At 65.7% G+C, this 109,875-nt stretch carries 111 protein-coding genes, 2 tRNA genes and 1 pseudogene; 63 read left to right on the top strand and 51 right to left on the bottom strand.

Annotated features, from left to right (window positions below):
• Positions 1-226: pseudogene (locus tag AC1DX5_RS00005) on the top strand (DEAD/DEAH box helicase); the annotation flags it as partial.
• 7 nt (positions 227-233) lie between these two features.
• Positions 234-434, top strand: a complete 201-nt coding sequence (locus AC1DX5_RS00010) for a DUF1289 domain-containing protein (protein WP_478013648.1) — start codon at positions 234-236, stop codon at positions 432-434.
• Between the two features lie 56 nt (positions 435-490).
• On the opposite strand, the gene AC1DX5_RS00015 is transcribed toward AC1DX5_RS00010, so the two are convergent.
• The 4 genes from AC1DX5_RS00015 to AC1DX5_RS00030 form a co-directional block, all read right to left on the bottom strand.
• The gene (locus AC1DX5_RS00015) at positions 491-1,126 is read right to left on the bottom strand and encodes a glutathione S-transferase family protein (protein WP_478013650.1); all 636 of its coding nucleotides are present in this window, start codon (positions 1,124-1,126) and stop codon (positions 491-493) included.
• Positions 1,127-1,255: 129 nt separating this feature from the next.
• Positions 1,256-1,738 carry a dienelactone hydrolase family protein gene (locus AC1DX5_RS00020; RefSeq protein ID WP_465172152.1) on the bottom strand — a complete coding sequence of 161 codons (483 nt, stop codon included), beginning with the start codon at positions 1,736-1,738 and terminating at the stop codon, positions 1,256-1,258.
• A gap of 250 nt (positions 1,739-1,988) precedes the next feature.
• On the bottom strand, positions 1,989-3,077 hold the full coding sequence (locus AC1DX5_RS00025; RefSeq protein ID WP_478013652.1) for an MBL fold metallo-hydrolase: 1,089 nt from the start codon (positions 3,075-3,077) through the stop codon (positions 1,989-1,991).
• A 201-nt stretch (positions 3,078-3,278) separates the two neighbouring features.
• The gene (locus AC1DX5_RS00030; protein ID WP_465175901.1) at positions 3,279-3,959 is read right to left on the bottom strand and encodes a cell cycle transcriptional regulator TrcR; all 681 of its coding nucleotides are present in this window, start codon (positions 3,957-3,959) and stop codon (positions 3,279-3,281) included.
• Positions 3,960-4,147: 188 nt separating this feature from the next.
• On the opposite strand from AC1DX5_RS00030, the gene AC1DX5_RS00035 reads away from it, so the two are divergent.
• Positions 4,148-4,993 (top strand): YwqG family protein, encoded by an 846-nt coding sequence (locus tag AC1DX5_RS00035; RefSeq protein ID WP_478013653.1) that lies wholly within the window; start codon positions 4,148-4,150, stop codon positions 4,991-4,993.
• Positions 4,994-5,002: 9 nt separating this feature from the next.
• On the opposite strand, the gene AC1DX5_RS00040 is transcribed toward AC1DX5_RS00035, so the two are convergent.
• The 4 genes from AC1DX5_RS00040 to AC1DX5_RS00055 form a co-directional block, all read right to left on the bottom strand.
• Positions 5,003-6,028, bottom strand: a complete 1,026-nt coding sequence (locus AC1DX5_RS00040) for a glycosyltransferase family 4 protein (protein ID WP_465172148.1) — start codon at positions 6,026-6,028, stop codon at positions 5,003-5,005.
• Positions 6,029-6,033: 5 nt separating this feature from the next.
• Entirely contained in the window at positions 6,034-6,924 is an 891-nt protein-coding gene (locus AC1DX5_RS00045; RefSeq protein ID WP_465172147.1) for a UDP-2,3-diacylglucosamine diphosphatase, read from the bottom strand.
• Between the two features lie 86 nt (positions 6,925-7,010).
• Positions 7,011-7,628 (bottom strand): glutathione S-transferase family protein, encoded by a 618-nt coding sequence (locus AC1DX5_RS00050; RefSeq protein ID WP_478013654.1) that lies wholly within the window; start codon positions 7,626-7,628, stop codon positions 7,011-7,013.
• Between the two features lie 208 nt (positions 7,629-7,836).
• Positions 7,837-8,838, bottom strand: a complete 1,002-nt coding sequence (locus AC1DX5_RS00055; RefSeq protein ID WP_465172145.1) for an NAD(P)H-quinone oxidoreductase — start codon at positions 8,836-8,838, stop codon at positions 7,837-7,839.
• A 73-nt stretch (positions 8,839-8,911) separates the two neighbouring features.
• Here AC1DX5_RS00055 and AC1DX5_RS00060 point away from each other — a divergent pair, with 73 nt between their 5' ends.
• From AC1DX5_RS00060 to AC1DX5_RS00080, 5 genes are all read left to right on the top strand, one after another.
• Positions 8,912-9,109 carry a DUF1192 domain-containing protein gene (locus tag AC1DX5_RS00060; RefSeq protein WP_465172144.1) on the top strand — a complete coding sequence of 66 codons (198 nt, stop codon included), beginning with the start codon at positions 8,912-8,914 and terminating at the stop codon, positions 9,107-9,109.
• Positions 9,110-9,233: 124 nt separating this feature from the next.
• A complete protein-coding gene (clpA, locus tag AC1DX5_RS00065; RefSeq protein WP_478013656.1) occupies positions 9,234-11,549 on the top strand; it encodes an ATP-dependent Clp protease ATP-binding subunit ClpA in 2,316 nt (771 codons plus the stop codon).
• 211 nt (positions 11,550-11,760) lie between these two features.
• Complete coding sequence (locus tag AC1DX5_RS00070; protein ID WP_478013657.1) at positions 11,761-13,449, top strand: GGDEF domain-containing protein; 1,689 nt, start codon at positions 11,761-11,763, stop codon at positions 13,447-13,449.
• A 67-nt stretch (positions 13,450-13,516) separates the two neighbouring features.
• Positions 13,517-13,714, top strand: coding sequence for a hypothetical protein (locus AC1DX5_RS00075; protein WP_465172141.1), 198 nt, complete (start codon positions 13,517-13,519; stop codon positions 13,712-13,714).
• Between the two features lie 39 nt (positions 13,715-13,753).
• On the top strand, positions 13,754-15,463 hold the full coding sequence (locus AC1DX5_RS00080) for a long-chain-fatty-acid--CoA ligase (protein WP_478013659.1): 1,710 nt from the start codon (positions 13,754-13,756) through the stop codon (positions 15,461-15,463).
• Here AC1DX5_RS00080 and AC1DX5_RS00085 read toward each other — a convergent pair.
• Together AC1DX5_RS00085 and AC1DX5_RS00090 are read right to left on the bottom strand one after the other, a co-directional pair.
• Positions 15,439-15,741 carry a type II toxin-antitoxin system RelE/ParE family toxin gene (locus AC1DX5_RS00085; RefSeq protein WP_478013661.1) on the bottom strand — a complete coding sequence of 101 codons (303 nt, stop codon included), beginning with the start codon at positions 15,739-15,741 and terminating at the stop codon, positions 15,439-15,441. The two genes, AC1DX5_RS00080 and AC1DX5_RS00085, sit on opposite strands and share 25 nt — an antisense overlap.
• The gene (locus tag AC1DX5_RS00090; protein WP_478013662.1) at positions 15,738-15,995 is read right to left on the bottom strand and encodes a ribbon-helix-helix domain-containing protein; all 258 of its coding nucleotides are present in this window, start codon (positions 15,993-15,995) and stop codon (positions 15,738-15,740) included. The genes AC1DX5_RS00085 and AC1DX5_RS00090 overlap by 4 nt, the downstream gene beginning before the upstream one ends.
• Before the next feature lie 107 nt (positions 15,996-16,102).
• Here AC1DX5_RS00090 and AC1DX5_RS00095 point away from each other — a divergent pair, with 107 nt between their 5' ends.
• The 7 genes from AC1DX5_RS00095 to AC1DX5_RS00125 all read left to right on the top strand — a co-directional run bounded on the left by AC1DX5_RS00095 (position 16,103) and on the right by AC1DX5_RS00125 (position 24,485).
• Entirely contained in the window at positions 16,103-16,342 is a 240-nt protein-coding gene (locus AC1DX5_RS00095; protein ID WP_465172138.1) for an exodeoxyribonuclease VII small subunit, read from the top strand.
• A gap of 4 nt (positions 16,343-16,346) precedes the next feature.
• Entirely contained in the window at positions 16,347-17,243 is an 897-nt protein-coding gene (locus tag AC1DX5_RS00100) for a polyprenyl synthetase family protein (protein ID WP_465172137.1), read from the top strand.
• 116 nt (positions 17,244-17,359) lie between these two features.
• Positions 17,360-17,938, top strand: a complete 579-nt coding sequence (locus tag AC1DX5_RS00105; protein WP_478014023.1) for a GH25 family lysozyme — start codon at positions 17,360-17,362, stop codon at positions 17,936-17,938.
• 81 nt (positions 17,939-18,019) lie between these two features.
• On the top strand, positions 18,020-18,520 hold the full coding sequence (coaD, locus tag AC1DX5_RS00110; protein WP_465173875.1) for a pantetheine-phosphate adenylyltransferase: 501 nt from the start codon (positions 18,020-18,022) through the stop codon (positions 18,518-18,520).
• Between the two features lie 160 nt (positions 18,521-18,680).
• Positions 18,681-19,415: a peptidylprolyl isomerase gene (locus tag AC1DX5_RS00115; protein WP_478014024.1), complete on the top strand. Its 735-nt coding sequence runs from the start codon at positions 18,681-18,683 to the stop codon at positions 19,413-19,415.
• A 37-nt stretch (positions 19,416-19,452) separates the two neighbouring features.
• Positions 19,453-20,478 (top strand): tRNA preQ1(34) S-adenosylmethionine ribosyltransferase-isomerase QueA, encoded by a 1,026-nt coding sequence (gene queA, locus AC1DX5_RS00120; RefSeq protein WP_478013663.1) that lies wholly within the window; start codon positions 19,453-19,455, stop codon positions 20,476-20,478.
• Between the two features lie 410 nt (positions 20,479-20,888).
• Complete coding sequence (locus AC1DX5_RS00125; protein ID WP_478013664.1) at positions 20,889-24,485, top strand: hypothetical protein; 3,597 nt, start codon at positions 20,889-20,891, stop codon at positions 24,483-24,485.
• A 30-nt stretch (positions 24,486-24,515) separates the two neighbouring features.
• Here AC1DX5_RS00125 and AC1DX5_RS00130 read toward each other — a convergent pair whose 3' ends face one another.
• Together AC1DX5_RS00130 and AC1DX5_RS00135 are read right to left on the bottom strand one after the other, a co-directional pair.
• A complete protein-coding gene (locus AC1DX5_RS00130; RefSeq protein WP_465172134.1) occupies positions 24,516-24,863 on the bottom strand; it encodes a DUF2200 domain-containing protein in 348 nt (115 codons plus the stop codon).
• A 44-nt stretch (positions 24,864-24,907) separates the two neighbouring features.
• Positions 24,908-25,264, bottom strand: coding sequence for a DUF1428 domain-containing protein (locus AC1DX5_RS00135; protein ID WP_465172133.1), 357 nt, complete (start codon positions 25,262-25,264; stop codon positions 24,908-24,910).
• Positions 25,265-25,485: 221 nt separating this feature from the next.
• Between AC1DX5_RS00135 and AC1DX5_RS00140 the strand changes: the two genes are divergently transcribed.
• Entirely contained in the window at positions 25,486-26,028 is a 543-nt protein-coding gene (locus AC1DX5_RS00140) for an EF-hand domain-containing protein (RefSeq protein WP_478013666.1), read from the top strand.
• Between the two features lie 14 nt (positions 26,029-26,042).
• Here the strand turns inward: AC1DX5_RS00140 and AC1DX5_RS00145 are convergent, their stop codons facing one another.
• Positions 26,043-27,818 (bottom strand): adenylate/guanylate cyclase domain-containing protein, encoded by a 1,776-nt coding sequence (locus AC1DX5_RS00145; protein ID WP_478013667.1) that lies wholly within the window; start codon positions 27,816-27,818, stop codon positions 26,043-26,045.
• 290 nt (positions 27,819-28,108) lie between these two features.
• On the opposite strand from AC1DX5_RS00145, the gene AC1DX5_RS00150 reads away from it, so the two are divergent.
• The 3 genes from AC1DX5_RS00150 to AC1DX5_RS00160 are packed head-to-tail and all read left to right on the top strand — an operon-like array spanning position 28,109 to position 30,579.
• Positions 28,109-28,831, top strand: a complete 723-nt coding sequence (locus AC1DX5_RS00150) for an HAD hydrolase-like protein (RefSeq protein WP_478013668.1) — start codon at positions 28,109-28,111, stop codon at positions 28,829-28,831.
• Entirely contained in the window at positions 28,831-29,634 is an 804-nt protein-coding gene (locus AC1DX5_RS00155; protein ID WP_465172129.1) for a nucleotidyltransferase domain-containing protein, read from the top strand. Before AC1DX5_RS00150 ends, AC1DX5_RS00155 begins: the two co-directional genes overlap by 1 nt.
• Positions 29,635-29,673: 39 nt before the next feature.
• Positions 29,674-30,579, top strand: a complete 906-nt coding sequence (locus AC1DX5_RS00160; RefSeq protein ID WP_465172128.1) for a bifunctional helix-turn-helix transcriptional regulator/GNAT family N-acetyltransferase — start codon at positions 29,674-29,676, stop codon at positions 30,577-30,579.
• Between the two features lie 126 nt (positions 30,580-30,705).
• On the opposite strand, the gene AC1DX5_RS00165 is transcribed toward AC1DX5_RS00160, so the two are convergent.
• The gene (locus AC1DX5_RS00165) at positions 30,706-31,398 is read right to left on the bottom strand and encodes a hypothetical protein (RefSeq protein WP_478013670.1); all 693 of its coding nucleotides are present in this window, start codon (positions 31,396-31,398) and stop codon (positions 30,706-30,708) included.
• Positions 31,399-31,471: 73 nt separating this feature from the next.
• Here AC1DX5_RS00165 and tgt point away from each other — a divergent pair, with 73 nt between their 5' ends.
• Together tgt and AC1DX5_RS00175 are read left to right on the top strand one after the other, a co-directional pair.
• Positions 31,472-32,611 carry a tRNA guanosine(34) transglycosylase Tgt gene (gene tgt / locus AC1DX5_RS00170; protein ID WP_478013671.1) on the top strand — a complete coding sequence of 380 codons (1,140 nt, stop codon included), beginning with the start codon at positions 31,472-31,474 and terminating at the stop codon, positions 32,609-32,611.
• Between the two features lies 1 nt (position 32,612).
• Complete coding sequence (locus AC1DX5_RS00175) at positions 32,613-32,813, top strand: hypothetical protein (protein ID WP_465175889.1); 201 nt, start codon at positions 32,613-32,615, stop codon at positions 32,811-32,813.
• Between the two features lie 16 nt (positions 32,814-32,829).
• On the opposite strand, the gene AC1DX5_RS00180 is transcribed toward AC1DX5_RS00175, so the two are convergent.
• From AC1DX5_RS00180 to AC1DX5_RS00195, 4 genes are all read right to left on the bottom strand, one after another.
• Entirely contained in the window at positions 32,830-33,654 is an 825-nt protein-coding gene (locus tag AC1DX5_RS00180; RefSeq protein ID WP_478013672.1) for a TIGR04222 domain-containing membrane protein, read from the bottom strand.
• Between the two features lie 10 nt (positions 33,655-33,664).
• Entirely contained in the window at positions 33,665-34,240 is a 576-nt protein-coding gene (locus AC1DX5_RS00185; protein WP_478013674.1) for a glycine-rich domain-containing protein, read from the bottom strand.
• A 99-nt stretch (positions 34,241-34,339) separates the two neighbouring features.
• Entirely contained in the window at positions 34,340-35,167 is an 828-nt protein-coding gene (locus AC1DX5_RS00190; RefSeq protein ID WP_478013675.1) for an alpha/beta fold hydrolase, read from the bottom strand.
• 47 nt (positions 35,168-35,214) lie between these two features.
• The gene (locus AC1DX5_RS00195; RefSeq protein ID WP_465175885.1) at positions 35,215-35,913 is read right to left on the bottom strand and encodes a pirin family protein; all 699 of its coding nucleotides are present in this window, start codon (positions 35,911-35,913) and stop codon (positions 35,215-35,217) included.
• A 103-nt stretch (positions 35,914-36,016) separates the two neighbouring features.
• Here AC1DX5_RS00195 and AC1DX5_RS00200 point away from each other — a divergent pair, with 103 nt between their 5' ends.
• Positions 36,017-36,934, top strand: a complete 918-nt coding sequence (locus tag AC1DX5_RS00200) for a LysR family transcriptional regulator (RefSeq protein ID WP_465175884.1) — start codon at positions 36,017-36,019, stop codon at positions 36,932-36,934.
• A 54-nt stretch (positions 36,935-36,988) separates the two neighbouring features.
• Here AC1DX5_RS00200 and AC1DX5_RS00205 read toward each other — a convergent pair whose 3' ends face one another.
• Positions 36,989-39,937 carry a TonB-dependent receptor domain-containing protein gene (locus AC1DX5_RS00205; protein WP_465175883.1) on the bottom strand — a complete coding sequence of 983 codons (2,949 nt, stop codon included), beginning with the start codon at positions 39,935-39,937 and terminating at the stop codon, positions 36,989-36,991.
• Between the two features lie 434 nt (positions 39,938-40,371).
• Here AC1DX5_RS00205 and AC1DX5_RS00210 point away from each other — a divergent pair, with 434 nt between their 5' ends.
• Both AC1DX5_RS00210 and AC1DX5_RS00215 read left to right on the top strand, forming a co-directional pair.
• On the top strand, positions 40,372-40,794 hold the full coding sequence (locus tag AC1DX5_RS00210) for a hypothetical protein (protein WP_478013677.1): 423 nt from the start codon (positions 40,372-40,374) through the stop codon (positions 40,792-40,794).
• 101 nt (positions 40,795-40,895) lie between these two features.
• The gene (locus AC1DX5_RS00215) at positions 40,896-41,384 is read left to right on the top strand and encodes an EF-hand domain-containing protein (RefSeq protein ID WP_478013679.1); all 489 of its coding nucleotides are present in this window, start codon (positions 40,896-40,898) and stop codon (positions 41,382-41,384) included.
• Between the two features lie 199 nt (positions 41,385-41,583).
• Here AC1DX5_RS00215 and AC1DX5_RS00220 read toward each other — a convergent pair whose 3' ends face one another.
• Positions 41,584-42,390, bottom strand: coding sequence for a hypothetical protein (locus tag AC1DX5_RS00220; RefSeq protein ID WP_478013680.1), 807 nt, complete (start codon positions 42,388-42,390; stop codon positions 41,584-41,586).
• A 171-nt stretch (positions 42,391-42,561) separates the two neighbouring features.
• On the opposite strand from AC1DX5_RS00220, the gene AC1DX5_RS00225 reads away from it, so the two are divergent.
• Together AC1DX5_RS00225 and AC1DX5_RS00230 are read left to right on the top strand one after the other, a co-directional pair.
• Positions 42,562-45,393 (top strand): M16 family metallopeptidase, encoded by a 2,832-nt coding sequence (locus AC1DX5_RS00225; protein ID WP_478013682.1) that lies wholly within the window; start codon positions 42,562-42,564, stop codon positions 45,391-45,393.
• A 148-nt stretch (positions 45,394-45,541) separates the two neighbouring features.
• The gene (locus tag AC1DX5_RS00230) at positions 45,542-46,726 is read left to right on the top strand and encodes a Yip1 family protein (RefSeq protein WP_478013683.1); all 1,185 of its coding nucleotides are present in this window, start codon (positions 45,542-45,544) and stop codon (positions 46,724-46,726) included.
• Positions 46,727-46,932: 206 nt separating this feature from the next.
• Here AC1DX5_RS00230 and AC1DX5_RS00235 read toward each other — a convergent pair whose 3' ends face one another.
• On the bottom strand, positions 46,933-47,925 hold the full coding sequence (locus AC1DX5_RS00235; protein WP_478013685.1) for a cupin domain-containing protein: 993 nt from the start codon (positions 47,923-47,925) through the stop codon (positions 46,933-46,935).
• A gap of 287 nt (positions 47,926-48,212) precedes the next feature.
• Between AC1DX5_RS00235 and AC1DX5_RS00240 the strand changes: the two genes are divergently transcribed.
• From AC1DX5_RS00240 to AC1DX5_RS00250, 3 genes are read left to right on the top strand one after another with little or no spacing between them, the layout of a single operon-like run.
• Positions 48,213-49,124: a fatty acid desaturase gene (locus tag AC1DX5_RS00240; protein WP_478013686.1), complete on the top strand. Its 912-nt coding sequence runs from the start codon at positions 48,213-48,215 to the stop codon at positions 49,122-49,124.
• Complete coding sequence (locus AC1DX5_RS00245; protein ID WP_478013688.1) at positions 49,121-49,930, top strand: phosphate/phosphite/phosphonate ABC transporter substrate-binding protein; 810 nt, start codon at positions 49,121-49,123, stop codon at positions 49,928-49,930. Before AC1DX5_RS00240 ends, AC1DX5_RS00245 begins: the two co-directional genes overlap by 4 nt.
• A gap of 20 nt (positions 49,931-49,950) precedes the next feature.
• Entirely contained in the window at positions 49,951-51,156 is a 1,206-nt protein-coding gene (locus AC1DX5_RS00250) for a dipeptidase (RefSeq protein WP_478013690.1), read from the top strand.
• A gap of 599 nt (positions 51,157-51,755) precedes the next feature.
• On the opposite strand, the gene AC1DX5_RS00255 is transcribed toward AC1DX5_RS00250, so the two are convergent.
• The 5 genes from AC1DX5_RS00255 to AC1DX5_RS00275 all read right to left on the bottom strand — a co-directional run bounded on the left by AC1DX5_RS00255 (position 51,756) and on the right by AC1DX5_RS00275 (position 55,208).
• Positions 51,756-52,112, bottom strand: coding sequence for a hypothetical protein (locus AC1DX5_RS00255; protein WP_478013691.1), 357 nt, complete (start codon positions 52,110-52,112; stop codon positions 51,756-51,758).
• A gap of 434 nt (positions 52,113-52,546) precedes the next feature.
• Positions 52,547-53,308 carry a hypothetical protein gene (locus AC1DX5_RS00260; RefSeq protein WP_478013693.1) on the bottom strand — a complete coding sequence of 254 codons (762 nt, stop codon included), beginning with the start codon at positions 53,306-53,308 and terminating at the stop codon, positions 52,547-52,549.
• A 319-nt stretch (positions 53,309-53,627) separates the two neighbouring features.
• Positions 53,628-53,704 (bottom strand) — tRNA-Pro (locus AC1DX5_RS00265).
• Positions 53,705-54,150: 446 nt separating this feature from the next.
• On the bottom strand, positions 54,151-54,822 hold the full coding sequence (locus AC1DX5_RS00270; RefSeq protein WP_478013695.1) for a hypothetical protein: 672 nt from the start codon (positions 54,820-54,822) through the stop codon (positions 54,151-54,153).
• A gap of 74 nt (positions 54,823-54,896) precedes the next feature.
• Entirely contained in the window at positions 54,897-55,208 is a 312-nt protein-coding gene (locus AC1DX5_RS00275; RefSeq protein WP_478013697.1) for a putative quinol monooxygenase, read from the bottom strand.
• A gap of 178 nt (positions 55,209-55,386) precedes the next feature.
• On the opposite strand from AC1DX5_RS00275, the gene yajC reads away from it, so the two are divergent.
• Genes yajC through AC1DX5_RS00300 form a run of 5 tightly spaced genes read left to right on the top strand, consistent with a single transcriptional unit; the run spans position 55,387 to position 59,917 of the window.
• Positions 55,387-55,713, top strand: coding sequence for a preprotein translocase subunit YajC (gene yajC, locus AC1DX5_RS00280; protein WP_465172104.1), 327 nt, complete (start codon positions 55,387-55,389; stop codon positions 55,711-55,713).
• A gap of 4 nt (positions 55,714-55,717) precedes the next feature.
• A complete protein-coding gene (secD, locus tag AC1DX5_RS00285; protein ID WP_465175871.1) occupies positions 55,718-57,301 on the top strand; it encodes a protein translocase subunit SecD in 1,584 nt (527 codons plus the stop codon).
• A 12-nt stretch (positions 57,302-57,313) separates the two neighbouring features.
• The gene (gene secF / locus AC1DX5_RS00290) at positions 57,314-58,279 is read left to right on the top strand and encodes a protein translocase subunit SecF (protein ID WP_465172102.1); all 966 of its coding nucleotides are present in this window, start codon (positions 57,314-57,316) and stop codon (positions 58,277-58,279) included.
• A gap of 21 nt (positions 58,280-58,300) precedes the next feature.
• A complete protein-coding gene (locus tag AC1DX5_RS00295) occupies positions 58,301-58,672 on the top strand; it encodes an MTH938/NDUFAF3 family protein (RefSeq protein WP_478013699.1) in 372 nt (123 codons plus the stop codon).
• Positions 58,673-58,729: 57 nt separating this feature from the next.
• A complete protein-coding gene (locus AC1DX5_RS00300; RefSeq protein ID WP_478013701.1) occupies positions 58,730-59,917 on the top strand; it encodes a DUF3089 domain-containing protein in 1,188 nt (395 codons plus the stop codon).
• On the opposite strand, the gene AC1DX5_RS00305 is transcribed toward AC1DX5_RS00300, so the two are convergent.
• Complete coding sequence (locus tag AC1DX5_RS00305; RefSeq protein WP_478013703.1) at positions 59,918-60,742, bottom strand: class I mannose-6-phosphate isomerase; 825 nt, start codon at positions 60,740-60,742, stop codon at positions 59,918-59,920.
• Positions 60,743-60,855: 113 nt separating this feature from the next.
• Between AC1DX5_RS00305 and AC1DX5_RS00310 the strand changes: the two genes are divergently transcribed.
• From AC1DX5_RS00310 to AC1DX5_RS00320, 3 genes are read left to right on the top strand one after another with little or no spacing between them, the layout of a single operon-like run.
• Positions 60,856-61,671 (top strand): outer membrane protein assembly factor BamD, encoded by an 816-nt coding sequence (locus tag AC1DX5_RS00310; RefSeq protein WP_465172098.1) that lies wholly within the window; start codon positions 60,856-60,858, stop codon positions 61,669-61,671.
• A gap of 18 nt (positions 61,672-61,689) precedes the next feature.
• Positions 61,690-63,354, top strand: coding sequence for a DNA repair protein RecN (recN, locus tag AC1DX5_RS00315; RefSeq protein ID WP_478013704.1), 1,665 nt, complete (start codon positions 61,690-61,692; stop codon positions 63,352-63,354).
• On the top strand, positions 63,354-64,568 hold the full coding sequence (locus AC1DX5_RS00320) for a tetratricopeptide repeat protein (protein ID WP_478013705.1): 1,215 nt from the start codon (positions 63,354-63,356) through the stop codon (positions 64,566-64,568). The genes recN and AC1DX5_RS00320 overlap by 1 nt, the downstream gene beginning before the upstream one ends.
• Positions 64,569-64,575: 7 nt before the next feature.
• Here AC1DX5_RS00320 and AC1DX5_RS00325 read toward each other — a convergent pair whose 3' ends face one another.
• The gene (locus tag AC1DX5_RS00325; RefSeq protein WP_465175866.1) at positions 64,576-64,887 is read right to left on the bottom strand and encodes a hypothetical protein; all 312 of its coding nucleotides are present in this window, start codon (positions 64,885-64,887) and stop codon (positions 64,576-64,578) included.
• A gap of 348 nt (positions 64,888-65,235) precedes the next feature.
• Here AC1DX5_RS00325 and AC1DX5_RS00330 point away from each other — a divergent pair, with 348 nt between their 5' ends.
• From AC1DX5_RS00330 to AC1DX5_RS00345, 4 genes are all read left to right on the top strand, one after another.
• A complete protein-coding gene (locus AC1DX5_RS00330) occupies positions 65,236-65,442 on the top strand; it encodes a cold-shock protein (protein WP_034159288.1) in 207 nt (68 codons plus the stop codon).
• The gene (locus AC1DX5_RS00335) at positions 65,443-65,715 is read left to right on the top strand and encodes a hypothetical protein (protein ID WP_465172095.1); all 273 of its coding nucleotides are present in this window, start codon (positions 65,443-65,445) and stop codon (positions 65,713-65,715) included.
• Positions 65,716-65,893: 178 nt separating this feature from the next.
• Positions 65,894-67,990: an NAD-dependent DNA ligase LigA gene (gene ligA, locus AC1DX5_RS00340; RefSeq protein ID WP_478013706.1), complete on the top strand. Its 2,097-nt coding sequence runs from the start codon at positions 65,894-65,896 to the stop codon at positions 67,988-67,990.
• Between the two features lie 149 nt (positions 67,991-68,139).
• Positions 68,140-70,794 (top strand): TonB-dependent receptor, encoded by a 2,655-nt coding sequence (locus AC1DX5_RS00345; RefSeq protein WP_465172093.1) that lies wholly within the window; start codon positions 68,140-68,142, stop codon positions 70,792-70,794.
• Between the two features lie 99 nt (positions 70,795-70,893).
• Here AC1DX5_RS00345 and AC1DX5_RS00350 read toward each other — a convergent pair whose 3' ends face one another.
• Positions 70,894-71,484 carry an HD domain-containing protein gene (locus tag AC1DX5_RS00350; protein ID WP_465172092.1) on the bottom strand — a complete coding sequence of 197 codons (591 nt, stop codon included), beginning with the start codon at positions 71,482-71,484 and terminating at the stop codon, positions 70,894-70,896.
• Between the two features lie 281 nt (positions 71,485-71,765).
• Between AC1DX5_RS00350 and AC1DX5_RS00355 the strand changes: the two genes are divergently transcribed.
• Genes AC1DX5_RS00355 through AC1DX5_RS00370 form a run of 4 tightly spaced genes read left to right on the top strand, consistent with a single transcriptional unit; the run spans position 71,766 to position 75,405 of the window.
• A complete protein-coding gene (locus tag AC1DX5_RS00355) occupies positions 71,766-72,872 on the top strand; it encodes a sensor histidine kinase (protein ID WP_465172091.1) in 1,107 nt (368 codons plus the stop codon).
• Positions 72,869-73,669, top strand: a complete 801-nt coding sequence (locus tag AC1DX5_RS00360; protein WP_465172090.1) for a LytR/AlgR family response regulator transcription factor — start codon at positions 72,869-72,871, stop codon at positions 73,667-73,669. The genes AC1DX5_RS00355 and AC1DX5_RS00360 overlap by 4 nt, the downstream gene beginning before the upstream one ends.
• 50 nt (positions 73,670-73,719) lie before the next feature.
• Positions 73,720-74,550: a class I SAM-dependent methyltransferase gene (locus AC1DX5_RS00365; RefSeq protein ID WP_478013707.1), complete on the top strand. Its 831-nt coding sequence runs from the start codon at positions 73,720-73,722 to the stop codon at positions 74,548-74,550.
• Positions 74,551-74,577: 27 nt separating this feature from the next.
• Complete coding sequence (locus AC1DX5_RS00370) at positions 74,578-75,405, top strand: isocitrate lyase/PEP mutase family protein (RefSeq protein WP_478013708.1); 828 nt, start codon at positions 74,578-74,580, stop codon at positions 75,403-75,405.
• Here the strand turns inward: AC1DX5_RS00370 and AC1DX5_RS00375 are convergent.
• The 3 genes from AC1DX5_RS00375 to AC1DX5_RS00385 form a co-directional block, all read right to left on the bottom strand.
• Positions 75,338-75,607, bottom strand: a complete 270-nt coding sequence (locus AC1DX5_RS00375; protein ID WP_465172087.1) for a DUF3297 family protein — start codon at positions 75,605-75,607, stop codon at positions 75,338-75,340. The genes AC1DX5_RS00370 and AC1DX5_RS00375 overlap by 68 nt on opposite strands.
• A gap of 100 nt (positions 75,608-75,707) precedes the next feature.
• Positions 75,708-76,082: a hypothetical protein gene (locus AC1DX5_RS00380; RefSeq protein ID WP_465172086.1), complete on the bottom strand. Its 375-nt coding sequence runs from the start codon at positions 76,080-76,082 to the stop codon at positions 75,708-75,710.
• A 134-nt stretch (positions 76,083-76,216) separates the two neighbouring features.
• Positions 76,217-76,696, bottom strand: a complete 480-nt coding sequence (locus tag AC1DX5_RS00385) for a DUF805 domain-containing protein (RefSeq protein ID WP_478013709.1) — start codon at positions 76,694-76,696, stop codon at positions 76,217-76,219.
• A gap of 79 nt (positions 76,697-76,775) precedes the next feature.
• On the opposite strand from AC1DX5_RS00385, the gene AC1DX5_RS00390 reads away from it, so the two are divergent.
• Positions 76,776-77,174, top strand: coding sequence for an EVE domain-containing protein (locus AC1DX5_RS00390; protein WP_478014025.1), 399 nt, complete (start codon positions 76,776-76,778; stop codon positions 77,172-77,174).
• A gap of 11 nt (positions 77,175-77,185) precedes the next feature.
• Here the strand turns inward: AC1DX5_RS00390 and AC1DX5_RS00395 are convergent, their stop codons facing one another.
• From AC1DX5_RS00395 to AC1DX5_RS00410, 4 genes are all read right to left on the bottom strand, one after another.
• Positions 77,186-77,599 (bottom strand): PIN domain-containing protein, encoded by a 414-nt coding sequence (locus AC1DX5_RS00395; protein WP_478013710.1) that lies wholly within the window; start codon positions 77,597-77,599, stop codon positions 77,186-77,188.
• Positions 77,596-77,796 carry a hypothetical protein gene (locus AC1DX5_RS00400; protein ID WP_478013711.1) on the bottom strand — a complete coding sequence of 67 codons (201 nt, stop codon included), beginning with the start codon at positions 77,794-77,796 and terminating at the stop codon, positions 77,596-77,598. The genes AC1DX5_RS00395 and AC1DX5_RS00400 overlap by 4 nt, the downstream gene beginning before the upstream one ends.
• Positions 77,797-77,922: 126 nt before the next feature.
• On the bottom strand, positions 77,923-79,761 hold the full coding sequence (typA, locus tag AC1DX5_RS00405; protein WP_465175857.1) for a translational GTPase TypA: 1,839 nt from the start codon (positions 79,759-79,761) through the stop codon (positions 77,923-77,925).
• Positions 79,762-80,092: 331 nt separating this feature from the next.
• Entirely contained in the window at positions 80,093-81,328 is a 1,236-nt protein-coding gene (locus AC1DX5_RS00410; RefSeq protein ID WP_478013712.1) for a glycoside hydrolase family 27 protein, read from the bottom strand.
• Positions 81,329-81,492: 164 nt separating this feature from the next.
• On the opposite strand from AC1DX5_RS00410, the gene AC1DX5_RS00415 reads away from it, so the two are divergent.
• Both AC1DX5_RS00415 and AC1DX5_RS00420 read left to right on the top strand, forming a co-directional pair.
• Entirely contained in the window at positions 81,493-82,692 is a 1,200-nt protein-coding gene (locus AC1DX5_RS00415; protein WP_478013713.1) for a toxic anion resistance protein, read from the top strand.
• Positions 82,689-83,390, top strand: coding sequence for a hypothetical protein (locus tag AC1DX5_RS00420; protein WP_478013714.1), 702 nt, complete (start codon positions 82,689-82,691; stop codon positions 83,388-83,390). Before AC1DX5_RS00415 ends, AC1DX5_RS00420 begins: the two co-directional genes overlap by 4 nt.
• A 15-nt stretch (positions 83,391-83,405) precedes the next feature.
• Here AC1DX5_RS00420 and AC1DX5_RS00425 read toward each other — a convergent pair whose 3' ends face one another.
• The 4 genes from AC1DX5_RS00425 to AC1DX5_RS00440 form a co-directional block, all read right to left on the bottom strand.
• Positions 83,406-84,677, bottom strand: coding sequence for an aminotransferase class V-fold PLP-dependent enzyme (locus tag AC1DX5_RS00425; RefSeq protein WP_465175855.1), 1,272 nt, complete (start codon positions 84,675-84,677; stop codon positions 83,406-83,408).
• Positions 84,677-87,052 carry a TonB-dependent receptor plug domain-containing protein gene (locus tag AC1DX5_RS00430; RefSeq protein ID WP_478013715.1) on the bottom strand — a complete coding sequence of 792 codons (2,376 nt, stop codon included), beginning with the start codon at positions 87,050-87,052 and terminating at the stop codon, positions 84,677-84,679. The genes AC1DX5_RS00425 and AC1DX5_RS00430 overlap by 1 nt, the downstream gene beginning before the upstream one ends.
• 173 nt (positions 87,053-87,225) lie before the next feature.
• Positions 87,226-87,678: a group III truncated hemoglobin gene (locus tag AC1DX5_RS00435; RefSeq protein ID WP_465175853.1), complete on the bottom strand. Its 453-nt coding sequence runs from the start codon at positions 87,676-87,678 to the stop codon at positions 87,226-87,228.
• 127 nt (positions 87,679-87,805) lie between these two features.
• A complete protein-coding gene (locus AC1DX5_RS00440; RefSeq protein WP_465172073.1) occupies positions 87,806-88,897 on the bottom strand; it encodes a glycoside hydrolase family 43 protein in 1,092 nt (363 codons plus the stop codon).
• 137 nt (positions 88,898-89,034) lie between these two features.
• On the opposite strand from AC1DX5_RS00440, the gene AC1DX5_RS00445 reads away from it, so the two are divergent.
• A complete protein-coding gene (locus tag AC1DX5_RS00445) occupies positions 89,035-90,141 on the top strand; it encodes a DNA alkylation repair protein (RefSeq protein ID WP_465175852.1) in 1,107 nt (368 codons plus the stop codon).
• Between the two features lie 6 nt (positions 90,142-90,147).
• Entirely contained in the window at positions 90,148-90,408 is a 261-nt protein-coding gene (locus AC1DX5_RS00450) for a hypothetical protein (protein WP_465172071.1), read from the top strand.
• A 56-nt stretch (positions 90,409-90,464) separates the two neighbouring features.
• Here the strand turns inward: AC1DX5_RS00450 and AC1DX5_RS00455 are convergent, their stop codons facing one another.
• Genes AC1DX5_RS00455 through AC1DX5_RS00470 form a run of 4 tightly spaced genes read right to left on the bottom strand, consistent with a single transcriptional unit; the run spans position 90,465 to position 94,034 of the window.
• The gene (locus AC1DX5_RS00455; RefSeq protein ID WP_465172070.1) at positions 90,465-91,259 is read right to left on the bottom strand and encodes a 3'(2'),5'-bisphosphate nucleotidase CysQ; all 795 of its coding nucleotides are present in this window, start codon (positions 91,257-91,259) and stop codon (positions 90,465-90,467) included.
• A complete protein-coding gene (locus tag AC1DX5_RS00460) occupies positions 91,252-92,598 on the bottom strand; it encodes a TldD/PmbA family protein (RefSeq protein WP_465172069.1) in 1,347 nt (448 codons plus the stop codon). Before AC1DX5_RS00460 ends, AC1DX5_RS00455 begins: the two co-directional genes overlap by 8 nt.
• 31 nt (positions 92,599-92,629) lie before the next feature.
• A complete protein-coding gene (gene ubiA, locus AC1DX5_RS00465; RefSeq protein ID WP_478013716.1) occupies positions 92,630-93,574 on the bottom strand; it encodes a 4-hydroxybenzoate octaprenyltransferase in 945 nt (314 codons plus the stop codon).
• A 40-nt stretch (positions 93,575-93,614) separates the two neighbouring features.
• Positions 93,615-94,034, bottom strand: a complete 420-nt coding sequence (locus tag AC1DX5_RS00470; RefSeq protein ID WP_478013717.1) for a hypothetical protein — start codon at positions 94,032-94,034, stop codon at positions 93,615-93,617.
• 102 nt (positions 94,035-94,136) lie between these two features.
• On the opposite strand from AC1DX5_RS00470, the gene AC1DX5_RS00475 reads away from it, so the two are divergent.
• The 7 genes from AC1DX5_RS00475 (at position 94,137) to mtnA (ending at position 99,446) form a co-directional block, all read left to right on the top strand.
• Positions 94,137-94,886 carry a 16S rRNA (uracil(1498)-N(3))-methyltransferase gene (locus tag AC1DX5_RS00475; protein ID WP_478013718.1) on the top strand — a complete coding sequence of 250 codons (750 nt, stop codon included), beginning with the start codon at positions 94,137-94,139 and terminating at the stop codon, positions 94,884-94,886.
• A 32-nt stretch (positions 94,887-94,918) separates the two neighbouring features.
• Positions 94,919-96,292: a glutamate--cysteine ligase gene (locus AC1DX5_RS00480; RefSeq protein ID WP_478013719.1), complete on the top strand. Its 1,374-nt coding sequence runs from the start codon at positions 94,919-94,921 to the stop codon at positions 96,290-96,292.
• A 216-nt stretch (positions 96,293-96,508) separates the two neighbouring features.
• A tRNA-Gly gene (locus tag AC1DX5_RS00485) sits at positions 96,509-96,582 on the top strand.
• A gap of 37 nt (positions 96,583-96,619) precedes the next feature.
• Positions 96,620-97,237, top strand: a complete 618-nt coding sequence (mtnB, locus tag AC1DX5_RS00490) for a methylthioribulose 1-phosphate dehydratase (protein ID WP_478013720.1) — start codon at positions 96,620-96,622, stop codon at positions 97,235-97,237.
• The gene (locus tag AC1DX5_RS00495) at positions 97,234-97,776 is read left to right on the top strand and encodes a 1,2-dihydroxy-3-keto-5-methylthiopentene dioxygenase (RefSeq protein WP_478013721.1); all 543 of its coding nucleotides are present in this window, start codon (positions 97,234-97,236) and stop codon (positions 97,774-97,776) included. Before mtnB ends, AC1DX5_RS00495 begins: the two co-directional genes overlap by 4 nt.
• Entirely contained in the window at positions 97,777-98,412 is a 636-nt protein-coding gene (mtnC, locus tag AC1DX5_RS00500) for an acireductone synthase (RefSeq protein ID WP_478013722.1), read from the top strand.
• On the top strand, positions 98,409-99,446 hold the full coding sequence (gene mtnA / locus AC1DX5_RS00505) for an S-methyl-5-thioribose-1-phosphate isomerase (RefSeq protein ID WP_478013723.1): 1,038 nt from the start codon (positions 98,409-98,411) through the stop codon (positions 99,444-99,446). Before mtnC ends, mtnA begins: the two co-directional genes overlap by 4 nt.
• 136 nt (positions 99,447-99,582) lie before the next feature.
• Here mtnA and AC1DX5_RS00510 read toward each other — a convergent pair whose 3' ends face one another.
• The gene (locus tag AC1DX5_RS00510; protein ID WP_465172060.1) at positions 99,583-100,725 is read right to left on the bottom strand and encodes an aminotransferase; all 1,143 of its coding nucleotides are present in this window, start codon (positions 100,723-100,725) and stop codon (positions 99,583-99,585) included.
• A 160-nt stretch (positions 100,726-100,885) separates the two neighbouring features.
• Between AC1DX5_RS00510 and AC1DX5_RS00515 the strand changes: the two genes are divergently transcribed.
• The 5 genes from AC1DX5_RS00515 to AC1DX5_RS00535 all read left to right on the top strand — a co-directional run bounded on the left by AC1DX5_RS00515 (position 100,886) and on the right by AC1DX5_RS00535 (position 103,862).
• The gene (locus tag AC1DX5_RS00515) at positions 100,886-101,815 is read left to right on the top strand and encodes an HPr kinase/phosphorylase (RefSeq protein WP_478013724.1); all 930 of its coding nucleotides are present in this window, start codon (positions 100,886-100,888) and stop codon (positions 101,813-101,815) included.
• The gene (locus AC1DX5_RS00520; protein WP_478013725.1) at positions 101,812-102,720 is read left to right on the top strand and encodes a sulfotransferase domain-containing protein; all 909 of its coding nucleotides are present in this window, start codon (positions 101,812-101,814) and stop codon (positions 102,718-102,720) included. Before AC1DX5_RS00515 ends, AC1DX5_RS00520 begins: the two co-directional genes overlap by 4 nt.
• Entirely contained in the window at positions 102,717-102,980 is a 264-nt protein-coding gene (locus AC1DX5_RS00525) for a PqqD family protein (RefSeq protein WP_465172057.1), read from the top strand. Before AC1DX5_RS00520 ends, AC1DX5_RS00525 begins: the two co-directional genes overlap by 4 nt.
• Positions 102,952-103,428 (top strand): lasso peptide biosynthesis B2 protein, encoded by a 477-nt coding sequence (locus AC1DX5_RS00530; protein WP_465172056.1) that lies wholly within the window; start codon positions 102,952-102,954, stop codon positions 103,426-103,428. The genes AC1DX5_RS00525 and AC1DX5_RS00530 overlap by 29 nt, the downstream gene beginning before the upstream one ends.
• 131 nt (positions 103,429-103,559) lie before the next feature.
• Positions 103,560-103,862 (top strand): DUF6916 family protein, encoded by a 303-nt coding sequence (locus AC1DX5_RS00535; RefSeq protein ID WP_465172055.1) that lies wholly within the window; start codon positions 103,560-103,562, stop codon positions 103,860-103,862.
• A 33-nt stretch (positions 103,863-103,895) separates the two neighbouring features.
• On the opposite strand, the gene AC1DX5_RS00540 is transcribed toward AC1DX5_RS00535, so the two are convergent.
• The 4 genes from AC1DX5_RS00540 to AC1DX5_RS00555 are packed head-to-tail and all read right to left on the bottom strand — an operon-like array spanning position 103,896 to position 106,104.
• The gene (locus AC1DX5_RS00540; RefSeq protein ID WP_465172054.1) at positions 103,896-104,429 is read right to left on the bottom strand and encodes a GNAT family N-acetyltransferase; all 534 of its coding nucleotides are present in this window, start codon (positions 104,427-104,429) and stop codon (positions 103,896-103,898) included.
• A gap of 13 nt (positions 104,430-104,442) precedes the next feature.
• Entirely contained in the window at positions 104,443-104,991 is a 549-nt protein-coding gene (locus tag AC1DX5_RS00545) for a phage tail protein (RefSeq protein WP_465172053.1), read from the bottom strand.
• A gap of 14 nt (positions 104,992-105,005) precedes the next feature.
• The gene (locus AC1DX5_RS00550; RefSeq protein ID WP_465172052.1) at positions 105,006-105,542 is read right to left on the bottom strand and encodes a phage tail protein; all 537 of its coding nucleotides are present in this window, start codon (positions 105,540-105,542) and stop codon (positions 105,006-105,008) included.
• A gap of 37 nt (positions 105,543-105,579) precedes the next feature.
• Complete coding sequence (locus AC1DX5_RS00555) at positions 105,580-106,104, bottom strand: phage tail protein (RefSeq protein ID WP_465172051.1); 525 nt, start codon at positions 106,102-106,104, stop codon at positions 105,580-105,582.
• Between the two features lie 335 nt (positions 106,105-106,439).
• Here AC1DX5_RS00555 and AC1DX5_RS00560 point away from each other — a divergent pair, with 335 nt between their 5' ends.
• The gene (locus AC1DX5_RS00560) at positions 106,440-106,619 is read left to right on the top strand and encodes a hypothetical protein (RefSeq protein ID WP_465172050.1); all 180 of its coding nucleotides are present in this window, start codon (positions 106,440-106,442) and stop codon (positions 106,617-106,619) included.
• A gap of 48 nt (positions 106,620-106,667) precedes the next feature.
• On the opposite strand, the gene AC1DX5_RS00565 is transcribed toward AC1DX5_RS00560, so the two are convergent.
• The gene (locus tag AC1DX5_RS00565) at positions 106,668-108,575 is read right to left on the bottom strand and encodes an asparagine synthase-related protein (protein WP_465172049.1); all 1,908 of its coding nucleotides are present in this window, start codon (positions 108,573-108,575) and stop codon (positions 106,668-106,670) included.
• Entirely contained in the window at positions 108,572-109,783 is a 1,212-nt protein-coding gene (locus AC1DX5_RS00570; RefSeq protein ID WP_465172048.1) for a hypothetical protein, read from the bottom strand. The genes AC1DX5_RS00565 and AC1DX5_RS00570 overlap by 4 nt, the downstream gene beginning before the upstream one ends.
• Positions 109,784-109,875 lie beyond the last annotated feature (92 nt).

The following is a 109,875-nucleotide window of genomic DNA, read 5'->3' on the forward strand; positions in this document are numbered from 1 at the left end:
CCGGCCGGCTCGCGCACCGCGCGAGGCGCGCCCGCCCCGCGACGAGCGGCCAGCTCGTGAAGCGCGGCCCGCCCGTGAAGAACGGCCGGCACGCGACAGCCGTCCGCCCCGCCAGGAACGCCCCGCGCGCGACGAGCGCCCGGCACGCGGATCGCAGGACGATGGCCCGGACGAGGGCTGGAACGGGCCGCTGCCCGACTTCCTGTTGGCGAAGCTGACCGACTGACCGGGGCATGGACGGGATCGTCGAGACGGTGCCGGTTCAGCGACTCGAGAGCCCCTGCGTCAACATCTGCGAGATGGACGCGGCCACGGGCCTGTGCGTCGGCTGCGCGCGGACGATCGACGAGATTGCCGGCTGGTCGAGCGGAAGCGCGGCCTGGCGGGATACGGTGATCGCGGCGTTGCCCGGGCGGATGGCCGGGCGCGTTTAATCTATAAGCCCCTCCCTTTCAGGGAAGGGGCTTAAGAGCAGGGCGTCAGCCTCAACTCACGCCGCCCGTTCAGGCTCCGGCGCGGGCATCAGCGCATTGTCCATGTCGTTGGCGCGCTTGTAGGCGTCGCGTGCCGTGATGCGGTCCGCATAAGCGACAAAGGCATCGCGTTTCGGCAAGGTACCGAACTGGACGCCCCAGACCACCTGCGACCCGACATAGACGTCCGCCGCGGTGAAGCTGTCACCCGCGATATAGGGGTGCGCCGACACCGCCTTTTCGAGCGTATCGACCGCGAGGTCGTAATTGCCGTATCCCGCCGAACGCTGCTGCTGTTCACTGGGGACGAAGTTCATCGACTTGTTGGTGACGGCCTGCTCGACCGGGCCGGCCGCGTAGAACATCCAGCGATAATAATCCGCGCGATCGGCCGTCGGCGGCGCGAGGCCGGCACCCGGGAAAGCGTCCGCCAGATAGGCGCAGATGGCCGCGCATTCGGTCACGACATGGCCGTCATGGACGATCGCCGGCACTTTCCCCATCGGGTTGATCGACAGATAGGGTTCCTGCTTCATCGTCGAGGCGTAATCCAGCACCACCGTCTCATAGTCGGCGCCGGTCTCTTCCAGCATCCAGCGCGCGATCCGCCCGCGCGACATCGGGTTGGTGTAGAAAGTCAGGTCCGCAGCCATCTCATGCTCCCATATTGGTTCTTGGCGAATCGGGTTCGCAGAACATAAATCGAACATGACAAAGGAACGGCGTCAAGGTTGCCCCTGACGCCGGCCGGAAAATTCGCGCTGAACGTCGAATTGCTGCCGTCAGGCGGCGACGACGCTGATCTTCGCTGCCTTGCTGTTGCTGTGCGACAGGCGCTTCAGCTCGGGCACGGTATTCATCATCTCGGCGACCATCGCGTCGCGGCTGCCACCCTTGAAGGTCGCGCCGAGATCGGGCGCGATCGCCAGATAGCCGGCGTGCGCATAGCGCCGCGCGGTTTCCTGCGCCTTGGCATCGGCGCCGACCTGGTCGGGCATGACCACGACCACGCCGAGATTCGCCTTGCCGCGCGGCGAGGCGAAATAGCCCGTGAGCGTCTTGCCGCCGCGCAGTGCGTAGCGAACGTCACGCGTGTTGAGGCGGGAATCGTCGGTCGCGGCAAAGGCGGGACCAGCGAAACCGAGCAGGCCAGACCCGGCGATCGCGGGCGCGGCCGAGAGCGCGGCCATACGGCGCACGACGCTGCGGCGACCGATGGGCGCGGCGCCCAGCGCTTCGAGACCAGCAACGGGTTGGTCGTTCATATCTGACATGGTGCCTCCCTTGCGCCGCCCCTGTGCGGACCAGCGGAAGCGTAACCTCAGGACCAGCCCGTTACAACCAAAACGAACCGTTTTTAACGCTGGGTGTCCGTCCTTTTTATTGGGGACCCGCATTTTTTATTTCGGAATGCTTAAGGAGAAGGGAATAACTTCCGATACGGACCAAATCGGCCCGCGCGCATCACGACGCTTTCGCCTAAGTATCTTTCGCGGAATCGCTATCGGCCGGTCTTCAGGGAGCGCGGTACCACCACACGCCGCCGCGCACGTCCTTCACCGCCCTGCCCTCAAGCTCGAGCCGGCGAAGATGCGCCAGCGCTTCGCCCGTCGCCATGCCGAGCATGTCGGGTCCGATCGCCCGGCGGAACAGCCGGCCGAAACAGTCGATGGCGCGGCGCGGTTCGGCAAGGAAGACCTCGAGTTCGTCGAGCCGTTCGCGGTGCTCGTGGTCCATCGCATCGAGCCTCGCGTGAAGGCCGGTAAAGGGATCGCCGTGCCCGGGCAGGACGAGCAGGTCGTGTGGCAGCAGGCGAAGCTTCGCGATCGAGGCGAACCATTCGCCGAGCGGGTCGGCCTCGGGCTCGGTCATGCCGAGCGAGACATTGGGGCTGATGCGCGGCAGGACCTGGTCGCCCGCAATCAGCACGCCCGCCGCTTCGTTGAGCAGGCAGGCATGTTCGGGGCTATGGCCCGAGCCGACCACGACGCGCCACCTGGCACCGCCGATCGTCATGTTGTCGCCATCCTTGATGCGGCGATAGCTGAGCGGCATCGGCGTCACGATCCGGCGGAAACCGGACCAGCCGCGCGCGCTGGCGTGCTCGACCTGCTCGTCATTCCACCCCGCGGCGCGCCAGAAGGCGATCATCTCGTCGGGCACGGCATCACGTGCGTCGAGCAGGACCGAGCGCAAGGTAAGCCATTCGCCGCGGGTCATCACCAGCGGCGCCGCGTGATGCGAACACATCCAGCCCGCCAGGCCGATATGGTCCGGGTGGAAATGCGTGCCGATCATCTGCGTGACGCGCGTGCCGGCGAGCGCCCCCCGGAATAGGCTCTTCCACGCTTCGCGCGCCTCGGGCAGTTTCATGCCGGTGTCGACCAGGGCGACGCCGCCCTCATCGTCGACCAGCCAGCAGTTGACGTGCTTGAGCGGCCCCGGGACGGTGAGCCGCACCCAACGGATGCCGGGCGCCACCGTCATGACGTCACCATTCGCCGGCTCGCGGCCGCCGAACGGATAGATCAGGCCCTTATGGCTGGTCGGGACGAAACTTTCGTCCGCGACGAAGGCGGCATCGGTGCGGGAAGCGGTGGCCATAGGTTGCGACTAGCAACGGAATGATGGGCGAGTCACGCGACAAATGCGACGACGCATTGCGTCACCCCGGACTGGTTCCGGGGTCGATCGTTCCGCAATCGCAACACCGGTTGCTTTTGCGGAACGACGGATGCCGGAACAAGTCCGGCATGACGGCAGCGGCAATTGTCCGCGCCGTCTACCCGGCGCGGGCGTCCGTCATCAACGGCGGAACAGGCTTTCCGCGGTCGGCTCGGCCGGCACCGGCAGTTCACCCGCTTCGGCCGCCTCGGCGTCGCGCGCCAGCTGGTCGCGCTGGGCACGCAGCTCGGTGATCAGCGCCTCGCGGTCACCCTCCAGGCGCGTGTCGACGGGGGCTTCGATGCCCGCAGCCTTGGCTGCCTTGGCCACTGCCGCATCCAGCTCGCGCTGAGTCGTCAGGCCCAGGGTCACCGGATCCTTCGGCGTGATGTTGGCGATGTTCCAATGGCTGCGGTCGCGGATCGCGGCGATGGTGGTACGGGTCGTGCCGATCAGGTTGCCGATCGCGCCGTCCGAAATCTCCGGATGGTTACGGATGATCCACGCGATGCCGTCGGGCTTGTCCGACCGCTTCGACACCGGGGTGTAGCGCGGCCCCTTGGTGCGACGGACCTGTTCCGGCCCCTTCAGCATGACGAGGCGATGATCGGGATCGGCCTGGCCCTTGTCGATCTCGTCCTGAGTCAGCTCGTGCGCGCGGACGGGATCGCGGCCGGTCAGCTTGGTCGCGGCGGTATCGTCGGCGATCGCCTGGATCTCGAGGATGTGCAGGCCGCAAAAGTCGGCGATCTGCTCGAAACTGAGCGACGTGTTGTCGACCAGCCAGGAGGCGGTCGCATGGGGCATGAGCGGCTGGGCCACCGGAAACTCCTCAAAAGCACTAAGCAGCGCAAACAATAAGGGCCGCCCCTTTCGGAGCGGCCGCACAATGTTGATGACTTAGTCGCCCTTGAGCGGGGTGGCAAGGCGCGAGCTTTGCGGAACCCCAATGTTGAGGCAGAAGGAATCCTGTTCGGGCACAATATCGGCCCCTTGAACCGGGAGCGACGATGCCTTCCTTCTTCTCTCGGCTGTTCCGGCACCGGCCTGACTCGGCAACGACGGACTCCGCGCTGATCGCGGCAATGAAGCAGCGCACCGTGCCTGCACTGGCCGTCGAACATTGCGAGCAGCCGACCGGGTCGGCGATCGGCGGCTCGCCCGACCTCTCCTCCGCGCATCAATGGCCCGAATGGCGCGACGTGCCGCTTGCCTTCCTCGCCCAGTTGGACTGTGCGGCGATGCGCGCGGCGGGCGGCCCGGACTGGCTACCCGCTCGCGGGACGCTGTTTTTCTTCTATCATCCGGAGCAGGAAACATGGGGCTTCGATCCCGAAGATCGAGGGAGCTGGGCGGTCATCCACGATGCGGACGGACGGGCCGACGCCCCCATCGCGCCGCCTGCTGACCTGACGGTACGCTATGGTGCGTTACCCGTCGACTTTCGACTGATCGAGTCGATGCCAGACCCCGACCGTCTCGTGGAATTCGGCCCCGACGCCTTCGACACCGCTGCGTGGGACGATGCCTATACCCTGCTCGACAGTAGTTCCGGCACCGAGCCCCGACATCAGGTCGGCGGATTCCCGCGCCCGGTGCAGGGAGATTCCATGGAGCTGGAATGCCAGCTCGCTTCCAACGGCATCTATTTGGGCAATGGGGACGGCTATTCCCGGCCCGAGGCTGAGGCGCTTTCGGCAGGCGCTACCGAGTGGCGACTGTTGCTCCAACTCGATACCGACGATGACGTCGACATGATGTGGGGCGATTGCGGCACGCTCTATTTCTGGATCCGCGAGAGTGACGCCAGGGCGGGCAATTTCGACGCCGCCTGGATGGTCCTGCAATGTGCCTGATGCTGCCCGTCAGGCAGCGATCGCCTCGTCCCCGTCGACCGGCACGAGCGCGCTGAGGAACTGGCGGGCGCTCGCTTCCCAGGTGAAGGTCCGGCCATAAGCGGCGCAGGCGGCGCGATCCTTGGTAAGGGCGCGGGCGATCGCCGTGGTCAGATCGTCATCCATCGCGCCGACCGCATCGTTCAGCACGTCGACCGGGCCGGTGACGGGATAGGCGGCGACGGGCACGCCGCAAGCCATCGCCTCGATCATCACCAGGCCGAACGTATCGGTACGGCTCGGGAAGACGAACACGTCGGCACTGGCATAGGCCGAAGCGAGATCAGCGCCGAAGCGCGGCCCGAGGAACTTCGCCTCCGGATAGCGCGCCTCGAGCGACGCGCGCGCCGGGCCATCGCCGACGATGACCTTGGTGCCGGGGTGGCTGCTCGTCAGGAACGCCTCGATATTCTTCTCCACTGCGACCCGCCCGACATAGAGCTGGATCGGACCGGGCAGGCCGGCCAGTGCGGGATCAGGCGCGGTCGCCGCCGAGAAGATCGAGAGATCGACCCCGCGCCCCCAGTGACGGACCTTGCCCAGGCCATGTTCCTTCAGCGTCGAGGCGATCGAGGGCGTCGACGCCAGGATCGATTGGGCCGGGGCGTGGAACCACCGGATATAGCGCCAGACCCATTCCGGGTTCACCCCGGTCCGCGCCGAGACATAGTCGGGGAACTGGGTGTGATAGGCCGTGGTGAACGGGAACTCGTTCATCAGGCACCAGCGTCGCGCGGCGAGGCAGACCGGGCCTTCGGTCGCGAGATGGATCGCCTGCGGGTTGAAATCAGCCAGCATCCGGCCGACCGCGTGAGTCCTGGCGAAGGCCAGGCGGATCTCCGGATAGGTCGGGCACGGCATCGAGTAGAACAGGTCGGGTGAGACGACCATCACGACATGTCCTTGCCGCTCCAGCTCGGCGCGAACGGACTGCAGCGTCCGCACCACGCCGTTCACCTGGGGGGCCCACGCATCAGTGGCGATCGCGATACGCACGCTCTTCAGGCCGCCAGCATCTCGATCTTCGCCGCTTCAGGGAAATCTGATTCCCTGGCGGCGATCTCGTCGGGCCAGTGAAGCAACTCCATCCGTCCGTCGAAATGCTCGACGAGCGCGTTGCAGCCCTCCACCCAGTCCCCGTCATTATAATATTCGATGCCGCCGATGTTGCGGAATTCGGCAGTGTGGATGTGACCGCACACGACGCCGTCGACGCCGCGCGCGCCGGCCGCCTGAGCAATCACTTCCTCGTAATTGGAGATGAACTCCACCGCGTTCTTCACTTTCGCCTTGGCGTGCTTCGACAGCGACCAATAGGGCAGCTTGAAGAAGCGGCGATACGCGTTCACCAACCTGTTGAGCGCCATCATGAATTCATACGCCACGTCGCCGACGTGCGCGAGCCATTTATGTGCGAGCGTGATCGCGTCGAATTCGTCACCGTGCAGCACCAACAACCGGCGGCCGTCAGCGGTTTCATGGATCGCATTGCGGCGGATCGAGACGCCGCCGAAATCCAGGCCGGTGAACTGGCGCACGACCTCGTCATGGTTGCCCGGGATGTAGATGACGTCGGTGCCGCGCTTGGCGCGCTTCAGGATGCGCCACACCACGTCGTTGTGCGACGCCGGCCAGTAGAATTTCTTCTTGAGACGCCAGCCGTCGATGATGTCGCCGACCAAGTACATCCGCTCGCTGTCGACATGATCGAGAAAGTCGATCAGCATATCGGCGTTGCAGCCACGCGTCCCGAGATGGATATCCGAAATCCAGATCGTGCGATATTTGCGGCGTTCGGTGACCTCGCGCTCCGGAATCGACGGTTTGGAATGGGCGAAATCGGCGAAATCGGCGATGCTGTTATCCATCGCGATCCTGGTGATGGCATCCATCTTGGCAATATCCCGCAAAGCCCGTGATGGACCCGCGCTATGGCCGCTTTATGTTACAGCTTGATTCCAGTGATGTGAAAGCCAGGTTACGCTTTCATCGCAATATGATGCGGATCGGCGGCGATCCGCGCCAGCCAGAGCTGCACCGCGGGGTAGCGTCCGAGGTCGAAACCGCCCTCTTCCGCGACATGGGTATAGGGGTAGAGCGCGATATCGGCGAGGGTCAGCCGATCGCCGATGAAGAAGGGCGTCTGGGCCAGATGCTCGTCCATCAGCTCGAGCGCCGCCTCGCCAGCCGCCTGTTTCGCCGGAATTTGAGCGCGTTGCAGGTCGGTCAGCCCCGCCTCGCCAATGAAGTGACGCCAGAAGCGCAAGGTCGCGACATTGGGCTCGTGATTATACTGCTCCCAGAACATCCAGCGGAACATGTCGGCGCGGTCGAACCGGTCGTGCGGGATCAGATGCGAACCGTCGGCGAGATAGAGGCAGGCCGCGCCGCTTTCGGGAAGATAATCGTCTCCGATCTGCAACACCGGAATCCGGCCATTGGCGTTGACGCCGCCGAGGAAAGCCTCTGACCGGGTCTCGCCCTTCATGATGTCATATTCGCGGCGTTCGAGCGGAATGCCGAGATGCGCGGCGGTGAGCCGGATCTTGTAGCAATTCCCCGACGCGGCATATTCATGGAGGATCAGGCTGGACATGTGGCGCTCCCCTTTGCGGCCGCCTTCATGGCGGTGCCGCGCCGAACGTCAAATCAAATGCAACGGGCGATCGACAAGGAGTGCTTGTCGATCGCCCGCGAGGAGGTGCCCCAAATCAGTCCGAGCGCATCCCGGCGGCGGCGTAGCGCGCCAAGCTCGAACAGGCCGATCCCGCCAGGCGCCACTCGGCCCGTCCCATGTACGGACCCTATTCCATCGTCAGCACGATCTTCCCGACATGGTCGCCCGCTTCCATCCGTTCGTGCGCGGCCGGCGCCTCGGCGAGCGGATAGGTCCGGTCGATCACCGGCTTCAGCCGGCCTTGCTCGACATGCGGCCAGACGGTGCGTGTCAGTTCGTCGGCGACCATCGACTTGAACGCCGTGTCGCGCGGGCGGAGGGTCGAGCCGGTCAGGGTCAGGCGTCGGCGCATGATCTCGAAGATCGGGATGGTCGCCATCAGCCCGCCCTGCACCGCGATCGAGACATGGCGGCCGTCATCGGCGAGGCATTGCAGGTTGCGCGGCACATAATCGCCGCCGACCATGTCGAGCACCACCGCCACGCCCTTGCCGCCGGTGATCGCCTTCACGTCGGCGACGAAATCCTGCGTCCTGTAGTTGATCGCATGATCGGCGCCCAATGCCGTTGCCGCGGCGCATTTCTCGTCCGATCCGGCGGTGACGATGATGGTGAGGCCGAACAGATTGGCGAGGCCGATCGCCATGGTGCCGATGCCGCTGGTGCCGCCATGGACAAGCACCGTGTCGCCTTCCCTGGCATAGCCGCGCTCGAACAAATTGGTCCAGACGGTGAAGAGCGTTTCCGGCATCGCCGCTGCCTCGACCATCGACAGCGCCTCGGGCACGTGCAGGCACTGGCCATAGGGCGCGACGGCATATTGGGCATAGGCGCCGCCGCTGATCAGCGCGCAGACCGGCTGGCCGACCAGCTCGGGCTGAACCTCCTCCCCCACGGCCGCGATGACACCCGACACTTCCATGCCGAGGATCGACGGCGCGCCCGGCGGCGGCGGATAGAGCCCCTTGCGCTGCATCACCTCGGGCCGGTTGACGCCGGCCGCGGCGACGCGGATCAGCACCTCGCCCGGGCCGGGCACGGGCACGGGGCGTTCGACCAGGCGCATCACCTCGGGCCCGCCCGGGGTTTCCGGGTCGATCGCCTGCATCATCGTTGGAATATCCACCATAATCCGCCGCCCCCCGTCGCGGAATTGCCCGGCCTTATTGACATCGCGGTCTGCCGGGTCAACGTTCCATGCCATGGACCCGGACGAGATTCTCGCGCGAAAAGCGGGCGATCCGCTTACCGAGCTTGCACGGCAAGACCTCGATCCCCTGTCGGTCGAGGAGTGCCAGGCGCGCATCGAGGCGCTGGAGGCGGAAATCGTCCGGACAAGGACCCGGTTGACGCGCGCCGTTAACCACAGGGCAAGCGCCAACGACCTATTCAAGCGATGAGCAGCGACGCTCCGGCACGGCGATCAGGCCGGAGCATTCGTCAAGTGCTTGATGCGGGCGCCCTGCCTTCCGACATAAGAGGAAAGGGCCGTCCGCCACGTTGCGGCCCGCATGGAGTAAACTAATGCCTTCTTTCGCATCAGCGCTGGAAACCACCCTCCACAAGGCGCTCGAAGCCGCGTCGTCGCGGCGCCACGAATATGCGACGCTCGAACATCTGCTGCTCGCCCTGATCGACGACGAGCATGCTTCCAAGGTGATGACCTCCTGCGGGGTCGACCTCGAGGAGCTCAAGGCGACCGTCGCGCATTATCTCGACACCGAGCTCGAGGCGCTGAAGGTCGATGCCGCGACCGATCCCTCGCCCACCTCGGGCTTCCAGCGCGTCGTCCAGCGCGCGATCCTTCACGTTCAGTCGTCGGGCCGCGACGAGGTGACCGGCGCGAACGTGCTCGTCGCCCTGTTCAGCGAGCGCGAGAGCTATGCCGTCTATTTCCTCCAGCAGCAGGACATGAGCCGTCTCGATGCCGTCAGCTTCATCTCGCATGGCGTCGGCAAGGGTGGCGCCGCCCCGGAAGCCCGCGAAGTGAAGGGTGCCGAGGAGGAAAAGACGCAGAAGCCGGACGGCAAGGGCAAGAGCGAGAGCGCGCTCAAGCAGTTCACCGTCGACCTCAACGAAAAGGCCAAGAACGGCAAGGTCGATCCGCTGATCGGGCGCGGGCCCGAAGTCGATCGCACCATTCAGATCCTGTGCCGCCGCTCGAAGAACAACCCGCTCTATGTGGGTGACCCCGGCGTGGGCAAGACCGCCATCGCCGAGGGCCTGGCCCGCAAGATCGTCGAGGGCGACGTTCCCGACGTCCTGCTGCCTGCGGTGATCTATTCGCTCGACATGGGCGCGCTGCTTGCCGGCACCCGYTATCGCGGCGATTTCGAGGAGCGGCTGAAGSMGGTCGTCAACGAACTGGAGAAGCTGCCTGACGCGATCCTGTTCATCGACGAGATCCACACCGTGATCGGCGCCGGCGCGACCAGCGGCGGCGCGATGGACGCGTCCAACCTGCTCAAGCCGGCTCTGTCGGGCGGCACGATCCGCTGCATCGGATCGACCACCTACAAGGAGTTCCGCAACCACTTCGAGAAGGACCGCGCGCTGCTGCGGCGCTTCCAGAAGATCGACGTCAACGAGCCGACGATCGAGGACACGATCAAGATCCTCGCCGGTCTGCGCAGCGCGTTCGAGGACCATCACAAGGTGAAATACACCCCCGACGCGATCAAGTCGGCGGTGGAGCTCAGCGCGCGGTACATCAACGACCGCAAGCTGCCGGACAAGGCGATCGACGTGATCGACGAAGTCGGCGCGATGCAGATGCTGGTGCCGCTCAACAAGCGCAAGAAGACCATCACCACGCGCGAGATCGAAGCCGTGATTGCGACGATGGCGCGCATCCCGCCGAAATCGGTCTCGACCGACGATACCAAGGCGCTGGAAAGCCTCGATACCGATCTGAAGCGGGTCGTGTTCGGCCAGAATGCCGCGATCGAGAAGCTCAGCTCGGCGATCAAGCTCAGCCGTGCGGGCCTGCGCGATCCGGACAAGCCGATCGGCAACTATCTGTTCACCGGCCCGACCGGCGTGGGCAAGACCGAGGTCGCCAAGCAGCTCGCCGCGATCATGGGCATCCCGCTCCAGCGGTTCGACATGTCGGAATATATGGAGCGTCATTCGGTCAGCCGGCTGATCGGCGCCCCTCCGGGCTATGTCGGATATGACCAGGGCGGGTTGCTGACCGATGCCGTCGACCAGCAGCCGCATTCGGTGCTGCTGCTCGACGAGATCGAGAAGGCACATCCGGACCTGTTCAACATCCTGTTGCAGGTGATGGACAATGGCAAGCTGACCGACCACCACGGCAAGACCGTCGATTTCAGGAACGTCATCCTTATCATGACGACCAATGCCGGCGCGTCGGACATGGCGCGCGAGACGCTCGGCTTCGGCACGCTCTCCCGCGAGGGCGAGGACGAGCAGGCGGTCCAGAAGATGTTCACGCCGGAATTCCGCAACCGGCTCGATGCCATCGTGCCGTTCGGTTACCTGCCGCCGGAAGTCGTGGCGCGGGTGGTGGAGAAGTTCATCCTCCAGCTCGAGCTTCAGCTGGCCGACCGTCACGTGCACATCAGCCTGGACGACGAGTCCAAGGCGTGGCTGACCACCAAGGGCTATGACAAGCTCTATGGCGCGCGGCCGATGGGGCGGTTGATCCAGGAGAAGATCAAGCAGCCGCTCGCGGAGGAGCTGCTGTTCGGCAAGCTCGTCCATGGCGGCGAGGTGAGCGTGAAGATGAAGGACGGCGCGCTGGCGTTCGAGATCGTCCCCGCGCCGCCCAAGAAGCCGAAAAAGAAGGGCAAGGCCGAAAGCGTCGACGCCAAATAGGCGTGAGCTCGATGTACGAAGAGACCGCGGCAGCGATGCCGCGGTCTTTTTCATTTTCAGGCGCTTAGTCGCCTGAATACTGGCTCGGGCGACTCGGGCACCGCTCGCGAACGACTCGCTGCCCAATATGGGCATGAAGATTAGCCAGAAATCTCAGCCATATCCTCGCTCTTTACTTTTTGTTTACCATCCATGGTGTATAGCGCGCGCTATGCTCAAGGGGTGGGTTTTCACGTTGCTGGCGCCGATCGGCGCGCTGCTGCTCCTTGCGCTTGCCGGCGCGGCGCCGGCCGCGGCGCAGGCCGGGCTTGCCGGCCGGCCTGTCGCGGTGTGCGTGACCAGGGCTATGCACGGCATGGCCCCGCGTGCGTTGTTCGCCCGGCCTGACCGCTTCGATTGCAGGGTCCGCCAGACCGCGCTCGGCTCCGGCGACTATTGGGCACTGTCGATGCCGTTCCGCGCCACCGGCCCGGTCGATGTGCGCATCGGCAGCCTGTGGCAGGAGCGCGTGACGCTCCATGCGCTCTACGCCGATGGCACGATCGTCTCCGCGGTAACGGACGGCCGCGCCGCGAGCCGGCATCTCCAGCTCGGCGCGATCATCGAGCGCGGCCTGCCCGAACGCGGCGCGCCGCTGGTGCGGCTGCTCTGGCATGTCGAGGGCGCCGCCAACCTGCGCGGCATCCTGGTCGGCGCTCGGATCGCGACGCCGGCGGAAAGCGCCAATGCGAATCTGAAGATGGCCTCGCTCTATGCCGGGTTCGCCGGGCTGTGCACTGCCCTGCTCGTCTATAACCTCGCGCTGTGGGGCGCGCTGCGCCACCGCTTCCAGCTCGCCTATTGCGGCATGTTGTTCGCGCTGATGGTCTATGCGACATCGTCCTCCGGCGCGCTGGCCTGGGCCTGGCCGGACATCGTCAACAATGATCGGCTACGGATCAACTATGCGTCGCTTGGCGTGGCGGCGATCGGGGCGATGCTGTTCGCGCGCACCTTCTTCGAGCCGCGCGTGTTCGCCGGGTGGCTGGCCAGGGCGAGCAACGCGATCTGCGCGCTAATGCTGCTCACGGTCGCGCTGCTGGCGACTCTCGCGCCGTCGCAGATCACCCTGTTCGACCGGTTCTTCTCGGTGGTGTTCATCGCCCAGATCGGCATCGTCGTGCCCATCCTGTGGCGCGGCTGGCGGACGCGGAGCAATTATCTGTGGATGTTCGCGATCGCCTGGGCAGCGCCGATCATGCTCGCCTGCCTGCGCATCGCCAGTTCGCTCAACGCGATCAGCTGGAGCTTCTGGCTCGACAATTCCACCATCCTGACGATGACGATGGAGGCGCTCTTCTCCAGCCTCGCCATCGCCTATCGCATCCGCCTGCTCAGCATCGAGCGCGATCAGGCGCGCGAACAGGAGATCGCGGCGCGGGTGCTCGCCGATACCGATCCGCTGACGGGCCTGTTCAATCGCCGGGCCTTTCTGCGCCATGCGATCGGCCGTGAAGGCGATCACATCTTGCTGCTGGTCGACATCGACCATTTCAAGCGAGTCAATGAGGCGATCGGCCATGACGGCGGCGACGAGGTGCTGCGCGTGTTCGCGCGTACCTTGCGCCAGGCGGTACCTGCTCAGGCGCTGGTCGCGCGGATCGGCGGCGAGGAGTTCGCGATCATCACGCCGGCCAGCCTGGCGGTCGAGGCCGAGGAAGTATTGGCCCGCCTGCGCGCCGCGCGCATGCCGTACGACCTGTCGGTGACGGCAAGCATCGGCACCTGCGTCGGACCGCTGGTGCGGGAGAGCGACTGGAAGGCGCTGTATCGCGGCGCCGACCGCGCGCTGTTCGAGGCCAAGCGCGCGGGCCGCAACCGGGCACGCGGCACCCGGAATCAGGGGCGCATCGCTGCCTGAATCGGGACGGCGCCGGCTTGCCCCGATCCTGCCCCGCGCCTATGGAAGGCGGCACGGGAGGTAGCCGATGCGTCGTCGTCGAACAGGATTGATCATCGCGGCGGCCGCATTGCTGATCATGGCGGCGCGCCATCCCTCCGCCGATCTCCGCATCCTCACGCACGACCGGGGTGACACCGCGCCGCACAGCTTCCGCGCCGCACTGGATTTGGGGCTGATGGCCGTCTCCGTGCTGATCACCTGGACCGAAAAGCGCTTCGTCTGACGCTTGCGCCGTGCGGGACCGCTGCTTACACCCTTGTCAATGACTGATCCCGAAAGCGCCTGGCGCGAGTCCTATCGCCACCCCACGCGCTGGGACAGCGCCTATCCGCCACAATCAATGGTCGACTTCTTCGACGAAGCGGCGACGCGGAGCGGCAAGGCGCCGCTGATCGATTTCCTCGGCCGGCATTACAGCTATGCCGAGACGCTGGACGGCGCGAACCGCGTCGCGGCGGGGCTGAAGGCGCTGGGCTATGGCCCCGGCGACCGGATCGGGCTGTTCCTGCCCAATGTGCCGCATTACCTCGCGGCCTATTACGGCATCCTCAAGCTCGGCGCGACGGTGGTGAATTTCTCGCCGCTCTACACGCCGGCCGAGCTGGAGCATCAGGTCGCCGATTCGGGCACGAAGTTGCTGTTCACCCTGTCGGCCAGCGCGTTGCTGCCGACCGCCTTGCAGGTGCTCGACGGTTCCAGCCTGGAGCGGCTGGTGGTGGGGTCAGTCGCCGGGGCGCTGCCGGCAACCAAATCGGTCCTCTACCGGCTGTTCAAGCGTGGTGAAGTGACCAGGCGCCCGCATGACCCGCGAATCATCGCCTTTTCGAAACTGATCGCGAATGACGGCGCGCACCCCGAGGCGACAATCGACCCGGTCAATGACGTCGCGCTGATCCAATATACCGGCGGCACGACCGGCACGCCGAAGGGCGCGATGCTCACGCATCAGAATCTGAGCGCCAATGCGCGCCAGGTGATGGGGCTCGATCCGCATCCCGAGATGCACGACCGAATTCTCGGCGTGCTGCCGCTGTTCCATGTCTTCGCCAATACCTGCGTGCTCAATCGCACCGTGCTCAACGGCGGCTGCATCGTGATGCTGCCGCGTTTCGAGGCGGGCCAGGTGCTGGCGGCGATCGACCGCACCAAGGCGACGGCCCTGCCGGGCGTCCCGACCATGTATCAGGCGCTGCTCGATCATCCGAAGCTCGCCGCCACCAATTTCTCGTCGCTCCGCGTCTGCATCTCGGGCGGCGCACCGCTGGCGGCCGAACTGAAGGCCCGGTTCGAGGCGGCGACGGGCGCTACGGTGGTCGAGGGCTATGGCCTGTCCGAAAGCTCGGGCGTGATCTCGGCCAATCCGTATGAGGGCGAAGGCAAGGCGGGCACGATCGGCCAGCCGATCCCGGGCACCTGGGTCAAGCTGGTCGACAAGGGCGATCCAAGCCAGCCCGCGCCGGAAGGCGAGCCGGGCGAGATCGTCGCGTCGGGCCCGCAGATCATGAAGGGTTATTGGAACCGGCCCGATGCCGATGGCGACGTGTTCATCACCGATGCCGCCGGACGGACCTGGCTGCGCACCGGCGATGTCGGCACGATCGATACGGACGGCTTCATCAAGATTGTCGACCGGCTGAAGGACATGATCGCCGTCTCCGGCTTCAAGGTGTTCCCCAGCCAGATCGAGGCAGTGCTGCATCACCATCCCGCGGTGAAGGAGGCCATGGTGATCGGCCTGCCCGATCCCTATCGCGGCGAGCATCCGCGCGCCTATGTCACCCTGAACGACGGCGCGATCGCGACCGGCGAGGAACTGCGCGACTGGCTCAATCCCCAGATCGGCCGGCACGAGCGCGTCGACCAGGTGGTGATCCGGCTGACCATGCCCAAGACGATGATCGGCAAGCTCAGCCGCAAGGATCTGGTCGCCGAGGTGATGGCGGAGGATCAGGGCTCGAATAGCGCAGCTTGATCTCGCGCACCGTGAACGACGCGCAGAATCGTCACGATGCGACCCTCGATCCCGTAGAAGATTACAATGGTCCGTTCAAATATAAGGCTGCGGACGCCCGGCCGGAGATCATCGCGCGGCGTGCCGCGCCGGGGAAAATCAACCAGCTTGGCAAAAAGTCCACGAATCCGTGCACTATAGGCATCGGCGGTATCGACATCCGCTTCCGACGCTACCCAGTTCCATATGCCTGCAAGATCGTCATAGGCTTGCTCGCCCAGTCGGACCTCGTAATTCAACCCTTGCGCCTCGCCGCGGACAGTGCGTCCAGTCGGGCGAATGCTTCGTCAACGGATATCGAGGGCCTCGGATCCGCAAGGGCTTCGTCGATCTTCCTGCGATAGATTTCGTCAAGCATCGCCTCCTCGCGATCAAGCGCTCGCAGCCCCTCACGCAGAACTTCGCTCATCGACGCGTAACGCCCGGTTGCGATATGATGACGCGCCCGATCGCCCATTTTTCCAAGAGTGACCGTGACCGCTTTGCTCGCCATTTGCGACCTCCTGATATGATTTAATCATATAAGGCAAATATGGTTCACTCTCAACACCTGCTCAGGCGTCCTTGACCCCCCTCGCCCGCGTGCCGCATAGCGGCGCGATGGAGAGACCCATTGAAGAGCTGTCGTTCGAGGACGCGCTAAAGGAATTGGAGACGATCGTCTCTCGACTCGAAACCGGCGAGGCCCCGCTCGACCAGGCGATCAGCCTGTACGAGCGCGGCGACAAGCTGCGGCGCCGCTGCGCCGATCGGCTGGACGCGGCGCAGGCGCGAATCGAGGCGATCCGGCTTGATGGCGAGGGCCGCGCCGCCGGCACCCAACCCTTTGCCGCGGGCTGATCCGATGCCCGCGTCCTTGTCGCTGCAGGCGGCGCTCACTCAGGTCGGCGCGGATGTCGACCGGCGGCTCGACGCTTTTCTCGCCATCCCCGGCGATCCCCGCGCCGAGCTTTACCGCGCGATGCGCCATGCGGCCATCGGCGGCGGCAAGCGGCTGCGCCCCCTGCTGGTATTCGCGACGGCGCGGTTGTTCGGCGTCGACCGGGATTGCGCCGGCCGGGTCGCGACGGCGATCGAATGCATCCATGTCTATTCGCTGATCCACGACGATCTGCCCGCGATGGACAATGACGACATGCGCCGCGGCAAACCGACGGTGCACAAGGCGTTCGACGAGGCGACCGCGATCCTGGCGGGCGATTCGCTCCACGCGCTGGCCTTCGAGATCCTGGCCGATCCGGCCACTCATCCCGATCCGTTCGTGCGCAGCGAGCTGGTGCTCGACCTTGCCCATGCGGCCGGCCCGTCGGGCATGGCGGGCGGCCAGATGATGGACCTGGAGGCGGAGAAAGCGAGCTTCGACCTGCCGACCGTCACCCGTCTGCAGGCGATGAAGACCGGCGCGCTGATCGCCTGCTCGGTCGAAGCCGGAGCGATCCTGGGTCGCGTCCCGCCTGATGGCCGGACGCCCTTGCGCGGCTATGCCCGCGACGTCGGCCTGGCCTTCCAGATCGCCGACGACCTGCTCGACGTCGAGGGCGACGAGGCAGCCGCGGGCAAGAAGCTGCGCAAGGACGAAGGCGCGGGCAAGGAGACCTTCCTGTCACTGCTCGGCGTCGATCGCGCCCGTGCGCAGGCCCGGATGCTGGTGGATCAGGCGATCCAGCACCTGCAGGGTTTTGGGCCGGAGGCCGACCTACTGCGCCAGATCGCGCGCTTCACCCTGGAACGCGACCGATAGGCCGATCCCGCCCACTACGGATTGGCGCGGCGCTGCTGTTCGCGGCGATCGGGCTTGGCGCCTGGTACTACGCGCCGCACTGGCACCCGTCCGAATCGCGCTATCCGCGCCAGGGCATCGACGTCTCGCATCATCAGGGCACGATCGACTGGGCGGCGCTACCCGCACAACAAGTGGATTTCGCCTATATCAAGGCGACCGAGGGCGGCGATCATCGCGATCCGCGCTTCGCCGGGAACTGGGCCGCAGCGGGCCGGGTCCGGATTGCACGCGGCGCCTATCATTTCTTCACCTTGTGCCGCTCCGGCGCTGACCAGGCCGCCAATTTCATCGCGACCGTGCCGCTCGACCCAGCAGCGCTGCCGCCGGTCATCGACCTCGAGTTCGGTGGCAATTGCGCAGCGCGCCCGTCAATTTCGGCGCTGATGGCGGAACTGGCGGCCTTTATCCGTCCGGTCGAGGCACGGTTCGGCAAGCCGGTGACGCTCTACCTCACCCGCGAATTCGATGCCGCCTACGACCTCAGCACCCGCGTGAACCGTCCCCTCTGGCTGCGCCGGCTGGTGCTGGAACCGGATTGGGCCGCCCGCCCCTGGACGATCTGGCAGACATCCAGCTTTCGCCGGGTGAGCGGCATCACCGGCCAGGTGGACTGGAACGTGATGCGGCCCGAGATGATGCGGCCCCCAATGTGATGCAGCCTTGACACCCGCACCCGGCCCCCGCAGTCCCCGTTCGCAGATCTTGCGGGCTTGGCAGAGGCAGTCGACATGACCATGCGTACCGGCGTCTATCCGGGCACCTTCGATCCCGTCACGCTCGGGCATATGGACATCATCCGGCGCGGCGCGAAGCTGGTCGACCGGCTCGTCATCGGCGTGACGACCAATCCGTCCAAGTCGCCGATGTTCGACCTCGACGAGCGCATGGCGATGGTCCAGCGCGAGGTGGCGGGGATCGGCGGGGAGATCCATGTCGTCAGCTTCGATTCGCTGCTGATGGATTTCGCCGAGCGCGAGGGCGCGAAGGTGATCGTGCGCGGCCTGCGCGCCGTCGCCGATTTCGAATATGAATATCAGATGGCGGGCATGAACCAGCAGATCAACCCGCGTGTCGAGACGGTGTTCCTGATGGCCGATGTCTCGCTGCAGCCGATCGCGAGCCGGCTGGTCAAGGAGATCGCGCTTTATGGCGGGCCGATCGGCCGGTTCGTCTCCCCGGCCGTTGCGGTGGACGTGGCCGCCCGCGTGGAGAAGATCGGCCGCAAGGGCAGCTGAGCGCGATTTCGCCCTGCCCGCCACATGAGCGCCACGGTTGCGTCGGATGAGGGCGGTTTGCAGCGGGGATGTTCAGATTGGCGCAAGCCGGGATTTGCTCTAAGCGCGCTGCAAGTCTTACGGGCCCGAAATATCGGGGCCAGGATGTTACGGGGATATGATGCGTTTTATTGCCAGCCTGATCGCGTGTGTATCCGCCCTTTTCGTCGCGGGCACGGCGACCGCCCAGAATTTGGATACCCAGATCGCGGGGCGCATGCCGCTGCCCAGCAAGGATCCGGCGAATCTCTGGTATCTCGACCTGTCGACCGGCGGCCGGGTGGTCATCTGGCTGCGCCCCGATGCCGCGCCGAAGATGGTCGACCGGGTTAAGGAGCTGACCCGGCAGCATTTCTATGACGGGCTCGCCTTTCACCGGGTGATCGACGGCTTCATGGCGCAGGGCGGCGATCCCAAGGGCGACGGTACCGGCGGATCGACGCTGCCCGACATGAAGGCGGAGTTCAATTTCCTGCCGCATGTGCGCGGCGCGGTCTCCGCGGCGCGCACCGCCGACAATGAGGACAGCGCGAACAGCCAGTTCTTCATCGTGTTCCAGCCGCGCCTGACGCTCGACCACAAATACACGGTGTTCGGCCGCGTGATCGAGGGCATGGACTATGTCGACGCGATCCAGCGCGGCGAGCCGCCGGCGAACCCGACCAAGATTCTCCACGCCTATATCGGGTCGGACAATCCGCCGGCCTATGTCGCCCCGCCGCCCGCGCCGGTGGTGGTCGCACCGACCCTGTCGCTGACCGACGCGCCTGCCGCGCCGATGGTCGTGAAGGCGCCGGCGCCGGCGGCGAAGAAGCCCGCGCCCAAGGCGCCCGCTCCAAAGGCAAAGGCCAAATAATCGGCGCCGGTACCGGGCGGGCAAAGAGGCCGCTCCCATGAAGGTCGACCTGTTCGATTTCGATCTGCCGCCGGAACGCATCGCGCTCCGGCCCGCCTGCCCGCGCGACTCCGCGCGGCTGCTGGTGCTGGACGGCGCGGATACGCGCGATCTTCACGTCACTGACCTGCCTGGCCAGCTCCGTCCGGGCGACCTGATCGTGTTCAACGACACCCGTGTGATCCCCGCCCAGCTCGAGGGCCGGCGCGGCGATGCGAAGATCGCCGCGACGCTGCACAAGCGCGAAGGCCCACGCCGCTGGCGCGCCTTTGTCCGCAATGCGCGGCGACTGCGCGAGGGCGACAGCATTGATTTCGGCTCCGGCGTCAGCGCGATCGCAAGCGACAAGGCCGAGGATGGCAGCCTGGCGCTGACCTTCGCCGGCGACGAGCCGGTCGAGCTGCTGCTGGAACGCGCCGGCCGCATGCCGCTGCCACCCTATATCGCCACGCGCCGCGCGGCCGATGCGCAGGACGCGGCGGATTACCAGACCATGTTCGCGGCGGAAAAGGGCGCCGTCGCCGCGCCCACCGCCTCGCTGCATTTCACGCCCGCGCTGATGGAGAGCCTGGAAAAGGCTGGCATTGGCCATGCCACGCTGACGCTCCATGTCGGCGCGGGCACCTTCCTGCCGGTGAAGGCGGAGGATACCGACGCGCATCGCATGCACGCCGAATGGGGCCGCATCGACGCAGCGACCGCGGCGCGCCTCAACCAGGTGCGCCGGAATGGCGGCCGCATCATCGCCGCCGGCACCACCAGTCTGCGCCTGATCGAAAGCGCTGCGGACGAGGACGGCACGATCCACCCCTTCGAGGGCGATACCGCGATCTTCATCACCCCCGGCTACCGCTTCAGGGGCGTGGACGGGCTGGTGACCAATTTCCATCTGCCCAGATCGACGCTGTTCATGCTGGTATCGGCGCTGATGGGGCTCGAGCGGATGCGGGCGGCGTACGCCCATGCGATCGCCAATGGGTACCGCTTCTATTCCTATGGCGACGGGTCGCTGTTGCTGCCCTGATTCGCGCACATACCAGCGGCCCACGTTTCGAGCAGTGCCGTGCGGCGAACGCTCCTAGAGTCTGATGACTTTACCTTTACCCGTTCGTGCCGAGTGAGACCGAGTAGCTCCGCAGGAGCGTATCGAGGGCTCGTATCGAGGCACTGTTCCGGGCGACACCTGTCTCTCGATACGCCATCTCGCTACGCTCTTGCGGAGCTACTCGATAGCTACTCGAGACGAACGGCAGGGATCTCGACCTGAAGTCAGCTCGCTCTAAGTCGGAAGAACGCAGCGGCGTCAGGTCGATACGATCCGGGCGCGCTGAGGCCGAAATGCGCCATTTCGGTTTCGAAACCGATTGCCGCCGCCGCGCGGATTGTTGCTCTATCCGGGCAGCTTCGATCCTCTCCGCGCAGGAAATTCGCCCGATGACCGCGACCACGCCCGTTCCGTCCACAGCTACCATCTGGGTCTCGCTCGACGGCGACGACAACGCTCCGGGCACCCGCTACACACCGCTGCGTACGCTGGCCGCTGCCCATGCCGCCATCCTCCGCTTCGCCGGGGAGGCGCCGCCGGGGAGCAGGATCACCATCGTGCTGATGGACGGAACCCATGAGATCGACGCACCCCTGGTGTTCGACCCGGAACTGTTCGGCCCCGACGGCCCGGACGTCCGCTTCGTCGCCGGGGGAGATGCCGCGCCGGTCATATCGGGCGGCCGCCGCATCGAGGGCTGGACGCTCCACGACGCCGAGCGCAACATCCATGTCGCCAGCGCCCAAGGGGCCCGCTCGCGCCAATTCTACGTCAACGGGCGCCGGGCCATCCGCGCCCGCACGACCATGGCCGATGGCGGCATCCCCGCCGGTTTCAGGCCCAACCCGACCACGCCCGCCGCGCCGCCGCCGGACGGCGCCCCCTATGTCATCGGCGGCGGGATCGATTACCTGCCGACCGAGCTCAACCCCGCGACCTGGCGCGATCCCGCAACGTGGCGGAAGCTCGATCAGATCGAGGCCGTGATCGACACCCAGTGGAAGACGATGCGTGTCCCCCTGCGGTCGCGCACCCTGCCCGACGGCGCCACCCCCGGCACGCTCCACCTTGCCCAGCCCGGCTGGACCAACGCCAACCTGTTCTTCACCGCCACCAAAACCGATCCCAAAGGCGTGCCCGGCATCTGGAGCCTGTGGCAGGTCACGCGGTTCGAGAATGGCTATGAGTTCCTCGACGAGCCCGGCGAATGGGTGCTCGACACCGACGAGGACCTGATCTTCTACATCCCGCGTCCCGGAGAGGATCTCGCGACCGCGGAAGCGATCCTGCCGGCGCTCGAGATACTGGTGGAGGCGCGCGGCACCGCCGAGCGGCCGGTGACCGGCCTGTCGTTCGAAGGCATCGGCTTTCGCCACGCGACCTGGCTCGATCCGAGCGGCGACGACGGCTATGTCGCCGACCAGAGCGGCTTCCACCTGCGCGGGAACCGGCACCAGCCCAACCTTACCGGGCATGACCCGCATGTCGTCCGCACGCCCGGCAATTTGCGCTTCGCCCATGCGCACGGCATCCGCTTCGATCGCTGCCGCTTCGAGCATCTGGGCGCCGTCGCGATCGATTTCGGCACCGGCAGCCAGCGCAACAGCATCACCCACTGCGCCTTCGACGACATCGCGTCGGCCGCGATCCAGATCGGCGGCATCGACCGCCGCGACTTCGAGCCGACCCCGGCCGATCACACGCGCGACACTGTCGTCACCGACAACCATATCCGCCGCACCGGACGCGACTATGCCGATTCCGCGGCGATCTATCTCGGCTTCACCACCAACAGCCTGGTCGCGCACAACAGCATCAGCGAGACGCCCTGGGCGGGCATCGCGCTGGGCTGGGGCTGGGGATTGCTTGATCCGGGCAGCTTCCCCGGCATCTCCAACGCGGTCTCGGGCATGTGGGGCCTGCCCGCGCCGCGAACGGTCAATTGCGGCAACATCGTCGCCAACAATCACATCTCGCACTTTCTCGAGACATTGTGGGACGGCGGCGCGATCTATTGCTGCGGCTGGCAGGGCAATTCGTTCGACGACGCTTTGCGGATCGAAAACAATGTCGCCTGCGACAAGCGGCCCAAGGGCGGCGGGAACATCATCTACACCGATGGCGGCAGCCGTTTCGTCAAGGTCACCGGCAACGCGCTGTTCGACAATGCGATCGGCGCGGTCGATCTCGGTCCCCCACCGCGACCGGGCGATCCGCTTCCCTATATCGCGACGCCGAGCAAGCTCAACGGCATCCCCTATGGCGGCGACATCGGTGGCTGCCGCACTTATGGCGACATCCATTATGCCGGCAATTACTGGGCGGCGGGCCTGATTCCGATCGAGGAGGGGCTGATCGACCTGGCCGAGCTCGCGATCACCAAGATCTTCACCGGCGAGGCGGTGGACACCTATTCGCCGCAGGGCTTTTTCGACATCTGCCCCTATTCGCAGGGCGGCGTCTCCTATCCCACCGGCCTGGTGTTCGAGGATAACCACAAGCTCCCGTTCGGCCGCGCCTCGGTTCCAGCCGCAATCCTCGCCGCCGCGGGCGTGCGCGGCGGCGGGGGCGACTATGTCGCGACCGGGCGCGCGCCATATGGCGGCGGCGCCGCCTTCCCGCCGCTCTATCCCGGCCCGAGCTGGAACGTGCCGCGCGTCTCGCTTCCCGGCCTGTTCGGCATGCAGAAACAGTTCGCCCAGGAATGGTGGTATTATGTCGGCATCGCCGAGGACGATGCCGGGCAGCGTTTCGGCCTCCAGCTCGAGATCGGCCGCTTCGCGCTCGGCGGCACCCAGCTGTGCCTGGGCCTGACCGGCATCGGCTGGCGCGACGGCGATGGTGGGGACCACTATCTCAGCGGCGAGGGCATCGGCTTCGGTGCCGCGCTCGGGCGGCCAACGCTCGCCTCGGCGGTGATCCCGCCCGTCGGCGACCAGGCGTATAGCGCGCATTTCCGGCCGCTGGTCGAGATCGTCGGCCGCTCCGACGATCTGTCGCGCGACTTGCGGTGGAATCTGCCGCTGCTCGGCACCAGCAAGGGCTGGAAGTTCGACTATCTCCAAAGCGCGTCACAGGGTGCGCCGGTCGGGACGCCGGGATCGCGCTATGGGCTCGCGGTGCAGGGCCGCGGCTATGTCACTGGCGCGGACAGTGCGGTCACGCGGCCGGCCCACTATGCGGTCGACCTCACCCTCGCCGATCGCCGCGGCACGGTGATGGAAGGGCTCTCCGGCTATGTCGGCCCGTCGATGTTCGAGAATGATGATATCGGGCTGAGCTCTTACGAATGCGCCCAACCGGTGCTCCGCATCGAGCGCGGCGGTATCACGCTCGACGACCGCGTCCATGCGATCACCGGGGGCACCCTGTGGCTGGACCGCCAGATGATCGCGAAAGCCGCCGGCGACGGCACCCCCACGGCGAGCGTATCGGCGGCGCTGCGCGGCCAGACGCCGTCGCCGCGCGAGCTCTATCTCGGGGACTGGATCGCCGTGACACTCGACGACGGGCTGTCGCTGGCGCTCGCCCTGTTCTGGCAGCCATCGAACCCGCAATGGATCACCGGCACGGCGGTGGGCAGGCCGCCCAAACAGGGCTTCGGCAATCTCTATCTGCCGGTCCGCGGTACCGCGCCGCAGGGCAATGGCGGCCTCGCGCTCACGCCCCGCACCGCGATGTCGGGCGACGATTGGGATTTCGACCTCAATCTGCTCGAACCCGAAGAGCCCGCGCGGTCGCCGCACTGGACGTCGCCGGCATCGGGCAAGACCTACGCCACGGCCTGGCGCATCGACTTCGCACCGCGCGCGCAGCAGCAGGGCTTGCCGTCGGTCCTGTATCTCCACACCGTCAGCGACAATTGCGAAATCATCCCCGCCACCCCGTCGGGGGCGTTCTTCGAAGGCGCGGCACTGGTCTATGCGGATCGGGAACGGCGCCGGCGGATCGGCCAGGCTTTTGTCGAGCAGATGGGGTTCAACTAGGGCTATCCACCACGCTGCATACCCGCCGGGCTAGCGAAGGATTTTCTCCATCGCCTTCCCTTTGGCGAGCTCGTCGATCAGCTTGTCCAGATAGCGTATTTCCCGCATCACGGGTTCCTCGACATTCTCCACGCGAACGCCGCACACCACGCCCGTGATGAGCGCACGTGAAGGATTCATCTTGGGCGCCTGCGCGAAGAAATCCCTGAAGGTCACCTTTCGCGCGAGCTGATCCTCCAGGCTGTCCTGGCTGTGTCCGGTCAGCCAGCGGATGATCTGATCGACTTCGGCCTTTGTGCGTCCTTTCTTCTCCGCCTTGACGACATAATGCGGGTACACGCTCGCGACGCTTACCGAAAAGATGCGGTGCTCCGTCATTTTACCTCCCAACGCGGTGAGTGGATCGCTAGCCGGACGGGCCGTCAGTCCCGGCCCACCGAAACGATCGGCTCGAAACAGCCGAGGATAAGGCGCCTGGCATCGAACGGCGGGTCCCCGGCCGAGTCCATGCGCGCGTCGTGGTGCATCTTCTCCTCGGCGGCCTGGAAATAGGCCTTGTCGGGCCAGACCTGCCAGGTGAAGACGATCTTCTCGCCGGCCTCCGCCGCGACCGCTCGGCGGAAATCGGTCTGCTTGCCGTCCGGGATATAATCCTCCCAGCATTCGACGATCTCCAGGCAACCATAGTCCCTGAAGAACTCCGCACTATTCTCGGCCCAGGCGCGATAGGCGTCGATCCGATCCCCGGGCACCGGGATGACGAGACCACAGACATACATGGCACAGTCTCCTTCCGTTATCCGCTTCAAGGCACCGTAAAATATATCATGTAATAACAGTTGTTTAACTACACGCGCCTTCGCGACCATGTCGATTCAACGCAGCGCACTCCGTCCTGAACCGCCACCATGCACACTGCCCGTCGCACGACAACCTATCCCCCGCCGCCGGATTCCGGCTATCGGATTCTACAACTCCGATGAGCGAGCGTGCCGGTCCCGTGAAAGCCCCTTCCACAATCCCTCTGTCGATCCTTGCCGGCGCGCTCCTGGCGGCGCCGGCCGCAGCGCAGGACGCGCAGCAAAGGGTGCCGATCACGCTCCCGTCCGGCGGCAGCCCGCCGATCGGTTCGTCGACTGGCCAGCCGCCCGCCACGATCGTCGCCGAGCCCGTCGCGCTGATGATCGCCGCCTGCGATGCCAATGGCGACGCGAAGGTGACGCGGGCCGAACTCGACGCATGCGTGAAGCGTAGCTTTGCAGCGGTGGACACCGGCAATGCCGGATCGATCGGCTATATCGGTTATAGCGACTGGGCGCTCTTGTGGCTCGGCGATCGCAACGCCCTGCCGAGTCCCTTCACCATCGACACCGATGGCGACAATCGCATCACCCTGGCCGAGTTGCAGGCGCAGTTCGCCACGCTGTTCGCGCGCTTCGATACCGACAAGGACGGCGTGCTGACCCGCGCCGAGCTGCTGACGATCAAGGCCATGGCGATGGGCGACCGCCCGGACCCGCGCGGCAGGAAACCGAAGAGATAAGCTCTGGGCACGCGTCACTTGCTGGCGGTCACCCAGATCCCGGTCCAGTCCTTCCCGGGCGGGGTTTCGCGAAAGAGGCGGACGCGTTGCTCGAACAGCGCTGACGGCGCGTCGCCGGGCGCGATCCGCCGGCACGCGGCGAAGCGGTCCGCCGCCACCGCCCAGTCGCCCGCGCGATAGGCCGCCAGCCCCGCCTCGAACAGGTCGCGCAGCTCCAGCAGACCGGGCTCGGTCCGGCCGGTTTCGCCCAGCAGTTCGAAGATCCGTATCGCCTCGCTCTTGCCGACCGCGGCCATGATATCGATCTCGCGCACCTCGATATGCGCGCGCACCCGGTCGATCGTCGCCTCGTCGGCGAGGATGGTCGTGCCATAGATCTTGTTCGCGCCTTCGAGGCGCGACGCGATATTGACGGGATCGCCCATGATCGTGAACGACTTTGACCGGGACGACCCGATGCTGCCGACCACGACGTCGCCCGTCGCCAGGCCGATGCGGATGTTCACCTCGGGCGCCCCTCGCCGCAGGCCGAGCAGTTCGGGCAGTTCCGCCTGCAATGCGGTCACCTGGCGCCGCTGGGCGAGCGCGGCGCGGCAGGCGGCCAGCACAGGGTCGCCCTGCGTGAAGGGCTCGCCCCAATAGGCCATCACGGCATCGCCGATATATTTGTCGATCACGCCCTGATTCTCGTGGATCGGCTCGGACGCCAGCGAGAGATAGCGGTTGACCAGCTTGACCAGCGAGGTCGGCGTCAAGGTCTCGGAGATCGCGCTGAACCCCTGAAGGTCGGAGAAGAACACGGTCATGTTCCGCCGCTCGCCCGCTTCGAGCACGGCGCGGTCGTCGCCGAGCAGCCGGTCGACCACGCGCGGATCCATGTAATTGCCGAAGGTCTGCCGCATCGTCACCTTGCTGCGCAGCTCGCCGACCATGTCCGAAAAGGCGTTGGTCAGCTGCCCGATCTCGTCGCCCCCGGTCACCGGCAGGGTCACGTCGAGATTGCCGCGCCGCACCTCATGCGTGCCCCGGATCAGCCGGTGGACCCTTCCCACCATATGGCGGGTGAACAGGAAGGACAGCAGGGATCCCGCGAGGAAGGCGATGATCGCCAGGATCAGATTCTCCTTCGATGCCAGCAGCGATCGGGACATGGTCCTGCCCTCGCCCGCTTCGCCCGCGGTGGCCAGCGTGCCGGTCTCGCGGGTCAGGCGCTCCATCGCGCCGATCAGCGCGATTTCCTGTTGCTGCGTGTGCCGCTCGAGCAGATCGATCTGGTCGCGCGGCGTGCCGGGCGCCGGGCTCAGCAGCGCCTTTACCGAGGCCTGATAGCGTTGATGCTCGCGCTTCACCGCCTGCAGTTCCAGATCCAGCCGGCCCAGCGCCACGGCGATATCGGTGCGCGTCGTCCGGGTTTCATAGGCGGCGATGTGCCGCGCAAGCGTGGCGATGCTCGCACCGACATGATCGGACAGCGCGGCGAAGCGGCTCGCCTGCTCCTTGGCGCGCACCGGATCGTTGATCTGCGGGCCGCCATAACGCAGCGCCCGTTCGACCGAGAGCGCTTCAGCCGACGCGTTCTGCGCGAGATCGTTCAATTCATGGTCGAGCGGCTCGACCACGTCGGTGAGAAGGTGGGTCTCGTCGCTGGCCAGGCTGACCTGGACGAAGGAATAGACCGCCGCCGCCAGCATCAGCAGGAGCAAGGTCACGCTCAAGCCGATATATTTCTGCCCCATGGAGAGGCCGTGCCTCGTCGAAACGGCCTCGTCCGGGCCGGCTTTCTCGGCCATCCTTCGCTCCCCTGGCCTTGGACACCCGTTCCGACGGGGCCGGCGAACAGTATCAGGCGGGAGACCGGGCCGTGCAATGAATATGGTTGGGATATGGTGGGATAATCGCTCCTTCTCCCTGGAGGATCGATTCACCTAAAACCGTGCAACGGCTATCGCCACGCGGTTCGATTGCGCTATCGCTTGTGCGCCCATGGCACCGCCACCCTGCTGACCCGTGAAAAAGGCCTCCGAGATGCGCATGCCGATCCTCACCGCTGCTGCGCTTGCCCCCAGGCCAAGGCAGTAGCGTGAACTACTGCTCCACTCCGGACGGCCACAAAGGCATCACGGCAAGCGCGGAATCGCGCCGCTATCGCCTGGTGATCTTCGATTTCGACGGCACGCTGGCGGACAGCGGCGACTGGTTCCTCTCGATGTCCGACCAGCTGGCGCAGCGCTTCAGCTTCCGACGGGTCACCCCCGAAGAAGTCGAGATGCTGCGCGGCCGCACCAGCCGTGAAGTGATTCGCTATCTCGGCATCCCACGCTGGAAACTGCCCGGGATCGGCCGCTATCTCCATGCGCGGCTTGCCGAACAGACCGACAAGATCGCGCTGTTCGACGGCGTCGAGCCGCTGCTCCGCGACCTGGCCGAGGCGGGGTTCAAGATCGCGCTCGTCACCTCGAATTCCGAGCCGAACGCGCGTGCCATCCTCGGCCCGGCGAACGTCGCGCGGATCAACTGGTTCGAATGCGGGGCCTCGCTTTTCGGCAAGGCCCCGCGTTATCGCAGGGTGCTGCGCCGCGCTTATGTCGAGCCCTATGAGGCGATCGCGATCGGCGACGAAACCCGCGACATTTCCGCCGCGCGCAAGGCCGGGGTCACCGCCGGCGCGGTGCTATGGGGCTATGCCCATCGCGAGGCGCTGGTGAACGCCGCGCCAGACCTGTTCTTCGAGCATCCCGACGAAGTGTCCCGACTGCTGCTCGGCGGCGCCTGTGCGAGCGGCAGCGAGCAGCGGCAGGCCTGATGCGGTCGATTCCCGGTGATTTCGACGCGGCGACCGTCGCGGCGATCGATGGTCGGCTCGAGGCGATCGTGCGCGACGAGCGGGTCTCGATGCCGCTCGCGATCGAAAGCGGCAGCCGCGCGTGGGGCTTCGCCTCGCCCGACAGCGATTATGACTGCCGCTTCCTGTTTGTCCGGCGCCGCCAGGATTATCTGACGCTCTGGCCGCAGCGCGACGTGATCGAGACGCCGCTCGACGGGCTGCTCGATGTCAATGGATGGGATATCGCCAAGGCGCTGCGGCTGATCGTCAAGGGCAATGCGGTCGCGATCGAATGGCTGCGCTCCCCGATCGTCTATCGCGGTGATCCCGCCTTCCGCGATGCCCTGCTCGCCTTTGCCGACGCTTATGCGCCGTTGCCGTTGATTCGGCGCCATTATCTCCATCTCGGCCTGCAGCAATGGAAGCGCGCGAGCGACGGGGATGGAATCGCGATCAAGCGGCTCTTCTACATCCTGCGCCCGGCCGCGGTGCTGCGCTGGATGCGCCACCACCCCGACGCCACGCCGCCGATGCATTTCCCGACCCTGACCGCCGAATGCGAACCGCCGGCGCAGGTCCGGACGATCATCGCCGATCTCATCGCACGCAAGGCGGAAACGCGCGAGCTCGGCCTGGCACCGATGCCCGCCGAGATCGAAGCGTTCGTCGAGGCCGAATATGCCATCGCTGAAGCGGAGCCGAAGGGCGTGATCGACATGGGATCCCAGGCAGCGGCGGACATGATTTTCTACGAGATGCTGGAGCGCTTCGCACCTCCGTGATTACTTGACATCGTCAAGTATCAGTCGCATCAAGGGGACATGGACTCGACCATTCCCGCGCTGCGCGCGTTCAACCGCTTCTATACCAAATTCTCCGGCGCGCTGGATCAGCGCTTCCTCGGCAGCGCCCTGTCGCTCGCCGAAGGGCGGCTGCTCTATGAGATCGCGACCCGCGACCAGCCCGTGGCGACCGACCTGCAGGAGGTTATCGGGCTCGACGCCGGCTATGCCAGCCGGATGCTGCGCAAGTTCGAGGCGAGCGGCTGGATCGAGCGCGGCCGCGGCGAGGACGCCCGGCGCCGCCCGATCTCGCTGACCGCAGCCGGGCGCGAGATGTTCGCCGATCTCGACAAGCGCCAGCGCGAGGTGCTGGAACACCGCATCGCGCCGCTGGCCGAGGCGGACCGGCGCGTGCTCGTCACCGCGCTCGACACCGCGCGCGGATTGCTCGGCACCAGCGAAGCGGCGGGTTATGATATCCGCACCTTCCGCGCCGGCGACATGGGCATGATCACCGCGCGCCAGGCGATCCTCTATGACGAAAGCCATGGCTGGGGCGCCCCGATGGAGGCGCTGCTGGGAGACGTCACCTCGGCCTTTCTCCGCGACTATCAGGCCGACCGCGAGCAATGCTGGGTCGCCGAAAGCGGCGGCGTGATGGCCGGCTCGATCTTCGTGGTCGATGTCGGCGACGGCGTCGCCCAGCTTCGCCTGCTCTATGTCGAGCCCTGGGCGCGCGGCATGGGCATCGGCGGCGACCTGGTCGGCCGCTGCGTCACCTTCGCGCGCGACGCAGGCTACAAGACCTTGCGGTTATGGACTCACAGCGTGCTGCTGAGCGCGCGGCGCATCTATGCCGGCGCCGGGTTCCAGATCGTGAAGACCGAGGTGCATCACAGCTTCGGCAAACCCGAGCAGGGCGAGATCTGGGAGCTGGCGCTCTAGGCTTTTTCACTCTTCCCCGGCGAAGGCCGGGGTCCAGTTGGGGAAGGCCCATTGGCTGGCGCTGCGCGTCATAACTTCAGCCTTCCCGACTGGACCCCGGCCTTCGCCGGGGAAGGCGAAAGGAATTCAGCCGATATGCACCGCCAGCCAAACCGTCGGCGCGCCCTTGGCGGTATAGGTCACCCAATGCCGCTGCCCGCCCGCGATCGTGAGGTGATCGCCGGGCTTCAGCGTCACCGCCACCGAATCCTCGATCCTGATCCCGGCCTCGCCCTGCAACAGCATGACCCATTCGTACTGTTCCTGCACCATCGGCTCGTCCTCGGGCGTCGCCTGACCGTTCGACACGATCCGCTCGATGCGTACGCCCGGACGGTCGAGCAGCTCGGTAAAGGCCTCGGCACGCTTGGCGGCAGGCAGCTTCGCGAACAGGTTGGCGACCGCGACCTTGAATTTCGGCTTGGGTTTTGCCTTTGGTGCCGGCTTCGGTTTGGGGGCGGCCTTGGGTTGTGGCTCAGGCTCAGGCTCAGGCTCAGGCTCAGGCTCGGGCTCAGGCGGCGGCGCCACCTTCTTCCGCGCCTTTATCGACCCCGCCGAACTCTTCCATGTCGCCCGCTCCACGTCGCGCAGATAGGCCTCGACCTCCTCCGCGCTCGCCTCCAGCCCCTTGTCGCCGATCCCCAGCATCGGCTTGTCCGCCGCATCGACCAGCCCAAAGCGCCCGAAATCGCCGCCCGGCTTGCGCCTGCGCGACGTCTTCAGCTTCAGCCCGCGATGCCGCGCCATCTCGCGCAGCTTTTCCGTCCGTTCGTCGGCCATGATGGCGCAACGTCTAGGCCGGCGAAGCGATGCGTGTCGACAGGCGCCGACTTCCGCCGCTAGAGGGCAGGCCATGTCCCCCCGTTTCGACTTCACCATCCACGCCACCGACGGCAAGGCCCGCACCGGCGAGATCGCGATGCGCCGCGGCACGATCCGCACGCCCGCCTTCATGCCGGTCGGCACCGCCGCCACGGTCAAGGCGGTGAAGCCGGCCGATGTCCGCGCCGCCGGCGCCGACATCATCCTCGGCAACACCTATCACCTGATGCTCCGCCCCGGCGCCGAGCGCGTCGCCCGGCTCGGCGGGCTGCACGGCTTCATGGGCTGGGACCGCCCGATCCTCACCGACAGCGGCGGCTATCAGGTGATGAGCCTCAGCGACCTGACCACCCGGTCCGAGGACGGCGTCACCTTCAAGAGCCATCTCGACGGATCGCGCCACACCCTATCTCCCGAACGCTCGATCGAGATCCAGCGGCTGCTCGGTTCCGACATCGTCATGGCGTTCGACGAGCTGGTACCGACCACCTCGACCAAGGAGGTTCAGGCCGCCGCCATGGCCCGCTCGATGCGCTGGGCGAAGCGCAGCCGCGACGCCTTCGACGGAGGCGGCGCGCACGCCGAGGGCGCCGCGATCTTCGGCATCCAGCAAGGCGCGCTCGACGAACAGCTCCGCGGCGAAAGCGCCCGGGCGCTGACCGATATCGGCTTCGATGGCTATGCGGTCGGCGGTCTCGCGGTCGGCGAGGGCCAGGCGGCGATGTTCGGCTGCCTCGATTTCGCACCCGGCCAGCTCCCCGCCGAAAAGCCGCGCTATCTGATGGGCGTGGGCAAGCCCGACGACATCGTCGGCGCGGTCGAGCGCGGGATCGACATGTTCGACTGCGTCCTGCCCACGCGCTCCGGCCGCACCGGCCAGGCCTTCACCCGCACCGGTCCCATCAACATCCGCAACGCGAAGTTCGCCGAGGATACCGGTCCGCTCGATCCGGCCTGCCCCTGCCCGGTCTGCAACACCTGGAGCCGTGCCTATCTCCATCACCTCGTGCGTGCGGGGGAGATTCTCGGCGCGATGCTGATGACCGAGCATAATCTGTGGTTTTATCAGGTCTTGATGGCCGATCTTCGCGGCGCGATAGCGGACGGGCGGATCGCGGCCTTTGCCGATGCGTTCAGACGGGACTATGCTGGCCCGCCCAAGGGAGAGTGACTTGGCTACCGACGACCAGGACGACACCAACGAGATTCTCGCCGAGACCCGCGCCGCCAAGGAGCAGCGCGAAGCCGCGGCGGCGACCGGCGACGCCGCCAAGGCGAAGCGCTGGCCGCTGACGACGATCGGCCTCGGTATCGGGTCCGCCGCCGTCGTCGCTGCGCTGCTCTACGCCAACCGGTCGCGCCAGAAGCGCTGACTTGCGCGGCCGGCGGTCACCCGCCGCAACCGCCGCAGCCGCCACCGCCGCACCCTCCGCCGCCGCCATCGCTCGAGCCGCCGCCGCTGTCGCCCGAGCTCGCGGTGCGCAGCGTGTGATAGTCGCCCAGCCCCGATCCGATCAGCACGCTGGTGCCGAACAGCGCCACCGCACGGTCGGTCTCGTCAGCGGTCGGCGCGCGCCGCAGCCGTTCGGCATCGTCCCGGGCCCGGTTCAGCACCTCATGCCCGCCCCGGGTCCGTCGATCGACCGCGACCCAGCGGATCACCGCGAAGACCGCGGTCAGGATCAGCAGCAAGGTCAGATACCCCACCGGCCGGTCGCGTTCGACCCCGACCAGCAGCTTGATGCTGCCGAAGACCAGCAGCAGCAGATAGGGCAGTGTCTGCCAGAAGCGCATCTGCAAGGTCAGCCCGTCGTCCATCATCAGGCCCGCCGCGACCAGCTTGCTCCGCACCGGCTGGGCATAGGGTTTCAGCGCCATCTCGATCACCGGCCAGCGCACCTCGCCGGGGATCGCCAGCACGCTGCGGTCGGCGGGCGTATCGCCCCCGCTGCGCGCCGCGACATGGAAGCTCTTCTTGCCGATCAGGACTAGCGCCCGCGCCGCCAGCAGCCGGGTCACCACCGCGTCGGCGAAGCGGGTCGCGCCGCCCGCCAGATAGGCGAGCTGCCGCGTATCGGTGACGCGGGCCGACCGCCCGTCAGGCCGCAGCCAGCGCGGAATGATGAAGCCCGCGACGATCACCGTCGCGAACAGGATCATGTAGAGTTGGAGGAACGGTTCGGCAGTCAGGTCGAAAGGTCCGAGAGACATCATCAATGCTCCTCTACCGTGACACCACAGACGCAAGGACCGCCGCTGCCAGCAGGATCGCGAAAAGGAACAGCAGCGCCGTGCGCCTGGGGATGATGAAGGCGTCGCGCGGGTGGACCCGGCGCGCCCTGGGATCGTCGATCAGCCGTCGCGCGCCGCCCGGCCAGATGTCCGCCGGCGGCGCCTCGCCGAAGACGCCTTCGTAGCGCTTCAGCGTTTCGGCATATTGATCGAAGAAGCGGCCCCGCTCGCCCGCGCCCCCCGCGGTCGGGCCATGATGCAGCGGGCGGCCGAGGATCTCGGGGCAGAAACGCTCCCAATAATCCCGGCTATAGGTCAGGTGCAGGTGCCAGGCCTGGTCGACCGCGTCGGAGGGTGTCACCTCCGTCTCGCCGGTGACCGCCAGGAAGCAGAATTTCTTGTACTCCCCGATCACGCGCCCGGCATGAGCGAGGCTCCAGCCATTCTCGCGCGCCAGCCGCGCCGCGAAGGAGAGCGCCGCATCCTCGGGGCCGATGATATAGGGGAAAAGCGAGGCCCAGACCGGGTGATCCGGGCAGGTCGTGGGCAGACGATTCGTCTCGCTCATCTAAAATCCCACTAACATGGTAGGCTTTAAGATTCAATGACCGAGTATTGATGACAACAAGGCGCGCGGCGGGGCTTTCGCTCCGCCGCGCGCCGTTGTTCAGCCCTGGATGAACGCGAGCAGGTCGGCGTTGATCACGTCGGCATGCGTCGTCGGCATGCCGTGCGGATAGCCCGGATAGGATTTCAGCACCGCATTCTTGACGATCCCGGCGGACACCTTGCCGGTCGTCGGGAACGGCACGACCTGATCGTCTTCGCCGTGCAGCACCAGGGTAGGCACCGCGATCGCCTTCAGATCCTCGGTGAAGTCGGTCTCGGAGAAGGCGGCGATGCCGGCATAATGTGCCAACGCGCTGCCCATCATACCCTGCCGCCACCAATTGTTGCGGACTGCTTCCTTGATCTCCGCGCCGTCACGGTTGTAGCCGAAAAAGGGCAAGGTGAAGTCGTAGAAGAACTGCGCCCGGTTGGTGGCGGTCTGGTCGCGGACCATGTCGAACACTTCCATCGGCACACCGTCCGGGTTGCTCGCCGTCTTCACCATGATCGGTGCGACCGCGCTGACCAGCACTGCCTTGGCCACCCGGCCGGGCTTGGCTCGGGCAACATAGCGCGCCACTTCGCCGCCGCCGGTCGAATGGCCGATATGGATCGCGTTCTTCAGGTCGAGCGCGTCGGTCAATTCGATCACGTCGCCGACATAGGTGTCCATGTCGTGACCGGTGGCCGACTGGGTGGAACGGCCATGGCCGCGGCGGTCATGCGCGATGACGCGGTACCCCTTGGCAAGGAAGAACATCATCTGCCCGTCCCAATCGTCCGAGCTGAGCGGCCAGCCATGATGGAACATGATCGGCTGTGCGTCCTTGGGGCCCCAATCCTTGTAGAAGATCTCGGTGCCGTCCTGGGTGGTGATGGTGTTCATGGTCATTCTCCCTTGCTGAGGTCAGTGGTCGTGGTTGGTGGGCAGGTTCAGGCAGCGTCGACGAGCACGATTTCGGCATCCTCGATCGCGGTGACGCGCAGGCTGGTCTCGTCGCTGATCGCCGCGCCGTCGCGGGCATCGATGCGCACGCCGTTGATCTCGACCGCGCCCTTGGCGGGCACGAGATAGGCATGGTGCCCGGCGCCAAGCTCGTAGTCCGCCGTCTCGCCGGCCTTCAGCGTCGCGCCGAGGATGCGGGCGTCGGTGCGGATCGGCAGGGCGTCGCCATCGCCCTCGAAACCGCTCGCCAGGGTGACGAACCCGCCCGAACGATCGCCCTTGGGGAAAGGCTTGGCACCCCAGGACGGTGCGGCGCCGCGTGTCTTCGGCTCGATCCAGATCTGGAAGATCCGGGTGGTGCCGGGTTCGCGATTATATTCGGAATGGCGGACGCCCGACCCGGCGCTCATCACCTGCACGTCGCCCGCTTCGGTGCGGCCGATATTGCCCAGGCTGTCCTGGTGAGTGATCGCCCCGTCGCGGACATAGGTGATGATTTCCATGTCGGCGTGCGGGTGCGGCGGAAAGCCCGTGCCCGGCGCGATCGTGTCGTCGTTCCACACCCGGATCGGGCCCCAGCCCATGCGGGCGGGATCATAATAGCCGGCGAACGAGAAATGATGCTTGGCATCGAGCCAGCCGTGATTGGCACCGCCGAGGCTGGCAAAGGGGCGACGATCGATCATGGTATATCTCCTTGTAAAAGCGGTGGGTTGCTTCGTTGGGGACAAAATGGCGTCAAAGCCGACTTGACGAAATAGAAACGTTGGCATCTTATCATTGCCGAAAATGACACGTCGCCTGCCCGACCTCGAAGCTTGGGCGATCTTCGCCAAGGTCGCCGAACTCGGCTCCTTCGCGCGCGCCGCGCAGGAGCTCGGCCTGTCCAATCCTACGGTGTCCAAGGCGATCGGCCGGCTGGAGGCGCGGCTCGGCATCTCCCTGCTGGCGCGCACCTCGCGACGCCTGTCGCTCACCGAGGGCGGGCGCAGCTCGCTCGAACGCGCGATGCGGATCCTGCGCGAAGGCGAGGCGCTGGAGGACGAAGCGGCCGAGCAACTCGCGATCCCGCGCGGCCGCGTGCGCATCAGCGCCCCGCTTTCCTTCGGCATCGGCTATATGGCGGCCACCCTGCCCGACTTCCTTCAGGCCTATCCGGACGTGATCCTGGATTTCGCGCTCAGCGACCGGCAGGTCGATCTGGTCGCCGAGGGTTTCGACCTGGCGCTGCGTATCGCGCGCCTCGGGGACTCGTCCCTGCTCGCGCGGCGCCTCTGCACCGTTCGGCTACTCCTTGTCGCGTCGCCGGCCTATCTCGACGCGCGGGGCCGCCCGACGCATCCCGCGCAGCTGCGCGACCACCGCGCCCTTGCCTATACCGGCGGCGCCACCCCCGGCTCCTGGCGCTTCGCCCATCCGCAATTCGGCGAGGAGGTCGTCCAGCCGCCGGTCGCGATGTGGACCGACAATGCCGATATGCTCGGTCCGGCACTGGTCGCCGGTCAGGGCATCGCGATCCAGCCCGAATTCCTCGTCTGGCGCGAGCTCGGCGAAGGCACGCTCGAAATCGCGATGCCCGACTGGACGCCGCCGCCGCTGGCGCTCCACCTGATCATGCCGCCCTCGCCGCTGCGGCCGCTACGCGTCCAGGCAGTGATCGATCATCTTGCCGCAGCGCTGGCCCATGCTCCCTGGGCCTGCGACTGACACAAAAAGGGGCGGCTCCTCGCGGAACCGCCCCGTGTCAGAAATACGAACGGATCAGAAGGAGAAGTTCGCCCCCGCCTTGAACGTCCGCCCGATCAGGCCGGCATAATGCCAGCTGGTCAGGAAGTTCGGCGCGCTGGCATAGGCGCCGGGYGCGATCGGTGCCCGGGCGTTGAACAGATTGCCCACGTCGACGAACAGCGTGAACTTGTCGTTGACGCGCGCCTGTGCATTCAGGTTCGTATTGATGAAGCTGTGGATATAGCAGAATTGCGCGCCCTTTGCCGTGTCGCCGGTGGCATACTGGTTGTTGAGCGTGCAATCGTCGCCCACGCGTTCGTCATTGGCGATCGACTTGATCCGGCCGACATAATAGGCCGTCGCGGTCAGCGAGAAATTGCCGACCTCCAGCGTGTTCTGCCAGTTGCCGCGCCATTTCGGCGTGCCGTTGCCCGACGAGAGCTCGTACGGCCCTAGCGTCCCGGCGAATTTCTGGACGCCGGTCGCCGTGTGCAGATCATATTGCAGCACGTCGGTCACTTCGAGCCGGCTGGTGAAGCGGATGCCGTCGCTGATCGGGATCCTGGCGGTGGCCGAGAAATCGATGCCCGAGGTGATCGCATAATTGGCGTTCACGAACGGCGCATTGATGATCAGCACGCGCGGCAGCGCGTTGGGGAACAGCGGATCGGGCGCGTCGACGACGTTGACGGAATAGCCCGGCCCGACCGCCGCGACCGCGGCGATCGCCTCGGCCAGGGTCGACTTGCTGTAATAGGCGTTGCGCGCATCGCCGGTGGCCGGACCGGCGACGATCAGGTTCGATTTCTTCACGTTGTAATAATCGACCGTGAAGCTCAGCCAGGACACCGGCTGGAAGATCCCGCCCGCGGTGAAGCTGCGCGAGGTCTCGGGCTCGAGATTGGGATTGCCGACCAGGCCCGAGCCGAGCTGATAGGCCTGGGCATAGGGGTTGGTGTTGCCCTGGACCCCGCCATGCACCGCCAGGAACGACGCCGGCGGCGTGAAGGTGGAGAAGCCGGCAAATTGGCTGAGCGGGTTGCTTTCGGCAAAGGTCGGGGCGCGGAAACCCTGCGAATAGGTGCCGCGGATCGCCAGTTCCTTGATCGGCGTGAACTTGAAGCCGACCTTGGGCGAAAAGTGGCTGAACCCTTCCGAATAATGGTCGTACCGGCCCGAGGCGGTGAGATCGAGGATGTCGAGCACCGGCGCGTCGATTTCGAAATAGCCGGCCGAGACGGTGTGCTTGCCGAACGCCGACGAGGTGGTCAGCGTATAGGTGTCGAGCCGCGCATTCTGGTTGTTGTTGGTCAGCGTCTCGCGCCGGACTTGGCCGCCGATCGCGAGCTGCAGCGCACCGCCCGGCAGTTCGAGCAGCGACTTGGTGATCGACGCGTCGAGCGACACCATCGACGAAGTCGAGGGCGTGGTGACGTTGGGCGAGACGAAGCTGCGGGTCGCCGCGCTGTTCAGCGAGGGGTCGACGAAATTATACGCACCGGTGTTGATCGCATTGAGCAGGTTCGGGATGTTGATGAAGCCATATTGCGTGATGCTCAGATTGTCCTTCGCGCCGACCGCGTCGACGCGCCAGTCCCACCCGCCTTCGAAGCTGCCGCGCAGGCCGGCTGCGCCGCGGATCACCTCGTTGCTGCGGTCGCTGCCCGCCTTGATGTCGCCGAACAGATAATAGATGCGCGCCGCGCCGTTCGCCGGATCATTGGCAAAGGCGGCCGCATAGGGGTTGTTCGGGTTGAGGCGGCGGTCGGCGGCGGTCGCGCAATTGGTGCCCGTGCCGCAGACATAGACCGGCAGCACGATGCCCGGATTGCTCGAGGCGAGCGCGGGGGCCCCGCCGAACGGCTGCGTGGCGCGCAGCGCGCGCGGTGCGTTCAGGATGCTGACGAAGTCATGCGAATAGCTGCCGGTGATATAGGCTTCGATATTGTCGCTCAGCCTTATGCTCAGCCGGCCGTTGAACGCATAGCGTTCCTGCAATGGCTGGAGCTGGAAATATTCGTCGACCAGGTCGTGCTTGCAGCCCGTACCGCGGGCCGCGCCCGTCGCGACGGTATAGCTGCCGCGCGCGCAGTTGAGGTTCAGCGACGTGTAGTTGCTATAGGCCGACCCGTTGGGTTGCAGGCCACTCGCGAACAGCGCCGTGCCGCCCGCCAGCGGATTGTTCAGATCGGTCTGGTTGGTGCGGACCACGACGGCGTTCGGCGTCGCGGTGGTCAGCGTGCTGTCGGCGGTGTTGTTGTCGAGGCCACCGATCGAGCTCAGGTCGGTCGTGTTGTACGGGAAACCGCGGCTATGGTTGGTCACCCGGCCGTCGCGCTGATATTCGCCGTTGACGTAGAAATTCCAGCCCTTCTCGGCATAGTCGCCATAGCCGATCGAGAGGTCGGCGCGCTGATGCCCCGCATCGCCTTCCTGCGCCACGCCGGCCGCGACGCTGCCGGAGATGCCGGTGAACTGCTTCTTCAGGATCAGGTTGACCACGCCGCCGATCGCGTCGGCACCGTAGGTCGAGGACGCGCCGTCCTTGAGCACTTCGACGCGCTCGATCAGGCTGAACGGGATCGAGTTGAGATCGACATAGGCATTGTGGCCATCGTCGTTGATCGGGAAATTGGTCGACCGCAGGCCGTCGATCAGCACCAGGGTCGAGGACACGCCGAGGCCGCGCAACGAGACGGCGGCGCCGCCGGCGCTGAACCCGCTCTGGAAACCGGTGCCGATCGAGCCGGCGCTGTCGGCAGAGACCGATCGGATCGCGTCGTTGACGGTGGTGATGCCCGCCTTTTCGAGATTGTCGGCGGTCAGCACGGTGACGGGCGACGGCGTTTCGGTGTCGGTGCGGCGGAACAGCGATCCGGTCACCACGATATCGGGCGCGTCCGCTGCCTCGGCCGACTGGTCGGCGGTGTCGGCAGGCGCAGTCTGCGCAAAGGCCGGCGCCGCCGCCACGGCGATGAGCATAGCAATAGGAGCCGCGCCTGCCCGCAAGCGCGAAAGAGTATTTACTGACATTGGAACAGATTCCCCGAGTTACGCACTTTAGACGTGCAGCCTGTTCGGGGGTGCTATTACACGCCCCGGATGATAATAGGCTGTAACTTGCAGGAACTTTTGTAAAGTGTCCGCTCTGCTCGATTCCATCTTGTGTTGCAGGGTTGCAATACTGATTCGGAATGTGGTCGCCGTAGATTTACAAGCCATTTGGGCAGCGCATCGCGGCGCGGCGCCGATCGAGGGGCATTTCCCCAAGGGCAGGAGCGTCAGGGCAGACGATTGCCAGTCCCCACCGCGTTCAATTTGCCGTCATAGATTTTTCGCAAGGGCGACGCCGCGTCACTACGCGCGCCGACACGCTCTCGCTTGCGTCGCGGCCGTCGCGCCCTACCATCGCGCCGATGCAGCAGCTCGCCCCCGCCTATCTCTCGACGCTCGCCACGCAGATCGGCGCGTTGAGCGCGTTTCTCGGCGGGTTCGCCGCGACCTATCTCGCAACCTTCCTCACCGCCGGACAGCGGAGCCGGCCGGCGGCCGCGGCGATTGTTGGAGCGGCGGTTTCCGCGGTGGGCTTCATCGTCGCCGTGGTCGGCTCGACCATGTTGATCGCGGCGCTTCATCCCGACGCGCCTGCGCACGCCGCGCACCTGGCCGGCACGGCACAGATTGGCATGACGCTGAGTTTCATGCTGGCGCTGCTGGCGTTGTTGTTCAGCCTGGGCGCCAGCGGCTGGACCCGGTCTCGCGCGATGGGCTGGACGACAAGTATCGCCGCGGGCATCGCCACCCTGATCATCATCTCTTTCCTCGTGCAGACCGGCTGATTTCCCGGCGCGTTCACGCTGCGGATAGCTTGCCGCGCCTATCGCATGCCCGGACATGCCCCGTGCGCCGGTCCCACCGGCGCGCCCGTGAAAGGAATATCATGCGCCCCATCGCTCTCGCCGGAACGGCCGCGCTCGCCGCCATCGCCCTCGCGCCGCCGCTCGGCGCCCAGGGGAAGACGACCGGCCCCGTGACGCGCGCGCAGGTCGAGGCACAGGTCAAGGAGGTGTTCGACCGCGCCGATACCGACAAGGACAATTTCATGAGCCGCGCGGAGTTCGGCAAGCGCATGGGCGCGGTGCTGAACCGCACGCCGCCGGGCACCCCCGGCGCGCCGACGCGGGAAGAGGCGCAGAAGATGCTGAACGCCGCGACCGCCGCGTTCAACGCGGTCGACGTCGACCATGACGGCAGGCTCAGCCGCAAGGAGGCCGGCGCCCGCGCCCTGGCGGCGTTCGACGGCATGGACACCAATCACGACGGCATCGTGACCCTCGCCGAGAAGCGCGCGGCCAACGACAAGGCAGTGCAGATCGGCCCGAATGGTCCGGGCGCTCCGGCAAGCGCGCGCGCTATTCCGGGCCGTTAGAGTAGCTTGCATTAAATCAGAGCCACCACCACCCGTTCGTCCTGAGTAGCCATCGAGGTGCCGCGCAGCGGCGTATCGAGAGGGCGTATCGACGGACAGGTTCCGCGCGACAACCTGTCCTTCGATACGGGCTCTCGATACGCCTTCGGCACCTCGATCCCTACTCAGGACGAACGGATCAGATTTAACGCTCGCCGCTCTAAAGCCTCGTCCTGCCGCCGGACAGAGGAACGGTTCGGGGCTGCGGATCGGGCTCAGGCCGTTCGGGGACGGCCTGGCGATCGGTACTTCCCATCATGCGGGTGATCGTGAAAAGCGCTCGTTGCGGTGTGGCGACGAAGGTGAACTCGGCGCCCTTGATCGCCCCCGCCCCACGCCCGGTCGCGTCCATCGGAAAGACGAAATCGTCGCGCTGGAGGCCATGGGTGGAAATGGTTTCCTCACGCACCCGGACCTTGTCCCCGTCGGTACCGAGAAAAAGGAGACGTTCCGCGGGATTTCCATCCGACTCGATCCCTCCAACCTCGGACGTCACGGTAGGATCCGTATCCTTTACCCGGCGCGTCCAGATGGTGGTGAAGCCGTTGTGAATCGAGTTATCGACGAACCATTCGCGTTCCCCGGACTTGCTGACTCGCAAGCCGACCGTATCGCCGGGCGCGATCACTGAACCCAGCAGACCGTGCGACGCGGTGAAAGCATTGTCCCTGGGCGTAAAATAGGTCCAGCGCCCATCCGCGCTCCTGCCCGCGCTCACCAGTACGACACTGTCGATCGAAAAGGCGAAGGGGAAGCCCATGGAGCCTTTCATGCTGCTTTTGAAAGGTCGGGAAAGTCGCAACGCCATCACCGGCACCACCCCGACCTCGACATAAAAAGCTTCGCCCGGGGTGACCGCCGTGATGGACCCGACGGTAGACGAAACGAGGCGACCCGACTGCGGTGCGCCCAGCGCCGATACGGCTGGTGCCATCGCCAGCACCGTCGCCAAGATGATGATGCGCATGTCCCCCTCCGTTCCTCCCCCTTATGCATCGCACCCCGGAACGAGCGTTTCAATAGATCGGACACAGTTTGCCCCTGCCGCCGCGCGCCCGCGCGGTGTCTCACGCAATTGACACAGCTCGACCCCGCAGCGACACCTTGCGGCAATCCTTCCGCCTTACCGGAGTCGTTCATGCGTCTTTATCGTGCCGCCCTTCTGCTCGGCGCCGCCCTGCTCCCGCTTTCGGTACAGGCCCAAAAGGCGCCCGCGCCGGCCGCGGCGGTGAAGCCGATCGACTTCACCGAACGCACTCTCGCCAAWGGCCTGAAGGTCTATGCGATCCGCGATACCGGCACCTCGAACGTCTCGGTGCAGGTCTGGTACGATGTCGGGTCGAAGGACGATCCCGCCGGCCGGTCGGGCTTCGCGCACATGTTCGAGCATCTGATGTTCAAGGCGACGCGTAACCTCGTCTCCGAGCAGATGGACCGGCTGACCGAGGATGTCGGCGGCTACAACAACGCCTCCACCAATGACGACTATACCAACTACTATGAGGTGGTGCCGGCCAACCATCTGCAGCGCCTGCTGTTCGCCGAGGCCGATCGCATGGCCAGCCTGGTGGTCGAGCCCAAGAGCTTCGCCTCGGAGCGCGACGTGGTGAAGGAGGAACTGCGGCTGCGCACCCTCGCCCAGCCCTATGGCAAGCTCTTCTCGATCTATTTCCCGGAAATCTCCTACACGACGCACCCCTATGCCCGGCCGGGCATCGGCAGCCTGGAAAATCTGGAAAGCGCGACGATCGACGATGTCCGCGCCTTCCATGCGACCTATTACCGGCCCGACAATGCCATTCTCGTCGTCTCCGGCAATTTCGATGCGAAGCAGCTCGATGCCTGGGTCGACCAGTATTTCGCGGGCATCAAGAAGCCGGATCGCCCGATCCCGCGCGTGACGGTGACCGAGCCGGAGCGGACCAGCGCCACGCATGTCACCGTCTATGAACAGAACACACCGCTGCCCGCGGTGATGATCAGCTATCCGGTGCCGCCCGACAACAATGCGGACATGCCGGCGCTGACCGTGCTGAACGCCGTGCTGTCGCAGGGCGAAAGCTCGCGGCTGTACGAAACGCTCGTCTATCGCGACCAGCTCGCCCAGAGCGCCGAGACCTATCTCGACACCAAGCAGGGCCCGGGCAATCTGGCGGTGTTCGCGATCCTCGCCGGCGGCAAGACCGCCGATGCCGGCGAAGCCGCGCTGCGCCGCGAAGTGGCGCGGCTGCGCGATGCGCCGGTCACCCCCGCCGAGCTGTCCGAAGCGAAGAACGAGATCCTGACCGGCGTGCTCCGCGGCCGCGAGACGGCGGAAGGCAAGGCCTCGGCGCTGGCCGCGTCGGTGATCATCAACGGCGATCCGCGCGCGTCCGACCGCCAGATCGCCGAGATCGCCCAGGTGACGGCCGCCGACCTCCAGCGCGTCGCGAAGAAATATCTGCGCGACGAACGCTCGGCCGCGATCCACTATCTCCCGGCCGAAGGTGCTCCGGCAGACGCCAAGGGCGATACGGTGACGGTCGCCTCGACGGTCCAGGTCGCGCCCTTGGTCGCGCCCGCCAATGTCGCGATCGTGACGCCCGCCCCGGATGGCCAGCGCCTGGCGCCGCCCGTGGCGGGGACCCCGATCGCCGCCGCCATCCCCTCGCCGCAGGAGATCAGGCTCGCCAACGGGCTGCGCGTGCTGGTGGTCGAAAAGCATGATCTGCCGCTGATCACCGCCACGCTGGTCGCGCCCGGCGGCGGCGCGGCCGACCCGGCCGACCGCGCCGGCGTCGGCGACCTGACCGCCGATCTGCTGACCAAAGGCACCAGGACTCGATCCGCCACGCAGATCGCCGCGCAGGTCGAGGCGCTTGGCGGGTCGATCGGCAGCGATGCAAGCTGGGACGGCTCGTCGATCACGGTCACGGTGAAATCGGACCAGGCCGCGCCCGCGCTGACCATCCTCGCCGATGTCGCGCGGAACCCCGCCTTCGCCGACGAGGAGATCGAGCGGGCCCGCGCCCAGGCGATCGACGGCGTCACCGTCACGCTCAAGGATCCAGCCCAGCTTGCCAGCCTCGTCGCGAGCCGCGCGGTGTACGGCAACCAGGCCTATGGCCATGTCCTGTCCGGTACGCCCGATTCACTCAAGGCGATCAAGGCCACCGATATCCGCGCAGCCTATGGCGCGACATGGCAACCCGGCCAGACGACCCTGATCCTGGTCGGGGACATCACCCCGGCTGCCGCCAGGGCTCTGGCGGAGAAGAACTTCGCCGGCTGGAAGTCCGGCGGCGCCCAGGCAGCCGCTGCACCCGGCGCGCCGCCATCGCCCCAGCCGCGCGTGATCGTGGTCGACATGCCCGGCGCCGGCCAGGCCGGCGTGGTCGTCGCGCGCCCCGGCATCGCGCGGCGCGACCCGGCCTTTTATCCGGCGAGCGTCGCCAACACCGTGCTTGGCGGCGGCTTCTCGTCGCGGCTCAACCAGGAGATCCGGATCAAGCGCGGCCTCGCTTATGGCGCGGGCAGCTCCCTGTCGGCGCGGCGCATGCCGGGGTCGATCTCGGCGCGGACTCAGACCAAGAACCCGACCGCGCCCGAAACCGTCGCGATCATGGTCGCCGAGATGAAGCGTCTCGGCACCGAGCCGGTGCCCGCGAACGAGCTCGAGCCGCGCAAGGCGACGCTGATCGGTGATTTCGGCCGCGGCGTGGAGACGACCGACGGCATCGCCGACGTGCTGGGCGACTATGTCGTGCAGGAGGTGCCGCTGAGCGAGCTCAAGGCCTTCACCACGAAAGTCTCGGCAGTCGATCCCGCAGCGGTGCAGGCCGCGGCCGCCACGCTGCTCGATCCGGGCAAGGCGAGCATCGTCGTGGTAGGGGATTCGAAGGATTTCATCGAGGCACTCAGGAAGGACTATCCGAACCTCAAGCTGATCCCGGCCAGCGCCCTGAAGCTGGACAGCGCTGCCCTGAAATAGCGCTGCCGCATCTCTGTAATGCTCGACAGCCCCGATCCATGCTATGGCCGGATCGGGGCGAAACCGCCGCGCATGTCGCCTTGATCCTATCCTTCGGGACGCCCCGGGCTAGGGTCGCGCAAGGGGGGAGAGCAACAGGGAGCAGGCAATGGCCACGCAAATTCCAGGCGATCGACCCACAAACATGGTGGAACGGATCAAGCGACTGCTGACCGCGCCCGCGCAGGAATGGCCGCGCATCGACGCGGAACCGATGACGATCAAGGGCATCTATACGGGGTGGGTCGTGCCGCTGGCCGCAATCGGCCCGGTTGCCGGGCTGATCGGCACGCTCGTCTTCGGCTACAGCTTTCTCGGCGTCACCTATCGCCCGCCGATCGGCGCCGCGATCGGGACCGCGCTGATCGGCTATGTCATGGCGCTGATCGGCGTCTATCTCCTGTCGCTGATCATCAACGCGCTGGCGCCCAGCTTCGATGGCACCCGGAACCCGGTATCGGCCTTCAAGGTCGCCGCCTTCACCGGGACCGCGGGCTGGCTGGCCGGCATCTTCCAGATCATCCCGTCGCTTGCCTGGCTCAGCCTGCTCGGGCTGTACGGCCTCTATCTGCTCTGGGTCGGCCTGCCGATCCTGATGAAGGTGCCCGAGGGCAAGGCGACGGCCTATATCGTGGTGACGATGCTCGTCGCGATCATCCTGTTCCTGGTCTGCGGCGCGGTCGCGGCGCAGGTCGGTTCCTCGCTGGCGCGGCCGATGATCAGCGCCGCCACCGATAGCGGTACGGTCGGCGGATCGCTGAACCTGCCGGGGGTGGGCAAGGTCGATCTCGACAAGGCCAACGCCGCCGTCGCCAACATGAAGGCGGCGACCGAGAAGATGCAGAACGGGACGGCGACGCCGATCCCCGCCGCCACGCTTCAGGCGATGCTGCCGGGGTCGATCGGCGGCTTCACGCGCGGCGATGTGGAATCGCAGAGCGGCGGTGTCGGCGGGATCACCGGCAGCCATGCCGAGGGGCGCTATAGCTCGGGCGATCAGAGCTTCAGCCTGTCGGTCACCGACATGGGCGCCGCCGGCGCGCTCGCCTCGCTGGGCGGGGCGATGAACATGCAGTCGAGCAAGCAGACCGCGACCGGTTATGAAAAGACCGAGATGGTCGGTGGCGCGATGGTGTCCGAGAAATGGAATACCGAATCGAACCATGGCAGCTATGGCACGATGGTCGCGAGCCGCTTCATGGTCTCGGCCGACGGCAATGCGCCGAGCATCGATACGCTGAAACAGGCCGTGGCCTCGGTCGATACGGGAAAGCTCGCCGCCCTGGCGCGCTGAGGCGCCGACATTCCTGACGACCATTCCAGCAGTCCCGTCATGCCGGACTTGTTCCGGCATCCATCGGCCCGCAGGAATGGAGGCTGGTTGCCATGCGGCGCGCGGCCCCGGAGCGAGTCCGCGGTGACGACTGGTGGTGACGTGCCCTCAAAAGAAACCCCGCCCGCTCTCGCGGGCGGGGTGTCCGATAGGATGAATCGACGCCCTTATTGCCGGCCCATCGATTCCGGCGTGTAATTGTGCAGGCCGCGCGGGAACGGGTTGATCGCGACGCGGGTCGCCATCTCGCCGACCGTGCCGCCCCAGCTGGCGCGGTGCCAGCGGCCGACCTCGGCGGTCACCACATCGCCGGGCGACGCGGTGAACACGGGAATGCCCTGGATCTGATAATCGATATTGCCTTCCATCACGAACCAGAACTCGGAATAGTCGGTATGGAAATGGCCGAGATTGCTCGGCGGCGGCGTGGGCGTGCCCTTGCCGCGGATGTTGTTCACGAACATGTGGTCGCTGGCGATGAACGCGCCCGCGCGGGCACCCCCGGCGACGACATCCTTGTAATAGTCGAGATAGGGCTTGTTGGGCCCGTCATAGACGCCGTCGCCGCCCGACAGGATCGTCTTGGTATAGGTGATGCCCTTCACATCGGCCGGCTTGTCCGGCGTGCTCTCGACCGGATAGATCGGGATGTCGCCCGCCTGATGCACCTCGAGCCAGAGGCCGGGCTCGCTGCCGACCGTCTCGAGCGAATAGGGCAGGCGCAGCGGAATGTTGATCTCGAAGCCCTTGGAGGCGACGAACGGCTCCTGGCCCTTGATGTTGACGCGCACCTGGCCGCTCCACACGATCATCGCGACGCGGTTGTCGGCCGACAGCACCGGGGTGGTCTTGCCGCCCGGCGCGAGCTGATGCCAGTCGGCCATCAGGTCCTTGTTGCGCACGATCGGCTGGGACCAGGTCGCCTGGCCCTTGTGCAGCGCGAGCACGTCGGAGAGCTTCCACCACGGCTTGTTCGGCGCGACATAGGCCTGGACCGGGGTCTTTTTGGGCACCCAGCCGAAGATCGGCGGCGGCGGCGCGGGGCGGGCGCCCGGAGGCGGACCGCCCTGGGGCCCTGCGGTTTGGGCGAAAGCCTGATGCGCCAGCATCGCCGCGGCCCCCATCATCCCGGCAGTCATCATGGTCGTCAGAACACGCATCCTCATCTCCCTCCAAAAGGACCGGCGCGCGCCGCCGGATATTCTTCTCTCCGCCGCCCCCTGGCTTTTGCCATGTCGGAGCGTGGAGTCGGCGCAGACCTATATCAAATATATGATATAGGAAAAGTGTTTTACGGGGCCGGTCCAGCCGCGACGGCCGCCAGGCGTGGTGCGCGCGCGTTCATCCCGGAAAAGCAAAACTTCGCCGCACCCAATTCCTCCCTGCGTTGAATATCCCATCAAATTGATGGAGATTTGCCGGGACCTTGGGAAAGGCCCCGCACCGCATGATTTTGTCTCGCCCGCCGTTCATCACCCCGACCGTTCGACCTATCGGCTGGCCGACCATCGCCATCGCTGTGGCGGTCTATGGCGGCTGGATCGCCGCGACGCTCTGGCACGCCTCGATCCCCGCCCCGCTGCTCGTGCTGATCGGCGGCTGGCTGCTCGCCTGGCACGGATCGCTGCAGCATGAGACGATCCATGGCCACCCGACCGGCATCCGCTGGATCGACGGCGCGATCGGCTTCGTCCCGCTGTCGCTATGGCTTCCCTATCGGCTCTATCGCAGCAGCCATATCGCCCATCATGCCAGCCCGGCGATCACCGATCCGCACGAGGACCCCGAATCCCGCTATGTCGACCGGCGCGGCGGGATCGACTGGGTCGCCGCCCGGCTCCAGTCGACGCTGCCCGGCCACCTGCTGCTTGGCCCGCCGATCGCGATCGCCAAATTCGCGCGGGAGGAGGCGCGTCGCGCCCGGTCGGCGCCGTTGCAGGTCCTGCGCGACTGGGTGCCGCATCTGCTGGCGGTCGCGCTGCTGCTGGTCTGGCTCGACCATGTCGGGCTGGGCATCGGCCGCTACGTGCTGTGCTTCGTCTATCCCGGCATGGCGCTCACCAACCTGCGCTCCTATGCCGAGCACCGCGCCGATCTGGCCACCAGCGGGCGTGCGGCGACGGTCGAGCGGGGCGGCCCGCTTGCCCTGCTGTTCCTCAACAACAACCTCCATGCCGCGCATCACGACCGCCCCGGCCTGCCCTGGTACCGGCTGCCGGCGCATCACCGCGCGCACCGCACCCGCCTGATCGGCGACGGCACGGTACGCTATGCCGGCTATGGCGAGATCGTCCGGCGCTTCTCGCGCGCCGCGCATGACGTGCAGCTCCACCCCCATCACGGCGATCAGCGGGCATGAGGACCGGCACCGCCTCGCTCGGCATGTACGATCATGGCCGCCAGCGGGCGGCGAACGACCAGCTCTGGGCGGAACTCGCGCGCATCCTGCGCGACCGCGGCATCCCGGGCGTGCCCGACCGGCTCGATCGCACGCGCTCGGTCCAGGATAGCTGGCATGATCCCGACCTGCTGTTCGGGCAGATCTGCGGCTTCCCACTGGTGACTGACGACTCGCTCGCCCTGCGCGTGCTGGCGCTGCCGGTCTATGATGCGCCGGGCTGTAGCGACGCCCTGCACCATAGCCTGCTCGTGACTCGCCAGGGCGATGCGACGACGCTCGACGCCTATCGCGATCGCCGGGCCGCGATCAACGATCGTCACTCCAACACCGGCCTGAACCTGTTCCGCGCCGCCATCGCGCCGCTTGCCACCGATGGCCGCTTCTTCGCCGAGGTTCGCGAGTCCGGGGCGCACCGCCAGAGCCTCAGCGCGATCGTCATGGGGGAGGCCGATATCGCCGCGATCGACGCGGTCAGCTTCGCGGCGATCGCGCGTGCCGAGCCCGAGCTGACCGAGTCCCTCCAGACCATCGGCACCACCACCAGTTCGGCCACGCCCCCGTTCGTGACCTCGCGCAACACCGGCATCGAGACCGTCGCCGCGCTGCGCATCGCGCTGGCGCATGTCGCCGCCGATCCCGGCCTCGCCGACACCCGCGCCGCGCTGTTCCTGGCGGATATCGTCCCCGGCGGCGTCGACCGGTTCGCCCCGCTTCGCACGCTCGAAAGCGACGCCGCCGCCGCCGGCTACCCCGAATTGCGCTAACTCAAGCAAAGGAATTGACCATGCGGTTCATGATATCGGCGCCCATCGCCCTGGTTGCCGCCCTGCTCGCCACCACCCCGCTCGCGGCGCAGAGTATCGTGTTCGATCCCCATATCGATCTTCCCAAATCGGCGGTGACGCCGGGCTGGTCGGGCCTGTCCGATCCGGGTTCGCAATTCGATCTGGTCCGTGCCCTCAAGGGCGGACTGACCACCGCGGCCATCGCGCTGTTCGTGCCGCAGGGCGCCCGCGATCCCGCCACCCTCGCGGAAGCGCAAAAGGCCTTTGTCGTCCGCGACGCGGCGATCCACGCCATCGCCGATCTTAATCCCACCCTTGCCGGCTTCGCGCGCAGCCCGGCCGATGTCCGCCGCATCGTCGCGAGCGGCAAGGTCGCGGTGGTCGAGAGCCTGTTGAACGCCTGGCCGCTCGGCGACGACCTGAACGCGTTCGACCGCTGGCACGCGCGGGGTGTCGGCATCCTCGGCTTCGTCCATGCCGGGCACAACCAGTTCGCCGATTCCTCGCGCCCCGCGCTGCAGCTGGGCGACCGGCCCGCCGAACATCAGGGCCTGTCGCCGCTCGGCCGCCAGGCGGTGAAGCGCCTCAACGATCTCGGCGTGCTGATCGACGTCTCGCAATTGTCGGATCAGGCGTTTGACCAGGTGCTCGCGCTCAGCCGCGCGCCCGTCATCGCCACCCATAGCGACGTCCGCGCCCTGGTCGACACCCCGCGCAACCTGAGCGACGCGCAGCTCGACGCGCTGAAGGCGAAGGACGGCGTGATCGGCATCAACGCGTTCAGCGCCTATCTGCGCGCGCGCAGCCCGGAGACGCTAAAGGCGGTCGCTGCCCTTCAGGCCGAATTCGGCCTGTCCCCGGCCGGCGGCACGCTCCTCTCGCCCGATCGCCAGGCCGACTATGACCGGCGCTACCACGACATTGTAGGCCAGGAGCCGGCCGCGACGGTGTCCAACCTGGTCGACGCGGTCGATTTTGCCGTGAAGCGGATCGGCATCGACCATGTCGCGCTGTCGTCCGACTTCAACCATGGCGGCGGCGTCACCGGCTGGTCGGATGTCGGCGAAACCGCCAACGTCACGGCCGAGCTGGAACGCCGCGGCTATGCGCCGGAAGCGATCGACAAGCTGTGGGGCGGCAACGTCCTGAGAGTCTGGCAAGCCGCGATCGACGCGCGCGACGCCGGCTACCGGCGGGGCGGCTGATCCGGATCAGACGCTGTTCAAGCCGAAGGCGGCGCTCACTGACAGTAAGTCAGCGTGGCTATTAGCGTCGCGCGCGCGGCAGAGTCAGCCGGTCTGCAAAACGACCCAATTGCGGAGGTTGGTCGTTTCGAATAAACTGCCAGGCGATCGAAAGCGGGAGGTGCAAATGGACGCCACTATGAGTTAGCGCAGGGCAGCGGTGCTGGCGACCATCCCGTGGATACTTCTTTTCGGAACAATTTTTGCGTACGGCGTATGGACTGGAATGCAGGAATATTGCGGTTGGCCAAATTATTTGTGGCGAATGACCAAAGTTGCAATATTTCTATACGGTGCTGCAATATTGGCTTTGCATTTCAGCCGGCCGCATGTACGAAAAGAAGATCGCAGGTCTTGACTTCAACCTCGCTGCTTCACGGCCTCCGGCGACCACATTTTAACATGTTTTAACGGTAATATGTGCAACAACCCGTTTATTCTCGCAGGCGGTAACTTGCGCAGGCTCGCGCAGCGCCCCGAAGAGGCATGGAAGGTCAAGTTTAGATTGTTGCAGTGTCACCGTTACAGACGCCCGGTGTTTTTCTGTTTACATTCAAATATTATTGGTAACTGGCAGCGCTAGAGTAATAACCAATCAACCCGAGGTTCGCGACAGAACCAGAGTCAAATATCGCCCGCGGCGCGAGATTCAATGTGGTGTAAGCGCCCTTTCCCCCCACGTAGTTCACCCACTTTAGGGTGACGTTTACCGTCTTGTCGGAGTTATTTCGGACATGAAAATAGTCTATGGTGTTAGGAGCGCTGGGAACCATCTCTGCCCAGACATCTATAACTGCGCAAGCATTGCCGCCGCAGTACGAAAGGCCGTCAGTCTTGGTGACAAATAGATAGCCATCATCCTCAAGGCTATGCCGCACATCGCCGGTATCGGCCGCCACATCGTCAGATTCGGACATTCGGACTCTCCCAAACTGTTTCGCTCAAGTATCAATAGCGTTGGAGATTGCACGAAATACGGTTTCGCGCAATCACAACCATAGAGAACTCACAAGCGCGCCAACCTGCGCGGCTAGCATAGTGCTAGCACGACCCACATAGATGGTTGCGAGCGCCGAATGGCGTTCTGGCAGTTGCGGCAAATTATAAAAACTTATTCCAGAACACAGAAATAATGGGGAATAACGACACGTGCAACAACCTCTTTACGCTTTTAGAGGGTTACTCACGCTGACTTCGCGCCGTGCCCGGAATAGACATGAAAGGTCAATTTTGGGGTTGTTGCGCCTGTCACCGCATATAGCGCGATCCAGTGGACGCTGGCGAACTAAATCCTGCAAAAGCCCACAACGCGCTTGCAAGCAAACGGACAAGAATTGAAAAATTCTCGGAATTAAACGATACTAGCCAGAGATTTGATAAATCCTAATACATGACTATTTATGAGCACCGCCTCTTCTTTAGTATAATTGGATTTTGGGTGCATAACGTCGTTTCTCCAAGCAATACGTACAGTATCTAAGCTCGCCGATGCTGCCGCCAGTTTTTGTTTTTTTGCCTTTGCGCCCACTGTCGCGGAGGAAAGTGACGTAATTGCCTTATTAATGTGGATAATTAGCTGATACCAATTACTATTTTTTGTATCAATATTCACTTTTAACTTCTTGGCAAGAACGGAAACTCCGTACTCAAGTACTCTCATAAGATGAAATACTGAAGCTGTATAGTGACCTGATTGCAGACACGATAACGATTCTTCTAAATCCTCACGAGCCTTAGGGAGTTTTGCAAGAGTCTCTTCATCCACAAGTTCAGAAATATCTTTATCGAACCTTATGTCCAGCACCACCACTCTTCTGTCGCCGAGTTCGGTTGCTACCATCTGGTACAATGCATCCCAATCTCGAATTAAAAATGTAGAATTTGGCGGTCGGATTTCATAACATCCCTGCCTTGTGCTCGATGGGGTAAAGAGGTTCAATCTCCCCAGCAAATCTTCTGATTTCTTTGTAGACACTGGAAGCTTTAGTTCAATAAAATGATCTTTGAGCTTCTTGACCATTTCAAGAATCACGAAATATGCATCTGCGTCCAACCCTACTTCTGCGTGGCCCGCAAGAAAACCTTCATTCTCGTATGCTGATAGTGTCGTCATCAAAGACGACATTATCCGACAAGTTCCTAGAACGAGCTTCGCATCAAGCCGAATCATTTCAATTATATCCTGGGGCTGCGATCAGTCATGATCTAGCACCCCGATGCGTGATAGGGTACGCGAAATATAACGATGCCAGAGATTTAGGCCAGCGAACCCAACTCTTGAAGCACTGTGCAGCGGCTCGCGCCCTCGGTGCGGGCGTTGCGATGAGAGGCAATCCCTCGGGGCACTTCTTACACTTCCCTTACAAGGCGCGCGCAGGGGAAGCGGACACCTTCCGATGCCCGCGCAACAATCGAAACGGTGTGAAAAATCTTGGTCGGGGCGACAGGATTCGAACCTGCGACCCCCACACCCCCAGTGTGATGCGCTACCAGGCTGCGCTACGCCCCGACCGAGGGTGGGGCACATATGCGGGTGACGCGCCGGATGCAAGCGCGGAAGCCGCCCCGACAATCGCACGTCGAAATCGCCCCTGCCGGCCGCGGATCGATTCAACCCGCGCGAAGATCGTGCCACAGCGCGGGTGGCGGGTGCAGTCTGCATGTCCGCCTGCTGTTTCTCATGACCGCGACCCTGTTGGACGATGTCCGGTCCCCGCCCCGACGACGATCCTCGCTGTTATCGGAGGGCCCGTTCCCTGTTATGCGCGGCCCGTTCGCTGTTATGCCGGAACAGGGATAATTCCATCAATATACTGATATATAAAGATAATATATCCAACAAAGCGGGAGAAAAACAGGGAAAGAAAATATCTTCCCTGTTCCTTCGCTGTTATCGCTCGATAACAGCGAAGGGTCGCCGGCCAGGTTGTTGGACGAAACGGCGATGCGCGCGCGCTAGTCCCTGATCTGCCCCAGCGGCAGCAGCCGCTTGGCCAGCGCCTTGACCAGGCGCGGGTCGCCGCCCTTGAGCGCGTTGACCATTTCGACCGCGCGGCGCTGCATCATCCGGTCGAGCAGCGTGGGGGTCGTGCCGCGCGTGGCGGCCTCGGCCAGCACCGCGCCGCGCGCATCGGCCGGATCGATCGACAGCCGCAGCAGCGCGGCGAGTCCGGTGAACAGCGCCCGATCCCCGCCCAGCGCGACGGCGCGGTCGGTCGCCTCATATCCCGTCGCCTTGCGCGCGCCGAGCACGGCGCGGGCGGTCAGCCCGCCCAGCGCCTCGACCGCGTCGATATGCCAGCCGCCCAGCGCTGCCTGCGCCTCGGGGTCGCGCGGGTTGCGCGCGACCAGCGCCTCGAACTGCGCGCGCGATGCGAGGGCGTCGCTCCGGCTCTTGGTCAGCTTGGCGCGGTATCCGATCGCCATCGCCCGGGTAAGCAGCGCGTCGCCGTCCCCCGGCGCCCGGGCCAGGATCGCATTGGCATCGTCCACCACGGCGGCGAGTTGCGCCAGGACAGCCGCCTTGTCGCGCACGGTAAAGACGGTCTGGGTCAGCGCATCGCGCGCCGAGGCGGAGGTCGCCGCGGCGGGCGCGAGCAGGAGAAGGGCGATCGCGGCTTTCAACATGGTGCCGTTGGTAAGCCGCCGCCGGAACGACCGGCAAGCCCGATTCGGCTCGTTCGCCCCCTCAGTCCCCAATGTCAGTCCCCGATCAGCGTCTTCCAGAACTGGCGGTCCCAGGCCTTCACGCTGATCTCCCTGATGTCGAAGCCGCCCAGGCTCTTACCGAACGCCTTCTGGTGATCCGCGACGCCATGCGCGGCGATCGCCTCGGCCGAGGCCCAGCGTTCGGAGATGCGGATCAGGTCGGGGTCGCCCGCGTCATAGGCGAAATTGTAGAATTCGCAGCCGTCCTCGGCACTGGTCGTCGCCATATGCTCGACCAGCAGGCCGCGAAGCTTCTCGCCTTCCCCGCTGCCGGTCCGGATATGTCCCAATACGATGATGGTCATGGCGCCGCTCTCCCCCTGTGCCTGTCAATGCCGGGCTCGCCCTCACCGGCCAACCCATGTTGCGCGACCACCGGACAAGTGATAGCGCGCGGCGCTTATAGAGTGGGCGCAATTGCTTTAGATACCCCGGCGCCCCTTTCGATACCCCAGCCATTTCGGCCAAGCCATTCAGGATGCCATGTTCGCAACCCCAGCCTATGCCGCCACCGGCGCCGCCTCGAGCGGCGGTTCCTTCCTGGTGCTCATTCCCTACCTGCTGCTCATCCCGGTCTTCTATTTCCTGGTGCTGCGCCCGCAGCAGCAAAAGGCCAAGGCGCACCGCGCCACGCTGGACGCAGTGAAGAAGAATGATTCGGTCGTGACCGCAGGCGGCCTGGTCGGCAAGGTGACCAAGGTCGACGAGCGTTTCGTCGAGGTCGAGATCGCCCCCACCGTCAAGGTGCGCGTGGTCAAGGCGATGCTGGCGGAGGTCACTCCGTTCGGTACCAAGCCGGCGAACGACTGATCCGATGCTTGATTTCCCGCGCTGGAAGGTCACCTCGATCCTGGTGCTGCTCGCCGCGCTGATGGCGCTGGCGATCCCCAGCTTCGTCCCGGAAAACTATACGAAGAGCTGGATGCCCCGGATCAACCTGGGCCTCGATCTCGCCGGCGGCAGTCATTTGTTGCTGGAAGCGGATACCGACGCGTTCCTCGCATCGCGGCTCGACAATATGAGCCAGCAGATCTCGAGCACGCTCAAGCGAAGCCCGCGCATCGAGATCGGCGACATCTCGTCGAAGGACGGCAAGCTCAGCTTCTTCGTCCGCGACGTCACCCAGATCGACGCCGCACGCGAACGCCTGTTGCCGCTCGCCGGCAGCGGCGCCGGCTTCACCGGCCAGCGCGTCTGGGACATCAGCGTGGTCGACGGGACTCGGTTCGTGGTCACGCCGAGCAAGGCGGGCAGCGATCAGGCCATCAACCAGGCGATGGACGACACGACGGAGAATATCCGCCGCCGCATCGACTCGCTCGGCACCAAGGAGCCGACGATCGTCCGCCAGGGCGGCAACCGTATCCTGGTCCAGGTGCCCGGCCTGCAGAATCCGCAGCAGCTGAAGGACCTGATCGGCAAGACCGCCAAGCTCGAATTCAAGATGGTCGACGATTCGGTCGGCAACGGGCCGATCACCAAGGATACCGTTGCGCCGATCGGCAGCCAGGTCCTCCCCTATCCCGAAGGCGGCGGCTACATCGTCGTGAAGCGCCAGGTGATCCTGACCGGCGGACAATTGACCGAGGCCAGCCAGGGCTTCGACCAGCAGAGCAATGCGCCGATCGTCAACTTCAAGTTCAACAGCGAAGGCGGCAACAAGTTCGCGCGGATCACGCAGCAATTCACCGGGCAGCGCTTCGCCGTGGTGGTCGACGATAACGTGATCTCCGCGCCGCGGATCAACACGCCGATCCTCGGCGGCAGCGGCTATATCGAAGGCAGTTTCACCGTCGCCTCGGCGAACGAACTGGCGATCGCGCTGAAATCGGGCCAGCTCGCGGTGGGCGTGAAGGTCGTCGAGGAACGCACCGTCGGCCCCGATCTCGGCAAGGAATCGATCCATGCCGGCATCCTGGCCTCGGCGATCGCCGCCGCCGCCGTGATCATCTTCATGTTCGTGACCTATGGCCGCTTCGGCGCCTATGCCAACCTCGCGGTCATCATCAACGTGTTCGTGATCCTCGGCGTCATGGCGGTGTTCGGCAGCACGCTGACCCTGCCGGGCATCGCCGGCTTCGTGCTGACGATCGGCACCGCGGTCGACGCCAACGTGCTGATCAACGAGCGTATCCGCGAGGAGCGGCGGCGCGGCCGCACCGTCATCCAGGCGGTCGAGCTCGGGTACAAGGAAGCCAGCCGCACCATCTTCGAGGCGAACATGACTCACGCCATTTCGGGCGTCATCATGCTGGCTCTGGGGTCCGGGCCGGTGAAGGGTTTCGCCGTCGTGCTGCTGATCGGCATCTGCACCTCGGTGTTCACCGCCGTCACCTTCACCCGCATGCTCGTCGTGCTCTGGGTCCGCCGCACGCGCCCCAGCGACATCCACATCTGATCGGGCAGCATCATGCGTCTCCTCAAACTCGTCCCCGACAACACCAACCTCCCCTTCGTCTCGCTGCGCGCCTGGGCGTTCGGCCTGACGATCGCGCTGTCACTCGCCTCGATCGCGCTGGTCTTCGTCAACAAGCTCAATTTCGGCGTCGATTTCATCGGCGGCCTGATGATCGAGGAGAAGTTCCAGACGGACCCGAACCTCGACAAGCTGCGCTCGACGATCGAGCGGCTGCAGGTCGGCGAGGTCCGTCTCCAGCCGATCGGCGACAACAAGACCATCTCGATCCGCGTGCCCCTGCCCAAGAGCGATGATCCGGGCGCGACCAACGCCGTCGTCCAGCAGGTCCAGGCCGCGGTGGTCAAGGACTTCCCCGATGCCCGCTTCTCGCGGCAGGATACGGTCAGCGGCAAGGTATCGGACGAATTGCTGTGGAAGGGCGGCCTGGCCGTCGCCCTCGCCATCCTCGGCATCGGCCTGTTCGCGATCTTCCGCTTCGAATGGCAGTTCGGCGTTTCGACCGTGGTCGCGATCGTCCACGATCTGCTGATGACCCTGGGCTTCTTCGCGCTCACCCAGTTCGAGGTCGACCTGAACATCGTCGCCGCCGTGCTCACCATCATCGGCTATTCGATCAACGACAAGATCGTGATCGACGACCGCATCCGCGAGAATATGCGCCGCTATCGCAAGATGGACATGCCGCACATCATCGATCTTTCGGTCAACGAGACGCTGCCGCGCACGGTGATGACCTCGGTCACCATCCTGCTCGCGCTGTTCGCGATGCTGATCTTCGGCGGCCATGTGCTGCGCGGCTTCACCGCGGCGATGATCCTCGGCATCTTCGTCGGCACCTATTCGTCGATCTACGTCTCGTCCTCGCTGCTCATCTCGCTCGGCCTGCGCGCCGAGCCGAAGGCGGACGATACGCCAGGGTCGAAGCCGGAACGGGTCGCCTACAAGGACATGCCCTGACGTCTGTCGGGGGTACCCGTCATGCGCATGGATAAGGGCCAGCAGACCGACGGGCCGATCATCTCGGCCTTTTCGAGCGGCGGCTTCAAGGTCGATGACGGCGTCTATCGCGCGCTGCTGATCTCGCCGGTGCGCGCCGATGGCTGGGCGCCGCCGCTGCTGGCGGCGTTGCGCGCGGACGATGTCGCGCCGTTGCTCGCGCTCGATCCCTTCCCCGAATTCCTGCTGCTCGGCACCGGCCCGACGCTGGTGCGCCCGCCGCTCGCCTTTGTGCGCGCGATCGAGGCGCGCGGGCTCGGTATCGAGGCGATGGACAGCCGCGCCGCGGCCCGCGCCTGGGCGGTGCTGCGCGGCGAGGGCCGATGGATCGCGGGCGCGCTCTACCCGCTTTGACCGCCGCGGGGCGTCAGGATATCATGCCCCAAGCTTGAAGCTGGGGGGAGAGATCGCATGAAGCTGCTTGCCGGACTGGCGCTGCTCGCCATATCTTTGTTCACCGTTACCGCCGCCGCGCAGACGGCGCCCGCGCCACCCCCCGCACCCGCACCGGATTATGCTCAGGACTCGGCATGGCTCTGCCGGCCGGGCCGTGCCGATGCGTGCGCGGTCAATCAGGACGTCACCGTCATCCAGGCCAATGGCAAGAGGAAGATCGAGAAGTTCAAGCCGGCGCCCGCGCCGCAGTTCGACTGTTTCTACGTCTACCCGACCGTCTCCAACGATGCGACGCCCAACAGCGACATGACGCCCGGGCCGGAGGAACTCGCCGTGGCGGCGGCACAGGCGGCACGCTTCGCGTCGGAATGCCGGGTGTTCGCGCCGCTCTATCGCCAGGTCACGCTGACGGCGCTGCGCGCCTTCATCACCGGCCAGCCCGTGACGATGGACCGCGACATGCCGGTCAGCGACGTGACGGCGGCTTGGAACGACTATCTGGCCCGCGACAACAAGGGCCGCGGCGTGGTGCTGATCGGGCACAGCCAGGGCTCGCTCGTGCTGAAGACGCTGATCGCCAGGACGATCGAGACCTCTCCGGTCCGCCGCAATATCATCTCGGCGATGCTGATCGGCGCCAATGTCGCGGTGCCGCCGGGCAAGGATGTCGGTGGCGACTTCAAGCGGCTGCCTTTGTGCCGCAAGGACGACCAGTTCAACTGCGTGATCAGCTACGCCAGCTTCCGCGCCGATTCGCCGCCACCGGCGAACAGCCGTTTCGGCAAGGTGCCCGACGCAGGCATGGTCGCCGCCTGCACCAATCCCGCGGCGCTCGCCGGCGGCAAGGTGGTGACCGATGCGATCTTCGGCACAAAGGGCGCCGGCACGGGCAGCGCGGCGATGGGGCCATGGACGAGCGACAACCTGCCGGTCACCACCGGCTTCGTGAAGGTGCCCGGCCTGATCTCGGCCGAATGCGTGTCGAAGGACGGGTTCGACTATCTCGCCGTCACGGTGAACGCCAACCCGGCCGACCCGCGCACCGACACGATCGTCGGCGACGTCTCGGTCGGCGGGGTCATCCTGAAGGACTGGGGCCTGCACCTGATCGACATGCCGGTGGAGATGGGCAATCTCGTCGACCTCGCCGACCGCCAGGCAGCGGCGTGGCGGGGCACGCCCTACAAGCCCAGGCGGCGCTGATCAGAGGCGCTTGTCGCCGGGATAGGCGAACAGCAGGTCGCTGCCCGGCGACGCCGCGATCTCGCAGCGTCCCGCGAAGATCAGGCATTCGCCGGCCTTCCACGCCACGCCGTCAGCCACGCCCTCGCCGGCGATCGGCACGAACCAGCCCGTCACGCCCTCGGGCAGGGTCACCACGCGGTGGCCGGCGGGCCAGCGTTCGAGGACGAATTTCGGCCCCTCGGCCAGGATCACCCGGTCGCCCGTCGCTGGCGCCGGCGTCGGCAAGGGCACGAAGGGCACCGGATCGGAGACAGCGACGCCCGCATCCAGATGGAGCTCGCGATCGCTGCCATAATCATAGAGGCGATAGGTCAGATCGACATTCTGCTGGACTTCGATCAGCGTGATGCCGGCGCCGATGGCATGAACGGTGCCGGCCTCGGAATAGATGAAGTCCCCCGCCTTGACCGGCTTCCAGTCGAGCAGCTGCTCGATCGAGCCGTCGAGCGAGGCGGCGCGAAGCGCGTCCTTGGTCATCGGCGCCCTGGTGCCCAGCGCGATCGTCGCGTCGGGCTCGGCCGCGAGGATCACCCAGGCTTCGTCCTTGCCGCGCGGATAGCCCGCCGCGCGCGCCGATGCGTCGTCCGGATGGACCTGGACCGACAGCTTCTGGCTGGTGAAGAGATACTTGATCAGCAGCTCGGGCTCGCCGGCATGCGGCGTCTGGAACCACACTTCACCGATCGGGTCGGCGCCCGGCGCGGGATCGGGAAAGCCCGGCCACAGGTCGTGCCGCCCCCATGGTTTCTCAACGCGCTTGGTGGCGAGCAAAGTGGCGGTCATGCATGTCCCCTGGGAATGATGTTCGATAGCACCAACGTATCTCGCTCGCCATCCGATCCCGCCGCGCGAAAAACGTTGTTCGGGCGGGAGGGCTTGGGCTAAGGATCGCCGTGATGCGTATCCCCCTGTCCCGCTCGATCGCGCTTGCGCTTGTTGCCGCTTCGGCGTTCACCGTTTCCGGCTGTGCCGGCAAGGGCGCGAAAAGCGACATTCCCTATGTCGCCCGCGATGTGGGCACGCTCTACACGACGGGCAAGAACCGGCTCGACCGCAAGCAGTACAAGCTTGCCGCGGCGCTGTTCGACGAAGTCGAGCGCCAGCATCCCTATTCGATCTGGGCGCGCCGCGCGCAGCTGATGAGCGCCTTCTCCTATTATCTCGACCGTGACTACACCAACTCGATCCAGTCGGCGCAGCGCTTCATCTCGGTCCATCCGGGCAACCGCGATGCGCCCTATGCCTATTACCTGATCGCGCTCGGCTATTACGAGCAGATCAGCGACGTGACCCGCGACCAGAAGATCACCCAGCAGGCACTCGATTCGCTCGGCGAACTGACCCGGCGCTATCCCAACAGCCGCTATGCCGCCGATGCGCGGCTGAAGATCGATCTCGTGCGCGACCATCTCGCCGGCAAGGAGATGGAGATCGGCCGCTTCTACGAGACGCGCGGCCAGTGGCTGTCGGCGACGATGCGCTTCCGCCGCGTGGTCGACGATTATCAGACGACGACTCACGTGCCCGAGGCGCTGATGCGCCTGACCGAGACCTATCTCGCGCTCGGCGTGCCCGAGGAAGCGCAGAAGGCAGCGGCCGTGCTCGGCGCCAACTATCCGGGTACCGACTGGTATCAGCGCGCCTACAAGCTGATGCAGGAACATCCGGTGAAGGCAGCCTCCGCCGCCGTGCCGGCCAAGACGGGCGCCTGACGCGGCGCTTATGCCGCAATGCTGACATCCCTGTCGATCCGCGACGTCGTGCTGATCGAGGCGTTGGACCTCGATTTCGGCGACGGCCTGGGCGTGCTGACCGGTGAGACCGGCGCGGGCAAGTCGATCCTGCTCGATGCCCTCGGCCTTGCGCTCGGCGCACGCGGAGAGAGCGGACTGGTGCGGCAGGGCGCGTCCCAGGCCGTGGTCAGCGCGAGCTTCGACACGCCGCATGCCGATGGCCCGATCGCCTCGCTGCTCGCCCAGAACGGCCTCGACATCGACCCGGGCGAACCGCTGATCATCCGCCGCATCGTCAAGTCCGATGGCGGCAGCCGGGCGTTCGTCAACGACCAGCCTGCCTCTGCCGGGTTGCTGCGCGAACTGGCGGTGCATCTGGTCGAGATCCACGGCCAGCATGACGATCGCGGCCTGCTCAACCCGCGCGGACATCGCGCGCTGCTCGACGCGTTCGCGCGCATCGATGCCGGCCCCGCCGCCCGCGCCCACCGCGCCTGGCGCGAGGCGGAGGACGCGCTGGCGGTGGCCCGGGCAGAGCTCGACACCGTCGCACGCGACCAGGAATGGCTCGAACATGCCGTGGCCGAACTGACCAGGTTCGAGCCCGAGCCCGGCGAGGAAGAGATCCTCGCGACCCGACGCGCCGGCATGCAACGCGGCGAGAAGATCGCGGGCGACCTGCAGGCGATCGCCGACCTGCTCGAAGGATCGGAGGGCGGGCTTGCCCGGCTGCGCCAGGCGGCGCGGGTGCTCGAGCGGGTGTCCGGGGATCATGACGCGCTGGGCGAAGCGCTGGCGGCGATCGACCGCGCGCTGGTCGAGGGCGGGCTCGCGCAGGAGAAAGTCGACGAGGCAGCCGAAGCGCTCGCCTTCGACCCATCGCAGCTCGAAGCCGACGAGACCCGGCTGTTCGAGCTGCGCGCGCTGGCCCGCAAGCACCGGGTACAGCCCGACGACCTCGCCGCGCTCGCTGCCGACCTGGCCGGCAAGCTGGAGCGGATCGAAAGCGGCGGCGCGGGGATTGCGGCGCTGGAGCGTGTCGTCACCGAGGCCGCGCGCGCCTATGAGGCGGAGGCTGACGCCATCACCGCCGCCCGCACCGAAGCGGCCGCTCGGCTCGATGCCGCGGTCAAGGGCGAGCTGGCGCCGCTCAAGCTCGATGCCGCACGCTTCCGTACCATGGTCGCGCCCCTCGGCAACGATCAGTGGAGCGCCTCGGGCAAGGACCGGGTCGAGTTCGAGATCTCGACCAATCCGGGTGCGCCGTTCGGCGCATTGGCCAAGATCGCCAGCGGCGGCGAGCTGTCGCGCTTCATCCTCGCCCTCAAGGTCGCATTGGCCGAGCAGGGCAGCGCCGCAACGATGATCTTCGACGAGATCGACCGCGGCGTCGGCGGCGCGGTGGCGAGCGCGATCGGCGAGCGGCTCGCTCGGCTCGCAGCGAACACCCAGTTGCTGGTGGTGACTCACAGCCCGCAGGTCGCGGCGCGCGGGCGCCATCACCTCCTGATCGCCAAGAGCCATGACGGCTTCGTCACCCGCACCGGCGTGGTGCAACTCGACGACAGTGCCCGGCGCGAGGAGATCGCCCGGATGCTGTCGGGCGCGACGATCACCGACGAAGCGCGGGCCCAGGCCGAACGATTGCTGGAGGCAGCGTGATGATCAGCATAGTCCTCGCGCTGTCCCTGGCAGTCGCCGGCCAGGACCATGCGGGACCATGTTCGAACGCCGAATCGGCCAGCGCCGGAACAGCTGACGCAAAGGCATGCGACAGCGCGATCGCGGAGGCCAGTACGCCAAAGGCGCAAGCCAATCTGATCACCGAGCGTGCCTATTTGCGCAACGAAAACAAGGATTCGCTTGGCGCCCTGACCGATCTTGATCGCGCTCTCGCCATCGACCCCGACAACGCTTTCTCGCTGACCGAGCGAGCCTATACGCGCAACGAACTGGCCGATTATCGCGGTGCCCTGGACGATATCGACCATAAGGTACGTCTGGGGATCGATACCGTCGACGTTTACAAGGAGCGCGCCTTTTCGCGCGCCTTTATCGGGGACTTCGCAGGGGCGGTGGCCGATCGCGACCATGTGCTCAAGCTCATCCCCGACAATTCGGAAGCGTGGTCCGCGCGGGCGATCGACCTGATGTGGATGGGTCGGCTCGACGATGCGCGGTCGGATATCGACCATGCCACGACACTCGCCAATGCCCAGGCCGACTCAGCGACGTTGAAGAACCTTGCCGATCTTCGACGGCAGATCACGCTCATGACCAGCGATGCCGAAGCCAGTCCGGACAAGGTTTGCCGCGCCGCGCAGAAAAGCGGCGAGTTCGGCCGCAAGGGGCTGATCGCAACCTGTACCGCAGCCTATATCGCCGCGCCGACCAACGCCGCAAAGGCGGAATTCCTCACGACCCGCGCGGTCGCCTGGATGTTTTCGGACCACGATGTGCAGATGACGTCGGATCGCCAAAGGGCTGTGGCGCTAGACCCTGGCAACGCCGATTGGCATGCCAATCTGGGCTTCTCCTACACGCAGAACCGCCATAGCTGGGCGGGTGAACGCGAATTCGACAAGGCACTCGCGATCAACGAATCCTGGGCGGCGTATGGCGGTCGCGCCATGGCTCGGTACAATCTCAAAAAAGTCGATGGCGCGTTTGCGGACGCCAGGAAGTCCTTAGAGATCAAGCCCAACGAGATCGCGCTGACGGTGCTCGGCGACCTGTCTTTCGACCGCGACGATGCGAAGGGCGCCAGGCTGTACTGGCTGTCCGCCTATCGCATGGGTGACAATGGCGAAGACATGCTCGAGCGGTTGAAGAAGATCGGCATCACCGATCCCGCCAAAGAAGCCGCGTCGAAATAGCCCTGGTTCAGAACGGGAATTTCAGCGTCACCATGATGCGCTTGTCGGGCTTGCCGTCGGGCCCCTGAGTCCCTTGCGCATAGATGTTGCCCTGGCCTCCCCCGATCCGGAAGCCGGTGCCGGGCCCTCCGACGGGATCATAGCGATGGCTGAGCGGACGCAGGCGGAACTGTTCCTGCGGCTCGGGGCGGCCGCAGACGACGATGTCGCCGTCCTCTTCGGCGCGTTCGGGGCAGCGGGTCGGATTGCGGCGCGGGGCGGGCGGGTCCGCAACGGGGCCAGCGGCGGCCTGGAGCATCGCCAATAGTGCCGCGATCATGGCTGCCCCTTCAACCGAGAGGCCGAACAACATCATGATAAAAGGGCCGGAACATGGCCGCTTCATTACGATGCGACTTTTCCGCAAAGCTGTGCTATAGCGCTGTCATCTCGCGATTCCGCCCACAAGCATCGCGTGACTGAGAGACCTTCGCGCTCCCGCTTGCCAAGCTGTTGGATCGCTCTTCTGGTTCTCTCTCCAATCTCCATTCGCACCGCTTCCGTGTTCACGGAGTAGCGCGCTCGTCCTCGGATGCGCCGGCCGGGGCCGGACGGTGCTCCGCTCTCTCTTCTCGGCCCCAAACCGGTGCAAGGCGATGCCACCACCGGGCTACCCAAGGAAATACTTATGCCGATCGGCACCGTAAAATTCTTCAACGCCGACAAGGGCTATGGCTTCATCGCGCCGGAAGGCGGCGGGAACGACGCCTTTGTGCACATCAGCGCCGTTGAAGCGGCCGGCATGCGCACGCTCGATAAGGAGCAGCGCGTGTCGTACGAGCTCGAGCAGGACCGTCGCGGCAAGATGTCCGCGGTCAACCTCGCCAGCGCGTAAGTGACGGGCGGGCGCCGGCCATGGCCGGCGCCCCTTCCCGCCTCCCCCGACCTGCGGAGAAGTCATACGAATACCACCGCCCTGTTCTATCGCGATCGTGCCCGTCAGGCGGAAGCCGATGCGAATGCCGCAACCCTGGACAATGTCCGCTCGCGCTGGCTGCGTGCCGCAAAAGCCTGGGACGAGATGGCCAGCCGTGCCGAGAAAACGGCCGAGCGCCGCTCCGTCAACGAAGAAGCCAAGATGGTCGCGGAGATGATGGAGGACGATTGATCGTCCCCTCCAACAGCGACTCGCATTACCGCCGTTGCCGGCGTCTTATTTTCTTCCTCCGTTAAGGTGGATTTCGGGGCCGGAATCAGGCACCCTTTCAGTGGCGACCTGGCCCGGTGCCGCCGCCACACTGATGCGGATCGTTGAATCGCTCTGCCGCCTCCGCTAGCGCTTGGCCATGAGCACGACCCTGTCCGCCCCGCTCCCAGACACCGACGAGGACGCCGCTGCCGAGCTGAAACGGCTCGCCGGCGAGATCGCCCATCACAACAGGCTCTATCATACCGACGACGCGCCGGAGATTTCGGACGCCGATTATGACGCGCTGGTCCGGCGCAACAATGCGATCGAGGCGGCCTTTCCCGGCCTGATCCGCACCGATTCGCCCAATGCCCAGATCGGCGCCGCCCCATCCAGCCATCTCGCCAAGGTGGCGCATGCCAGGCCGATGATGAGCCTGGACAATGGCTTTGCCGATGAGGACGCGACCGAATTCGTCGCGCGCGTGCGGCGGTTCCTGAGCCTGGCGGAAGACACGCCCGTAGCGCTCACAGCCGAGCCGAAGATCGACGGCCTGTCCTGCTCGCTGCGCTATGAGCGCGGCAGGCTGGTGCAGGCGCTGACCCGCGGGGACGGACAGGTCGGCGAGGACGTGACCGCGAATGTGCGCACCATCGACGACATTCCGGACAAGCTGCGTGGCGACGCGCCCGACATTTTCGAGATCCGCGGCGAGGTCTATATGGCCAAGGCGGATTTCACCGCGCTCAATGCCCGGCTGCTCACCGAAGCCGAGGCGGCGGGCGATGCCGGCAAGGCGCGCCAGTTCGCCAATCCGCGCAATGCTGCAGCGGGATCGCTGCGGCAAAAGGATGCCATTGTCACCGCGAGCCGCCCCTTGCGCTTCCTTGCCCATGGCTGGGGCGAAGTGTCGGCGGTACCCGGCGAGACGCAATATGACGTGATCCGGGCGATCGAGGCCTGGGGCCTCCCGGTCAGCGACATGTTGGTGCGGGTCGAGGACATCACCGAAGCGCTGGCGCAATATCGCAAGATCGAGGCGGCGCGCGCCGATCTGCCGTTCGATATCGACGGCGTCGTCTACAAGATCGACCGGCTCGACTGGCAGGCACGGCTGGGCGCGGTCGGCAGGGCGCCGCGCTGGGCATTGGCGCACAAATTCCCCGCCGAGCGTGCCCAGACCACGCTGGAGCGGATCGACATCCAGGTCGGTCGCACCGGCAAGCTGACCCCGGTGGCACGGCTGACGCCGGTCACGGTGGGCGGCGTGGTCGTGACCAACGCGACGCTGCACAACGAGCATGAGATCGCGCGGCTGAACGTATGGCCGGGCGACCGCGTGGTGCTGCAGCGCGCCGGCGACGTGATCCCGCAGATCGTCGAGAATCTGTCGCGCGACGAGAGCCGGGGCAGCTGGCCGTTTCCGACGCTATGCCCCGAATGCCAGTCCGACGCCGTGCGCGAGGAAGGCGAAGTCGATGTGCGCTGCACCGGCGGGCTGATCTGCCCGGCGCAGCGCGTCGAGCGACTGCGGCATTTCGCGAGCCGGGGTGCGCTGGATATCGAAGGGCTCGGCGCGACCAGCATCGAATCCTTCTTCCATGACGGCCTGCTCCATGCGCCCGCCGATATTTTCCGACTGAAGGACAAGCGTGAGGAACTGATCGGGCGCGAGCGCTGGGCGGAGACATCGGTCGACAATCTGCTGGCGGCGATCGAGGCGAAGCGCAGCCCTGACCCCGCGCGCTTCCTGTTCGGGCTGGGCATCCGCCATGTCGGTAGCGTCACCGCGCGCGACCTGGTCAAGGCGTTCGGCACGGTGGAAACCGTTGCTGATGTCGCGACCCGCGCGGCGTCCGATGAAGAGGCGCGCGCCGAACTGACCGCGGTGGAGGGAATCGGTCCGGTCGTCGCCGAGGCGCTGGTCGACTTCTTCGCCGAAGAGCATAACCGCGAGGCTTGGGCCGATCTGCTGAGCGAAGTCAGCCCCGCCGCCTATGTCTCCAATGTCCGCGCGTCCGAAGTGAGCGGCATGACATTGGTCTTCACGGGATCGCTGGAGACGCTGAGCCGGGACGAGGCAAAGGCCCAGGCCGAGGCTTTGGGCGCCCGGGTATCCGGCTCCGTCTCGGCCAAAACGGACCTTGTCATCGCCGGTCCGGGTGCGGGATCGAAGCTGAAAAAGGCGGCCGAACACGGGGTTAGGGTGATCGACGAAGCAGCCTGGGGTGAGATCGTCACCGCCGCCAAGTGATGCCTTTTTGCAACGCAGCATGACCGAATGCTGCACCCCCACTTGAAGAATCCCCCGTGTCATTTATCCGAAATATTCGAGTCGCATGGGGCCAGCGACGGCGAAACCGCCGAGCGATTCTTGCGACTGACGCCTCAAAGGGGAAAATCATGCGAAATAAACTTTTTATGGGCGTTGCGTTCGCAGCGCTGATGCTGCCGGGCGCCGCGTTCGCTCAATCCGCCGGTACGGTGGATTTCGAGGGTGGTGACATCGTCGTCACCGGCGCCCGCACCGACCGTGGCGTCGCCGGCGTGCAGATTCCCGATACGAGCAAGGCCAAGGGCGTCCTGACGCAGGAATTCATCAGCAAGCAGACCCCGGGCAACACGATCCTCGATACGATCAACCAGCTCCCGGGCGTCAGCTTCCAGAACAACGATCCGTTCGGCTCCGCCGGCGGCACCCTGACGATCCGCGGCTTCGATGCGAGCCGTATCTCGCTGACGTTCGACGGCGTTCCGCTGAACGACACCGGCAACTACGCGCTGTATGCGAACCAGCAGCTCGACCCCGAGCTGATCGACCAGGTCAATGTCAGCTTCGGCTCGACGGATGTCGACAGCCCCACGGCGGCCGCTTCGGGTTCCACCGTCAACTATCGCACGATCATGCCCACCGACGAGTTCGGTGCGCGCCTGCAGGGCTCGGTTGGCGACTATAATTTCTTCCGCGTCTTCGGCCTGGTCAACACGGGCGAATTCACCTCTTTCGGCACCAAGGCCTGGCTCTCCGCCAGCCACGCCGAGAACAATGTGGTGTTCAACAATTTCGGGCGGATCGACAAGGCGCAGTATAACGGCCGCGTCTATCAGCCGATCGGCAGCAATGGCGATTTCATCTCGGTCGCGGCGAACTACAACGTCAACCGCAACAACTTCTTCGGTTCGGCCCCGCTGCGGCTCGATTCGAACGTCTACACCTCCTCCATCGTAGGCGGCGTTCCGACACTGGTCCCCGGCGCGGTCCGCACCCCGGGCACCGGCTCGAGCAATCGCTTCCCGATCAGCCGCGACGAACTGCCGTACAATGTTCCGCGCTGCCAGGTCGATACGCCTCAGGCGGGTGTCCAGGACGCCACCAATACCTGCGGCACGACGTTCGACGAGCGCTACAATCCGTCGAACACCGGCAATATCCGCGTCAGCTCGCGCTTCACCCTCACGCCTGGCCTCGTCCTCACGGTCGAGCCGAGCTTCCAGTATGTGAAGGCCAATGGCGGCGGCACCGTGACCGGGCGTGAAGGCGTTCGCACGATCGGTGGCGTTTCCTACCAGGGCTTTGTCGGCGGCAATTATTATCTCGGCCGCGATCTCAATGGCGACGGGGACGTCCTCGACACCTGCACCCCGGCCGGCGCATCGTGCAGCGGCTTCACGGGCGTGACTTTCCTTGCGCCGAGCCAGACCGTCACGCATCGGTACGGCCTGATCTCGTCGCTGCGCTACGAGATCAACGACGATCACTCGGTCCGTATCAGCTATTCGCACGATTATGGCCGCCACCGTCAGACCGGCGAGCTTGCGCCGCTCCAGCAGAACGGCTTCCCGACAGACGTCTTCCCGATCAACAGCCCGGTCCGAAGCGCCAATGGCCGCATCGTCGAAAAGCGCGATCGCCTGTCGTTCGCGATCCTCGACCAGGTCGCCGGCGAATATCGCGGCACCTTCGGCATGCTGACGGTCAATGTCGGCGTCCGCGCACCGTTCTTCAAGCGCAACCTCAACAACTTCTGCTTTACCACTGCAGCGAACGGCAATGTCGACTGCCTTGGCCGCGGCAACAGCGCGGACAATGCGACCTACGCGACCGCCAATCCCGGGTTCGCGGCGCCGCAGAAGCGCACCTACACCTATAACCGCGTGCTGCCGAACGTCGGCGCGACCGTTAAGTTCGCCGATCACTTCACCGCTTATATCAACTATTCGAAGGGCTTGCAGGTTCCGGGCACGGACAACCTGTATCAGAGCTTCTTCTATGCGCTGAGCAATCCCGCAGCGCATCCGACGCCGGAGACCAGCGACAATTTCGACGCCGGCGTCCGTTACACGTCGAGCAAGATCCAGGCGACGATCAGCCCCTGGTTCACGCGGTTCACCAATCGCCTGGCGAGCGCGTTTGACGTGCTCACCGACCAGACGATCTATCGCAACCTCGGTCGCGTGGACAAATACGGCATCGACGGCAGCTTCGCCTATCGTCCGATCCCGGAAGTCTCGCTGTACGCCTTCGGTTCGTACCTGAAGTCGGAAATCAAGAACAACGTGGTGATCGGCGAATGCACGGTCGTCACCGCGGCCTGCACCGCGATCGGTAACCCGATCTACGCCCTGACCCAGGGCAAGCGTGAGTCCGGTGCGCCGGTCTACACCTTCGGCGGCCGCATCCAGGGCAATCTGGGACCGGTCGAACTGGGCGTACAGGCGAAGCGGACCGGTTCGCGTTACCTGAACGACCAGAATCTGCCGAACCTCCAGTGCACGGCCTCGCTCGTCAACCAGGCGTGCCCGACGGCAACGGCGGTGGCTTATCAGGTCTATCCCGCCAAGACCCCGGCCTACACCCAGGTCGACCTGCAGGGTCGCCTGTCGATGGGCTGGGCCGGCCTCAACGACAAGACCTTCGTGCAGGTCAACGTGCAGAACCTGTTCAACACCTATTATGTCGGCGGCTTCACCGGCGGTTCGACGGTGCAGTACAATGTTCCGTTCGTTCAGATCGGCAGCCCGCGCGCTTTCATCCTGACGCTGAACACTCAGTTCTGATCGTCACGGGCTTCTAAAAAATCGGCCGCCGTCCCAATCGGGACGGCGGCCTTTTTTTGTCCGAAGAGATAGTCGTCGGAGCGATACCGGCCGGCCGCGTCAGGCGACGTCGGTTGCCACCGCATAGACCGAGTTGATCGGCCGCGAGAACACCCGACCCACCATCGGCTCGAAGAAGCTCAGCGGGGCGCTTTCGTACGCCGGGTCGAAGGCCGACTGATCGTATTTCTCGCAGAATTCGGCGCAGGCCTCGAAATGCGCATGGCCGCGGTAATTCTCGCGCAGATCCCGGTCCATCCCGAGATAGTGGAAGAAATAATAGCCCTGGAACACGCCGTGCGTGTTGGCGATCCAGTGCAGTTCCTCCGAGACGAAGGGCCGGAGCATCGCGGCCCCGATCTCCGGATGGTTGAAGGTGCCGAGCGTGTCGCCGATGTCGTGGAGCAGCGCCATCACGACATAGGCCTCGTCCCGGCCGTCCTGGTGCGCGCGGGTCGCGGTCTGACGCGAATGTTCGAGCCGGTCGACCGGGAAGCCGCCGAAATCGCCGTCGAGCAGCTTGAGATGGGTGAGCACGCGAGCCGGCAAGTCACGCGCATAATCGCGGAAATGGCCGCCGATGATGTTCCAGTCCTGCTGGGTGCCCCCGCTCATCGCGGTGAATTGCGCGCGGTCCTGATGCTGGTTCATGCTTCTCTCTCTCCTCGTTCCGCCGGGCCCCCTGTCCCGTTGAGCACTTCCCTTCTCCCCCTGTGGGAGAAGGTGGCGCGAAGCGCCGGATGAGGGGGAGTGAGGTTCGGAACCACAACGACGCGTGTCCCCCTCACCCTTCCCATCGCAAGAGCGATGGGCCCCTTCCCTCTCCCACAAGGGGAGAGGGAAAAGAATGCGTCGCGATATCCTATCCGACAGCCTCGCGGCACCCTACTCCACTTTGCGCATCGGTCCCAGTCGGGTTAAGACCCCCGCCCATGCCGCTGTTCACCAAGCCCGCGATCTTCTCGCGGCCCTTTTTCGAAGACAAGAGCCGTGCCTTCTGGCGGCTCCAGGCGGCGGGCTGGACCGGCTATCTGATCCTGCGCAGCGTCTCCAGCATTTCCAACGGGCTCGATCTGACCGCGACCCTGCTGGTCATCGTCGAATCGATCGTCGGCTATTGCATCACGCTGCTGCTCTCGACGCTCTACCATTATTACCGGCACCAGCCGCGCATCGCGGCGGTAATCCTGACGATCCTGACCCTGGGCGCGGCCACCGTGCTGTACGCGGTGCTCGACGCCTTTTCCTTCTCGTTCATCAAGATGGCCAATCCGGGCCTGAATTTCAGCCTGGTGCTGGGCACCGTGTTCCTGAACTTCACCGTGCTGGCGGGCTGGTCCGCGCTCTATTTCGGGATCAATTTCTACCTGATCGTCGAGGAGCAGATCGACCAGCTCGAGGCACTGGGCAACCAGGCGAGCTCGGCGCAGCTGGCGATGCTGCGCTATCAGCTCAACCCGCATTTCCTGTTCAACACGCTCAATTCGATCTCGACCCTGGTGCTGCTCAAGCAGACCGAGCGGGCCAATGCGATGCTGAGCCGGCTGTCGTCGTTCCTGCGCTACACCCTGGCCAACGAACCGACCGCGCATGTGACGATCGCGCAGGAGGTCGAGACGCTGAAGCTGTACCTGGAAATCGAGAAGATGCGCTTCGAGGACCGGCTGCGCCCGAATTTCGATGTGGATCCACGCGTCGCCAAGGCGCGTTTACCCTCTTTGCTGCTGCAGCCGCTGGTCGAAAATGCGATCAAATATGCCGTCACCCCCAAGGAGGAAGGCGCCGAAATCGCGGTCACGGCGCGGCTCGCCGGGGATCGGGTGCAGATCGCCGTATCCGACACCGGGCCGGGCTTGAATGAAATGAAAGCACGTCCAAGCCTTTCAACCGGGGTTGGGCTCGCCAATATAAGGGAGCGGCTTGCTCAAGCTTATGGGCCTGACCACCGCTTCGAGACCCGCTCCATCCCCGGGGGCGGTTTCGGGGTCGAGATCGAGATTCCGTTCCAGCTTCAGGAACCGGTTAGAGAGGTAGCATGACGATCCGTACGATATTGGTGGACGACGAACCCCTGGCGATCCAGGGGCTCGAACTTCGCCTCCAGGCGCACGAGGATGTCGAGATCATCGACAAATGCCAGAATGGCCGCGAAGCCATTCGCAGCATCAAGACTCACAAGCCCGACCTCGTCTTCCTCGACATCCAGATGCCCGGTTTCGACGGCTTCTCGGTCGTCCAGGGCCTGATGGAGGTCGAACCCCCTTTGTTCGTGTTCGTCACCGCCTATTCGGACCATGCGCTGAAGGCGTTCGAGGCCCAGGCGGTCGATTATCTGATGAAGCCGGTCGAGGAATCGCGCCTGGCCGACACGCTCGACCGGGTGCGCCAGCGCCTCGCCGAGAAGCGCGGCATCGAGGAAGTCGACCGGCTGAAGGAAGTGCTGGCCGAAGTGGCGCCGGAATCGGTCGAGAACCTGGCCGATGGCGGCGAACAGGTCTCGGCCAATCGCTTCGAGAAGCTGATCAACATCAAGGACCGCGGGCAGATCTTCCGCGTCGATGTCGACACGATCGAGCGGATCGATGCAGCAGGCGATTACATGTGCATCTATACCGGCGATAATACGCTGATCCTGCGCGAGACGATGAAGGACCTGGAGAAACGGCTCGACCCGCGCCGCTTCCAGCGCGTGCACCGCTCCACCATCGTCAACCTCGATCTGGTGAAGGAAGTGAAGCCGCACACCAATGGCGAATGCTTCCTGGTGCTCGGGTCGGGCGCGCAGGTGAAGGTGTCGCGTTCCTATCGTGACGTGGTCGCGCGCTTCGTGCATTGATTCCGCGGGGCCGCGCCGTCGCGCGGTAACGACGCGGGGGACATGGCGGGATGGCGACAGCGCAAGAGCTTGGCGCGGAGATCAGGCGACTGGGGCCGTGGCATCACAATGTCGAGATCGCGCCGGGGGTGTGGACCGGGGACCCGGCCTTTCAGCCCGAACCCGATCCGGTGATCGGCACGCCCACGCTGCTTGATCCCTATCGCGGTTTCGCCAGGGCGGTCGGGCATCTTTTTCCCGACGGGCTGGCGGGCCGGTCCTTTCTCGACTGCGCCTGCAACGCCGGCGGCTTTCTCTTCGCCGCGCGGCGGCTCGGTGCCGGGCGCTGCTTCGGTTTCGACGTGCGCGAACACTGGATCAGGCAGGCGCGGTTCCTGGCCGAGCATCTGCCGAGCGACGATATCGATACGGGCACATGCAGCCTCGAGGATCTGCCGCAGATCGGCCTGAAGCCGTTCGACGTGACCTTGTTCAGCGGCATCCTCTATCACCTGCCCGATCCGGTGGCGGGGCTGAAGATCGCGGCCGACCTGACCAGGGAGCTGATCATCGTCAACACCGCGACCTTGCCGGGCAAGCGCGAGGGGTTCGTGCTCAATCCCGAAAGCCGTACGCTGGTGATGTCGGGGGTCGACCGGCTGGCCTGGTATCCGACCAGCGACAAGGTGATCCGCGAGATGCTGGCATGGTGTGGTTTCCCGCATGCCCGGCTGCGGTTCGATCGCGTGACGGAGGGTGGCCGGCACCGGGTCGAGCTATGGGCGGCGCGGGACCTATCCGCGTTCGCGCATTTCGACGCCACCCATCCCAAGGGCGAGCCGGCGGAGCCGAGGCTCGGGCCGCTTGACCGATTGACCCACCGCCTGCGCCGCCGCAAATAGGGCCAAACAGAACCGGGTCGAGGCGTGATGGAAAAATTCAGGGCTTTCGCGGCGTTGCACGTGCCGGGCAATCCGGTGATCCTCTACAACGCCTGGGACGCGGGCAGCGCGCGCGCCGTGGCGAGCGCGGGGGCGAAGGCGATCGCGACCGGCAGTTGGTCAGTCGCCGCGGCGCAGGCTTATGGCGACGGCGAAGGACTGCCGCTGGAGATCGCGCTGGCCGGCGCGACGCGGATCGCCGGCGCGGTCGACCTGCCGGTATCGATCGATTTCGAGGGCGGCTATGCCGTCGCGCCGAAGGACATCGCGGCCAACGCGACGCGGCTCGCGGCGACTGGCGCGATCGGGTGCAATTTCGAGGATCAGGTGGTGGGCGGCGAAGGGCTGCACCCGATCGAGGTCCAGGTCGCGCGGATCGCGGCGATGCGGGGCGCGACGGGCGTGCCCTTCTTCATCAACGCGCGCACCGACATCTTCCTGCAGAACGGGCCCGACACGCACGACGACGCGAAGGTCGACGCGGCGATCGAACGCGGCCTGGCTTATGCGGCGGCGGGCGCCAGCGGCTTTTTCGTGCCCGGGCTGGTCGACCTGGACCTGCTGGGCAGGATCTGTCGCGACGTACCGTTGCCGGTCAATTTCATGGCGTTCCCGGGCGCGCCCGGCGCGCGCGAGGTCGCTGCTGTCGGCGTTTCGCGGATCAGCCATGGGCCGAACCCCTATCGCACCGCGATGGCCGCGCTGACCGCGGCCGCGCAGGCGGCGTTCGACTGGAACCAGGCGGAGGTTATTCCTCCGGTTCGTCCGCGCCGCCGGGGGCTGGATTCTCGAACCAGGCCTCGACAGGTCCGCTGAGCTTCAGGGTCAGCGGCTGGCCGTGGCGATCGACCTTCTTGCCGAGGGCGACGCGGATCCAGCCTTCGGAGATCGAATATTCCTCCACGTCGCGGCGTTCCGCGCCCTTGAAGCGGATGCCGATCCCGCGGGAGAGCTTCTCCTCGTCGAAAAAGGGGCTGCGCGGGTTGGAGGACAGGCGGTCTGGCGGTGTGTCGGTCATGGGGCGGGCTCATGACGCAAAATCGCGCGCGATGCCAGAGCATGGATACGAAAACGGCGCGGAGCGAGTCCGCGCCGTCTCGTTCAGCCGAGGGTCGCGATCAGTTGCAGACGCGGACCCGGACGCTGCGGCCATAATAGCGGTCGTAGCGGCGCTCGACCCAGCAGCGGTTATAGTTCTGACGGTAGCGATAGGCGTAATAGCCGTCGTTCGGATAATAGCCGTGGCTGCGATAATAGCCGTCGTCATAATAGGGATCGTAGCCGCGCTGGCGGTAATAACGATCCCGGTCGCTGCTGCTCGACGCAATGGCGGCGCCGATCGCGAGGCCGGCGATGCCGGCGACGATCGCGGTGCCGGTGCCGTCGTCACGGTGGTAGCGGCGATAGCGCTGCGCGTCCGCCGGCAATGCCGTGGTCAGCGCCGTCGCGGCGAGCGCCACGCCGAGGCCGGCCTTCTTCACTAGAATGTTCATCTCAACCTCCTCTACTCAGCAAGCCCGTATCCGCATCGGGGGTATAACGCGGAAGCCGTGCAGCTTGTTGCAACCTTGTGGCAGAGTCGGTCTGAACCCATGCGGAATGCGGTGTTTAGCGAGGGTTCAGCGGATCAGTCGCCGAGCGTGGGGCGCTGGACGACACGCGCCGCATCGACCGGCGCATCGCGCCAGTCGTGGCGGTGGACGGTGTCGCGGCGCTTGGGATCTGGGCCGAAGCGGTTGGCGCCGGGCGTGCCATCGAAGCACATCAGGGCGATCAGCGGGAACTGGCCGAACGGCACCAGCCCGAGCAGGATCCACCAGCCCGTCCGGCCCTGATCGTGCAGCCGCCGCACCTGGACCGCGAGGAAGGGAATCACCAGCGCGAGGAACACCGCCAGGCCGATGATCTGCACCATATCGCCGGGGCCGCCCTGGAGCGTGAAGGGCGCGTCGAGCAGCTTTTGCGCGTCGCCGCCGAGCATCACGAAGACCACCCCGACCGGCAGGAGGAGCAGCCACTGCAACAGGACGAACAGCCAGTATTCCTTGCGCTGCGACCGGCCGCGGAAATCGGCGTAGCGGCGCAGCGCCAGCAGCATATGCTCCATGGTCGGTCCCCCTCTCCCGCCATGGACGTTGAAACGCCTGTCGGCCAAAGTAAAGTTGGGTTCATCCAAGGAGGCGATGATGGCGTACTGGCTGCTGAAGTCCGAACCCGAAAGCTATAGCTGGGACGACCTGATCCGCGAGGGCGCGACGGAATGGACCGGGGTGCGCAATCCCGCCGCGGCGCTTCACCTGAAGGCGATGGCGGTGGGCGATCGCGGGCTCTTCTATCATAGCGGCAAGGAAAAGGCGGCCGTCGGGGTAATGGAGATCACCCGCACCGCGCAGCAGGACGGCGACGAACCGCGCTGGGTGTCGGTTGCTGTCAAACCGGTCGAGGCGCTGGCCAAACCCGTCACCCTGGCGGCGATGAAGGCCGAGCCGAAGCTCGCTGGCATGGAGATGCTGCGCCAGTCGCGATTGTCGGTCAGCCCCGTCAGCGACGCCCAATGGGCGGTACTGACGGGGATGGGCGCCTGATCCCGACCTGGTCAATCCTTCCAGGGATCGATCAGCGCCAGTTCGGTGACGATGAAATCGGAGCCGTTGCGGGTCGCAAGCGCGCAGCCATGCTCGCTTGCGATGGCTGCGATCTGCGCGTCCGGGACCGACATCGGCCGGCCGTTTCGCCGCGCCTTGCCGAGGATATCGCCATAGACCAGCGCCGTCGTCATGGCGAAGGCGTGGCTGCGCCCCGCGAAATGGAAACGCCACTCCGCAATCTGTTCGGCGAGACGCGCCTTGCGCGAACCGTCATCGAGCCTGGCGACGCCATACGCCAGTTCGCCGATCGCAACCGATGCCAGGACACACTCGGATTCGTTCAGCAGAAACCATCGCTCGACGGCAGGATCGGGGTTAGCCTTCATCAATTCCGACATCACATTCGTGTCGAGAAGGATCAAAGCGTGATGCCCTCATGCGGCACGCGATTCTCCGCGATCAGCGCATCGAGATCCGCGTCCTCCACCGCCAGGCTCTTCAAACGCTTGAGGAAGGCGGCTGCGCTGGGTTCCGGATGGCGCCGGGCATATTCCAGCAGCGCATCCTCGACGATCGCATGAATTGGCCGCCGCTCCTGCCGCGAGAGCTTATGCGCCAAATCGCGCGCCCGCGCGGAGCGAACCGAAAGCTGCGGTGCGTTCATGATGGCGCGATAGCATTTTGATGGCATGATGGCAACGCACCGGGGTGCGCTGCCCTTCCGCTCTTCGCGTTCGCGTCAGGCTCAGGCGGCCTGCTTGGCGCGCGATGCCTTTTTCCGCTCGTGCGGATCGAGGTAGCGCTTGCGCAGGCGGATCGACTTTGGCGTCACCTCGACCATTTCGTCGTCGTCGATATAGGCGATAGCCTGTTCCAGCGTCATCTTCTTCGGCGGGGTGAGGCGGATCGCGTCGTCCTTGCCGCCCGAGGCGCGGAAGTTGGTGAGCTGCTTCGCCTTCATCGGATTGACTTCGAGGTCATCGTTCTTGGCGTTCTCGCCGACGATCATGCCCTCGTACAGCGCCTCGCCATGCCCGACGAACAGGATGCCGCGCTCCTCGAGCGGGCCGAGCGCATAGCTGTTGGCCTCGCCCGAACCGTTCGAGATCAGCACACCGTTCTTGCGGCCTTCGATCTGGCCCTTGTGCGGACCGTATTTCTCGAACAGCCGGTTCATGATGCCGGTGCCGCGCGTGTCCGACAGGAACTCGCCATGATAGCCGATCATGCCGCGCGACGGCGCGGAGAAGGTGATGCGGGTCTTGCCGCCGCCCGAGGGACGCATGTCGGTCATCTCGGCCTTGCGCAGGTTCATCTTCTCGACGACCGTGCCCGAATATTCCTCGTCGACGTCGATGATCACGGTCTCGTACGGCTCGGTCCGGCCGCCATTCTCGTCCTCGCCGAACAGCACGCGCGGGCGGCTGATGCCGAGCTCGAACCCTTCGCGGCGCATCGTCTCGATCAGCACGCCGAGCTGAAGCTCGCCGCGACCGGCGACTTCATAGCTGTCGCGATCGGCGGCTTCGGTCACCTTGACCGCGACGTTCGATTCGGCCTCGCGGAACAGGCGGTCGCGGATCATGCGTGACGTCACCTTGGTGCCTTCGCGGCCGGCCATCGGCGAATCGTTCACCGCGAAACGCATCGACAGGGTCGGCGGATCGATCGGCTGGGCATGGAGCGGCTCGCTGACCGAGATGTCGGCGATGGTGTCGGACACGGTCGCGACGGTCAGGCCGGCGAGCGAGATGATGTCGCCTGCCTTGGCCTCTTCGGCCGGCACGCGCTCGAGCCCGCGGAAGGTCATGATCTTCGACGCGCGGCCGGCCTCGACGATCTTGCCGTCATTGTTCAGCGCGTGGATCGGCTGGTTGAGCTTCACCGTGCCGGAATTGACGCGGCCGGTGAGGATGCGGCCGAGGAAATTGTCGCGGTCGAGCAGCGTCACCAGGAAGGTGAAGGGCGCATCGACATCGACCTCCGGTGCCGGGATATGGCTGACGATCGTCTCGAACATCGGGGTCAGCGTGCCTTCGCGCGCATTCTCGTCGGTCGAGGCATAGCCGTTGCGGCCCGAGGCGTAGAGCACCGGGAAATCGAGCTGCTCGTCGGTCGCCTCGAGCGAGACGAACAGGTCGAACACTTCGTCGAGCACTTCCTGGATGCGCGCGTCGCTGCGGTCGACCTTGTTGACCACGACGATTGGCCGAAGGCCAAGAGCAAGGGCTTTTCCGGTGACGAACTTGGTCTGCGGCATCGCGCCTTCGGCCGAATCGACCAGCAGGATCACGCCGTCGACCATCGAGAGGATGCGCTCCACCTCGCCGCCGAAATCGGCGTGGCCGGGCGTGTCGACGATGTTGATGCGGGTCGCGACGCCGGCGCCGTCGATCCATTCGATCGAGGTCGGCTTGGCGAGGATGGTGATGCCGCGCTCTTTTTCGAGGTCGTTCGAATCCATCGCGCGCTCTTCGACGCGCTGGTTGTCGCGGAAGGTGCCGGACTGGCGGAAGAGCTGGTCGACCAGGGTTGTCTTGCCGTGATCGACATGGGCGATGATCGCCACGTTGCGGAGGCTCATTGGGTCACTCGATATTTTGCAGGGAAAAGGTTGCGGGGGCCGATAGCGCAATTGCTGCGTCGCGGAAAGGGTGGATGTCACAGGAAGCGGCAGAGGCCGATTCCGGCCCGCGCGCCGCCCATGCCGAAACCGGCCTCATTCCGCCGCGCCATAGCGTGCAGGGCAGCGGGCTGAATGGGTGGAACCAACCTTCGCGGTCGGTCGGCGCGCTGATCCGGTTCTCGATACCGAGGGCAATGACATCGGCGCGATGCAATATGTGACGGTACCGCATACCTGAGCGCCCCACCCGTTACGTTCCCCGGCCTCCGCCGGGGACGCGCAAGTGGGGTCAGGGCAGCAGCCGCACCATCACCACGCCGTGCGGCTCGACCGTCGCGGAGAAACTGCCGGCCATGCGCCCGAGCGATTTGTGGGCCCACAGGTCGCGCACTTCCGCCTTCAGGCCGAGCGGATAGCCGAGTTCGGTCCAGTCGGCCCTGATCCTCGCTGGCGTCGCCCCGCGGTTGAACAGGATCACCGCGCGCCCGCCATCCGCCAGGGGCCTCGCCCAGACCTCGGTATCGCCGTCGTCGCGAACGCGATGCCCCTGGATGCCGAGCGGATCCTGGTCGATCGCGATCACGTCCTTGTTGAGCAGGATCGCGCTGGTCGCCGGGCTCATCGCGGCGATGTCGTTGCCCGCCATCAGCGGCGCGGCCATCAACGCCCAGAGGCTGAAATGGCTGCGATATTCGGTATCGGTCATGCCGCCATTGCCGATCTCCAGCATATCGGGATCGTTCCAGTGGCCGGGCCCCGCAAAGGGCCAGAGCGGCTCGTTGCGGTCGATGATGTCGAGCAGGCTGTGCGTCCACCAATGTTGCTTGTCCTCACCGGAGAAGCGGTCGCCGATATCACCGGTGGTGCGCCACAGATTGCCGATCTTCGCGCCCCATCGCCACGGATCGTTCTGGCCCCATTCGCAGATGCTGAGCACGATCTCCCGGCCGCTCGCCTTCAGCGCGTCGGCCATCAGCGCATAGGCTTCCTCGGCGTTGCGCGTGCCGGTGGAGCACCAGTCGTACTTCAGATAGTCGACGCCCCAGCGCGCATAGGTCAGCGCGTCCTGATATTCATGGCCCTGGCTGCCCGGCCGGCCGCCGCAGGTCTTCATGCCGGCGTCGGAATAGATGCCGAACTTCAGCCCCCTGGCATGGACGTAATCGGCGAGCGGCCTGATGCCCGAGGGGAATTTGACCGGATCGGCGGTGATGAATCCGTCCTTGTCGCGCGCGCCGTGCCAGCAATCGTCGATCACGACATAATGATAGCCGGCATCGCGCATGCCGCTCGACACCATCGCGTCGACGACCGCGCGGACGGTCTTTTCGCTGATGTCGCAGCCGAACTTGTTCCAGCTGTTCCAGCCCATCGGCGGGGTCCGGGCGAGCCCGTTGGCGACCCGCGCCGGATCGCGCGAGGGTGGGATACGGTTGGGATCGATCGTTTCCTGCGCGCTCGCTGCCGTGGCGAGCATCAGCACCATGACAAATGCAGCCGCCATCCGGCGCAGCCCGTGCAGCATCGACTTCTCCCCTGTCTAACGTTGGTCATTTGACGTCGCGGAGATCGCTTGCGCAACATTTTTCCGCTATCCTGCCGATACGTGACAAGTGTTATAGTTGAATGATACACTTGAAGCGCGTTCGAATCGCCGTCATCTAGGGCGGCGACTGCGTGGAGAGAGTGATGGCGACCCAGACTGACACCGCGACCACCGATCTGGTCCTGACCCCGCCCGACCCCGTGCCCGTGGTCGCGCCGGAAAAGGCCGTCGGCCTCGTGCCGGTGGACGATTCGAAGCGCACCCAGCTGCAGCAGCGGGTCGAGACCTTCGTCGAGGATCTGGTCGCGCAGGACGTGAACTCGCCCGAATTCGGCAAGCGCGTCGATGCGATCAGCGCGATGGGCCAGAAGGAGATCCGCGAGGCGGCCGGTCAGTCGAACCGCTTCCTCGACCGGCCGGTCAAGGCGATGAACCAGGAATCGGGCGTGGGCGCCGACCTGGCCGAACTGCGCCGCACGATCGAGGACCTCGATCCGGGCAAGCAGGGCAATCTGCTCGCGCCGAAGAAGCTGTTCGGGGTCATCCCGTTCGGCAACAAGATGCGCAATTATTTCGACGGCTATAAGAGCTCGCAGACTCACATCGCCTCGATCCTGAAGAGCCTGGGCAGCGGCAAGGACGAGCTGCTGATGGACAATGCGGCGATCGACGTCGAACGCGCGAACCTGTGGAACGCGATGGGCCGGCTCGAGCAGATGATCGTGCTGTCCAAGACGATGGACGAGAAGCTGGAGGACAAGGCCAACGAGCTCGACCATACCGACCCGGCCAAGGCCAAGGCGATCCGCGAGAGCGCGCTCTTCTATGTCCGCCAGCGCACCCAGGACCTGCTGACCCAGATGGCGGTGACGGTGCAGGGCTATCTCGCGCTCGACCTGGTCAAGAAGAACAATGTCGAGCTGGTGAAGGGCGTCGACCGCGCCTCCACCACCACGGTTTCCGCGCTGCGCACCGCAGTGACGGTGGCGCAGGCGCTGACCAACCAGAAGCTGGTGCTGGAGCAGATCACCGCGCTCAACACCACGACTGCCAACATCATCGATTCGACCGGCAAGCTGCTCAAGAGCCAGACCGCGACGATCCATGAGCAGGCGGCGAGTGCGACCATCCCGATCGAGACGCTGCAGCGTGCCTTCCAGAACATCTATGACACGATGGACGCGATCGACACCTTCAAGCTGAAGGCGCTGGATTCGATGAAGACCACGGTCAATGTGCTGGGCAACGAGGTCGAGAAGTCGAGGGGCTATATCGCCCGGGCGGAAGGCCAGGCGCAGAATTCGGGCAGCGGGGGCGAAACCTTCAAGCTGGAAGCCTTATGACCGATGTCGATCGCCAGATCGCCAGATCGACGCAGTTCCTCAACGAACGGCGCGACCAGGCGCTGCTGCAGCGCAAGCGGCGGCGGCGCGGCACCGGCCTGGCCAAGCGCGCCGGGCTGATCGTCACCGCCGACCTGGCGATCATCGTCGCGACGATCGTCTTCGGCTGGTTCTCGCCGATCGGCATGGGCGGGGCCCTGCTGGTTTTCGCCGCGCTGATCCTGGTGACGTTCCTGATCGCCTTCGTCTCGCTGGAAGCCCCGGTGGAGGCCGAGAAGCTGGTCGAGGTGCCGCTCAAGGCACTGCCGCGCAAGACCGAGCAATGGCTCGAGCAGCAGCGCCCGGCCCTGCCCGCCCCGGCCCAGACCCTGGTCGACGGGATCGGGGTGCAGCTCGACACGCTCGCGCCGCAGCTTGCCGCGCTCGACGAACGCGAGCCGGCGGCGGCGGAGATCCGCAAGTTGGTCGGCGAACAGCTGCCCGAGCTGATCCGCGATTATGCCAAGGTGCCGCAGCCGCTGCGCGGCGTGGAGCGCAACGGCAAGACTCCCGACACGCAACTGGCCGAAGGGCTGAAGGTGATCGAGCAGGAAATCGGCCAGATGTCGGCGCAGCTGGCCGAGGGCGATCTCAACCTGCTGGCGACACGCGGGCGGTTCCTGGAGATCAAGTACAAGGACGACGGGCTGGCGTCGTAATAGCCGACGGACCGGTTACCCGTCCCGGGCGGCCGCCACGACGCCGGGCAGTGCCCCGGCAAGGCGATCCACTTCTTCCATGCTGGTGAACAGCGCCGGCGTGACGCGCACGCACGCCCCGGCGGCGATCCCGTCGCGGTGAACCGTGAAGATGCGGTGCCGTTCGAGCAGATGCCGCGCGATGCGCATATTGCCCGCCGTATCGGTCACGCCCTTGACTCGAAAGGAAGTGATCGCCCCGTGCAGCGCGGGATCGTCGGGCGTCAGGACCTCGATGCCTGGCACGGTGCGCGCGCGGGCAACCCAGCGATTGCGTAACGCGCTCAGGCGATCGGCGCGGCGCTTGCCGCCGATCCTGGCCTGGAAAGCAAGCGCGGCGGGAACGGTGAGGCCGGCCGCGAAATCATAGGTGCCGAGATGGACCCGGCTGAAAAGATCGTCCTGTCCTTGTGCCGGATTCGCCGGATGGCGATCGATCCGGCCCAGCGCGCTTTCCCGGACATGCAGGAAAGCGACCCCGAGCGGCGCGCCGAGCCATTTGTGCCCGTTGATGCCGACAAAATCGCAATCGAGATCGGCAAGGCTGAAATCGAGCTGGCCCCAGCTGTGCGCGGCGTCGACGATCACGTCGATACCGCGCGATCGGGCAAGCGCCGCGATCTCCCGGACCGGCAGCACAAGGCCGGTGCGGTGGCTGAGATGCGTGAGCAGAATCAGCCTCAGCCGGGGATGCGCGGCCATTGCCTGCGCATAGGCATCGACCAGCGACGCGCGCGTCGCCGGTTCGGGCAGCGCTATACGCGCGACCTTGGCGCCGCGGCGGGCAGCCAGGCTTTCCATGCAGGCCTGCATGCTGTCGTAATCGAGATCGGCGTAGAGCACCGCATCGCCCGGCTGGAGACGGTTATAGCCGAGAATGAGCGTCTCCAGCGCCTCGGTCGCGTTGCGGGTGAAGACGAGTTCCTGTGGCTTCACCCCCATTGCGGCAGCGGCCTGATCCCGCGCCGCCATCATGTCGCGCGTCATTCCGCGCCGGGCATAATAGCTGGTATCCCGGTTCACCCGTGCGACCGTCTCCTGATAGGCCTGGAGCACCGGCCGCGCCATCATGCCCCAATTGCCGTTCTCGAGCTGGATCACATCCCTGGGCGGATCATATTCGGCGGCGATCGATCGCCAGAACGCGTCATCGTCCATGTCGGGCGGCACGGCGGCGCGGCCGGCGGCGACGACCGCGGGCAGCACGAGGCCACCCGCGATCACGGACCGGCGACGAATGCCGCCCATCAGAAACGCAGCCCGACCCGGGCATAATATTGCCCGCCATCCGTGTCATAGGGGGCGTTGCGCGAATAGATCAGGCCACGATTGGCCTGGTTGGTGGCTTCATCCGGATAGGTGTCGAAAATGTTCTCCGCCCCCACACGCAGCGATATGTTCCGGGTCATCTTGAACGAGATCGCGGCGTCGAACAACGCAGTCGAACCGAAGCGCTGGAACAGCTCGCCCGTGGCGTTGCCCGTGACGTCCGTCCAGGCACCGTAATAACGCCCGCGCACCATCAGCCCGACCGGGCCGATCGTATAGTTCAGCGTGCCGGTGGCGTTGTGCTGCGGCAGCCGCTCCTGAAAGATGCGCCGTTGCGTCTCGTTGGGGATCGAGGCGCTGGTGCCGCCGCGCACGCGCGTCTGATTGTAGTTGTAGGCAAGCGCCACATTGACCCGGCCGGGCCCAATATCCCGGATATAGCCCAGGACCACGTCGATGCCGCGGGTGCGCGTATCGAAATCATTGGTGAAATAGCTGACTGAAGTGAAGCGATCCGGGTTCGGGAAGGACGCCGGCACGGCAAAGGTCGCCGACTGGCCGAAGCGATCGTCCAGCTCGATCTGATAGAGGTCGATACTGGCGCTGAGACCGCCGGTCTGCGCCGTCAGGCCTGCGGTCAGCGTGCGCGATTTTTCCGGCGTGAGCGGTTTTGCCCCGAGCGCGAGCGCCAGCGGATCGTTGGGCGAAAGGCGACCCTGGTTGAACACCTGCAGCGTGCGCGTGTCGAGCCCCTGAGTCACCTGGCGGGTGTTGAGCTGCGCCGGGGTCGGCGCGCGGAAGCCAGTCGAATAGGTGATGCGCGCCGCGAGCCCGTGCATCGGCTCGATCCGCCCGGCGAGCTTGTAGGTGAAGGTATCCCCGAACGCCGAGAAATCCTCGTAACGGCCGGCTGCGCCGAGCGTCACTATCTCGACCGGCTTCCATTCGAGATCGAGATAGCCGGCATAGCTGCGCTGGCTCCATGCGCCCGACTGAGTCGGGCTGAAACCGGGAAAGCCGTTCGAGTTGGGGGCAAGCCCGGTCTGGGCGCCCGGGCCGACGGCGTAGGATGCGGGATCGCCCGGCGACACCCGATATGTCTCCACGCGGCGTTCGCCACCAAAGGCGATATTGACCGGATCGTCCGTGCCGACGGGCAGGCGATAGACGAAGTCGGCGTTGAGGTTGACCTCGCGCTGCTGGAGACGGCCGAGATAGAAGCCGGTTGGGCTGTTCGGCCCAAGCGAGGCATTCAGGCTCTCGTTGAGCGTATAGTCGATGCGGCTGCGGCCCAGCGAGGCACTCAGATCATAATGGAAGCGATCGCTCGCGTCGCCGCGAAGGCCGGCGACCGACTGATAGTCGCTATAATCGGTGCCGAAGCGCGGGGTGAAACCGGTCGGATAGATCGTGTTGAACGAAAAGCCGGGAAAGGCGGAGCTCGCGCCATAGACGCTGGCGGTGCCGACCGGGTTGCGCCAGTTGAAATCGGTCACGCCCTCGCCCTGCTGGGCGGTGCCGAAGACATAGAAGGTCGCGCCCTCGGCAAGGTCGTAATGGCCATTGACCGCCCCGCTGATCCGCTCCTGTTGCGGCTGGCCCCAGCGCTGTACCGGGTTGGGCACGTGAAGCTGGGGATTGGCTGCCTGAAAGGCGATCGCATCCGGCCGCTGGCGCGTGCGCGAGGTGGGTTCCTGCCGGTCGAACTGACCGGTGAAGGCGATGGCGCCACGATCGCCGAGCGCGATCCCGGCGTGGATGCCCCACTGATATTCATTCCCGTCCCCGGCATAATAGCGCGAGACCTGCCCGTACGCGTCCATCCCGGGGGCTTCGTCGAGGATGATGTTGATGACGCCGGCAATGGCATCCGACCCATATTGCGCCGATGCGCCATCGCGCAGCACCTCGATCCGGCCGATGCCCGCGCTGGGGATGCTGGCGAGATCGGGCGACTGAGCGCCGCGCGTGCCGAGCAGCGCGGAGCGATGATAGCGTTTGCCGTTGACCAGCACGAGCGTCTGGTCGGCGGAAAGGCCGCGCAGCGTCGCGGGACGGACAAAGGCCTGGCCATCGGCGGCGGGCAGGCGCTGGACGTTGAACGAGGGAAGCAGCTGCGCGAGCGTGTCGTTCAGATCGCCCGACACGCTTGATTCGACCGTCGCGCGGGACAGGACATCGACCGGCGCAAGGGTCGAAAACTGGCTGCGCGCGCGATCGCGCGTGCCGGTGACGACGACCTGATCCGCCTCGGCCGGGGTGTCGGCCGCCGCCGTATCGACGGATTGGGCCAGGGCGACAGGCGCGCAGACGACGTGCAGCGCGATCACCGCGCTGCCGAGCAGAAGCTTCATCAATATCCCTTTTGTTTTTTCAGCGACCCGATTGTGCCGGTGGCTGCGCCGCTAGGCGCTGGCGATGACCCGGGCGTTGCGGATCGAGGTCATGCCGATGACAGCGCAACGTCGCTTTGCAGTCATGGCGTAGGCGCGAGGGTCGTCGAGAAGACGGAGCGTAGTGCGACGCGTTACGACGCGGACGGTGCGGAGATCGCGGCCAGCCCGCCCTGTTGGATGCGGATTCCCATCAGCAGGCTTTCGCCGATCCGCCACGCCGCTTCGCGAAACCGTTCGGCGACCGCCAGGCTGGGCGCGAGGCCGTCAAGCGTTTCGCCCCAGAGCGCCTGCCAGCGCGCGAAATGCATCTCGTCGAGCCCGGCGATGGCGATGTGCTTGCGCATCGGATTGCCGCTGTAGCGCCCGGATTCGAGCATGATCGAGGCCCAGAAATCCTTCATGCGCGCGAGATGGTGGGGCCAGTCGGCGATCCGTTCGGCGAAGATCGGGCCGAGCAAGGCGTCCTCGCGGATGGCGTCATAGAAATTCTCGACCAGGCGCGAAATGAAGAGGTCGTCGATCCCGGACCGCAGCGCATCGGCCATCTTTCGCGCCCGCACCTGCTCGGCGTGGTTGGTCGTCATATCATGCGGTCCGAATTCGATGTAGTCACCAATGCGATGTAAGTGCGCCGGCGCCCCGATCCAGCGTCTGACCGGAATCAAATGCCGGATCTCCTGCTGCCTTCACGAGCCGCGCTACGCGCCCTGCTCACTTCACAAACGGATCGATCGTCCTGATCGTCCCGTCGTCATTATAGTGAAGCTCGGTCACCTTGACGTTGCGCAGTCGGGTGTCGCCGCCGGACAGCTGGCTGTCGGCATAGAAGAGCCACCAGCGGCCGTCCTTTTCGACGATCGAGTGATGAGTCGTCCAGCCGAGCACCGGCTCCAGGATGCGCCCCTGATAGGTGAAGGGGCCATAGGGCGAATCGCCGATGGCATAGACCAGATAGTGGGTGTTCCCGGTCGAATAGCTGAAATAATATTTGCCCTTGTACCTGTGCATCCACGACGCCTCGAAGAAGCGGCGGTCATGGTCGCCACCGAGCAGCGGCTTGCCCTGCTGGTCGAGGATCACGACGTCGCGCGGCGCCTCGGCGAACTCCGTCATGCCCGGCGCGAGCTTCGCGATCCGGGGGCTGAGCGCCGGCTTGTCGGGGGTGCCGGCATCGGTCTTCGAGCCGTTCGGATCATAGGTGCCGGTGGTGTTGCGCTGAAGCTGGCCGCCCCAGATACCGCCGAAATACATATAGCTCTGGCCGTCATCATCGGTGAACACGGCCGGATCGATCGAGAAACTGCCCTTGATCGGCTGCGGGTTGGCCTTGAACGGGCCGGCCGGCGATTTCGAGGTCGCGACACCGATGCGGAACGCGCCGGCTTTGTCCTTGGCCGGGAAATAGAGATAATAGGTGCCGTCCTTGTACGCCGCGTCGGGCGCCCACATCTGCTTGTCGGCCCATGGCACGTCCTTCACGTCGAGCGCGACCGGATGCACCGTCACCGGGCCGCCGACCCGGTCCATGCTCAGCACGCGATAGTCGCGCATCTCGAAATGGCTGCCGAGATCGTCCTGCGGCGTCGGGCCGTTGATGTCGTGGCTGGGATAGACATAGATCCTGCCGTTCCACACATGCGCCGACGGATCGGCGGTGTAGATGTCGCGCACCAGGGGCTGGGACAGGAAATGGCGCCCGTCCGGAGCCCTGGGCGCCTCGGGCGACTCCTGCGCCGCTGCGACCGAGCCGGTGGTGCCGGCGATCAGCAATGCTGACAAAAGGGCGTTGATCGGCAGTCCCATGGTCGTTCCTCTCCCGAAGCCGGTATCGGCGTTACCGCTAACACTAGATCGGGAGAGACGCCTCTGGCAATTCTCCAACCGCTGGTGGTCGAGCGCTGGCGCGCCTATGGGGCAAGCATGATGGAGAGCGTAGGGGCATGACCAGCGAGACGGCGACGCCCGCGCTGCTGAAGGACATTCTCGGACCCCGGGCGCTGACCGTGATCGCCGACGCCGGTGCGCAGGTTTCCCCGCGCTTCGATCGTGCGGCCTTTCTCGACGCGGCGTCGACGGGGCTGGATGCGCTGTCGATCATGGAACGGGTGCGCCATGTCGCCGATGCCCTGCGGATCGCCCTGCCGGCCGACTATGCCGAAGCGGTGACGATCGTCCGCGCCATGGCACCCCGGCTGACTCATGGATTCCAGGCGGTCGCGGTGACCGAGTTCGTCGCGCGGCACGGGCTCGGCGATGTCGCGCCTTCAATGGAAGCGCTGGCCGACCTGACCCGTTTCGGCACCGCCGAATTCGCGATTCGGCCATTCCTGGCGCAGGACAGCGCCGGGACGCTTGCCGTGATGCTGGCGTGGAGCGGCCATCAAGACGAGCATGTCCGGCGGCTCGCCAGTGAAGGCAGCCGGCCGAGGCTGCCCTGGGCGGGGCGGGTGCCGGCGCTGAAGGCCGATCCGACACTGGCCGCGCCCATTCTCGAGGCGCTGAAGCGCGATCCCAGCGCCTATGTGCGCAAGTCGGTCGCCAACCATCTGAACGACATCGCCAAGGATCGGCCGGACTGGCTGGTCGACCGGCTGGCGACATGGCCGGCGGACGACGCCCGCACCATTTGGATCATCCGCCATGCGCTGCGGACCCTGATCAAGCAGGGCGATCCGCGCGCGCTGGCGCTGATCGGGGTGGGGCATGGTGCCGCAGTCGACGTGTCGGGCTTTGCGGTTGCGCCGGGGACGGTGCGGCTTGGCGACGCGGTCACCATCGCTGCCGATGTGAGGTCGATGGCTGCCGAGGCGCAGCGGCTGGTGGTGGATTACCGCCTGCATTACGCCCGGGCGGGTGGGAAGAGCGCCGCCAAGGTGTTCAAGCTTCGCACGTTCGACCTTGGCGCCGGCGAGACGGTCGCCCTGAGCATTCGGCAGACGATCAAGGATTTCAGCACGCGGCGGCATCATCCGGGCACGCATGAGGTCGAGCTGATCGTCAACGGACGGACCATGGCACGTACGGCGTTCGAGCTGCTGGCGGGCTGAGCACAGGTGGCGAAGAAGAAATATCTGCTGACCGCGACCCTGCCCGACGGCTACGTCAAGACGATCGGGCCGACCGCGACCGAATTCACCCATTATTGGCGGATCGTCGCACGTCTGGGCAACGGCAAGACCGAGGTTTTCTGGGGCCATAGCAAGTCATTGGCCGAGGCGAAGAAGACGCGCGCCCTTGCGGCCGAGGCAGGCGCCAGTCGCGGCTGGGTGAGCCATGATGTCGACATCGTCGAGCTGGTGCGGACGCCGGGATAGCGGCGTTCGGAGCGTTTCGATTTAGGCAGCGCCATTCCACCTCCCCTGCTGGGGGATTATTTGATGGCCAGCGTCTTCGCTCGATCGGCCAGGCGGTCGACCGCGGCGGCATGGATGCCCGGAGTCGTCGCCAGCACGCCGAACGCCTGCGCGCTGGGAGTATTGAAAAACAGCGGCTTGCCGAACGCGTCGCTGACCGTGGCCCCCGCCTCGGCCGCGATCAGCACGGCGGCGGCGACATCCCATTCATAGCCCCAGCGCAAGGTCGCCACGAGATCCGCCTCGCCCGCCGCGACCATCGCGATGCGGAGCGCGATCGAATTGGGCTTGGCCACCGCGACCAGATCGCTGTCGACCTTGGGCAAGGTATCGGTCGGCACACGCGCGCCGGAGAAGACCGCCCGGTTGCCGGCGCGGATCGGGAAACCGTTGAGCGTCGCGCCCTTGCCTGCCTCGGCCCGCCAGATCTCGCCCCGCGCTGGCGCGTCGAGCACGCCGATCAGCGGCTGGCCATCCTCGACCAGCGCGATCGAGACGGCCCAGCCTTCCCGCCCGCGCACATAATCGCGGGTGCCGTCGATCGGATCGACCACCCACAGGCGCGACTGGGACAGGCGATCGGCATTGTCGACCGTCTCCTCCGACAGCCAGCCGGCATCGGGCACCAGCGCCGAGAGGCGTTGGTGCAGCAGCGCGTCGACCTCCAGATCGACCTCGCACACCGGATTGCCCGGGCTCTTTTCCCATTGCCGGAATTCGGTGCGCCACTTGGCCAGCGCCACCGCGCCGGCTTCGGCAGCGATTGCCGCAATGGCGTCGGCCAGATCCCCGGTGCCGGGACGATCAGCCACTCGCCACCGTCATGCCCTCGATGCGCAGAGTCGGCACGTTGGTGCCGTAGCGGAATTCGAGATCATTTGCGGGGGTGAGGTTGAGGAACATGTCCTTCAGATTGCCCGCGATGGTGAATTCGGCGACGGGCGTCGTGATCTCGCCGTCCTCGATCAGGAAACCGGCCGCGCCGCGGCTGTAGTCGCCGGTCACGCCATTGACGCCCATGCCGATCAACTCCGTCACGAACACGCCGCGTTTGATGTCGGCGATCAGCGTCTCGGGCGGCATCGCGCCGGCGCACATATGCATGTTGCTGGTCGACACGCCCGGGCTGCCGCCGGCACCGCGACTGGCATGGCCGGTCGGCTCCAGCCCGAGCTGGCGGGCGGAGGCGCTGTCGAGCAGCCAGGTTTCGAGCATGCCGTGCGAGACGAACTCGACGGGCGACACGGGGAGGCCCTCGCCGTCGAACGGGCGCGAGCGCAGGCCCTGCGGCCGGTGCGGGTCGTCGCAGATGGTGACGCCGCTCGAAAATATCTGGGTGCCGAGCGCGTCGAGCAGAAAGCTGGTCTTGCGCGAGATCGCCTGCCCGGAGATCGCGCCGACCAGATGGCCGAGCATGCTCGATCCGACGCGCGGATCGAACACCACCGGCATCGCGCCGCTGGCGAGCCGGCCGGGGTTGAGCCGGGCGACCGCACGCTCGCCGGCGCGCGTGCCGATCGACAGCGCGTCCTCCAGCTTGTGCCGATGGCGGGCGGAATGATGGGCATAGTCGCGGACCATGTCGCCGCCCGATCCGGCAAGCACGCTGGCCGACAGGCCATAGCCGGTCGCGGCATAGGCGCCGGCGAATCCGTGGCTGGTGGCGAGCGCCCAGACCGAACGCGACGCGCTGGCGCCGCCGCCTTCGCTGTTCGACACGCCCGCGACGGCACGCGCCGCATCCTCGGCGGCGAGCGCGGCTTCCTTCAGCGCCTCGGGCGAGACAATACCGCCATCGTCGAGATCGAGCTGCGGCGGGGCGCCGTGCAGCAGGCGATTCTCCGGCGCGAGGCCGGCCCAGGCATCCTCGGGCGCCTCGCGCGCCATGGCGACGGCGCGTTCGGCGAGCGTGGTGATCGCGGCGGACGACAGGTCCGAGGTGGAGACGCTGGCCGAACGGCGGCCGACGAACACGCGCAGCCCAAGCTCGGCATTTTCGGAACGGCCGACATCCTCGAGCGCGCCGAGGCGGATCGACACGTCGAGCGAGGTATCGTCGACGAACACGGCATCGGCGGCGTCGGCTCCGGCGGCCTTGGCGCGGGCGACGATGTCCTGAGCGCGGTCTCGCGCCTGATCTGGAGTAAGCATCGAGCGGACTTAGGGAGGACCGCCGCGAAGGTCAAAGCGCTGACGATACGCCCACGACAAAACAGGCGGCAAAGACGAGGAAACCGGCGAATCGGTTCGAGCGGAATCGCGCCAATGCGTTGTCGCCGTCATTCGCGCTGAGCGTCGCGACCTGCCAGGCGAAATGGAGCGCGACCGGGAGCAGGGCGAGCAGCGCGAGCGGATCGGGCCGGACCTGCCAGAAGGACGCCGCCCAGAAACCGAGCGCGAGCAGATAAAGGATCGCCACGCCCTCGCGCACCCGGCTGCCCATGCGGCGCGCGGACGAGCGGATGCCGACCAGCGTGTCATCCTCCTTGTCCTGGATCGCATAGATGGTGTCATAGCCGACCACCCAGGCGATGGTGCCGGCATAGAGCAGCACCATCGCGGCGACGAGATTCCACCAGTGCATCTCGAACATCGTCGGTTCGGCCGCCGCGAAGCCGACCACCGCGCCCGAGCCGAACACCAGCCCGAGCCAGAGCTGCGGCCACCAGGTGATCCGTTTCATGAAGGGATAGATTGCGACGATCGGCAGGGTCAGCAGCGCCAGCCCCTTGGCGTAGAGGTTGATATGCCACCACACCGCGAAACCGATCGCGACAAGCACCAGCAGCCAGATCCACGCCGCGCGCACCGACACGCGGCCGCTCGGTAACGGGCGGTTGCGGGTGCGCTCGACGCTCGCGTCCAGCTCGCGGTCCGTGATGTCGTTATAGACGCAGCCCGCGCCGCGCATCGCGATCGCGCCGATCAGCAGCCACAGCAGCAGCCACCAGTCGCCCAGCCGGTTGCCCGACAGCGCCACGCCCCAGGCACAGGGCCAGTAGAGCAGCCACCAGCCGATCGGCCGGTCGAACCGGGCAAGCAGCGCATAGGGGCGGGCCATGGGCGGCAGGAGCCCGACAAAGCCGCGATGCTCGGTGTCGGGGACGATCTCGGGCGCAAGGGTCATGGCCCGTCTGTAGCCCCGCGCGCGCGGGCGGCAATCCGTCTTAGCGTGATGGCGCCTCGTCGGTTTCGGCCGGAGCTGCCTCGTTCGACGCGGACGCGGGGCGATCGACGGTCTTTTCCGGGGCATGTTCGACGACGGAAATGGGCGCAGCCTGCGACTTGCCAAGTTGTCGAGTCCAGGGATTCATGCCGATGCAATATCCCGACATATTGCCACAATGGCGGAGTTCGCCGGTGTTGCTGTCGACGATCACGATGACGATCTGATCGTCCGAGACGGTCGCGGTCGCCTTGTCGGCAGGTTTGTCCGCCGCGCTCATCTTGGTCCAGGTGCGGTCGGCAGGATAAAGGCCGACGCCCGAGTATCGGCCAGACGGCGCGTGCGTGGTCCCATCGACTCGAGGCCCGCAACCGCCAAGAGCCATAACAGTGACGAGCACGGCAAACGACGACGCCTTCATGCATTCTCTCCCGCCCATTACTGAAAGCATATCATGATAGGGGATATTACAGAACACGCCCCGGGGTGACGGAAGAAGCGACGGGGGCTAGTGATGCCCATCATGCCCGCAACCCCCGCCTGGCCGCCGCAATCGACTCCGCGACTCTTCGTCGAGACGCCGCTTCGCGAGGGCGCGCAGCTGCGCGTCGAGGGTGCGCAGGCACATTATCTGCTGTCGGTGATGCGCACGAAACCGGGCGACCCGGTCAAGCTGTTCGACGGCGAGAGCGGCGAATGGCTGGGCATTGCCGCGACCGTCAGCAAGCGCGACCTGCTGCTCGACGTGACCGCGCATCTGCGCGAGCGCGAGCCAGTGCCCGATCTGTGGCTGTGCGTCGCGCCGCTGAAAAAGGGGCGGATAGACTGGATGGCGGAAAAGGCCTGCGAGCTGGGCACGGCGCGGCTGGTGCCGGTGCTGACCCGGCGCACGGTGGTCGACCGGCTCAACCTCGACCGGCTGCGCGCGCATATGATCGAGGCGGCCGAGCAATGCGGGCGAACCGCGGTACCGGACCTGGCTGAGACGGTGAAGTTGCCGGCTTTGCTGCGCGACTGGCCGGCGGGGCGGGCACTGTTCTTCGCCGACGAGACCGGCGGCGTGCCCGCGCTGGAGGCGATGCGGGCGCACCAGGGGCCGGCGGCGATCCTGATCGGGCCCGAGGGTGGCTTCGACGCGGAGGAGCGGGAGGCGATTCGGGCCATGCCCGATGCGGTCGGGATCGGGCTGGGCCCGCGCATCCTGCGGGCCGATACGGCAGCGGCGGCGGCGGTGAGCCTGTGGATGGCGGCGGCGGGGGACTGGTCCCTCTAGCGTCGGACCGTCGCCCTCGCTAAAGCGCCGCCATGAGCACGAAGACCGTTTCAAAGAGCAACGCAGCGGTCATCGAACACCGCGACCAGCTGGTCCAGAGCTTCGCCCGGGGCGAGAAGCCGGTCGATCGCTGGCGGATCGGCACCGAGCACGAGAAGTTCGTCTATTCCCTCTCCGACCATCACGCGCCGAGCTATGACGAGCCGGGCGGCATTCGCGATCTGCTCGACGGGCTGACCGAGTTCGGCTGGCGTCCGGTCGAGGAAGGCGGCAAGGTCATCGCGCTGGCCGGCCCCGACGGTGCGATCAGCCTGGAGCCCGCCGGCCAGTTCGAGCTCTCCGGCGCGCCGCTCGACAATCTGCACGAGACCTGCGCCGAGACCGGCCGCCACCTGGAACAGGTCAAGGCGATCGGCGACAAGTTCGGCATCGGCTTCCTCGGCATGGGCATGTGGCCGGACAAGACCCGCGCCGAGCTGCCGATAATGCCCAAGGGCCGCTACGCGATCATGCTGCGGCACATGCCGCGCGTCGGCACGATGGGCCTCGACATGATGCTCAGGACCTGCACCATCCAGGTCAATCTCGATTACGAAACCGAAGCCGACATGGCGAAGAAGTTCCGGGTCGGCCTCGCGCTGCAGCCGCTGGCGACGGCGTTGTTCGCCAACTCGCCCTTCACCGAGGGCAAGCCCAACGGCATGCTCTCGTACCGCAGCCATATCTGGTCGGACACCGATCCCGCGCGAACCGGCATGCTGCCTTTCGTGTTCGAGGACGGCTTCGGTTATGATCGCTACACCGAGTACGCGCTCGATGTGCCGATGTACTTTGTCTACCGCGACGGTCGCTATATCGACGCGGCGGGGTTGAGCTTTCGCGATTTCCTGAAGGGCGAGCTGTCGGTGCTGCCGGGCGAGCTGCCCACGCTCGACGACTGGAACGACCATCTCTCCACCGCCTTTCCCGAAGTGCGGCTGAAGACCTTCCTCGAGATGCGCGGCGCCGATGGCGGGCCCTGGGGCCGGATCTGCGCCCTGCCCGCTCTGTGGGTCGGGCTGCTCTATGACGGTACCGCGCTCGATGCGGCATGGGATGTGGTGAAGCATTGGACGATCGAGGAGCGCCAGGCGTTGCGCGATGCGGTGCCGAAGCTGGCGCTCGATGCGCCGATCCCCGGGGGCGGCAAGCTGCGCGATATCGCGGGCGAAGTGCTCGACATCGCCAATGGCGGCCTTGCGGCGCGCGCGCGCTTCGACGCCTCGGGCAGCAACGAGACGGGCTTCCTCGATCCGTTGCGCGAGATCGTACGCTCGGGCAAGGTGCCGGCGCAGGTGCTGCTCGACAAATATCATGGGCCCTGGGGCGGCGATGTCTCGAAGGTCTATGACGAGATGCGGTTCTAACGTACTGGAGCCGAAGTTCGTTTGATCATTATTTGAATTCCGTCATGCTGAACTTGTTTCAGCATCCAATGTGCAACAACCAATACCGCCGCTTGTGGAGCGTTGGATGCTGAAACAAGTTCAGCATGACGGCAATTTTGTAATCGTACGAACTTCGGAGTCAGGACACCAGGACGGCTTGCGCCCGCCGGCCCTTGCCGGTAATTCGCCCTCAGCGCGGGTATAGCACAATGGTAGTGCAGCAGCCTTCCAAGCTGAATACGCGGGTTCGATTCCCGCTACCCGCTCCATTTTTTCCTTGAGGGACGCGCGTCCATGGCGGTCAGCATGCTTGACGCAAGGGCTGCGATCGTCGCGGTCGGGCGCTGGCTCGACGGCAAGGGCTGGGCCCCCGCGACCGCCGGCAATTATTCGATGCGGCTGGACGATGGCAGCTTCGCGGTGACCGTGTCGGGGCGGCACAAGGGGCGGCTGACCGAGGACGATGTGATGCGCGTCGATGCGGCCGGCGCGTCGCTCGACGGCAAGAAGCCGTCGGCCGAGACCGCGCTGCACCTCGCGCTCTATCGCGACTTTCCCGATGCAGGCGCCGTGTTGCACAGCCATTCGCCCGCCGCGGTCGGGCTGAGCCGCGCCTTTCCCGATCTCCACGGCTACACCCTCGCCGGACATGAGATGCTGAAGGCGCTGCCCGGCATCCTGACGCACGAGGCGAGCATCAGCCTGCCGATCGTCGACAACAGCCAGGACATGGCCGTGATCGATGCCGCAATGGCGCCGCGATTGCTGGCGCCGGGCGCGGTGCCGGCCTATCTTATCCGCAGCCACGGCCTGTACGGCTGGGGCCGCGACATGGCCGAGGCGGAGCGGGTGATCGAGGCGGTCGAATGGATGATCGCCGCCGAGCTGGCCGAGGCGGGTTTCCGCAGAGGGAGCGAAGCATGAGCCATTTGCAGGTGTTCGACGAGCAGGACGGCACCGCCCCGCTGCTCGACACATCGGACGGCGAGACGATCGCCGCCGAGCTGGCCACGATCGGGGTGCGGTTCGAGCGCTGGCCGACGCGTCCCCTGCCCGATGCAGCGGCGATCCTCGAGGTCTATGCGCCGGAGATCGAGACGCTGAAGGCCGAGGCCGGTTACCAGTCGGTCGACGTGGTGGCGCTCGCGCCCGACCATCCCGACCGCGCAACGCTGCGCGGGAAATTCCTGTCTGAACATACCCATGGCGAGGACGAGGTACGCTTCTTCGTCGATGGCGAGGGGCTGTTCACGCTGCATGAGGGCGGGCGGGTGTTCAACATGCTGTGCACCAAAGGCGATCTGATCTCGGTGCCCGCCGGCATGAAGCACTGGTTCGACATGGGCCCTGCCCCGCGCTTCACCGCGATCCGGCTGTTCGTCAATCCGGACGGCTGGGTCGCGAGCTTCACGGGCGACAGCATCGCCGATCGCTTTCCGCGCCACGAACCTGCACTCGCCTGAATGCCGCAGGCGATCCTGACGGATATCGAGGGCACCACCTCGAGCATCGCCTTCGTGGCGGAAACGCTGTTCCCCTATGCGCGCGAGCGGTTGCCGGCGTTCGTCGCAGCGCACCCCGATGCGGCCGCGCCGATCCTCGCAGAGGTGGCGGCGGCGGAACCGGGCGATCCGGTCGCGACCCTGACGCGCTGGATCGACGAGGATCGCAAGGCGACGCCGCTCAAGACGTTGCAGGGCATGATCTGGGAGGACGGCTATCGCGAGGGCGCGTTCACCGGCCATATCTATGATGATGCAGTGGCGGCGCTACGGCGCTGGCACGCGGCGGGGATCGCCCTCTACATATTCTCGTCGGGCTCGGTCGCAGCACAGAAACTGCTGTTCGGGCATAGCGACGCCGGCGATCTGACGCCGCTCTTCTCGGGTTATTTCGACACCACCACCGGGCCGAAGCGCGAAGCAGCGTCCTATGCCGCGATCGCCGGCGCGATCGGGCTCGAACCGGGCGACATCCTGTTCCTGTCGGATACGCCGCAGGAAATCGCCGCCGCGCGCGCGGCCGGCATGCAGGCCCTGCTGATCGATCGCGACGGCGGCACGGGCGACATCGCCAATTTCGGGGACATCACGGCATGAAGCTCGACGGCGCGCACCAGCGATCGATCCGGCGCACCGGGGACGGGCGCGGCGCCTGCATCATGGATCAGCGCGAATTGCCGTGGAAGATCGTCTGGGTCGAATTGCGCAGCGCCGCCGAGGCCGAGCGCGCGATCCGCGAGATGTGGACGCGCGGCGCGCCGCTGATCGGGGCGACCGCGGCCTATGGCCTGGCGATGGCGCTGGCCGAGGACGGGTCCGACGACGCGCTCGACGCCGCCTATGCGACCCTGCTCGCCGCACGGCCGACCGCGGTCAATCTGCGCTGGGCGCTCGACAAGCTGGTCGAGACGGTGCGCCCCCTGCCCCCGGCCGAGCGCGCCGCCGCTGCCTTTGCGCGCGCCGATGCGATCTGCGACGAGGATGTCGAGCTCAACCGCGCGATCGGCGAGCATGGGCTCGAACTCTTCCGCGACCTGCACGCAAAGAATCCGGATCGTCCGCTCAACATCCTGACTCATTGCAATGCCGGCTGGCTGGCGACCGTCGATTACGGCACCGCGACAGCGCCGATCTACCTCGCGCATGACGCCGGCATTCCGGTGCATGTCTGGGTCGACGAGACGCGCCCGCGCAACCAGGGCGCCCTTCTCACCGCGTTCGAGCTGGCCGGGCACGGCGTGCCGCATACGGTAATCGCCGACAATGCCGGCGGGCATTTGATGATGCAGGGCCAGGTCGATGCCGTGATCGTCGGTACCGACCGCGTCACCGTCAATGGCGATGTGTGCAACAAGATCGGGACGTATCTGAAGGCGCTGGCGGCGAAGGACAATGACGTGCCCTTCTATGTGGCGCTGCCCTATACGACCTTCGATGCGGGGACGGCCACCGGCGCCGACATCCCGATCGAGGAACGCAGCGCCGACGAGGTGACTCATGTCACGGGCGAAGGCGGCAGCATCCGCGTGACGGCGTCAGGCGCAGCCAATCCAGCCTTCGACGTGACGCCGGCGCGGCTGGTCACCGGCTACCTCACCGAGCGTGGTCTGTTGGAAAAAGTGGACGATTAATGTCACTCTTTCCAACAGAAGGCCGATTTCCGCATCTCAGGTAATAAACTGATAAATAAGTATTTATTTATAGTCGTCACATCATGTCGGTGCGCAAAATGCGATAGGGGCATGACAAAAGTCCGCGCCGAAATGCTCACGGTCGCCTGACCATCCGCTCCAGCGCAGCATCCAGCGTCGCATCCTGCTTGGCGAAGCACAGCCGCACCACGCTCGTCACCGCATCCTTCGCGTAAAAGGCCGAGAACGGCACCGACACCACCCCGGCCTCCTCGATCAGCCAGTTGCAGAAGGTGACATCATCCATGTTCACGCCCGAGCGCGGCAGGTCGATCGCGAGGAAATAGGTCGCCGCGCTGGGCAGCACGGCGTAGCCGAGTTTCTCCAGGCCCGAGGCGAGGCGGTCGCGCGAGCGCTGATAGCCGGCGCGCATCTGGGTGAAATAGGCGGGATCCTTGCCCAGCCCGTACGCCGCGCCCGTCTGGAGGTTGGGCGGCGTGGTGAAGGTGAGGAACTGGTGCGCCTTGGCCAGCACCTGCGCGATCGGCGGCGCGGCGCACATCCAGCCGACCTTCCAGCCGGTCAGCGAGAAGATCTTGCCGGCCGACCCGATCTTGACCGTCCGCTCGCGCATGCCCGGATAGGCGATCAGCGGGCGGTGCGCGGCGCCGTCGAACACGACATGCTCCCACACCTCGTCGCAGATCGCGATCGCATCATGGCTCACGCAGAACTCGGCGAGCAGCGACAACTCCGCCTCCGTCATCATCGTGGCAGTGGGGTTGAGCGGATTGTTGAGGATCAGCAGTTTCGTGCGCGGACCTGAAACGGCCGCCAGCGCCTCGGCGGTGATGCGCCATGCGGGCGGCTCGAGCCGGACCAGCTTCGCCACGCCGCCCGCACGTTCGACCAGCGGGAGATAGGCGTCGTAGAGCGGCTGGAACATCACCACTTCGTCGCCCGGCGCGACCAGCGCGAGGATCGCGGCGGCCAGTGCCTCGGTCGCACCCGAGGTGACGATCACTTCCTGGGAAACGAGATCGAGGCCCTGATGCACGGCATAATGATCGGCAACCGCCTGGCGCAGCGCCGCGGTGCCGGGCATCGGCGGATACTGGTTCGAGTCCTCGAGCAGCGCCCGGGCCGCCTCGGCAAGGACGTCCTCCGGCCCGCGGCCATCCGGGAAGCCCTGGCCGAGATTGATCGCGCCGGTCTCCCGCGCACGGGCCGACATAGCCTCGAAGATGGTGGTGCCGAGCGACGCGTAGATCGGGTTCATCGCGCCTCCATGCCGCAGCACGCGGCGGCGCGCCAGTATTTGCCCGGCGCGACTCGGCGAAATCGCTGTCCAATGGTTGCGGCACGGGCAGCTATCGATCAGAACGCGTGCAGTGTCGCCGCGGCCATTGTCCCGCCGACGAGATGTCAGGGGTGCGCTTTTGTTTTCCTATCTGGTTTCGGGCCTTAACGTTGCCAGCGAGCTCGCCCTGCCGGGCCTGATCGCGCTGGAACCGGACACCCTCCAGGGTGCCGACGTTACGATCCGCGCCGGTGACGTGCCCTCGGCGCTCGCCGATGCCGAGACCAGCGGGGTGAACTGGCAGATCTCCGGGGACCGGTTCCTGTTCGACATTCCGGGCGTGGTGCGGATCCTGCTGACCGGCGGACGCGAGATTCTGTTCGCGCTGGCGGACGGCAGCTCGATCGAAGAAGCGACGATCTTCATCAGCAGTACGGGATTCGGCATCCTGCTGCACCAGCGCGGCCGCATCGTGCTGCATGCGAGCGCGGTGCGTGTGCGCGATTCCGCGGTGCTGTTCTGCGGCCCCTCCGGCGCGGGCAAATCGACTCTCGCGGCCGCCCTTGTCGATGCCGGATACGATCTGGTCACCGATGATTTCTGCGGCATCGCGACCGACGCCGATGGCAGGCCCTGGGTCGAACCGGACGGGCGGCAGCTGAAGCTGTGGCAGAATTCGATCGACCGGCTCTCGCTGAGCGCGCGCCGCGCCGCGCCGGTGCGCCCGGCGATCCAGAAATATTATGTCGAGCCGCGCGCCGCGACCGCCGCCGCGCTGCCGCTATCGGCCATCTATGTGCTGCGCGAAGCGCGCCCGCCGCACGTGCCCGGAATCGCGCGGCCCAACATCGTCGATGGCGGGCTGATGGTGCGCAACAATGCCTATCGCCCCGCGATGGTCCGGCGCATGGCGCAGGCCGATCTCTATTTCCAGGCAGCGGCAACCATCTCGCAACGCGCGGGCGTGTTCACGCTGACGCGCGAGATGGACTTCACTCAGATGCCGGTGGTGATGGACTGGCTCGAGGGACATTGGCGCGAGCTCGGCCTGCTGGAGCGCGCCGCTTGAAGAAGAATTTCTGGCTCGCCTCCTATCCGAAATCGGGCAACACCTGGTTCCGGTTGCTGGTCGCGAACCTGCGGCAGGATGCGCCGGTCGATATCAACGACCTGCCGCATCAGGGGGGCATCGCCAGCGCGCGCGCCTGGTTCGACAATGCGATGCTGTTCCCTTCGGGCCTGCTGACCCACGAAGAATGCGACCGGTTGCGGCCGCGGGTCTATGCGTCGATCGCACAGGGCGGCGAGGAACAAGCTGAGGACCGGGAAGCGACGATCGGCGGCGTCCGCTTCATGAAGACCCATGATGCCTGGACCTATACCAGCGACGGCGAGCCGCTGCTGGGTGGGCTGAAAGGGGCTGACGGCGCGATCCTGATCGTGCGCGATCCACGCGATGTCGCGCCGAGCCTGGCGAATCATGGTACGAAGTCGATCGACGACTCGATCCAGTTCATGAGCAAGGCCGACGCCAGTTTCGGCGGCGAGCGTGATCGGCAGCCCAGCCAGCTTCGCCAGCAATTGCCGGGCTGGAGCGGTTATAATCACAGCTGGCTCGACCAGGCCGACTTGCCGCTCCATCTCGTACGCTACGAGGATCTCCAGGCCGATGCGGGCGGCATCTTCCGCACGGCGCTCGCCTTTGCCGGTGTCGACGTATCGGCGGAGGAGGCAGCCCAGGCGGCGCGCTTCGCCGATTTCGACGAACTCAGGAAGCAGGAACTCGAACGCGGATTCCGGGAGGCGCCGCGTGCGCGACCGGGTGGCGGTTTCTTCCGGCGCGGCGTATCAGGCGCATGGCATGATGAACTCACGCCGGATCAGGTCGCCCGGATCGAGACCGACCATGCGGCGATGATGAAACGGTTGGGTTATCCATTGTCGGGTGCGGGTGAAGAAAGGATCGCGAGTTGATCGAGCGGAAGGGAGACTGGCTCAGCGCGCGCGTGGGCGACGAGATTATGATGATGAGCCCCGAGCACGGCAAATATATCGGCATGAACGAAGTCGGCGCGCGCATCTGGGAGCTGATCGAGACGCCCGCCGACATCGCCACGGTCTGTGCGGCGCTGGTGCGCGAGTTCGAGGTGTCGCCCGAGGATTGCGAGGCCGAGGTGGGCAGTTTTCTGGCGGAGATGGAGAAGCATGGCGCCGTCGCGATCGATCACGCATAAGCTCCGCACCGCGCTGACGCTCGGACCGCGGCGCCAACTGCTGGTGGCCGAAGCGTCGGCGAGCATGCTCGCGGCGCGCGTGACGCTGGCGATCTTTCCGTTCCGACGCATCGCCAGGGGGCTCGGTGCCTTTGTGCCGCCGAACGATCCGCGCGTCGCGATTCAGGCCCAGGGTGTTGGCGAGGAACAGGCGCGCATCGCCAAGGAGGTCGGCTGGGCGGTGCGGGCCAGCGCGCCGTGGATGCCGTTCCGGTCCGTCTGCCTGCAACAGGCGATGGCCGCGCATGCGATGCTGCGCCGGCGCGGCATTGCCAGCGTGATGCATTTCGGCGCGGGCAAGAGCGACGCGAAGCCGATCGACGCTCATGCCTGGCTCGATGCCGCGGGGGTGAAGGTCACCGGCTATCCGGTGGCGCCGCATTTCGCCGAATTGGGCTGCTTCGTCTGATTCTGCCAGCACAGCCAAAACGGTTGTATCGCACGTTGGGGCCGATTGCCGCCCGCTTGATTGTACTGGGCGCTTGGGGCACTCAATCATCATCACACGGCGGGGGATCGCCGGATCGAGCGGAGTGCCAGATGGCGGACATGGTTGTCGAAACGAAGGAATTTGAGGATTTCGAGCCGCATGTCGGCACGAATTTTTCGATCGTGGCAGAGGGCCTGCCGCCGCTCGAGCTCGTGCTGGAAGAGGCCAAGGCGCTGAAGGCCAGTGCGCAGGATAGCCGCCCTCCGTTTCAGCTCATGTTCCGTCGCGCCGGCGAGGTCTTGCCGCAAGGCATGTACCAGTTCCGCCATGACGACATGGGGGATCTCGTCATCTTCATCGTGCCGACGGGCGAGAACGAGACCGGCGTGGAGTATTGCGCAACATTCAACTGAGCGACGCTCGCCGGTCGTCACCGCGACCGGCGTTCACGCGACCGGTGCGTCGGCGCTCCAGCGCATTTCCAGATAGACTTCCATATCCTCGAACTCCCTGAAGCCAAGGCGGCGATACCAGGCAAGGGCGGGATTGAACTTCTCGACGAAGATATCGATGTCCTTGCCCGCGGCGCGGGCAGTGTCCATCAGCGCTTCGAGGATTGCCGTCCCGACGCCCTTGCCGCGCCATTCGGGCATCATCACGATGTCGATGATGCGGAACTGACCAGAGACTTCCTGGAGGTACAACCTGCCCGCAGCTATGCCGTTCTGTTCGATCACATCGAACCATGTATCGGCGTAATGGGTGCGATAATGCAGCCGCTGCAGCTCGAACTGCTGCGCAACGAACGCCCATTTCTGGTCCGCGGTCCACGGCGTCTGCTCGAGCTCAGCCATGCGTGTGGTAGCGAAGAGCTGCATCAGGAAGACGGTGTCGTCTTCCGTCTCCGGACGCAGACGATAGCCTTCTGCAAGCAGGGCCGCCGGCAGGACGAATGCCGACGGCCCCTTGTCCTGTGTCACCGAATCAGTCCGATCAGTTGCGCGGCGGGAAAATGCCTCGCAGCGCGACGCAGTAATTCAGCGTCAAATAGGGCTGTCGGTTTTCATGCGGCAGGTTGCCGCCGTTGAAACCGATCGCCGTTGGCGCGAAGTTTACCAGCGTCCCGGGCGTTATCGGAGGAGCCGTATAGGCGAAGCCAGGTCCCGAAGCCGAAAGAAAGGCGTTGCTCGCCGGAGTTCCCACTGTCTGCGCCTGGTTCGAAGGATTAGGCGAGGCGAACGTCACGCCATGATTGTGGGCCGGCATCTCGGTCGTCAGGAGCGTTTCCGTCGTCGTGCCGGCGACTTCGCCCAGTACATAGGGAGAGAGCCCCGGGCCGTTACCCTGGCCGACCGGCGCGATACCGATCATGTTCGGCAAGGCGAAGTTCGACGTGCCATTGCCGCCATAGGTAGTGCCAAGGAGGGAAAACAAGGCAGTGTTCTGCTGGATAGGGAGGATCTGCCCCGCCGCGAATGCCCAGCCCACCGGTGGGAAGTTGAAAGCAAAGATCCTGATCTCGCCAATATATGGTGCCGTCACGGTCTCTCTCCGAATTAGTTGCGGCTGGGGAAAACGCCTTCCAGCGCAATGATAAAGTTGATGGCCATGATCGGCATCAAATTATTGTGCGGCTGGCTGCCACCTGTCGCGCTGATGCTGTTGGGGTTCAACGCACCCTGCTTGAGCGGATTCGCCCCGGGGATCGCGTAAATCTCGGCGGTGCCGACGAGCGTGGCCGGGAACGACGTGTTGGTGGGTGCGGGCTGATTTGCCGTCGCGGTCGTCGCAGAAAGCGAGTGGCTGTGGGCGGGCATCTGCGTCACCGCCAGTGTAACGGTTTCGGTTCCCGCCATCTGACCGATGACATAGTTTGAAAGGCCTGGCCCCTGGCCCTGGTTGATCGGCAGGCGCCCGCGCATGTCGGGAAGGCCGAAGGTAGTGATGCCATCGCCGCCATAAGTCGTTCCGAGCAAGGCATAGAGCGCATCGTTCTGCGCGATAGGCAGCAGTTGCCCCGCGCAGAAAGCCCAGCCGCGCGGGTTGAAATTGCCCGCAAACATTCTGATTTCACCAAGAAAGGGATTGCTCATTTCGTCCTCCGTGCCGTTCTGCCGCGCTTCACAAACCTCAATTCCGTGACGGGAACCGCCCCTGGAGCGCGATGGAGGCATTCAGCGTGGTATAGGGCTGCAAATTGCTGTGCGGCTGACTGCCGCCCGCTGTCGCGACCGAAGCAGGATCAAGCGGTACTGGCGTGCCGCCGGACGCATAGAAATCGACGGTGTCGGACGTATCCGCCCCCAGGGTACGCCCGATCGGCGGCCGGTGCGTGGCGGTCATCGTGGTACCCACCAGGAAATGATTGTGCTGCGGAATCTGCGTTATGAGCAGGGTCACATTCTCCTGGCCGGAGATCTGACCTAGAGCATAGCTCCCAAACGGGCCGTTATTGCCCACGCCGATCGGGGTCCTGGAGCGCAGATCGGGAAGCTGGAAGGTCTGGACGCCGTTGCCGCCATACGTGGTGCCGAGCAACGAGAACAGCGCCTGGTTTTGCTGGATCGAAAGAAGCTGTCCGGCGCAGCTTGCCCATCCACGCGGCGGAAAATTGAACCCAAAGAACCTGATCTCGCCGATAAATGGTTGCGTCATGGCAGCCCCTCACGCGTTCTTCAGAGGGCGCAGCGTCAAGCAGCACCAGGCCCCCCGAGTGTTGACCCGGCGGTTGTAACCGTGCCTCCCAAAGACTCAATAGCAAATAGCAGCCAAAGTCGGCTCTGCTTCTTGTCGGCCGAAGAGTGGCTGCTAACCGCATGATCAAGCACAAGTATATATTTAGGATATCGCGACTACGCCCGAATCGGACCTTAGAATCGCACAATAGGCACGACAGCTTGGGTCCGCCCTGTTGCGCGATATTTTCGGTTCTGTCATAGTCGGATGATTAGCTGTACGGTGCAAATGCGCCATGGGGGGTATCTTTCGTCATGACGTCAATCACGCCTATCGACCTGTCGGAAGCCTCGATGGATGTTATCGAGACGGAGTCGCGCAAGCCCTGGTCGACGCCGCGCGTCATCGTATCGGTGGCCCAGAACGCCGAGGCTCATGTGGGTGATAATCCGCCGGACGGCAGCACGACCTTTTCAGGCCCCTACGGATCCTGATCTTCAGGCCATAATTCTCGGCGCGAACCGGCCGCGCGGCCTCTCCCGTCATCGGTTGCTCGAGTCAAACCAGGCGATGAAGCGCGCAAGGGCTGTCGCCCGAGCTGCAGTGTATACCGCCGCGTGTCCCGGCTTCCGAGCCTCGTCCGCCTGGGACAGCATCGTTTCGATCCTGTCGAGATCAAGATAGCGGGATATCCTCCCGTCGCGATCCAGCCGCCGCGCCTCGGCGAGCGCGGCGGGCGCGCTCTCCTTCGCCATGCGAAACATGTCGGGGTCCTCGGCATCATTGCCGGGCCCGCGCGCCACCAGTTGCGCCGGCAGGATGTCGGCGAAAACGCGGCGCGCCAGATGGCGTTCAAGGCCGTCCCGGAACTCCAGTGACTCCGGGATGGCCAGGCCAAGTTCCACCACACGCCTGTCGTGGAAGGGACGCGAGAAATCCAGACCATGCGCCGCCGCCAGGGTCGGGTGAGTCGGCTGCATCGCGGCCACCTTGCGCAGATGGTGCAGGCAGAAGGCACGCCAACGATAATGTGGTACCCGGTCATTGCGTAAGCGCGCCGGGTTGATGGCGCCGGCCGCGAACATTGCCCTGGCGAAAGTCGGATTGACCGGGCGGATACGCCAGGCCGGCGTCGGCCGGTACAGGAGTTGTCCTAAGCGAGATGCCGGTGAAAGGCGGAACGCCGGCAGGACATCGTGACGCACGACCTGCTGCCAGGTGCGCCCCGCCACCCGGACGCGCAGGCGAAACTCCTGCACGAAGCGCCCCAGCTTGCCGCGGCGCAGGATTCGCCCGAGCATCGCCTTGCCATTCGTGTTGACGGTATAGTCGCCACCATGCCCGTCGAGCACAAGCCGAGCGCCCGCGGAGGCCGCGATGCGGAGCAGACCGCGCCGGACATAGGGCGTTCCGGCATTCTCGTCGGTCATCGCGAAGCTGGTCTCGATGTCGCTGAACACCCCCTCTTCCCCCCGGACATAATAATGGAGATCGAGATAGGGATAGGGTCGGAAGGCCTCGACCGCGGCGCGGGCGTCGCTGACCAGCCGGCGCTCGCCCTGGTCCAGAACCGAAGCAATCGCGACAATGCGGCGACCCTGCGCCGCAACGATCGGGCCGGCAATCGCCGCGATGCTGCCGCTGTCGAACCCGCCGCTGAAGCAGAGCCCGGGCGCGTGAGCCAGCCGGCGGACGCGGCACGCCACTGCCTCGGTCACCACGTCTCGATACGCGTCGACATAATATGCCTCGTCGCGGCCGAGATGTTCCGGCGCGGCATGGGGTTCCCAATAACGGCGCGTCGACACGGTCCCGTCCGGGTTAAGGCGCAATGAAGTGCCCCCGCCGACGATACTGATCGATTCGTAGATCGTGCTGCCCGGGTTAGGATCGAGCGGCCCGAGCACGCGCTGGGCAATGCCCAGGTCCGAAAGTCGGCGCGGCACGCCTTCCACCGCCCAAAGCGCTTTCACTTCGCTGGCAAAGGCGAAGAAGCCCTCGCCATGGTGGAAGTACAGGCCGCGCTGACCCATCGGGTCGCGGCCGATCAACAGCGAACGCGCCCGCGCGTCCCAGATCGCGAAGACGAAGTCGCCGAGCAGGTGTTCAACGCATGCCTCGCCCCAACGCCGATAGGCGGCGAGCAGCACCTCGCTGTCGGGCATATCGCGCAGCATGTCGGCGGCGATGCCGATGCGTTCCGCCAGCACTTCGCGATTGTCGAGCCGTAAATCGGCGACGAGGGTCAGTCCGCCGTCCTGGATGGGCTGGGCCTCGGACCAGTCCTCACGGTTCACGCGAAGCAGGCAATGGCCCAGCCCGGCAGCGCCGTCGACCACCGCGCGTCTGCCGTCGGGGCCGCGATGGGCGAGGATTTTGCCCATCCGATCGAGTTCGCGCGCGGATGCGGACTCACCGTCAAAGCGGACGATGCCGAAGATCGCGCTCATTTTTCGCCGGCGTGGCGAAGCCCTTCGAGAAGGCGATAGGGCTCGTCCATATGGAGCACCGCATTGGCGCGAAGCGCGTCGTTCGCCGCCTGCTGCTTCTTGTCGCTGTCCCGCGCGAACCGTTCGGACGGCGCCTTGGCATTGCGCGTGGACGCCGCCGCCAGTGCGGCCCGTGCCTGCTCGTCGGGGACAATGCCGAAATGCGGGAGGATCCGTGTCTCGACGGCATCGGGCAGTTCGGCATAGTTGACCAGCATGCCGCCGCCCAGGCCGAGATGCTCGATCACCGCCGCGGCGGTCCGCCCGAGTGCCCGGGCGGCGTAATCGTCCGGCAGCATCTCCGCCGCGTTCTCAATGCCATAGGGTTCGAAGGGCATCGCGCCGGGGACGGTCTGCGCCCCGGCCATATGCGCGTGCGACACCAGGATCTCGACCGGATCGCGATACAGGAAGATCCAGGGCGTATCGGGAAAGGCGAGCCGGAACAGCGGCAGCGCCAACGTGTGCCAGCTGTCGAGCTTGACGACATACTGCCCGCCGCCGTCCAGCCGGTCCCGGCCGAGCGTGCCGACGATCATGCGCAGCAGGGCAACGCGCTGCTCGGTCGGCACATCGGTCCGCGCCGCCGCGAGTTGCACGATCGAATCGATCGCCGCCGCCTCCGATATGACGACGTTGCGGGGATCGGCCGCGAGCATCTGCGCGACCAGGGTCGATCCGCAGCGCGACTGGTGGAAAACGAAGCCCGCCGGCGCCCGCAGGTCCACGCCGTCCGGCGCGCCAAGCGTCTGAAGCGGCGTGCGAGGACGCACGAGCCGGTTGAGCGGAAGATAGCGCGCCCGGCGCAGCGAATCCTCGAAGAAGGAATCCGACAGCGGACGTCCGGCGAAATGGACCCAGTCCACCGCCAGCGTACCGCCGCTCGGTACGATCGCGACCGGCAACCAGTCGCCGTCGGGCGCCGTCTGGCTGGTGACCGGCGCGCCGCTGAAGCGCCAGATGCCGAGCGGATCTGGTTTCAGCGCCGCATGGGCCTCGTCCCGTTGGATCGCAATGCCCAGATCCGCAGCGGCGGCGACCAGCGCGTCGACGAACAGATTCTGGTCGCTGATCGCGCTCAGTCGTTGCTGGAGCGCGGGATCGGCCATCAACAGGGCGCGAAAGCGGTCGATCGGTGCGGCCGCGTCGAGAAGGCTGGTGTCTGTCATGAAGGACCGCGAACGACTTCTTTCCAACCGCCCCCGCGGCCGATAGGCTGATCCGGAAACGGGCGTCGCGCCCGCGCTGGATGATTTGCCTA

Source organism: Sphingomonas sp. P2_B6, from assembly GCF_056404755.1.

What these genes read in the sequence shown, in the direction of transcription:
- AC1DX5_RS00295 (WP_478013699.1), top strand. Translation starts at nt 58,301, where the DNA reads ATGCGCATGGATAAGGGCCAGCAGACCGACGGGCCGATCATCTCGGCC.
- AC1DX5_RS00115 (WP_478014024.1), top strand. Translation starts at nt 18,681, where the DNA reads ATGCGTTTTATTGCCAGCCTGATCGCGTGTGTATCCGCCCTTTTCGTC.
- AC1DX5_RS00245 (WP_478013688.1), top strand. Translation starts at nt 49,121, where the DNA reads ATGAGGACCGGCACCGCCTCGCTCGGCATGTACGATCATGGCCGCCAG.
- AC1DX5_RS00380 (WP_465172086.1), bottom strand. Translation starts at nt 76,082, where the DNA reads ATGAACATTCTAGTGAAGAAGGCCGGCCTCGGCGTGGCGCTCGCCGCG.
- AC1DX5_RS00530 (WP_465172056.1), top strand. Translation starts at nt 102,952, where the DNA reads ATGGCGCCGTCGCGATCGATCACGCATAAGCTCCGCACCGCGCTGACG.
- AC1DX5_RS00055 (WP_465172145.1), bottom strand. Translation starts at nt 8,838, where the DNA reads ATGGTGGATATTCCAACGATGATGCAGGCGATCGACCCGGAAACCCCG.
- AC1DX5_RS00390 (WP_478014025.1), top strand. Translation starts at nt 76,776, where the DNA reads ATGGCGTACTGGCTGCTGAAGTCCGAACCCGAAAGCTATAGCTGGGAC.
- AC1DX5_RS00480 (WP_478013719.1), top strand. Translation starts at nt 94,919, where the DNA reads ATGAGCACGAAGACCGTTTCAAAGAGCAACGCAGCGGTCATCGAACAC.
- AC1DX5_RS00160 (WP_465172128.1), top strand. Translation starts at nt 29,674, where the DNA reads ATGGACTCGACCATTCCCGCGCTGCGCGCGTTCAACCGCTTCTATACC.
- AC1DX5_RS00250 (WP_478013690.1), top strand. Translation starts at nt 49,951, where the DNA reads ATGCGGTTCATGATATCGGCGCCCATCGCCCTGGTTGCCGCCCTGCTC.
- recN (WP_478013704.1), top strand. Translation starts at nt 61,690, where the DNA reads ATGCTGACATCCCTGTCGATCCGCGACGTCGTGCTGATCGAGGCGTTG.
- AC1DX5_RS00565 (WP_465172049.1), bottom strand. Translation starts at nt 108,575, where the DNA reads ATGAGCGCGATCTTCGGCATCGTCCGCTTTGACGGTGAGTCCGCATCC.
- AC1DX5_RS00220 (WP_478013680.1), bottom strand. Translation starts at nt 42,390, where the DNA reads ATGCGCATCATCATCTTGGCGACGGTGCTGGCGATGGCACCAGCCGTA.
- AC1DX5_RS00435 (WP_465175853.1), bottom strand. Translation starts at nt 87,678, where the DNA reads ATGACGACCAACCACGCCGAGCAGGTGCGGGCGCGAAAGATGGCCGAT.
- AC1DX5_RS00180 (WP_478013672.1), bottom strand. Translation starts at nt 33,654, where the DNA reads ATGATGTCTCTCGGACCTTTCGACCTGACTGCCGAACCGTTCCTCCAA.
- typA (WP_465175857.1), bottom strand. Translation starts at nt 79,761, where the DNA reads ATGAGCCTCCGCAACGTGGCGATCATCGCCCATGTCGATCACGGCAAG.
- AC1DX5_RS00050 (WP_478013654.1), bottom strand. Translation starts at nt 7,628, where the DNA reads ATGTCCAGCCTGATCCTCCATGAATATGCCGCGTCGGGGAATTGCTAC.
- AC1DX5_RS00145 (WP_478013667.1), bottom strand. Translation starts at nt 27,818, where the DNA reads ATGGCCGAGAAAGCCGGCCCGGACGAGGCCGTTTCGACGAGGCACGGC.
- AC1DX5_RS00460 (WP_465172069.1), bottom strand. Translation starts at nt 92,598, where the DNA reads ATGCTTACTCCAGATCAGGCGCGAGACCGCGCTCAGGACATCGTCGCC.
- AC1DX5_RS00075 (WP_465172141.1), top strand. Translation starts at nt 13,517, where the DNA reads ATGCGTCGTCGTCGAACAGGATTGATCATCGCGGCGGCCGCATTGCTG.
- AC1DX5_RS00060 (WP_465172144.1), top strand. Translation starts at nt 8,912, where the DNA reads ATGGACCCGGACGAGATTCTCGCGCGAAAAGCGGGCGATCCGCTTACC.
- AC1DX5_RS00195 (WP_465175885.1), bottom strand. Translation starts at nt 35,913, where the DNA reads ATGATCGATCGTCGCCCCTTTGCCAGCCTCGGCGGTGCCAATCACGGC.
- AC1DX5_RS00570 (WP_465172048.1), bottom strand. Translation starts at nt 109,783, where the DNA reads ATGACAGACACCAGCCTTCTCGACGCGGCCGCACCGATCGACCGCTTT.
- AC1DX5_RS00440 (WP_465172073.1), bottom strand. Translation starts at nt 88,897, where the DNA reads ATGGGACTGCCGATCAACGCCCTTTTGTCAGCATTGCTGATCGCCGGC.
- AC1DX5_RS00010 (WP_478013648.1), top strand. Translation starts at nt 234, where the DNA reads ATGGACGGGATCGTCGAGACGGTGCCGGTTCAGCGACTCGAGAGCCCC.
- ligA (WP_478013706.1), top strand. Translation starts at nt 65,894, where the DNA reads ATGAGCACGACCCTGTCCGCCCCGCTCCCAGACACCGACGAGGACGCC.
- AC1DX5_RS00550 (WP_465172052.1), bottom strand. Translation starts at nt 105,542, where the DNA reads ATGAGCAATCCCTTTCTTGGTGAAATCAGAATGTTTGCGGGCAATTTC.
- AC1DX5_RS00385 (WP_478013709.1), bottom strand. Translation starts at nt 76,696, where the DNA reads ATGGAGCATATGCTGCTGGCGCTGCGCCGCTACGCCGATTTCCGCGGC.
- secF (WP_465172102.1), top strand. Translation starts at nt 57,314, where the DNA reads ATGCGTCTCCTCAAACTCGTCCCCGACAACACCAACCTCCCCTTCGTC.
- AC1DX5_RS00365 (WP_478013707.1), top strand. Translation starts at nt 73,720, where the DNA reads ATGGCGACAGCGCAAGAGCTTGGCGCGGAGATCAGGCGACTGGGGCCG.
- AC1DX5_RS00325 (WP_465175866.1), bottom strand. Translation starts at nt 64,887, where the DNA reads ATGATCGCGGCACTATTGGCGATGCTCCAGGCCGCCGCTGGCCCCGTT.
- AC1DX5_RS00260 (WP_478013693.1), bottom strand. Translation starts at nt 53,308, where the DNA reads ATGACGACACTATCAGCATACGAGAATGAAGGTTTTCTTGCGGGCCAC.
- AC1DX5_RS00015 (WP_478013650.1), bottom strand. Translation starts at nt 1,126, where the DNA reads ATGGCTGCGGACCTGACTTTCTACACCAACCCGATGTCGCGCGGGCGG.
- AC1DX5_RS00305 (WP_478013703.1), bottom strand. Translation starts at nt 60,742, where the DNA reads ATGACCGCCACTTTGCTCGCCACCAAGCGCGTTGAGAAACCATGGGGG.
- AC1DX5_RS00535 (WP_465172055.1), top strand. Translation starts at nt 103,560, where the DNA reads ATGGCGGACATGGTTGTCGAAACGAAGGAATTTGAGGATTTCGAGCCG.
- AC1DX5_RS00255 (WP_478013691.1), bottom strand. Translation starts at nt 52,112, where the DNA reads ATGTCCGAATCTGACGATGTGGCGGCCGATACCGGCGATGTGCGGCAT.
- AC1DX5_RS00415 (WP_478013713.1), top strand. Translation starts at nt 81,493, where the DNA reads ATGGCGACCCAGACTGACACCGCGACCACCGATCTGGTCCTGACCCCG.
- queA (WP_478013663.1), top strand. Translation starts at nt 19,453, where the DNA reads ATGAAGGTCGACCTGTTCGATTTCGATCTGCCGCCGGAACGCATCGCG.
- AC1DX5_RS00470 (WP_478013717.1), bottom strand. Translation starts at nt 94,034, where the DNA reads ATGAAGGCGTCGTCGTTTGCCGTGCTCGTCACTGTTATGGCTCTTGGC.
- mtnA (WP_478013723.1), top strand. Translation starts at nt 98,409, where the DNA reads ATGAAGCTCGACGGCGCGCACCAGCGATCGATCCGGCGCACCGGGGAC.
- AC1DX5_RS00045 (WP_465172147.1), bottom strand. Translation starts at nt 6,924, where the DNA reads ATGGATGCCATCACCAGGATCGCGATGGATAACAGCATCGCCGATTTC.
- tgt (WP_478013671.1), top strand. Translation starts at nt 31,472, where the DNA reads ATGTCCCCCCGTTTCGACTTCACCATCCACGCCACCGACGGCAAGGCC.
- AC1DX5_RS00425 (WP_465175855.1), bottom strand. Translation starts at nt 84,677, where the DNA reads ATGGGCGGCATTCGTCGCCGGTCCGTGATCGCGGGTGGCCTCGTGCTG.
- AC1DX5_RS00025 (WP_478013652.1), bottom strand. Translation starts at nt 3,077, where the DNA reads ATGGCCACCGCTTCCCGCACCGATGCCGCCTTCGTCGCGGACGAAAGT.
- AC1DX5_RS00375 (WP_465172087.1), bottom strand. Translation starts at nt 75,607, where the DNA reads ATGACCGACACACCGCCAGACCGCCTGTCCTCCAACCCGCGCAGCCCC.
- AC1DX5_RS00190 (WP_478013675.1), bottom strand. Translation starts at nt 35,167, where the DNA reads ATGAACACCATCACCACCCAGGACGGCACCGAGATCTTCTACAAGGAT.
- ubiA (WP_478013716.1), bottom strand. Translation starts at nt 93,574, where the DNA reads ATGACCCTTGCGCCCGAGATCGTCCCCGACACCGAGCATCGCGGCTTT.
- AC1DX5_RS00495 (WP_478013721.1), top strand. Translation starts at nt 97,234, where the DNA reads ATGAGCCATTTGCAGGTGTTCGACGAGCAGGACGGCACCGCCCCGCTG.
- mtnB (WP_478013720.1), top strand. Translation starts at nt 96,620, where the DNA reads ATGCTTGACGCAAGGGCTGCGATCGTCGCGGTCGGGCGCTGGCTCGAC.
- AC1DX5_RS00080 (WP_478013659.1), top strand. Translation starts at nt 13,754, where the DNA reads ATGACTGATCCCGAAAGCGCCTGGCGCGAGTCCTATCGCCACCCCACG.
- AC1DX5_RS00135 (WP_465172133.1), bottom strand. Translation starts at nt 25,264, where the DNA reads ATGTATGTCTGTGGTCTCGTCATCCCGGTGCCCGGGGATCGGATCGAC.
- AC1DX5_RS00445 (WP_465175852.1), top strand. Translation starts at nt 89,035, where the DNA reads ATGACCAGCGAGACGGCGACGCCCGCGCTGCTGAAGGACATTCTCGGA.
- AC1DX5_RS00410 (WP_478013712.1), bottom strand. Translation starts at nt 81,328, where the DNA reads ATGCTGCACGGGCTGCGCCGGATGGCGGCTGCATTTGTCATGGTGCTG.
- AC1DX5_RS00100 (WP_465172137.1), top strand. Translation starts at nt 16,347, where the DNA reads ATGCCCGCGTCCTTGTCGCTGCAGGCGGCGCTCACTCAGGTCGGCGCG.
- AC1DX5_RS00555 (WP_465172051.1), bottom strand. Translation starts at nt 106,104, where the DNA reads ATGACGCAACCATTTATCGGCGAGATCAGGTTCTTTGGGTTCAATTTT.
- AC1DX5_RS00350 (WP_465172092.1), bottom strand. Translation starts at nt 71,484, where the DNA reads ATGAACCAGCATCAGGACCGCGCGCAATTCACCGCGATGAGCGGGGGC.
- AC1DX5_RS00510 (WP_465172060.1), bottom strand. Translation starts at nt 100,725, where the DNA reads ATGAACCCGATCTACGCGTCGCTCGGCACCACCATCTTCGAGGCTATG.
- AC1DX5_RS00275 (WP_478013697.1), bottom strand. Translation starts at nt 55,208, where the DNA reads ATGACCATCATCGTATTGGGACATATCCGGACCGGCAGCGGGGAAGGC.
- AC1DX5_RS00420 (WP_478013714.1), top strand. Translation starts at nt 82,689, where the DNA reads ATGACCGATGTCGATCGCCAGATCGCCAGATCGACGCAGTTCCTCAAC.
- AC1DX5_RS00235 (WP_478013685.1), bottom strand. Translation starts at nt 47,925, where the DNA reads ATGCGTGTTCTGACGACCATGATGACTGCCGGGATGATGGGGGCCGCG.
- AC1DX5_RS00210 (WP_478013677.1), top strand. Translation starts at nt 40,372, where the DNA reads ATGCAGCAGCTCGCCCCCGCCTATCTCTCGACGCTCGCCACGCAGATC.
- AC1DX5_RS00230 (WP_478013683.1), top strand. Translation starts at nt 45,542, where the DNA reads ATGGCCACGCAAATTCCAGGCGATCGACCCACAAACATGGTGGAACGG.
- AC1DX5_RS00130 (WP_465172134.1), bottom strand. Translation starts at nt 24,863, where the DNA reads ATGACGGAGCACCGCATCTTTTCGGTAAGCGTCGCGAGCGTGTACCCG.
- AC1DX5_RS00125 (WP_478013664.1), top strand. Translation starts at nt 20,889, where the DNA reads ATGACCGCGACCACGCCCGTTCCGTCCACAGCTACCATCTGGGTCTCG.
- AC1DX5_RS00165 (WP_478013670.1), bottom strand. Translation starts at nt 31,398, where the DNA reads ATGGCCGACGAACGGACGGAAAAGCTGCGCGAGATGGCGCGGCATCGC.
- AC1DX5_RS00345 (WP_465172093.1), top strand. Translation starts at nt 68,140, where the DNA reads ATGCGAAATAAACTTTTTATGGGCGTTGCGTTCGCAGCGCTGATGCTG.
- AC1DX5_RS00215 (WP_478013679.1), top strand. Translation starts at nt 40,896, where the DNA reads ATGCGCCCCATCGCTCTCGCCGGAACGGCCGCGCTCGCCGCCATCGCC.
- AC1DX5_RS00320 (WP_478013705.1), top strand. Translation starts at nt 63,354, where the DNA reads ATGATCAGCATAGTCCTCGCGCTGTCCCTGGCAGTCGCCGGCCAGGAC.
- AC1DX5_RS00090 (WP_478013662.1), bottom strand. Translation starts at nt 15,995, where the DNA reads ATGGCGAGCAAAGCGGTCACGGTCACTCTTGGAAAAATGGGCGATCGG.
- coaD (WP_465173875.1), top strand. Translation starts at nt 18,020, where the DNA reads ATGCGTACCGGCGTCTATCCGGGCACCTTCGATCCCGTCACGCTCGGG.
- AC1DX5_RS00185 (WP_478013674.1), bottom strand. Translation starts at nt 34,240, where the DNA reads ATGAGCGAGACGAATCGTCTGCCCACGACCTGCCCGGATCACCCGGTC.
- AC1DX5_RS00360 (WP_465172090.1), top strand. Translation starts at nt 72,869, where the DNA reads ATGACGATCCGTACGATATTGGTGGACGACGAACCCCTGGCGATCCAG.
- yajC (WP_465172104.1), top strand. Translation starts at nt 55,387, where the DNA reads ATGTTCGCAACCCCAGCCTATGCCGCCACCGGCGCCGCCTCGAGCGGC.
- secD (WP_465175871.1), top strand. Translation starts at nt 55,718, where the DNA reads ATGCTTGATTTCCCGCGCTGGAAGGTCACCTCGATCCTGGTGCTGCTC.
- AC1DX5_RS00070 (WP_478013657.1), top strand. Translation starts at nt 11,761, where the DNA reads ATGCTCAAGGGGTGGGTTTTCACGTTGCTGGCGCCGATCGGCGCGCTG.
- AC1DX5_RS00095 (WP_465172138.1), top strand. Translation starts at nt 16,103, where the DNA reads ATGGAGAGACCCATTGAAGAGCTGTCGTTCGAGGACGCGCTAAAGGAA.
- AC1DX5_RS00200 (WP_465175884.1), top strand. Translation starts at nt 36,017, where the DNA reads ATGACACGTCGCCTGCCCGACCTCGAAGCTTGGGCGATCTTCGCCAAG.
- AC1DX5_RS00310 (WP_465172098.1), top strand. Translation starts at nt 60,856, where the DNA reads ATGCGTATCCCCCTGTCCCGCTCGATCGCGCTTGCGCTTGTTGCCGCT.
- AC1DX5_RS00370 (WP_478013708.1), top strand. Translation starts at nt 74,578, where the DNA reads ATGGAAAAATTCAGGGCTTTCGCGGCGTTGCACGTGCCGGGCAATCCG.
- AC1DX5_RS00300 (WP_478013701.1), top strand. Translation starts at nt 58,730, where the DNA reads ATGAAGCTGCTTGCCGGACTGGCGCTGCTCGCCATATCTTTGTTCACC.
- AC1DX5_RS00430 (WP_478013715.1), bottom strand. Translation starts at nt 87,052, where the DNA reads ATGAAGCTTCTGCTCGGCAGCGCGGTGATCGCGCTGCACGTCGTCTGC.
- AC1DX5_RS00475 (WP_478013718.1), top strand. Translation starts at nt 94,137, where the DNA reads ATGCCCGCAACCCCCGCCTGGCCGCCGCAATCGACTCCGCGACTCTTC.
- AC1DX5_RS00020 (WP_465172152.1), bottom strand. Translation starts at nt 1,738, where the DNA reads ATGAACGACCAACCCGTTGCTGGTCTCGAAGCGCTGGGCGCCGCGCCC.
- AC1DX5_RS00155 (WP_465172129.1), top strand. Translation starts at nt 28,831, where the DNA reads ATGCGGTCGATTCCCGGTGATTTCGACGCGGCGACCGTCGCGGCGATC.
- AC1DX5_RS00035 (WP_478013653.1), top strand. Translation starts at nt 4,148, where the DNA reads ATGCCTTCCTTCTTCTCTCGGCTGTTCCGGCACCGGCCTGACTCGGCA.
- AC1DX5_RS00560 (WP_465172050.1), top strand. Translation starts at nt 106,440, where the DNA reads ATGACGTCAATCACGCCTATCGACCTGTCGGAAGCCTCGATGGATGTT.
- mtnC (WP_478013722.1), top strand. Translation starts at nt 97,777, where the DNA reads ATGCCGCAGGCGATCCTGACGGATATCGAGGGCACCACCTCGAGCATC.
- AC1DX5_RS00355 (WP_465172091.1), top strand. Translation starts at nt 71,766, where the DNA reads ATGCCGCTGTTCACCAAGCCCGCGATCTTCTCGCGGCCCTTTTTCGAA.
- AC1DX5_RS00240 (WP_478013686.1), top strand. Translation starts at nt 48,213, where the DNA reads ATGATTTTGTCTCGCCCGCCGTTCATCACCCCGACCGTTCGACCTATC.
- AC1DX5_RS00270 (WP_478013695.1), bottom strand. Translation starts at nt 54,822, where the DNA reads ATGTTGAAAGCCGCGATCGCCCTTCTCCTGCTCGCGCCCGCCGCGGCG.
- AC1DX5_RS00330 (WP_034159288.1), top strand. Translation starts at nt 65,236, where the DNA reads ATGCCGATCGGCACCGTAAAATTCTTCAACGCCGACAAGGGCTATGGC.